Origin of the sequence: Brevibacterium sp. RIT 803, assembly GCF_016892625.1 — a bacterium.
Lineage (GTDB): Bacteria > Actinomycetota > Actinomycetes > Actinomycetales > Brevibacteriaceae > Brevibacterium.
In genome coordinates this window covers 114665-228327 of sequence record NZ_JAFEMW010000004.1, presented here as the reverse complement: position 1 = coordinate 228327, position 113663 = coordinate 114665, and the positions used below count along the sequence as shown (strand labels likewise).

Genomic DNA, 113663 nt, shown 5'->3' with positions numbered 1-113663 from the left:
AGGAAGAGCCAGATCCTATCTAAGTGCCGACCCGAGGGGCAGTTTGGCAACCGTCCGAACGTGGGCCTCAAAGTCAGCAGTGTCCACGGCGGCACCAGCAAGTACGCAAAGTAGCCCGGGCAACGTAACCCAGGCCCCCTATGACCGCGTGATCTGAGTGCTGAATCTCCGATCGAAAGCACCGGTCACGGCGAGGCTGCCGATCAATGCTGCGACAAGGATGATCAGCAGGACGACAAGCGTCGGCACCAGTTCTCCAGCCAGATGTCTGCTTCCGCCGATGAGCATCGTGGCACTGGACCACCAGTCCGAATGGCTGGGGTCGAGAAGATTCGCCACGGTGTTCCAGACGGTTCCCCAGACAACAGCGCCGACAGCGACTAAAACTCCGGCCAGCACCCCCAGGGTGTCGGTGACGGCGAGGATGACGATCACTGCAGTCAGGCAGACGAGACAGAAGAATCCGATGATCGCGATCAGCCGGAGACTCGGGTAGGCGCCGAGGCTGTCGACGATGTTCCGTCCCAGCCATGCCGTGCTGACGGCGGCCGCCGTAGTCAGTGCGAGTGTTCCGGCGGCGGCCAGTCCGAATTTCTGGCTCAGCAACGTTCTTCTGGGGAATGGTCTCTGAGGTGACAGCGATCGCCATGGCCCGATGATCGCGACCTGCAGTCCCGCCGCCCGATTGACGGTCGCCGATGACAGTATGGCCAAAGTGACCGCGGCGAGGATAAGTGCACTGATGATCGCGGAGATTCCGGCACTGGCCGACGACTGTGGAGCGTGCGATCGGGAAGATGCGGCATCTGTGGCGGAGGACGTGGCAGCGGGGTCGGACGGCGAGGCAGCCGCCGTTGCAGGTGCAGAGGGCTGGACATGAGGCGAAGGACTGCTCTCATCCGTTTTCTGGCTGAAGTAGTCGACGGCCGGTGGGCCGCTGACATTCTCAACATTGATGTCGAAGGGCCGCTCGAAGGCGCGTTGGGCCTCTTTCGAAGTACGTGGGCAGGCCTGCTCCCCGGTCTCGCATCCGAACTTCTGGGCGACGATGCGAATCTGCTCGGAGACATGCTCCTCCGCTTGGCGGATGACCTGATCCCGGTATTGGTTGAGGACGAACTTGTCCTCGTTCAGTGCCTGCGGACTTGCCAGGACAGTGATCGTGTAGCGCGGGGCATCGATGTCACCGCGGTAATACGCTCTGATGTCGTCGATGGCCTGCGGAGTGAGGTCCTTCGGCAATAGGACTGCGAGTACCGAAGTCCCATCCTTCACCTGAGCGCGGGCGGCGTCAGGTGAAAGCTCGCGTTCAGTCGTGGAGAAGTCGGGAGGGACCGCGCCCTGCTCGAGCCTGGTGAAGAACTGATCCGAAAATGACAGGTAGTCCGTCATTGCGCTCTGGATCGCCGGCATCTCCCGCGGTTCGTCGTCCGTGCCGACCGCAATTGAGAAATTCGGGGGTGAGCTAGGTGGATGTTCCGCTGTCGTCGGAGCGGGGGCCGGAGTCTGGCCTCTCTCGTCGGCACCCGCCCGTTCGATGGTGCCGAAGAGAGGAGCGAAGACGGACAGAGCTATGACATACACGCACAACGAGGCCATGATCGGCCAGAAGTACATCCAGCCTGCCCGTCCCCGAGACAGAATCGAGGTCACCGCGAAGAATCGACGCATGGTTCATCTTCCCACCGACAGGCGATTGTTCTACGCGCCCAGGCGGCCTACTTCTTCTTGGGTTTGAACGAGGTCGAGCATTTCCAGGTCGTTTTGCCCTTCTTCGCCACTACGGTCACCGACACCTTTTTGCCTGGAGTCGCTCGCGAAATGTAGTACTTGAGGTTCGCAGCACCCCTCGTCGAAGCAGTCGCCTTCTTCTTGGTCTTCGTCGTCTTGTAGTGCGCGGTCGTGGTGACCTTCGCTTTCGCCCCAACCTTGGAAACCTTCACCACGGTGTTTGAGTACTGCCGCGGTTTCGAGATCGACATCTTCGCCGCACACTTCTTCGTGGCGGCCTCGGCGGGAGGGGCATCGAGCACGATTGGACCAGCGAGCAGTCCCGCAGCCAAAGTCAGCGCGAGGAATTGAGAACCCATGCGCGAGCGCGCACTCTGGGAAGCAGCGGGCGCAGTTTGAGCCGCTGTGAATCGGGCAGGAATGATCGAGGTCATGATTCTCCAGGAAACTAAGAGTGTGAGGTTTCATTATTATAAACACTTCGCCCGTGATTTAAAGGTCACGGAAAAGTCACACCCTGTGAGTGCCCCGTCACAGTCACTGCCGGGTGTTTTCGTGTTGACCATCACACGCAACTGGTATTGAATGGTGGAGTGAATGTTACTGAACGATCGATCAGCCGGTGAGGCTGAACGGACGTCATTGACGTATCCACGGTCGAAGTCACGAACGTGATCGTCGACCGTTCTCTAGGACTGTGAGGAACAGATGAGCGAAGCGTACATCTACGACGCAGTGCGCACGCCGCGCGGAAAGAACCGCGGCGGAGCCCTGCACAGCGTCAAACCAATCGATCTTGTGACAGGGCTCATCGATGCCCTGCGCGAACGCAACCCCGATCTCGACGACAAAGCGATCGACGACATGGTCTTGGGCGTTGTCTCACCCGTCGGTGAACAGGGCGGAGACATCGCTCGCACCGCGGCGCTCGTCGCAGGCCTCGATGAATCCGTCGCCGGTGTTCAGGTCAACCGATTCTGCGCATCCGGGCTCGAAGCGGTCAACATCGCCGCACAGAAGGTCGGCAGCGGATTCGAGAACCTCGTCCTGGCAGGCGGCGTCGAATCGATGTCGCGCGTTCCCCTCGGCTCCGACGGAGGCGCATGGGCACAGGACCCGACGACGAACTTCGACACCTACTTCGTGCCCCAGGGCATCAGCGCCGATCTCATCGCAACCACAGAGGGATTCAGCCGCACCGATATCGACGAATTCGCCGAGGAGTCGCAGAAGCGCGCCGCCAACGCCTGGAAGAACGGCTATTTCGAGAAGTCGATCGTCCCCGTCAAAGACATCAACGGTGTGACCCTGCTCGACACCGATGAGCACATGCGTCCCGGTTCGACGGTGGAGTCCCTGTCGAAGCTGCCCCCGGCCTTCACCAAAGTCGCTGCACAGACAGGCTTCGACGAGGTTGCTCTGCAGAAGTACCACTGGGTCGAGGAGATCGACCACGTCCACACCGCAGCGAACTCCTCGGGAATCGTCGACGGGGCCAGCCTCGTCATCATCGGCGACGCCGAGGTGGGTCAGACGATGAATATGACGCCGCGCGCTCGCATCGTCTCCACTGCCGTCACAGGATCCGAACCGACCATCATGCTCACCGGTCCCGCACCCGCGACGCAGAAGGCGCTGGACAAGGCCGGACTGACCGTCGAGGACATCGACCTGTTCGAACTCAACGAAGCCTTCGGTGCAGTGGTCCTGAAGTGGATGAAGGACCTCAACATTCCGCATGACAAGGTCAACGTCAACGGCGGAGCAATTGCCATGGGCCATCCTCTGGGTGCCACCGGTGCCATGATCCTCGGCACCGTCCTCGACGAACTCGAACGTCGCGATCTTCAGCGTGGCCTCGTCACGCTGTGCATCGGCGGCGGAATGGGCATTGCGACGATCATCGAAAGGGTCTGACATGACGAACACTGAAACGACTTACTCCCATTCCACTGACTCGGACGGAATCGTCACCGTCGTCCTCGACGACCCGAATTCCAAGGTCAACACGATGAACGACCACTTCAAGGATGCCTTCGAGGGCGTCGTGGACTGGCTCGAAGCAAACGTCGATGACATCACCGGCGTCGTCCTCACCTCGGCGAAGAAGACCTTCTTCGCAGGCGGGGACCTCAATAAGCTGCGCGCCGCCGACCCTGAGAACTCGGAGGCCGAAGCCGCACTGACCAACCACATGAAGGCGGTCATGCGCCGCCTCGAGACGCTGGGCAAGCCCGTCGTCGCAGCCATCAACGGTGCCGCACTCGGAGGCGGCCTCGAGGTCGCGCTCGTCGCACATCACCGCATTGCAGCGGAGGACGTCTCCAGCCTGCGGGTTGGATTCCCCGAAGTCTCCCTGGGCCTCCTGCCCGGCGGTGGCGGTGTCGCCAGAGCCGTACGCCTGATGGGCCTCCAGAACGCACTGCAGAAGGCAATCCTGCCGTCGACGAAGTTCAAGGCAGCCGAGGCTCTCAAGCTCGGCCTCATCGACGAACTCGCCCCCGTGGCCGAGCTCGAAGATCGTGCCAAAGCCTGGATCAAGGCCAACCCCGAGGCGACTCAGCCCTGGGACGTCAAGGGCTTCAGAATCCCAGGCGGATCACCCACCTCACCGTCACTGGGTGCGATGCTGCCCGCGCTGCCTGCCCTGTTGCGTCGCCAGACCAATGGCGCGCCGATGCCGGCACCACGTGCGGCAGTCGCCGCCGCCGTCGAAGGCGCCTACGTCGATATCGACACGGCCCTGGCCGTCGAAACCCGCTACTTCATCCACCTCACTCACACTCCCGTGGCGAAGAACATGATCAAGGCATTCTTCTTCGACCTCGGTCACATCAACTCAGGCGGCTCGAGGCCCGATGGCTTCGAACCGCGCCAGGTGAAGAAGCTCGGCGTCCTCGGCGCTGGAATGATGGGCGCCGCGATCGCCTACACCGCAGCCAAGGCGGGCATCGAGGTGGTCCTCAAGGACGTCAAGATCGAGGCCGCGGACAAGGGCAAGGCCTATGCGCGCAAGCGTGAGGAATCAGCTCTGGCCAAGGGTAAGACCACCGCGGAGAAGAGCAAGGCCGTCCTCGATCGGATCACGCCGAGTGCTTCGGCCGATGATTTCGCCGGCGTCGACTTCGTCATCGAAGCGGTCTTCGAATCGGTGCCCCTCAAGCAGCAGGTGTTCCAGGAGATCCAGGACGTCGTCGACTCCGATGCGGTGCTCGGCTCCAACACCTCGACTCTGCCGATCACCGACCTGGCCACCGGGGTCAAGCGCGATTCCGACTTCATCGGCGTCCACTTCTTCTCGCCCGCCGACAAGATGCCCCTGGTTGAGATCATCCGTGGTGAGAACACCTCGGACGAGACACTGGCACGCACCTTCGACCTCGTGCAGCAGATCAAGAAGACCCCGATCGTCGTCACCGACAGCCGTGGCTTCTTCACCTCCCGTGTGATCGGCACATTCATCGCCGAGGCGGTCGCCGCCGTCGGTGAGGGCGTGGAACCGGCATCGGTGGAGCAGGCCGCACTGCAGGCCGGGTACCCGACCGGTGCCCTGCAGCTGCTCGACGAACTGACGCTGACTCTGTCGCAGAAGATCCGGAAGGAGACCGAAGAGGCAATCGAGGCCGCCGGAGGCAAGCGCGAGAGCCACCCCTCCGATGTGGTCTTCGACTGGATGGTCGAGGAAGCCGGGCGCACGGGCCGCAAGGACGGCGCCGGATTCTACGAATACGACGAGGACGGCAGACGCGGCAAGCTATGGCCGGGCCTGCGCGAGAAGTACGACTCCGGTTCCACGACCCAGCCCTTCGCGGACCTGCAGGAGCGGATGCTCTTCGCCGAGGCGATCGAGACGATCAAATGCCTCGACGAGGGAGTGCTCACCTCTGTGCCGGATGCGAACATCGGCTCGATCTTCGGCATCGGATTCCCCGCCTGGACCGGTGGTGTGCTCCAGTACGTCAACCAGTACGAGGGCGGCCTGAGCGGTTTCGCCGAACGTGCGAAGGAACTTGCAGCAACCTACGGCGACCGGTTCGCCCCGCCGGCTTCGCTCCTCGAGCGTGCGACGTCGAACGACACCTACGAGTAGGAACTGCACGCAGGAATAGTGCGGCGGCCTTTCGGTGTTCATCAGCTATCCACTGATGACTACCGGAAGGCCGCCGTTATGCGTGCAGCAGTCTATGACCAGTACACCGATGACTTCGACGACATCACGGTCCGTGACGTCGATGACCCGAAAGTCCCGCCGGCATCCGTTCTCATCGAGGTCCGCGCAGCGGGTGTGAACCCGGTTGACTGGAAACTGGTCGGCGGTCACCTCGACGCCATCATGCCCGTCCAGTTCCCCGTCACTCCAGGATGGGACGTCGCGGGAGTCGTCATCGGGCTCGGAGCAGACACCCCCGAATTCGAAATCGGTGACGAAGTCATCGCCTACGCCCGCAAAGACGTGCTGAGTGCGGGCACCTTCGCAGAGAAGGTCGCGGTGCCCGTCCACGCGGTCGCCGCCAAGCCGAAGAGCCTCAGCTGGGAACAGGCCGGTGGACTGCCTCTGGCCGGCGGCACTGCTCTGCGCACCCTCGAAGCGCTGGGCGGCATCAACGGAAAGACCGTGCTCGTCCACGGGGCATCCGGGGGAGTGGGCAGCTTCGCCGTGCAGATCGCGAAGGCCTTCGGCGCCCGAGTCATCGGCACCGCGTCAGAGGCCAATCATGACTACCTGCGCACTCTCGGCGTCGAACCTATCACCTACGGGGACGGACTCAGCGATCGTGTTCTCGAGATCGCGGGCGGCCCGATCGACGGGGTCGTCGACTTCGTCGGAGAAATGCTCGAAACCACCCTTGCGGTGCTGAAGGACGGCGGAGCGCATGCCTCCGTCGCAGACCCCTCAGCGGCCGAACATGGAGGACGCTACATCTGGGTGCGCCCCTACGGCTCGCAGACCGCGCGGGTGGCCGAACTCGTCGACTCGGGCGAGCTCACGGTCGAAGTCGCCGACACATACGGGCTCGACCAGGTGCCTGAGGCCTTCAAGGCCAGTGCCACCGGACATACACGCGGAAAGATCGTCATCGTCCCCTGAGCGACGTCAGGCGAGACCCAGCGCCGCGAGAGCGGCGGCGCGCAATTCGACCCCGACCACCTCGGCGCTTGAGCGCCTGGCCTGGTACGGGGTCGAATTGATCATGCCGAAGACTGCGTGGACACGCACTGTCGCGGCATCGATCGACCAATCCGGGTTGGCGCGCGCCACTACCTCAGCCCAGTGGCTGACATAGCTTCTCTGCAGGCGACGGACCGTGCGACGTGAGGACTCGGGAAGTGCCGCGAGGTCGCGATCCTGAATCCGAATGAGCTCGGGCTCGCTCATGGCGAAGGCGACATGGAAATCGATGAGCTCGACCAGCGCCGAGGCGGCCTCGTCGTTCTCATGACGGGCGATGATCGCGTCCCCGCCCGAGTTCAGATACTCGGAGATCCCGACGAGCAGCTCCTCGAGGACCGCTTCCTTCGATTCGAAATGGCGATAGACCGCCGGGGCGGAGATCCCGGCGCCTTTGCCCAGATCATCGAGGCGGACCCCGTGGAAACCATGCTGAGCGTAGAGGGTCTTCGCCACTGAGAGCAGCTGCTCACGACGCGCGGCCTTCGCCGCTGCGCGGGTGGTCCTCGCGGATCCCGTCCCTGCCGTCGCTGAGCGCGTAGATGCTTTCGGCTCCATATCGGTCACTTCATCTCCGTTGTTCGCACCCGGGTCGTGGTCTGCTCGATCGTGCGCATTGTCACAATGGCCTTTGAGCAGTATCATAGCAGTCAGTTAACAAATATTAACTGAAATGGGGAGTGGAATGAGAGCAGTGGGAACTGCGGTCAGTCCGGCAACGGGGCAGGCGAACGCCGAGGCCCATGCCGAACTCATCGCTGAACTCCGGGAGCGGATCAGGGTCACGGCCCTGGGCGGACCCGAAAAATCCAGGCAGCGCCACATCGACCGCGGCAAGCTGCTTCCACGCGAGCGCGTCGAGAATCTCCTCGACCCGGGCACAGCGTTCCTCGAACTCTCGCCCCTGGCAGCCAACGGCATGTACGACGATGCCAGTCCCGGAGCGGGAATCATCACGGGCATCGGCCGTGTCAACGGACGCGAGTGCATCATCGTCGCCAACGACGCCACGGCCAAGGGCGGGACCTACTATCCCGTCACGGTGAAGAAGCACCTGCGCGCCCAGGAGATCGCCAAGGAGAACAATCTTCCGTGCATCTACCTCGTCGATTCGGGCGGAGCCAACCTGCCGAACCAGGACGACGTATTCCCCGACCGTGAGCACTTCGGCCGGATCTTCTTCAACCAGGCCACGCTCTCCGCCGCAGGCATCCCGCAGCTGGCAGCCGTTCTCGGTTCCTGCACCGCTGGCGGTGCCTACGTTCCGGCCATGGCCGACGAATCGATCATCGTCAGTGAACAGGGCACGATCTTCCTCGGCGGCCCACCGCTGGTCAAAGCAGCCACAGGGGAGGAAGTCAGCGCAGAGGACCTCGGCGGCGGAGCACTCCACTCACGCGTCTCCGGAGTCACCGATCACCTCGCGGCCAACGACTCCCACGCCCTGGAGATCATGCGCGACATCGTCTCCACGCTGGGACCGAAGCCGGCGGCCAACTGGGACATCGTCGAAGCCCGCGAACCGCTGCACTCTCCCGAGGAGCTCACTTCGGTCGTCCCCGTCGATTCGAGGACTCCCTACGATGTCCGCGAGGTCATCGCCCGCCTCGTCGACGCCTCCGAATTCCACGAATTCAAGGCCGAATACGGCACCAGCCTCATCACCGGCTTCGCCCACCTCGACGGACACCCGGTGGGAATCGTGGCGAACAACGGCATCCTCTTCGGCGAGTCCGCGCAGAAGGGCGCCCACTTCATCGAACTCTGCGACCAGCGCAGCGTGCCGCTGATCTTCCTCCAGAACATCTCGGGCTTCATGGTCGGCCGCGACTACGAAGCCGGCGGCATCGCCAAACACGGAGCGAAGATGGTCAACGCCGTCGCCACCGCCCGAGTGCCCAAGTTCACCGTCGTCATCGGCGGTTCCTTCGGCGCAGGCAACTACTCGATGTGCGGTCGCGCCTACTCACCTCGCTTCCTGTGGATGTGGCCCAACGCCCGCATCTCCGTCATGGGCGGCGAACAGGCCGCCAGCGTGCTCTCAACGGTCAAACGCGACCAGATCGAAGGCCGTGGCGAGACCTGGAGTGCCGAGGAGGAAGACACGTTCAAGCAGCCGGTCCGCGATCAGTACGAAGCTCAGGGCAACCCGTACTACTCGACGGCCCGCCTCTGGGACGACGGAATCATCGAACCCACCGACACCCGTCAGGTGCTGTCCCTGGCACTCGAACTCGCCCGTTTCGGACCCATGGAACGCCCGCTGAATGCCAGCGGCTACGGCGTTTTCAGAATGTGAGCTCATCCATGTTCAATACCGTACTCATCGCCAACCGCGGCGAAATCGCGCTGCGCGTCATCCGCACCTGCCGCCGACTGGGCATCAGAACAGTCGCCGTCTACTCCGACGCCGATGCCCACGCCGCCCACGTCAAGTCCGCCGACACCGCCGTGCACCTGGGGCCGGCGCAGGCCTCCGAGTCATACCTGCGCATCGACAAGGTCATCGCCGCGGCCAAGACCACCGGCGCCGAGGCGATTCACCCCGGCTACGGATTCCTGTCGGAGAACGCTGATTTCTCTGCCGCCTGTGACACCGCGGGAATCGTCTTCCTGGGCCCCGGCGCCGAAGCCATCCGCACCATGGGCGATAAGATCACCGCGAAGAACGCCGTCTCCCAGCGTGGTGTTCCCCTGGTGCCCGGCACCAAGGACGCCGCCATGAGCAACGAGGCCCTCGTGGCGGCTTCGGCCGACATCGGCTTCCCGGTGCTCATCAAACCCTCCGCCGGTGGTGGTGGAAAGGGCATGCACGCGGTCTTCGAGCCCTCTGAACTGTCCGCAGCACTGGACACCGCCCGCCGTGAGGCCGCGAGTTCCTTCGGTGATGACACGCTGTTCCTCGAACGGCTTGTCGCGACCCCGCGTCACATCGAGGTCCAGGTGATGGCCGATTCGCACGGCAATGTCATCCACCTCGGCGAACGCGAGTGCTCGCTGCAGCGCCGCCACCAGAAGGTCATCGAGGAAGCTCCTTCGGCATTGCTCGACGAGGCAACCCGGGCACGGATCGGCCAAGCGGCCTGTGAGACCGCGAAGTCCGTAGGATACCGCGGGGCAGGCACGGTCGAGTTCATCGTCGGTGCCGACCGTCCCGACGAGTTCTTCTTCATGGAGATGAACACCCGGCTGCAGGTCGAGCATCCGGTGACCGAAGAGGTCACGGGCATCGATCTCGTTGAGCTCCAGCTGCGCGTCGGTGCAGGTGAAGAGCTGGCACTGAGCCAGGACGACATCACGATGACCGGTCATTCGATCGAGGCGCGCATCTATGCAGAGGACCCCTCGCGCGGATTCCTTCCCACCGGAGGTCGTGCCCTCGACGTCGTCTTCCCCGAAGGTGAGGGCATCCGCGTCGATGCCGGACTCGAAGCCGGACAGACGATCGCTTCAGACTACGACCCGATGATCGCCAAACTCATCGTCCACGCCCCGGACCGGGCCTCAGCCATAGCGCGCCTCGATGCCGCACTCGCCGCCTCGGCCGTGCCCGGAATCGTCACTAACATCGACTTCCTGCGCACGCTCATCAACCTCGACACAGTGATCTCCGGCGATCTCGACACCTCACTCATCGACGACCTCAGTGAGGACCAGCTCGCGCATGCACCGAGCGAGAACGACCGTCAGCTTGCCGTTGCGGCCGTGCTCGTCACCGGCGGTCGTGCCGGAACCGAACTGACCGGAGCGATCACGGCAGCTCAGTTGGCGCAGAATTCCGCAACCACCTCGGCGTGGGGGAGGCCATCAGCTTGGCGGACCTCACGTCCGGACTTCCATCCCACCGTGGCGCTGAGCTCCGGGGGAGACGTCACCGAAGTCGAATCACACCTCGGCGATGTCTCCGTCGATGACAGCGGTCTCTGGCACGTTCTCATCGACGGTGTTCAACACACAGCTCGTGTGTTCTCCGATGCTCGCGAGCGCAGCATTTGGATCAGCAGCGACCAGGGCGTCCACGCCTTCGTCCGACCTCAGGCCGATACGTCCCTGACTCCGGGGCTCGACGGCGCCGAGGTGCTCGCCCCGATGCCCGGATCCGTCGTCGCCGTCCGAGTGGAGTCCGGAGACCACGTCGATCAGGGCGATCCGATCGTCGTCGTCGAGGCGATGAAGATGGAGCACGTGCTCACCGCACCGGCCACGGGAATCGTCACCGTCACCGCAGTCCAGGGTGTCCAGGTCGGCCTTGACGAGGTGCTCGCCACCGTCGTCGACGAGGCCGCCGCAGAAGCAGCTGACGAAGCAGCAGCAGCAAGCAACTGACCACCAGAAACTCACTGACCACGCATACAGCGGGGAGGAAATCATGACAGCTTTCGTTCCGGGCATGCTGCCCGAAGAATACGAAGACCTGCGTGCCGGCGTCGCGAAGTTCGCTGACGAAGAAGTCGCGCCAGTGTCCGCCGAACTCGATGCCAAGCACGAGTTCCCCTACGAACTCGTGAAGAAGATGGGGCAGATGGGCCTGTTCGGGCTGCCCTTCGACGAAGAATACGGCGGCATGGGCGGGGACTACTTCGCGCTGACGCTTGCCATCGAGGAGATTGCGCGCGTCAACCAGTCGCTGGCCATCACGCTGGAGGCCGGAGTCTCCCTGGGAGCGATGCCGATCTATCGGTTCGGCACCGAGGAGCAGAAGCACGAGTGGCTGCCCAAGCTCACCGACGCCTCCGGGCTGGCCGCCTTCGGACTGACCGAACCGGAAGCAGGATCCGACGCCGGCGGCACGCGGACCAAGGCCACCCTGGAGAACGGCACCTGGACGGTCAACGGCGGAAAGTGCTTCATCACGAACTCGGGCACCGACATTACGCGACTGGTCACAGCCACCGCAGTGACCGGAACCCGAACCTCCGGCTCCGGCCGCGAGGTCCCCGAGATCTCGACGATCATGATCCCGACGGGCACCCCCGGCTTCACTGCCGAGCCCGCCTATGACAAGGTCGGCTGGAACTCATCGGACACGCATCCGCTGACCTTCGACAACGTGGAGGTGCCCGAAGCGAACCTGCTGGGCGAGCGGGGGCGCGGCTACGCGAACTTCCTGCGCATCCTCGACGAGGGCCGCATCGCCGTGGGCGCGCTGTCCGTCGGTGCCGCTCAAGGCTGTGTCGACGAATCCGTGAAGTACGCGAAGGAGCGTCAGGCATTCGGCAAGCCGATCTCCGACTTCCAGGGGATCTCCTTCAAGATCGCCCGGATGGAGGCCCGCGTCGTCGCAGCCCGTTCCGCGTACTACCTCGCGGCATCGCGCATGATGGCAGGACTTCCGTTCAAGAAGGAAGCCGCGATCGCGAAGATGGTTGCCGGTGAGGCGGCGATGGACAACGCCCGCGACGCCACGCAGATCCACGGCGGCTACGGCTTCATGAACGAATACCTTGTCGCCCGCCACTACCGCGACTCGAAGATCCTCGAAGTCGGCGAAGGCACGACCGAGGTCCAGCTCATGCTCATCGCCCGCGAACTCGGCATCTGAGCTCAGCCGCAATCACACCGCCCGCCGAGGCGGCTCGATATTTCCATACGGAAGTGGAGGGCCACCTCGGCGGGCGGTGCTGTCATCTGTCTGGGGCGGGCTCCGTTAGTGTGGAACAGAGGATAAGCCGAGTACAGGAGGGTGTGCGTGGATCTCAGTGTCGTGGCGTCCGTCCTGGGCGTGGGATGGATCGTCGTCGAATACGCGGTGAAGATCATCGCCGTCGGCGTCGTCCCTGAGGACCGCAGGCCCTCGTCGTCCTCGGCCTGGCTGCTGCTGATCCTGTTTGTGCCGATCGTCGGGATCCCTCTGTTCCTCATGCTCGGCAGCCCCTACATCAACCGACGGCGGGCTCGCATCCAGGCCCAGGCCGATGAGCTCATGCACGAAGGTGCCGACGATCTGCCCGACGTGCCTCGATCGCTGCAGACCGCCCCCGGCTTCGTGTCGATCGCCCAGCTCGGGCGCAGACTCACGGCCCTGCCGATGGTCACCGGCGACAGCCACGGTGTCATCTCCGACTACGAGGCCAGCATCGCGCGCATGGCCAGCCTCGTCGACGAGGCCCGCGAATACGCGCATGTCGAGATCTACATAATGGCCTGGGACTCGACGACCGACGTCTTCTTCAGGGCCCTCGAACGTGCCGCAGACCGGGGCGTGAAGGTCAGGGTTCTCTTCGACCACATCGGCTCTCGCAAGTATCCGGGATTCCACCGTCTGGGCAAACGCCTGACCAACGGCGGAATCGACTGGCACCTTATGCTTCCCTTCATCCCCTGGCGCGGCAAGACCAGGCGCATCGATCTGCGCAATCACCGCAAGCTGCTCGTCGTCGACGGGAAGAAGGCGATGATGGGATCGCAGAACATGATCGACTCCTCGTACCTGAAGAAGGCGAACGTGAAGGTCGGACGGGCCTGGCACGACATCATGGTCGAACTCTCCGGACCCATCGTCGCCGCCGTCGAAGCGGTGTTCGCCACCGACTGGTACACCGAGTGCGGAGAATCCCTGGGGATCAGGTCATATGAGCGCGACGCTTACGAACCAGATGTGGGCGGCCAGACGAGTGCCATGCAGCTCGTGCCCTCGGGCCCCGGCTTCACCACCGAACCGAACCTCAAGATCTTCAGCTCGCTGATGTATCTGGCACAGAACCGCCTGGCGATCGTGAGCCCGTACTTCGTGCCCGATGAATCCCTACTGGCCGCCGTCGTCACCGCCGCCGAGCGCGGGGTCGCCGTTGAACTCTACGTCAGTGAACAGGCCGATCAGTTCATGGTCGACTATGCCCAATCCTCGTACTACCGGTCGCTGCTCGAGGCGGGGGTGCGGATCTTCCTCTACCCGAAGCCGCAGGTTCTGCACACGAAGTGCCTCATCGTCGATGACGAGTACGCGGTGATGGGGTCCTCGAATCTGGACATGCGCTCATTCGGCCTCAACTATGAGATCAGCCTGCTGACTACTGGCGGAGACCTGGTCGACGACATCGCCGAGGTGGTCGTGGACTACCAACGTACGAGCCGTGAGCTCTCCCTCGAGGAATGGGAGCAGCGACCCTATATTCGCCGCTACCTGGAGTCCGTGATGAGGCTGACCTCGTCGCTGCAGTGAGTCTGTGGCGACCGCGTCAGCCCGAATCACATGCCCCCAGCCCCCAGCCCCAGCGATACGCGGGCTGCGCGTCGAATAACGGTTGTGCACGTGCGTGTTTCGACGCTTAACCCGTTTTTCCGCGAGAGTTGGGCTGCACTGTCTTCTCGATGCTTCGTTTGATCTCGGAGAATATCCGGGGCCGGAACAGGTCGCCGAAGGTCAGGTTGAACACAGTGAATCCGGCGTTGAGCAGGTTCATATTGCGCTGGTGATTCCTTTTCGCAGCTTCATCGGGGCCATTGGGATCGAGGTAGTATTTTCCGACTCCGTGCACTTCCACGACCACCGGTGCCTTCTCGTGGCGAAAGTCATTGCGACCGATGAACTCCCCGGAATCAGTGAAAGCGTCGAGCTGAGGCACCATCCCCGTGATGCCGTGTCGATGGAACTTCACCGCACAGAAGGCCTCAGCCGACGACTCGTAATCAGAGTCGGAGAGCTTGAGCGCCAGTTGGGCTCTCCTGCGACCGCGCTGGCCTTTGACCAGCCGTTCTTCTATGTCCTGGAGAGACACCGATCCGGCGCGCAATGCTTGGGAGATGAGTGGCACTGAGACTTCGAGCGAATGGTCGAGAGCAAGGTCGGCGAGTGTGCGCGCCAACGTGGTGACCGGATAGGCGAAACTGTCGGTGGTCTCCTCGGCTGAGAGATCACGAGAGTAGATGTAGAGGCTGTTGTAGTTGCGGGTAGGAGACCGCCTCGAGATCTCGACCTTCGGCGTTGCCGTGAGGATCGGGTCGAGGCCGTGGATGAGCGCAGCCGAGATATGCGAGAACACATCACCTGGTTGAACCGAATCACGACGGCAGGCGATCTGCAGCCGCAGTGTCTCGGCATGGTCCCTGATGTCGCCGTAGGCTCTGGGGAACGTCGTCTCCTCAGCCTCAGACAGGTGCGCTGCTGCCTTATGGTGTTCCTGATCGCATTCGCGAGTAATCACATAGCGGCCTCTCCTTACCTTGCGCAGGCAGCACCGTTTGGACTCAGCTAACTGGGCTCGAGTCATGCCGAGTTCGCGGAGCTGCTGGGCAGTCAGCACTTGAAACATGGAGTCAGTATGCGCTCGAACTGCTCTAAGTGCAATCAAACATCATCAAACAGTCTTAAACTGCACAGTTATGTGCGGGGAAGGCACTCGCTGAAAATCGGGCTGAACGTCGAAAACCACATGTGCACATGAGTTTTTCGACACTGAGCCCGTTATTCGCCGGAGGCCTCTGATCGCGAGCCTGTGTTTCGACGCTGGGACCGTTTCTCGGTCGGCAGGCGGCCTCAGGCTGAGCCGGTGACGTCTGGTCCCAGTCTCCCTCGCTGATCCAGTGGGACATCGAGGAGATCGTGAACGCCGTTGACGATCTCGTTGGGGCGGAAGGGGAAGCGGCGCACATCCTTGGCGGTGGAGATCCCCGAGAGGACGAGCACCGTGTGCATGCCCGCTTCCATACCCGCAATGATGTCGGTGTCCATCCGGTCGCCGATCATCGCGGTGCTCATCGAGTGAGCGCCGATCTGGTTGAGCGCGGAACGGAACATCATGGGATTGGGTTTGCCGACCACGTAGGGGTCTCGGTTCGTGGCCTTCGTGATCAGCGCAGCGATGGCGCCGGTGGCAGGGAGGACGCCCTCGGGACTGGGGCCGGTGGCATCGGGGTTGGTCACGATGAAGCGTGAACCGCCGTCGATGAGGCGGATCGCCTTGGTGATCGCTTCGAAGGAATAGGAGTGGGTCTCGCCGACGACGACGAAGTCCGGATCCTTCTCGGTCATGATGAACCCAGCTTCATGGATGGCCGTGGTCAGTCCGGCCTCGCCGACGACGTAGGCGGTGCCGTGCTCGACCTGATTGGACAGGAAGTCGGCGGTGGCCATTGCTGAGGTCCAGATCTTCGATTCGGGAACGTCGAGGCCGTTCGACCGGAGCCTGGCAGAGAGGTCCCGAGCGGTGTAGATCGAATTGTTCGTCAGCACGAGATAGGGGATGTCTGCCTGTCGCCACTGTGCGAGAAGCTCGGCCGCGCCCGGTAGGGGATTGTTCTCCTTGACCAGGACACCGTCCATGTCGGTCAACCAGCATTCGATCGAATCGCGATCCATGTCTCTCCTGAAGATAGTCGTTGAGCCGATGCCACCAGCCTAGCGGGTCGACGCGTCCGGTCCGGTTTCGCAGAAGACCCTTGACACCTGTGCCTCGCGTTATATTGTAGTAATTACTTAATTAAGGAGATACTGAAATGAATCTGAGTTCGCTGTTCGGTGCTTTGTCTGACCCGACTCGGCGGGCGATGATCGACCGCCTGCGAGCAGAGGACCTCAGCGCAGGAGAGTTGGCTGAACCGCTGACCATCAGCAGGTCAGCAGTGTCGCAGCATCTCAAGGTGCTCGAGGAGGCTGGGCTGATCACCAGGACCAAGAGCGCGCAGACACGGATCGTGCATCTCAATACCGAACGGCTGGCAACGGCCACAGCCTGGCTGCAATCGGCACGCGATGACTGGGAGCAGCGATTCGACAACCTCGACCAGGTTCTGGCCGAGAAGAAGTGATCGACTCAAGGAGGAGAATCATCATGAACAAGAACCACTCGACAGCCGATGCCGGCACCGTCAGTCCCATACCCGCCACCGGGGAACCCGGTTTCACCATCGTCCGCGATTTTGCGGCACCTCGCGAACGCGTGTGGGATGCCTGGACCAATCCCGATGTCATGGCCTGTTGGTATCACCCGGAAGGACTGCACACCCCACGAGACTCCGTGAGCGTCGACCTCAGAGAGGGCGGCATCTACGCCTACACGATGATCGTCGACGACACAGGAGTGGAATTTGCCACCGGTGGGCGATATCGCCACGTCGAATCACCTCGGCGATTGGACTTCACTTGGGGAAATCAGGGCGAAGAGGACTCCTCGCCTCTCGTGAGCATTGAGTTCGATGAGATCGACGCGACAACGACGCGGATGACCTTTACTCTCACCGGACTCCCGAACGATTCCGGGGCCGTCGCGAGTGTCTACGACGGCTGGAACTCCGCATTCAACGTCCTCGAAGCCGAGGTCTTTGGCGCAGTCGGGTAAACGGCGGTAGGCAGTTCCACGGATCACCTCGGGCGCAGTCTGGACTTCAGACTTCGCCGAGGTGGTCCACGTCGGCCAGTCGACGCAGGGTCCGATTGCCGAAGACATCGTCCTCGACGAGTTCGGTGATGCACCCTGAAGTGGCTGCGAACGTGGCCCATCCCATGCTCTCAAGCGGCAGTTCGAGCCAGCGGGCGATGACGAAGGTGTGCGCGAAGCCGTGCGTGACGACGATCTGATGACGTGCCGGCTGCGCAAGCACAAATTCCATGGCCGCGTAGACCCGTTCACCGAGCTGTCGCCTCGTCTCCGCACCTTCGATGCCTTCGAAATGATCGAGACGACCGCCATGGTCGAGAGCGCCGCCTCCGAATGAAGCTTCTGTTCCGCCGCCGACCGCTGCCGCGTCCGAGGGTTTGGGCGGAAAGACGAAGCGCTCGTCGAGCCAGGATTGCTCCCTGCCTTCCGCGATTCCATACGACTTCTCCCTCAACTCCGGTACCGCCTCGGCGTCGGCACCCACGGACTCGGCGATCGCCTCGGCGGTGGACCAGGTTCTTCGCAGGTCGGAGGAGAACACCTGTGTCGAGGTATCGCCCGGGATACGACGCCTGACCTCGGCCGCGATGAGAAGAGCCTGCTCGCGGCCCCGATCGCTGAGTTCCGAGTCGAACCAGCCGCCGACCAGACCGTCGACGTGATGTTGTGACTCTGGATGGGTGACGACGAAGAGGGTACGGGTGATAGCCATAGTGACCCCGACGTTACCCGAACCCACCGACCGACCCGGGTTACCTGCTGTTCGAACCCAGGCGATAAGCTCAAATCACGACAAGTGGTCAGTGACACACAGCGATCAGCAGTGACACAGAGGAGTGACGCATGAGTGAGCAGAAAGTCATCGAACAACGAGGTCTGTGGCTGGACGAGATGGAGATCGGCGCGATCTACAGGCACGCGCCCGGCCGGACCGTCACCGAGGCAGATAACACCTGGTTCACCGCCGTGACCATGAACACGCAGGCCCTCCACCTTGACGCAGCTTTCGCGGCGACCGAACCCTTCGGCCAGCGACTCGTCAACTCGATGTTCACCCTCTCCACCCTCGTCGGCCTGTCGGTCACACAGCTGACTCAGGGCACGATCGTGGGCAACCTCGGCTTCTCCGAGATCTCCTTCCCCGCTCCGCTCTTCCACGGCGACACCCTGTATGCGGAGACGACGATCCTCGACAAACGCAACTCGAAGTCCCGGCCCGGCCAGGGCATCGTGACCTTGGAGCACCGCGGCTACAACCAGGACGGAACCCTCGTCGCCAAGGCCGTTCGCCAGACCATGATGTTCGACTCCAGCCACGCCGACGAGGCAGCCGAGAAGAATACCCAGCCCGAAACCGGAAAGTGAGCACCACCATGGCATTGGACTTCAAACCCGCCTGGCTCTTCGTCCCCGGCGACCGCCCCGACCGCTATACGAAGGCAGCCGAACGCTCCGACATCGTCATCCTCGATCTCGAAGACGCGGTCAACGACGCCGACAAGGCCACCGCCCGCGAAGCGATCATCGACTACCCGCTCGACCCCTCACGTACGGTGGTCCGCATCAATGCCCGGGATTCGGAGCACCTCGGCGAGGACCTGAGGATGCTTGCCAAGACCGAGTACACGGCTGTGATGCTGCCGAAGTCTGAGCACGCCTCTGACCTCACGGTCCTCGGCGACTACCAGGTCATCGCACTGATCGAGACGGCCTTGGGCGCAGTCAACGTCGCCGAGATCGCCGCCGCACCCAACGCCTACGCACTCATGTGGGGATCCGAGGACCTCATCGCCGACCTCGGCGGAGGATCGTCGCGCACTGCCGACGGCGGCTACCGCGACGTGGCCAAGCACGTGCGCAACTCGACCCTGCTGGCCGCCCGCGCACACGGAAGATTCGCCCTCGACTCGATCTGGGCGAACATCCCTGACCTCGACGGGCTGGGAGAGGAAGCCGAAGACGCCGTGCAGTCCGGTTTCAGCGGCAAGGTCTCCATCCACCCCAACCACGTTCCCGTCGTCCGCGATGCGTTCCGCCCAAGTGAGGAGCAGCTGACCTGGGCGAAGGCCGTGCTCGAACTCGCGAAGACCGAGAAGGGCGCCTTCGCCTACGAAGGAAAGATGATCGACGCCCCCTTACTCAAACACGCCGAGCTCATCGTCGCCCGGGACGTGTGAGCCGGTCGAAAGGGCAGTGACTATGAATGATGCCGATGCGCTCATCGCCACTCAGATCCGCTCAGTGCTCGCCGCGGCAGAGGCAGGCGGGGGAGTGGCCCCGATCGTCGAGGCCGGCGACCCTATCCTCCGCTCGGTGACGCGCCCTTTCGACGGGCAGGTCGATGATGCGGAACTGGCCCAACTCGCCGAGGTGATGAGGGCAACTATGCTCGCGGCCCCAGGAGTGGGCCTGGCCGGTCCGCAGGTGGGCATCGGTCTGGCGATGTTCGTGGCCGAAGACCCCGGAAGTCTCGACCCCGAGACCGCCGAGGTGCGGCAGAGGACCCCGATGCCCCTGCGCGTCGTCCTCAACGCCGACTACACCCCCGCCACATCCGAGGACGTCGCGTTCTTCGAGGGCTGCCTGTCGATCCCCGGCTACCAGGCGGTCGTGGCTCGCCCCCGCGAGCTCGAGCTGCGAGGTCAGAGCCTCGACGGCGCACCCATCGCCGAGGTGGTCTCCGGGTGGTCGGCACGCATCGTCGCCCACGAGACCGATCACCTCGACGGCATCATGTTCCTCGACAAAGCAGAGATGCGGTCCCTGTCGACGAACACTTCGGTCGCGAGGTTCTGGAGCCAGCCGTCCACGCAGAAAGCCGCCGCCGAGCTCGGGTTCACCCTGCCCAGCGGCATGCTCATGTGACAATTGCTTCCATGCGTCTTCCCGATATTCCCGAACGACATCGCCGACTCACTCGCACCATCGCTGCGGTGGGAACGGGCGCTCTCGCGCTCGTCCGACAACGTGACTTCGCGCCCGAACATGAACCGACAGCAAGGCTCGGCAACGCACTCGCTTCAGCCGGCCTGACGTGGATCACCGGTACGCAGGCTTTCCTCGGCCGGGCGGGTGACGGGTTCGATGGAGGAGCGGTGTTCGGCTCAATCGGAAAGAATGCAGGTCAGCCGGCCCGCTACTCGACCGCAGACGAACACATCGACGAGAACGCGACGGCGAGGTCTCAGGCCTTCCTCAACGCCACGACTGCCGCAGCCTCCGGGGTGATCAGCTGGAGCCTGTGGGGCCCGACTCAGAAGATCTCCGAAGCCATCGACGCACGGCTGCCCGCGGGAATGGGTCGAGGGCTGGCCGCCGTCGCCAGCGGGTCACTCGTCGCACTCGGTGCAGTTGTCATCGACAAGCTCGAAAGCTGGGCCTGCGAAGACCGTGAGCAATTGAACTACGGCCAGGTCGAAATCGACCTTCCGGACCATATCCGCGCTGGCATCCTACGGCTGCTGTCTCAACCTCACCCCATGTCGGGGCTGGCCGCCGAGGCTGCACGAGCGCAATTCGATACGGCCCGGTTCTTCGTCGGAGTCACCTATCCGAGCGCACTTCATTCGGGTACTGAGCCGGTGACCGTGAATTCCCGCCAACTGGCCCATCTGTTCGACGATGAAGACATCACGAGCATCGACGTCTATCCGAGCGCATCGAGTCCCAAGGCAGTTCCTGCGACTCAGACGTACCCGGTCATCGGCGTGTTGACTGAGGAGTCGCGGCCGACGAAGGAGTTGCGGCTCGAGTTCATCGACGGATATCTCAGTCGGCTCGAATTCTCGGAACTGGACGCCGAGTCGACTCCTCTGCACTCCGACGATCTCCCGGCCGCTTCTGGCATCGGAACTCTCCACCCGGACGGCGTGGACGTCGACGCAGAAGGAGTCGGGTATTGGAGCAGCCTCGACATCACGGAGACAGAAGACGAGCTCGTCCGGTTGTCGGACTGGCCCAAGGCAGCCGACCTGACGTTCCGTACCGACGGGGAATAACCTGCGCGTCTCATCGTTGTACGGAGTATGAGCGAACTTCGTACCCTGACCTTGGGCGCCGGCTGCTTCTGGTGCCTCGACGCCGTCTACCAGAGGACCACCGGAGTCACCTCGGTGATTTCCGGATACACCGGAGGGCATACGCCGAACCCGCACTACCGTGAAGTCTGTTCAGGTACCTCGGGTCATGCTGAGGCGCTGCAGGTGACATTCGATCCGGAGATCGTCCCGGACAGCGTCATCCTGGGCCTCTTCTTCACCGGACACGACCCCACGAGCCTCAATGCTCAGGGCTACGACGTCGGCACCCAGTACCGGTCGGCCATGTTCTACGCCGACGAAGAGGAGAAGGCGCGCTTCGAGGCCGCCATCGCCGAGGCACAGGACATCTTCGAGGCTCCGATCGTCACGACGCTTGAGCCCTTGGGTATCTTCCACACCGCCGAGGCTGTCCACCAGGACTTCTACACCGAGAACCGCAACAACGGGTACTGCCGTGTCATCATTGATCCGAAGCTGTCCCATGCACGGGAGGCGTTTGCGGATTGGGTGAGCTGAATGTCGAAACACAAGGACTCGTCTGAGCGTCGCGGCTCGAAGAAGAAGCCGAAGAACGACGGTGCCTGCGAGGTGACGAAGGGGCGCGTGCGCGCCCACTTCCTCGACGGCGAAACCGGTCCCTGGGCGAAGAAGCTGGCCGCAGGTTCGTCCGCTGCCAAGACAGCAGCAGAGGCACCGACAGCGGACGAGCAGTCGGTGCAGCCGGCGCACCGACTGGGCCCGGACTATTCGGCCCCGAGTTCCATCGACATCGTCGCCGACCCTGTTCTGCATGCGATCGCCACCCGACGTTCGATCTCGAAACTCGACCCGGAGACGCCGAACGACTCCGACCTGCGTGAACTCATCCACGCGGTCTCCTCGGTCGCCGATCACAAGGGCCTCAAGCCCTGGCGGTTCATCATCATCCGCGGTGACGACAGGATCCGCCTCGGCGCGGCCCTCGACGAAGCGGGAGGGGTGCAACGGAAGTCCGGTGAGATCAACGAAAAGCCATTGCGGGCAGAACTCCTACTGGCCCTCATCGCCGCACCGCGGGACAACCCCAAGGTCCCCGAATGGGAACAGCACGCCACCGCGGCCGGAGCAGGTCACCTGCTCGAACTCGCTCTGTGGCAGGCAGGTTGGGGCGTCATGTGGCGCAGCGGAAACCTCACGAACGAACCTGCCGTGCGCAGACTTCACAGGCTCAAGGACAAGGAACTGCTCATGGGTTGGCTCTACATCGGGGCGGTGCCCGATCGCTACCGACAGCGCATGGCGAACAGCACCCGACCGCTGCCGGAGCCCGAGCAGTTTCTCGATACCCTGTGACGAACAACGACAACTCGACGAACCACGACGACGAACAGGCAGAGTCGACTGCCGCCTCGCGCCGACTCCCCAAGGAGATCTACGTCCTCGTCGCGGCGGCCTTCATCGTGGCTCTTGGCTACGGCATCATCGCCCCCGTGCTTCCGCAGTTCGCGGCCAGCTTCAACTTCGGAGTCACCGCCGCCACGATCGTGGTCTCTTCCTTCGCCTTCTTCCGGTTCGTGTTCTCACCGTCCTCCGGGCGACTCGTCGACGCCTTCGGTGAGCGACGCATCTACATCTCCGGTCTCCTCATCGTCGCCGCCTCCACCGCGGCAGTCGCCTTCGCCCAGAACTACTGGCAACTGCTGATCTTCCGCGGTCTGGGAGGCATCGGCTCAACGATGTTCACCGTCTCAGCGATGGCCCTGATCATCCGGCTGGCCCCGATCAATGCCCGCGCCAAGGCCTCGAGCACCTATGCCACGGCCTTCCTCGTCGGCAATATCGCCGGCCCCGTTCTCGGCGGTGCGATGGCCGGATGGGGCATGCGCATCCCGTTCATCATCTACGCCGTCGGGCTCCTCATCGCCGCAATCGTCGTTCGCATCTTCCTCGCTTCCACAGCCTCAGAAGGCTCCTCGACCAAGCTCGGGCGCGCTCGCCTGGAGGCAACGAAGGACGAGACTCAGACGGAGGTGATGACGTTCAGGCAGGCGTGGCAAGACTCTGCCTACCGCGCCGCACTGATCTCCGCCTTCGTCCAAGGCTGGTCGGCCATGGGCATCCGTGTGGCCATCTACCCGCTCTTCGCCATCCAAGCGCTCAAGGCCGACACCGCGGTCGCCGGTCTGGCCCTGACGATGTTCGCAATCGGCAATGCTTCGGCGGTCACCGTCGTCGGCAGATACGCCGATACCTATGGACGCAAACCCTTCATCCAATGGGGCCTACTCGTCCTCGGCGTGACCACCTCGGCGCTGGCCTTCACCGACTCGATCTGGCTGTTCTTCCTCCTCTCCGTCATCGCCGGAATCGGCTCAGGACTGGCCAATCCCGCCCAGCAGGCCACCGTCGCCGATGTCATCGGACGCGATCGCAAGGGCGGTCGCGTCCTGGCGAAGTACCAGATGGCGCTCGACGCGGGAGCAATCCTCGGCCCCGTCATCGCCGGTGCCGTCGTCGACTATTTCGACTACTCCTGGGCATTCATGCTCACAGGGGTCCTCGGCATCCTGGCCGCTGCGTACTGGATCACCGGTCGTGAGACCCGGCCACGCGTGCGCACAGCGGAGCAGAACGAGCGGATTGAGGACGATCTGAGCTGAGTTGGGCAGTGCCCGGGCGCTCAGGGTCTGCTCACGTGATTTGGATAGTGTGAATCACTAGTATTGGTTCACGGAGCACCATCCCCTGCAGGCGATCGCTGCGCATGCGTCACCGACAAGAGAGTCACCACGTGAGTTTTCTGACCCGTTTGAGCCTGAAGAACCGCGCACTCATTGCGCTCATCTCCGTCGTCGCCATCATCTTCGGCATCATCGGAGCGGGAGCTCTCAAACAAGAGCTGTTCCCGTCTCTTGAGAACCCGCAGGCCACGGTCACCGCCTCGTATGAAGGTGCGACTCCCGAAGCCGTCGAACAAGAGGTCACCGACCCTCTCGAAGGTGCACTGACGGCCCTGCCTGAGGTGGAGGACATGACCTCGACCTCCTCGGCAGGCAGCTCCTCGATCACTGTGAGCACCGAGTACGGTGAGGACTCCGACGATGTCGTCAAGTCCCTCCAACGTGCGGTCTCACAGGTCCAGGCCACTTTGCCAGACGGTGTCGAACCCACCGTGAACACAACCGGAACCGACGACATCCCTGTCCTCGCTCTGTCCGTGACCTCGGACGCCCAAGAGGACAAACTCGCTGCCAACCTCAACGACATCGCCGAACCCGAGCTGAAGAAGATCGACGGTGTCTCCCAGGTCATGATCGCCGGTGCGAAGACCAAACAGGTTGAGGTCACCATCCGGCGTGACGACCTCGAGGACGAGGGAGCCAACCTCGACGAGATCGCCGGCATCCTCCAGTCCAACGGAATCCCCACCTCGGCGGGCGAGCTGAAGAGCGATGACGGCACCGCACCGGTCGAGGTCGGCACCCGCATCCGCTCCGTGGATGCCATCAAGGATCTCGTCATCAGCGGCAGCGATGAAGAGATCAAGCTCTCAGACGTCGCCGACGTCACGATCGAGAACCAGCCCGTGGAATCGATCTCGCGCACCAACGGACAGCCCTCACTGTCGGTGTCGATCATGAAGGAATCCGACGCCAACACCGTTGACGTCTCCGACGCTGTGGCCCAGAAGCTGCCCGATCTTGAGAAGTCGATGGGGGAGAACACGGAGTTCGTCTCCGCCTTCGACCAGGCACCATTCATCGAGCAGTCGATCCACGATCTGCTCGTCGAAGGCGGACTGGGGCTGTTCTTCGCGGTCCTCGTCATTCTCGTGTTCCTGCTCTCGGTGCGCGCCACGATCATCACGGCGATCTCGATTCCGCTCTCACTGCTCATCGCCATGGTCGGTCTGTGGATGGGCGGTGAGACCCTGAACATGCTGACCCTGGGTGCTCTGACCATCTCCGTGGGACGCGTCGTCGACGATTCGATCGTCGTCATCGAGGCGATCAGACGACGGCACGCTGCGGGTGGTGAGAAGTTTGCGAACATCCTTGCTGCGGTCTCCGAAGTCTCCGGGGCCATCACCGCTTCCACGCTGACGACCGTCGCCGTATTCCTGCCCCTGGCCTTCGTCTCCGGCCAGACCGGCGAGATGTTCCGACCCTTCGCCCTGACAGCCACCATCGCACTCCTCTCGAGTCTGTTCGTCGCGCTGACCATCGTGCCTGTCCTTGCCTACTGGTTCCTGAGACAGCGTGAGGCGAAGGTCAAACTCACTCGCGCGGAGAAGAAGGAGATCCGCCGCAACCGCAAGGGCATGCTCTCCGAATGGAAGAGCGAGAACAGGGCCGCGAAGAAGGCGTCCAAGAAGCAGGACATCCTCACCGCCGGACACCGTGATGAGCCCGGCACCGAGTCCACGACTGCGAGTGCTGCCACCACCTCGACGGGACCAGGCTCTGACTCCACCGCGGAGGGGACCGGCCAGGTCGACGAGCTTGCCGGCATCCATTCTCCGGTGACACGACTGCAGAAGACCTATATGCCGGTGATCTCCTTCTCGACCAAGCACCCGGTCGTGATGATCCTCGTAGCGGCCCTCCTCCTCATCGGAACGGGCGCGATGGTCCCGCAGTTGAAGACCGAGCTCTTCGGCGACACCGGCCAGGACAGTCTGCAGGTCTCGCAGACCTTCGACCCCGGAACCGACCTCGATGAGGCCTCGAAGCAGGCGGAACCGGTCGAGAAGGTCCTCAAAGACAACAGCGATGTCGAGTCCTATCAGCTCTCCGTCGGGGGCTCGAACTTCGGGTTCACCGATGATTCGGCGCTGACCGGCACCTACACCGTCAACTCCACATCCGGTGTCTCGGCCCAGTCGATCTCCGACGAGCTGCAGAAGGAATTCGACGATCTGGGAGATGTGGGAACGGTCGAGGTGCAGAGTCAGAGCTCGATGCCCGGCGCTCAGACCATCGACGTCACGCTCTCCGCTTCGGATGCCGAAGAGCTCGACAAGGCGACGAAGGCAGTCACGGACAAGCTCGAGGGCGTCCCGGGCACCCAGTCGGTGACCAGCGACCTCGAAGCCGTCCAGCCCGTGATCGAGGTCAAGGTCGATCACGAGAAGGCCGCCGAGGAGAATCTCACGGAGGCCACCATCGGCCAGTACGTGCAGCGGGCGATGCACGGCCAGAACATCGGTGAGGTCGTCATCGACAACGTGTCGCATTCGGTGCTGCTCTTCGACCGCAACGCCGACACAGTCGACGAACTGCGCGACCTCAAGATCCCCGGCAAGCCGGCGGAGACCGCTCCCGGCGGTGGCGCTGGCGCCGCAGGTGCTGCTGGTGCAGCAGATGGTGGTGCCGGTGCTGCGGGCGGATCCGGTGGGGCTGGAGGAGCCGGTGCTGCCGGTGGAGCGGGTGCTGGTGGCGACGCCGGTGCCGCTGGTGACCCGGGCGCCATGGCGGGCGCTCCAGTCCCGACGTCTGAGCCTCGATTCATCGATCTCAGTGACGTCGCCGAGGTGAAGGAGGTCAAGACCGCGCCGACGATCCGTCACACGGATTCGCAGCGCTCAACCACGGTGTCGGTGACCCCAGCCGGCGACGACCTGGGGGCCGTGTCCGCCGATGTGCAGTCCGCGCTGGGTGAGGTCGACATCCCCGACTCCGTCAGCGTCGACACCGGTGGTGCCACGCAGGAGCAGAACGAAGCGTTCTCCCAGCTCGGCCTGGCCATGCTCGCAGCCATCCTCATCGTGTTCGTCATCATGGTCGCCACGTTCAAGTCGCTCCTGCAGCCGTTGATCCTCCTGGTTTCGATCCCGTTCGCGGCCACCGGATCCATCGCGCTGTCACTGCTGACGGATACTCCGCTGGGCCTGACCTCGATGATCGGTCTCCTCATGCTCATCGGCATCGTGGTCACCAACGCGATCGTGCTCATCGACCTGATCAACCATTTCAGGGCGCGAGGCGTCGATCTGCGCGCGGCCATCGTTCACGGCGCCAGACTGCGCTATCGCCCGATCCTCATGACCGCGGCAGCGACGATCTTCGCGCTCGTGCCGATGGCGCTGGGCCTGACCGGTGGGGGAGTGTTCATCTCGAAGCCGCTGGCGATCGTCGTCATCGGCGGTCTCGTCAGCTCGACTCTGCTCACGCTCGTCCTCGTGCCGGTACTCTATCTCCTGCTCGAAGGGGCGAAGGAAAGTCGCGGAGAGAAGAAGTACGTGAAGAACATGGCCCGCGGCCAGGTCCTCGACGTCGCCGAGGCGAGGGCCGTTCAGCGTCCGGGTTCTGCGGATCGTGCGCGCTCAGAAGCACAGTCGGACACCATCCCCGACACGGGAGAGGAACCGAAGCACTGAGGCCTCGGCCACTACAGTGGGATCCATGAGAGACGAGCTCGAGCCACAGGAGAAGAAGCGCCTGTGGTTCGAGCTCGGTCTCATTGCGGCGCTCTCGCTGGGCCAATCGGCGGTCTATGCCATCATGCGTTTGGTCGACATCACCACTCGCGGTCCGATCAGCGACGCTCAAGCGAAGCTCAACACGTCGATGTCGCCGCGACCTGGTTTCGACCTCGTCTACCAGATCCTCGACATCGGGTTCACTCTCGTACCAGTCCTCATGGCCCTCTACCTTCTGACTCGCGACCCGAATGCCCCGCCCCTGAGTACACGGCTGGGTGTGAACGGCCAGCGCGGAAAGGACCTCGGCCGCGGGACGCTCATCTTCACCATCATCGGCATCGGCACTCTCGCCGTCTATGCGGGCGGCAGGGCATTGGGGATCACAGCCGAGATTCAGCCAGCCAACCTCGGCGATCATTGGTGGACCATTCCCGTGCTCATTCTCGCGGCGGCGAAGAACGGCATCGTCGAAGAGGTCATCATCTTCGGCTTCGGGGCCGAACGGCTCCAGCGCCTGGGCTACGGGATGTGGCCGATCATCATCAGCCTGGCAGTCTTCCGTGCCAGCTACCACTTGTACCAGGGCATCGGGCCATTCATCGGCAACGTCGCCATGGGCATCATCTTCGGGTGGTACTTCATGCGTCGGGGCAGGCTGATGCCGCTGGTGTGGGCGCATGTCATCATCGATGCAGTGGGCTTCCTGGCGCCGGGAATCCTCAGCCTCGTCGACCTCCGCTGAGCAGAATCGCCCATATCGGGAAGCGAGATCCTTTTAGGTAAGTTTCGCTTGACGTAATGCACTGCTGTTCGTGGGTTCATTCCCAGTTCACCAAGCGGTAGGACTGGGGCCAAGTCACGGTGGAATTCTCGATCGGGTGAGTTCCCCCTCGCCTGGTGAGGAGGGGGCCGAAAGACCCGATCCGAGGAGACAACCGATGGCACCCCTACGTGAACTTCTGCCCATGGCCGGACATGTCCGTGGCAAGCGAAGCCCCGTCACCTGCGCACTCAAATGCGACAACGCATGCAGCAAGGCTATCTGCAACACGTCATCGAACAGCTACTTCCGCGACATCGTCGGAACCCAGCTGACCCGACGAGCCGCCCTCGGCGCTTCAGCCGCCGGAGCCCTGGCGATCGCAGTGACGACGGCGCCCAGCCCAAGTGCGAGCAGTGCAGCAGCCAAGGGGAAGAGCCTCGCGTTCAAGGCCATCGATCCTGTGCACCACGAAATCGACGAATTCGTCGTACCCAACGGCTACTCCTGGCACCCGATCGTGCGCTGGGGTGACGCACTCTTCCCCGACTCGGAGGCGTTCGATCCAGAGAACCAGTCGGTGAAGAAGCAGCGACGCCAGTTCGGGTACAACAACGACTTCCTCGAGATTCAGGTCGATCGCAGCGGAGATGGCAATCGGGCCCTGCTCTTCGCCAACCATGAGTACAGCAACGATGCCATCATGTACCCCGACTCCATGGACGAGAAGACCAAGCGGGCCATCAGCCGCGAAGCACACGGACTCACCGTCGTCGAGCTCGAGCGCAGGAACGCGAAGACTCCGTGGGCCGTCGACGTCAACGGCGCGAACAACCGTCGCTTCCTCATCGGCACAGAATACGAGTTCACCGGGCCCGCCGCCGGATCCGATCTGCTCCGGACGCGTGACTATCCCAAGGGTGACAAGGTCCAGGGCACCCTGGGCAACTGCTCCGGCGGCCTGACCCCGTGGGGAACACTGGTCTCCGGTGAAGAGAACTTCAACTCCTATTTCCGGGCGCAGGGCAAATCCGAAGCTGATCAGCGCTACGGACTGACCAATGATGCCTCGGCCTACGGGTGGGAAGACGATCTGCAGCGTTTCGATACGAACAAGTCCGGTTACGGCAACGAAGCGAACCGCTTCGGATGGATCGTCGAGGTCGACCCTCGGGACCCGGAATCGACTCCGCTCAAACACACCAGCCTCGGCCGGTTCAAGCACGAGGGCGCAAACATCACGATCGCGGAATCCGGGCACGCGGTCGCCTACATGGGTGATGACGAGAAATTCGACTACCTCTACAAGTTCGTGTCCAAGGGCAAGTACATCGAAGGCGACCTGCCCCACAACCTCACCCTTCTGTCCGAGGGAGACCTCTTCGTGGCGAAGTTCACCGGCAACTCGCCGAAGAGCGAAATCGACGGCAGCGGAGCAGTGCCTGCTGACGGAGAGTTCGATGGCAGCGGGCAGTGGCTGCCGCTGATCACGGACGGCAAGTCCCAAGTCTCCGGAATGGCGATCGACGAGGTGCTGGTCAACACCCGGCTGGCAGCGGATAAGGTCGGGCCCACGAAGATGGACCGCTGCGAGGACGTCGAGCCGAACCCGGTCAACGGGAAGATCTACGTCGCCTGCACCAACAACTCTGACCGGGGCACCGACGGCAAAGCAGCAGCCGATGAGGCCAACCCGCGGACCGAGAACCGTGACGGTCACATCGTGGAGCTGACCGAACGCGGGGGTGACCATACCGGCACCGAGTTCGACTGGTCTCTGCTGATGGTCTGCGGCGATCCGAAGCAGGGAGACAAGACGTACTTCTCCGGTTTCCCTGTCGACCAGGTCTCACCGATCTCGTGTCCTGACAATGTCACCTTCGACAGTGCCGGCAATCTGTGGATCTCCACCGATGGCGCCCCCGATGGAATCGGGTACTGCGACGGGCTGTTCAAGGTCACGATCGACGGCAAACAGAGGGGCCGCGTCGAGCAGTTCCTCTCCGTCCCGCGTGAGGGAGAGGTCTGCGGACCGCTGATCCATGACGACGACAAATCAGCCTTCGTCGCCGTCCAGCATCCAGGTGAGGACGGAAGTTGGGCCAACCAGCACTCACGGTTCCCAGACTTCGTCGATGCCACCGATGTCGACGCGGGAGTCGCGGCTATGCCGCGCCCATCCGTCGTCCAGGTCCTGCGCGGCAAGGGCAAGGACAACGGCAAACCGCCGAAGAAGGATTCCAACGGCAACAACGGCAACGGTCGAGGCAACTGATCTAGGCACCGAAGACCGCGGCGAGGTCTGACCCAAGGTTGCCAATCCGCTTGAGAGTGGGCATTCGTGCTGAATGCCCACTCTTTCGCTGTCTGGTGACGGGTCGCGGCGAACCACGGTGGACCGGACTACCCGTCTGAGACCGGATAGGGACGGGAGCCGACGAAACAGCAGAGGGCATCACACAGCGTTGGTGTGATGCCCTCTGGGCTGTGCGCAGCCGGTCGCCCGGCAGCGGCTGCAACGGCGACTCAGATGGTGACGAGGCCGTTCTTGGCGGTGTCGAAGCTGATCGACATGATGCCGGGGGTGCCGTGCGGCGCCGACCAGTCGATGTGGATCTCTGGGATGGGCTTGGGATCCTGGGTCCCCAACCAGTCGCGGAGTCGGTCACGATCCCCGGCGATCTGCAGGGTGTCGATGGCGACATCGCCATTGGTCTTGTAGGACGAAGGATGCTGAGACGAGTCGGCTGCCCACTTGATGAAGAACGGAAGCTGAGGGTCGGCGATGAGCCCCTTGATTCCGATCTGCAGCCACTTGAGTTCCAGGCCTGATTCCGGGGTGCGGTTTCCGTCGACGGCTTTGCGTTCGAGGCGGGTCTCCACTCCGGCGAGGTCATCGACCGAAACGCACCAGCCCATCCAGCCGCCGCCGAGCTCGGAGCGAGCTCGCACTGCCTGGCCGAAGGGTGTTGACAACGCGGCCGGGTGCTCCAAGGCTTCGACGACTTCGAGGTAATGACCGTTCGCGAGAGGGAAGATCAGATTTCTGGTACCGAATCGAGGATGCACACCACCGTCGTAGGGAACCACGCCGAGCTTCTCCGAGATGCGCTCGGCAGTGGCTTTGTACCCGTCTGGTTCGCTGGCGAATGACACATGATCGAGTTTCATGTCTCGACAATCGCATAACCTGGCTCACACTTCTCATTAGGTTTACCTAACTAGTGGGTGGTCCCAAGTGCGGCAGCGACTCGTCTGATGAATGCAGAGACCGCCCGGACCGCGAGGTCCGGGCGGTCTCTGACCACGGGTGAGACGATGCTTCACACCGCCTCGGTGAGGGTGAGCTCAGTGAGAGTCTTTGAAGCGCTTGATCGACGCTTCGACCTCGGCCTCAGCCTCAGCGCGGCCGACCCAGCTGGAGCCCTTGACGAACTTGCCGGGCTCAAGATCCTTGTAACGGGTGAAGAAGTGCTCGATCGAGTCGAGGGTGAACTGATCGACGTCGCCGATGTCCTGGTAGCTCTCCCAGCGGGGATCGCCGGCCGTGACGCCGAGGACCTTGTCGTCGCCGCCTGCTTCGTCTTCCATCTTGAACATGCCGATGGGGCGCACATCGATGAGGACGCCCGGGAAGAGGGGTTCGGGCAGCAGCACGAGAACGTCGAGCGGGTCCCCGTCATTGCCAAGTGTGTCCTCGAAGAAGCCGTAGTCAGCGGGGTACTGCATCGAGGTGTAGAGGTAGCGGTCGAGCTTGACTCGACCTGTCTCATGATCGACCTCGTACTTGTTGCGCGATCCGCGCGGGATCTCGATTGTGGCCAAGAGTTCCATAGTGCTCCTTCAAGCTAGGGTTGCATCACTAGAATAGAGCTTACAAGTCCCCACGAACGACAACCACAACGGCTACGGCGAGGACGATGGCAATGAGAATGAGAGCCCGCGCTTGAACCAGACCCCGAAGCGGAAGCGGTCGAAGAAGGCTGTCGCCGGCATCACCGCAGGCAGCCTCGCCATCGTGCTGGGCGCGGTTGCGGCAGTCGACGCCTACGACGTCTTTCCCGAGTTACCGGGAATCCTGACCACCGACCCCGCCGTCGAGGTCCAGGCGGTCCCCGCGCCTCACGCACAGGGGAAGGACATGCCCGCCCCCGCCTCGGCGCTGGATGATTCCGCACCTGTGCCCACCAAGGTCCCCGACACGGTGGGCAAGGTCCTCTCTGATGCCAAGGTCAAGGACTTCGGGATCGAGATCCGCGACGGGCTCAGCGATGACATCCTCTACGCCAAGAACGAGAACACACCGCGCACGCCGGCCTCGGTGACCAAGGTCCTCACCGCCTCGGCGGCGCTGCTGAGCATCGGCGGCGAGAAACGATTGACCACAACCACGGAATTCGACCCGTCCACCTCGACGGTGACGCTGACAGGCGGCGGAGATTCACTGCTGGGTGCGGGGGAGTCCCAGCCGGGTGCCGTGAACGGTCACGCAGGCCTGACAACGCTGGCTCAGCAGACCGCCGAATCACTCAAGAGCCAGAATATCGCCGAGGTGGCCCTGGACTTGGACACCTCCCGGTACACGGGCGAGGACTTCAGCCCCGGATGGGAGCGTGCCGATATCGCCAAGGGCGTCATCACGCCGATCCAGCCGCTGATGATCGACACCGGGTATGTCGGCAGCAGAGACAAGGAGTGGAGGGGCCGCAGCGAGCACCCGGCCAAGGATGCCTTCGCAGTATTTGCCAAAGAGCTCAAGGCAGCCGGAGTCACGGTCACCGACGACCCTGCACCTGCCGCTGAGACGGGTGAGGAAGCGAAGTCTGACGGAGACTCCGAATCCACCGAGCTGGCGGGGGTGGAATCGGCCACGATCTCCGAGATCGTCGAATACGCGCTCGTGCACAGCGACAACGTCGTGGCCGAGGTCCTCGGCAACGAGGTTGCCATCGCCCAGGGCGAGCCGGGAAGCCTGGAGTCCGGCCCCGAAGCCGTGCTGGCGGCCCTGTCTGATTCCGTGGACCTGGGCAAGACCCACCTCGAGGACACCTCGGGTCTGTCCTATGACAACCGGATCAGTCCGCACGACCTGACGACGATCCTGCAGGCATCGGTCGTCGCCGACGATTCGCTCTCCAGCCTCATCAGCTATATGCCCGTCGGAGGACTGACCGGCACACTGACCGAACGTTTCACCAAAGAGAGGGCTGCTGCCGGGACGGTGCACGCGAAGACGGGGACCCTGTCGACCGTGACCTCACTGGCAGGAGGGGTGCTCGATGCCGATGGACGCTATCTCGTCTTCACCCTGCAGATCGATGACGTAGACAAGGACAAGATATTGGAAGCCAGGAAGACAGTTGACGATATCGTCGCAGCACTCGCGAATTGCGGTTGCCGATGATCGTCGATGAGAAGTTCGCCGCCCGCACAGCCAGGGAACTCGTCCCCGCAGCGCGTATGCCCGACACCGATGAACTTGACGCGCTGGTCGCCGGGCTCAAGGACAATGCACTGACGGCGCAGGAACTCGTCGTCGATTCGTTCCTCCTCGACCCTGCCCATGCCGACGACGTGCGCAGTCGCCTGGGCGCCGGTTCCGTGCTCGTGCTCGATCAGATCGGCTGGATCAAGGCCAATGCGCAGTCGATCAACGGCATGGTCGACGCGGACACCCTGCCCGCCCCGGTCGGTCCGGGAGCAGCGAAAGCGGCTGCCGTTGAACTGGCAGGCGTGCTCTCGCTGCTGTCGACTCGAGTTCTGGGCCAATTCGATCCCTTTGCAGTGGCCACAGGCCGGCTGATGTTCGTTGCCCCCGCTGTCCTCAACGCCGAAGCGGCGATGAACGTCAAGCCGCGCGACTTTCGGATGTGGGTGGCCCTGCACGAGGCCACGCACCAGGTGCAGTTCGCCACCGCGCCCTGGTTGCGTGAGCACATGCGCTCTCTCCTGTCTCAGGTCGTCGCAACCCCGCTCAAGTCACCTGGCATCAGCGGTCTCGCTGACGTCTTCTCCACTGTGGGCCGGATCATCAAGGGCGATGCGAGCATGGTCGATCTGATCAGGGACGAGGGGATGCGCAGCGCCCTCGACGAGGCCACAGCGATCCTCAGCCTGCTCGAAGGCCACGCCGACGTGGTCATGGACGAGGTCGGCATCGAAGTGATCCCGAGTGTGCGGAAGCTGCGACGCAAGTTCGAAGCCCGCCGCGACGCCGGTCAGGGCGGATTCCTGTCGAACCTGCTGGGCATGAACCTCAAACTTGCCCAGTACCGTGACGGCGCCGCATTCGTCCGCGCCATCCGCAAGGAAGTCGGCCAGACCGGTTTCTCCGCCATCTATGCCGAACCGGAGAACCTGCCGAGGAGCGAGGAGATCCACACCCCGAGCCTGTGGTTGGATCGTGTCCACGGCTGAGGCGCGACCACCTCGGCGACCGAGCCTCGACCCGGCCAGCGGAGCGATCCGCAGCAGTGTCCGTGAAGCGTTGGCCCAGTTGGCCAGCTCCCGGCCCACCGTCATCGTCGCGGTCTCCGGAGGAGCGGACTCGATGGCGCTGCTGCACGCCTGCGCCTTCCTCCACCGACGTGGCGAGCTGCACGCGCATGCCGTGACTGTCGACCATGGTCTGCAGCCCTCGACCGCCGAGGTGGCCCGCCGGGTCGTCTCCATCGCCGAATCCTGGGGTCTGCCCGCCGAGGTCGCCACCGTCGCCGTCGCAGCCGGTGATGAGGGCCTCGAGGCCGCCGCCCGCGATGCTCGCTACGGCGCACTTGAAGCAGCCCGGGACGTACATGGGGCCGAGTGGGTGCTGACCGCGCACACCCGCAGTGACCAGGCGGAGACGGTGCTGCTGGGGCTGATGCGTGGTTCGGGCACGAGGTCCCTGGCCGGTATGGCTCTGCGCACCGGCTCAGTGGTGCGCCCCCTGCTCGACATCGAACGGGCGAGCACCGTCGCCTCGTGCCGGGCTCAGGGCATCGAGGTCTGGGATGACCCGATGAACACCGATGATTCCTTCGCCCGGGTGCGCGCCCGCACCCTGCTGGCCACCCTGGAGGCCGACCTGGGCCAGCCTGTCACCGCGAACCTGGCCCGCACCGCCGAGCTGTGCCGTGCCGACGCCGACTTCCTCGACGGGCTCGCCGAGGCCTCTGCCGCCGCTGTGCGCGGACGCACCGAGGTGCCCATGGACGAATTGGCGGGAATGGAGGATGCGATCCTCTCCCGCGTCGTCCGCGAGTGGCTGATCTCCCTCGGCGTGCCCGCACAGAGCTTCGGCGCCGCCCGCGTGGCCCAACTGTGCGCCCAGATTCGCGAACCTGGGACATCCGGTCACCCACATGCTCGTCTGTCACTTCCCGGTGACACCGAAGTGATCATCACCAGGCAGCTCCTCTGCTTCCGTCGCGACGCGAAGACCGGGTGACTACAGCCCCTGGCCGTTGGGTTCAGGCCTTGCCGTCGACCAGGTGGCCGCCGGTGGCCACCAGCTCTCCGTTCCTGAAGACGTCGCGATCGGCAGGGCAATCCATGATCGCCGAGGTGACGGTATCGGCGTCGAGCAGCATGAAGTCCGCCGGTGCACCGATGCCCAGACCGAAGCGGGCATCATCGACCAGTGCGGTTCCGTCCGGTCGGGCACCGGCCATCACCTGCGCCCCGCCTCGGGAGGCGATGTCCAAGCAGGCTTCGATGTCCTCATCCAGGCGGTGCCCATTCGTGAATGCCAGCTGCCAGGTCCGTCGCAGCAGGTCACCGTCACCGTAGGGACTCCAGTAATCGCGCTGACCGTCCTCGCCAAGACCCACAGCCACCCGATTCTCACGCAGACCCAGCCGCGGCAGGACGCCGTTCTGCGGTGCCACCGTCGTCAGAGAGATGCCTGCCTCGGCGACGAGTTCGATGATCCGTTCGACCTCAGGCGCAGGGTTGGAACTCAGGGCGAAGGCGTGGGAGATCGTCACCTTCCCCTCCATGCCGAGAGCCTTCGTGCGGTGGACGATCTCCTCGAACGTGAACACGCCTGCGGTGCCGCGCTCATGCAGATGGATGTCGATGCCTTTGCCGTGCTTCTCCGCAAGCCCGAAGACGACGTCGAGGTGCGCGACCGGATCGCGGTCGTATTGGAGCGGATCGAGTCCTCCGACCAGATCAGCGCCCTCGGTCAAGGCCGCGTCGAGAAGATCTCTGACACCCTTTTCGCGTACGATGCCGGCTTGCGGGAAGGCCACGATCTGAGAATCGAGGACCCCAGCGTGATCGGCCAGTGCGTCCCGGACGCCGATGAAGCGCTCGAGACCGCAGTCGGCGTCGATCTGGGTATGCGAGCGGATGCGCGTACCGCCGGAGGAGATGATCTCTGCGATCACGAAGGCAGCCTGGTCACGGACGCTGCGCTCGCCCTGCCGCCAGTTCTCCCGATCGTTCATGATGTATCCGTGCAGCGTTCCGTCAGCAGTGTGGGGACGGAACGTCTGGCCCATCCGGTTCGAATCGAGATGGGCATGGACGTCGCCGAGGCTGGGCAGCAGCGCTCGCCCAGCCCCATCGATGATGTCGGGCCCCTCGACGTCATCGGCGCCGGCGGCGTCGGTGTGGCCGATCGCCTGCGCCGAGGCAGCCGGCGTGAACGAGGTGAAGCGTCCGTCTTCGATCTCGACATCAACGGTCTGGGCATCGGCAGTGCGGGGAAAGAGGCGGATACTTCTCAGAGTGGTCATCATCGTCCTTGAGAGTAGGAGGGCACTTGATCTCCAAATGGTATACCGTTATGTGGCTCGGGTACGGGTCCGCTCCGGGTACAGGTCCGCAGCGGGCACGGGCTCCGGCCCGAGCGAACACAGCGTCTGAAAGGATGAGCCAATGACCTCTCTGCCCGAATACGGCCATCGTACTGGTCGGGGACTCGACGTGCTGGCACTCGTGGGCCTCATCCTCATCGCCTGCTCCCTGCGGCCGGCCGCATCGTCCCTGGGCCCCGTCCTCTCCGAGGTCCAAGGCGCCTACGCCCTGGTCGAATGGCAGACGGGCCTGCTCACAGCACTACCCGGCCTGATCTTCGCAGTCTGCGGATTCATCGCCGTTCCCGTGCTCAAGAAGATCGGACTCTTCAGCTCGCTGGCGATGACCTGTCTGCTGATCGCCGTCGGAGTGGGCGCCCGCGTCCTCGTCGACAACTGGTTCGGCTTCGCCGGTCTGACCGTGGTCGCGCTGGCCGGAATGTCCATCGGAAACGTCATTCTGCCGGTGTACGTGAAAATGCGCTTCCCCCACCGAGCCAACCTCGGCGCCACCGCCTTCACGGTGTCCCTGGGGCTGGGTGCGATGTTCCCTGCCTTCCTCACTGCACCGCTCACCGGCCACTTCGACGACTGGCGGGTGGGACTGGGGATCTGGACACTTGTGCCCGCCTGCGCACTGATCACCTGGATCATCCTCAAACTCGTCCGATCCGTGCCCCAGCTGGATCAGCCCCAACCGGACACGCACGAGGCTGGACCGCCTCGGCGACATATCTTCACCTCCGCCAAGGCCAGATACATGGCGATGTTCTTCGGTCTGCAGTCGGTCAACGCCTATGTCCAGTTCGGATGGCTGCCGCAGATCTACCGTGATGCGGGGATCGATCCGGTCCTCGCCGGACTCATGCTCACCGTCGTCACCCTTGGTGGGATTCCCGGCGGCTTCCTCGCCCCGCAGATCATCATGCGCAGCATTCTGCCCCGCTTCTTCCTTGTCAGCTTCTCTGTCAGCGCTGTGTGCGGCTACCTCGGACTGCTCCTCATGCCCACCACCGTGCCGGTGCTGTGGGCAATCCTCCTAGGCTATGGCGGCTTCGCCTTCCCTGCCGCGCTCGCGCTCATCACGGGCCGCACACAGGCCGTGTCGATCACCGCCCGGACCTCAGCATTCGTGCAGTCCAGCGGCTATGTGCTGGCCGCGATCGGCCCCCTGGCCGTCGGCGGACTCCTCGGACTCAGCGGCGGCTGGTCGGTGCCGCTGGGGTTCATGATCGGCGTTTCGACGCTCATGGGCGTGACCGGGTACCTTGCTGCCGCCCCGGGGACAGTCGATGATGAACTGGCCGCACTCGGCACCCGCGGTGAGGCATCAGACTAAGGTGATGGCACCAACGACCTCCCTGGTGCCGCGAACGACCTCCACGGTGGCACGCCAGGGCAGAAGTGAATCATAATGGAGACACACCCCACCCCAAGCGAGGAGATTCGACACCTGTGGACATCAACGATCTCGGCAATGACATCGAAAAAGTACTTGTCTCGGAAGAACAGATAGCCGCACGACTCGTTGAACTGGCAGCCGCCATTGATGAAGACTACAAGGGCAAGGACATTCTGCTCGTCGGTGTCCTCAAGGGTGCCGTCATGGTCATGGCGGATCTGGCTCGCGCGATCCATTCGCCGGTGACCATGGACTGGATGGCCGTCTCCTCCTACGGTTCCGGCACCAAATCCTCCGGTGTCGTCCGGATCCTCAAGGATCTCGACACCGACCTCTCTGACCGTCACGTGCTGATCGTCGAGGACATCATCGACTCGGGCCTGACTCTGTCCTGGCTGGTCCAGAACTTGCGCTCGCGTGGAGCTGCGACCGTCGAGATCTGCACGATGCTGCGCAAACCCGAAGCAGTCAAAGTCGACATCGACGTCAAATACATCGGCTTCGACGTTCCGAACGAATTCGTCATCGGCTACGGACTCGACTATGCCGAGAAGTACCGCAACGTTCCGTTCGTCGCGACCCTGGCTCAGCACGTCTACAGCTGAGCGTTGCGCATGAGCGTTCCGCGCATTGTCTGAGTGCCTGCCGCACCCGGGAACAAAACCGGGTGCATTCGAGCTATGTCAGTGCGAGGTATTAGGCTGTGGGGGATGTTCCCAGGCAGCCTCGGTAGCCTGAACAGGTTGCCCACATCTTTTTCCTGAGAGGACTTATGGCCGAGTCGAATAAGCGTCGCCCACTGCTCAACAAGGCGACGAAGGGCCCAATGGTCTGGATCGTTCTGGCACTCCTCGTAGTGTCTATCGGTGCTCTGCTCTTCAGCCGAGTCGGATTCAGCCAGATTGACACCCAACAAGGCCTCGAACTGCTCCAGGACGACAAGGTCGAACAGGCCAAGATCGTCGACAAGGATCAGCGCGTCGACCTGACTTTGAAAGACGATCTCAAGATCGAGGGCGAGGACTTCGGCAAGAAGGTTCAGTTCTTCTACGTGGAGCAGCGTGGGGAACAGGTCGTCAAAGCCGTGGACTCGTCCGAGCCCAGCAAGGGATACACCGACGAGGTGCCCAAGCAGAGCTGGCTGATGTCCCTGTTGGGAACTCTGATCCCGTTCGTCATCATCTTCGTCGTCTTCTGGTTCCTCATCTCGCAGATGTCGGGCGGGAAGATGATGAACTTCGGCAAGTCCAAGGCGAAGCTGGTCAACAAGGAGAACCCGGACGTCACGTTCAAGGACGTCGCCGGTGTCGACGAGGCACTCGAAGAGCTCGAGGAGATCAAGGAGTTCCTGGCCGAACCGGAGAAATTCAAGGCCGTGGGAGCCAAGATCCCCAAGGGCGTCCTCCTCTACGGTCAGCCCGGTACCGGTAAGACGCTGTTGGCGAAGGCCGTGGCCGGTGAAGCCGGTGTGCCCTTCTACTCGATCTCGGGCTCTGACTTCGTCGAGATGTACGTCGGTGTGGGCGCCTCCCGTGTGCGCGACCTGTTCGAGCAGGCTAAGACGAACGCTCCCTGCATCATCTTCATCGATGAGATCGACGCCGTCGGCCGCCAGCGCGGAGCCGGCATGGGCGGCGGCCATGACGAGCGCGAACAGACGCTCAACCAGCTGCTCGTCGAGATGGACGGCTTCGACGTGAAGACCAACGTCATCCTCATCGCCGCCACCAACCGTCCCGACGTTCTCGACCCGGCACTCCTTCGCCCCGGCCGCTTCGATCGGCAGATCCCGGTTGAGGCCCCTGACATGAAGGGCCGACAGCACATCCTCGAGGTCCACGCCGAAGGCAAACCCCTGGCAGATGACGTCGATCTGGCCCAGATCGCCAAGCGTACCCCCGGATTCTCAGGCGCGGACCTGGCCAACGTCCTCAACGAGGCAGCTCTGCTGACAGCTCGCGAGGGCGCGAAGGTCGTCGACAACCGGATCCTCGACGAGGCAATCGATCGCGTCATCGCCGGACCGCAGAAGCGGACCCGACTGATGAACGACAAGGAACGCCTCATCACCGCTTATCACGAGGGCGGACACGCACTTGTGGCCGCGGCGATGAACCAGACCGACCCGGTCACCAAGGTCACTATCCTGCCCCGCGGCCGGGCCCTGGGCTACACCATGGTCATGCCGAGTGAGGACAAGTACTCCACGACTCGCAACGAGCTGCTCGACCAGATGGCTTACGCCATGGGCGGCCGCGTGGCCGAGGAAGTCGTCTTCCACGATCCCACCACCGGTGCCAGCAACGACATCGAGAAGGCGACGAACATCGCCCGGAAGATGGTCACACAGTACGGCATGAGCGACAAGCTGGGCATGGTCAAGATCGGCGACGATCAGGGCGAGCCCTTCGCAGGTCGCGGCTACGGCGGGGGCGACGAGTACGGCGATGCGACCCTGTCCTCGATCGACGGCGAGGTTCGCGACATCATCGACGCCGCCCACGCTGACGCCTACTGGGCGCTGACGCACAACCGCGACGTCCTCGACGACCTCGCCTACCAGCTGCTCGAGCGGGAGACGCTTGATCAGGCGGCACTGGCAGAGATCTTCACCCCCATCGTCAAACGCCCCACACGCGATGTGTGGCTGGCCAACGACGAACGCCCGGTCTCCGAGCGCGGACCCATCGATCCGCCTGCACCATTGAGCGGGGACCGCAACGGCAAGAGCAACGGCAGCTCGGAGGTTGACACCACCGACATTCCCGGCGCCGGAGGGACGGGGGCGAACGGGCCTCACAAGCCCCATAACCCTGCGGGTCCGATCAATCCCAACGACCCGACCGGCCCTTCCGGACCGACGGGTCCACGCAATAACGACGGCAGCGGGGAGAGCGGCTACTGATGTCAGAGCTCGAAGAGGTGACGGAGGTCCTCGGCAAGGCGCCCGCCGGCACCGGCAACAAAGTGGACCAGCCGCGGATCGCCGCCGCCGTGCGTGAGATCCTCATCGCCGTCGGTGAAGATCCTGATCGAGAAGGACTGCTGGAGACCCCGGCCAGGGTCGCCCGTGCCTACGAAGAGGTCTTCGCCGGCATCCACCGCGACCCGGCTGATGTTCTGGGCGTGACCTTCGACATCAGCCACGAGGAAATGGTCCTCGTCAGAGACATCGACCTGTATTCGATGTGCGAACATCATCTGGTGCCGTTCCACGGAGTCGCCCACATCGGATACATCCCGAGTAAGAACGGCAAAGTCACTGGACTGTCCAAGCTGGCCCGCCTCGTCGAGATCTATGCTCGTCGCCCCCAGGTCCAGGAAAGGCTGACGACTCAGATCGCCGACGCACTCGTCGAACACCTCGAGCCTCAGGGCGCGATCGTCGTCGTCAAGGCCGAACATCTGTGCATGACCATGCGGGGAGTCCGGAAGCCGGGTGCCTCGACCATCACTTCGGCGGTGCGCGGGCAGCTGCGCGAAACGGCATCCCGAGCTGAAGCCATGAGTCTGATCATCCGGAGATAGAGGTCGCACATGCCCACACCGGAACGCACGAAGATCATGGGCGTCCTCAACGTCACGCCCGACTCCTTCTCCGACGGCGGTCGATACTTCGACCACGACGCCGCCATCGCGCACGGTTTCGAACTGCTGCGCTCGGGCGCAGACCTCATCGATGTCGGAGGGGAGTCCACTCGCCCTGGCTCGGTTCGAGTCGATGAGGCGGAGGAGCTTCGCCGTGTCGTCCCAGTGATCCGAGAGCTGGCCGCCGCAGGTGCCGTCATCAGCGTCGACACGATGCGAGCCAAGGTCGCAGAGGCATCACTGGATGTCGGCGCCCACATCATCAACGACGTCTCCGCAGGACTCTCCGATCCGACGATGCTGGCCGTCGCCGCCGAGACCGCAGCCCCGGTCGTGCTCATGCACTGGCGAGGCTACCTCGACCGTGCGTCGGCGTCCTTCCACTATGACGATGTCGTCACAGAGGTGATCACGGAGCTGAAGACGAGAATCGACGATGCGACGGCCGCCGGTGTGAAGCATGAGAACATCATCCTCGACCCAGGCCTGGGCTTCTCGAAGAACGCCGAACACAACTGGCAGATCCTCGGTGCCCTTGACGAGTTCGCGGATCTGGATCATCGGCTTCTCATCGCCGCCAGCCGCAAACGTTTCATTTCCACCCTGCTCTCACCGGAGGACCCGAAACTCGCCGAGGAGTCGGCGAAGGATCAGGCCACGGCCGCGATTTCGGCCCTGTCAGCTAGGGCAGGAGCATGGGCGGTGCGTGTCCACGAACCTTCCACCTCGGCGATCGCGGCCACGGTCATTCACTCCGTGAACTCACATGCCCCGGCAGCCGCTCCGGATGAGCGTGCAGCGGAGGGTGACGCATGAGTGCCGATTCGGATCGGATCGAACTGCGCGGGCTGACAGTGCGCGGCAACCACGGAGTCTTCGACTTCGAGAAGCGTGAGGGTCAGGACTTCGTCATCGACGTCACCCTGCATACCTCCGTATCGCGGGCCGCGGCCACGGACGACATCGCCGACACCGTCCACTACGGTGAACTGGCCGAAGACGTCGCACACATCGTCGAAGACAACACCTTCGACCTCATCGAGACCCTGGCCGCCCGGATCGCCGAGCACTGCCTTGACATGGCCGAACATGTCGAGATTGTCGTCCATAAGCCTGGAGCGCCGATCCAACGCAGCTTCAACGACGTCAGCGTCACCGTCGTCCGTTCCCGTGACACCGCCGACGCCGCTGCGGCAAACACGGTCGTTGATGATCCTGCGGGGACCGAGCCTGCCGAGACAGAGGCCTACCTCAACCTCGGGGCCAACCTCGGCGATGCGGCGGACACACTCGAGCAAGCCGTTGCCGCACTCGATCGACATCCCAAGATCACCGTGATCAGGCGATCCTCCCTGTATCGCACCGCGCCCTGGGGTGGAGTCGACCAGAACGACTTCCTCAATCTGGGCATTATCGTGTCCACCAGCCTGCCCGCCCCACAGCTCCTAGCTGTCGCGCAGGGAATCGAAGTCGCCTGCGGCCGGACTCGGGAACTGCGCTGGGGACCACGCACCCTCGACATCGACCTGATCCGCTTCGGCACCGCGCAGGCAGAGCTCATCCTCGACACCGACGCACTGACCCTGCCCCACCCACGGGCGCACGAACGTGCATTCGTCCTCGCACCATGGGCAGAGCTCGATGAGGCCGCAGAAATCCGCACACCCACCGGTGCGCGACCGATCACCGCTGTCCTGAGCGAGTTGGGCAACCAGGAAATCACGCGAATCCCGGCCCCATAAGGGGCCAGGATTTGAGAGACTTGGAGCTATGCAGCGAACATCGTCGGGGACTCTCGTCATCTGGGCCGTCATCGGCGCCGTGCTGGCGCCGACAGTCGACGTGCTGCTGGAGAGTCAGGGCTTCGCTCTGCCGGGGCTGCCCTGGTTCGCCATCATCGGTATGCTCATACTTGCTGCAGTCCTGCTGGTCCTGGGGTGGCCGATCAAGAAATGGAATGACGGAGACCGGACCAAGGAGATCGACCCTCTGCAAGCAGCCCGCGTAGCTGTCATGGCCAAGGCCAGTGCCCTGACGGGGGCCGGACTGGCCGGTTGGTATATGGGCAACGCCGCCTACTACTTTCTGTCCGCACCCGGCATCCGCAATGATTTGGCGGCAGGTATGCTTTTCGCTATGATCGCAGCCGCAGCGTTGATGATCGTCGGCTTGATCGTCGAAGGCTTCTGCGAGCTGCCCCCTCAAGATCCACCAGGAGCTGAAGCAGCATGAGCCGCGAATTCAACTATCTGTCCGGAACAGACGCCGACTTCAATCGGGTCAGTCCCAAATACGGCCTCAAGGAGACGATCGCGACTCTGACGATGCTCGTCCCGATGATCATCGTGGCTCTCGTCTTCGCTATCATCTTCACCTCCGACGTTCCATGGCTGCACGCGATCTGGGCTGGCCTTGTGGCGTTCACCGTCTTCCTCATCGTCATCATCATCCGTCAGGCTAAAGCGATCGGCTATGCAGAGCGGGCCGACGACCTGCTCATCCGGCGCGGCATCATGTTCCACAAGGCCACGGTCGTCCCATACGGGCGTCTGCAGTTCGTCGACGTGGATGCCGGCCCCATCGATCGGATGTTCGGTCTGGCCAGCGTCAAACTTCATACTGCCTCGGCGGCCACAGATGCCACCATTCCGGGATTGCCACGTGCCGAGGCCGATCGTCTGCGCGACAGTCTCGCCGGTCTGGGCCAGGCCAACTTGGCAGGGCTGTGAGCATGACCGAGGACGGACCGAAGGGCCAAGCCGCCGAACCCGTGAGTGATCCCGCAGCCGAACCTCCGACCGAGCAGGCAGTCGAGCCCGCAGACCAGGACGTTGCGGCTCCCGAGGTGTGGCACAGGGTCCATCCCCTGACACCGATTCTCGAAAGCTTCGGCGTGCTCGTGGGTATCTTCATCGCGGCCGCCTATGGTCTGCAGAACTTTGCGCAGACCGCCATCGAAAACTTGGCCAGGGGCGATGGCGTCGATCTGGGATTCGCCGGTTGGCTGCGCACCCACCCCCTCGTCATCCTCGGCGGCGTCGGAGGGATCGTTCTCATCCTTCTCATCACCGCACTCATCAGCTGGCTGGCCTGGAGGGTGATGGGCTATCGGATCGATTCCGAGTCCATCTACTATCGGCGCGGTCTGCTGTCGAAGAAGCTGCGCAAAGCCAGGCTCGACCGCGTGCAGTCGATCGACCTGCAGCAGAAGCTGCTTCCCCGACTGCTGGGAATGGCGGAACTCGTCTTCGACGTCGCCGGAGGCACAGACTCCAACATCTCCCTGAAGTACTTGTCGAAGAAGCGTGCCGAAGGACTGCGGGACGAGCTTCTCGCCGCTGTCCGCGAGAAGAAGCAAGGAACTCACCAGGGGGAGCGAACTCCGACCTCGGGAGGATCCGCCGCCGCGGTCCCTGGCACCGCTCCGGGCGCCGTCGGTTCGCCCGCCGGAACTGAACCCGCTGCGCCCGGCGAATCCACGGGTGCACCCGGCGATTCCGGTGCCGTTCCCGCCATCGATCGCAGCGTACCTGAACGTCGTGATGACAGCATCGGCGTACGCCTGAGCAAACGCCTCGGCTCACTGGCCCAAGGGGCCTCTCAGGAGGCAGAGTCCAGCATCAACGAACTCCTGGCTCCATACAATGTCTCCGCCGACGTCAGTGACGAAGGCGAGATCGTCCGCGTGCCCGTCCACCGGGTCGTGGTCTCCTCGCTGTTGAAGTCAGAGACGATCATCTCTGTCTTGGCCGTCCTCATCGTCATCGCCGCAGCCATCGTTCTCCTGGTTATGGGGTTGACCGAGGCCTTCATCCCGGTGCTCGTCGCAGTCATCCCCGGCCTCTTCGCTGCCTTCTCCGCCTTCAGGAAGAACCTTGACAACGCGAACTTCGTCGTCAAGCTGGGAGAGAACGGACTGGCCGTCAACCACGGGCTCGTGTCCACCTCCCGCAAGGTGATCCCACTCGACCGTCTGCAGGCCGTGTGCCTCCATCAGCCGCTGCTGTGGCGGTGGGCCGGCTGGTGGAAGGTCGAATACAACATCGCCAGCGCCGGGGGCTCGGGCGAGACGAACATTCTGCTGCCCGTCGGTGACATCGATCAGGCACTGCTCATGGTCGGCCTCGCGCTCCCGGATCCGCAGATGCCAGACGAGGTCAGCGCCGCGGCCCTGATGCGATCAGCCATGTACGACCGAAAGTCAGAGGACCCGCAGGCCGAAGCCGCAGAAGAGCTCTTCCACGGTCAGCCCCGTTCCTCCCGGCTCATCGACCCCTTGGTGTGGAAGCGGCGGGCCTATGTCGTGACCGGTTCCCTGCTCGTGCTGCGATTGGGTGTCCTGGACCGTCGTGTCGACTTCGTGCCGCATGTGCGCGTGCAGTCGATGAGCTATCACCAGGGTCCGCTCATGCGGGCACTTCGTCTGGGTACGGTCGCCGTGCACTCCACTGCTGGTCCCATCGACCCCCGCGTCACCCATCAGAGTGTCGACGACGCGAAACGGTTCTTCAGCGAGCACTCCGACCGGACGCGACTTGCGCGGCAGCGTTACGACGAGGAAGCCCGCAGGGCAAAGGAAGGCCAGCCATGAGCCAAGCAGGTATGGGCCAAGACGGGGCCCCTCGTCTGGGAATCGGAATCATCGGCTGTGGGAAGGTCGGCGCGACCATCGGAGCTGCCTGGCGCGAAGCCGGTCATGCCATCATCGGTGTCAGTGCCACCTCGGCGAGCAGCCTGCAACGGGCCGAGGAGATGTTGCCAGGAGTACCGGTCCTGCCACCGGACGATGTCGCAGACCGTGCGGAGCTTCTGCTCCTGGCAGTCCCCGACGACGAGATCGAATCCCTCGTCAGCGGCCTGGCGAAAGTGTCACGAATTCATTCGGGGCAGATCCTTGTTCACTGCTCGGGACGGTATGGAACGGATGTCCTCGAAGCCGGGACCAACCTCGGCGCGTTGCCGATCGCGCTGCACCCATCGTTGTCGTTCACCGGCACCGCAGTCGATCTTCCACGCCTGCGGCAGTCGACGATCGCCGTGACCGCACCTGCACCGATCCGTCCGGTGGGCCAGGCACTCGTCGTCGAAATGGGCGCCGAGCCGATTGACGTGGCCGAGGCCGACCGTCCGCTCTACCATGCAGCCATCACCCACGCCTCCAACCACTCGATAACGATCATCAGCGAAGCGCTGGAGATGCTCGCCGAGGCGGGAGTCAGCGACCCTTCGCGTGTGCTCACGGCCCTCGTCGACGCGAGCGTGACGAACACCCTGCAGAACGGTCCGAAGGCGCTGACCGGGCCCGTCAGCCGCGGAGACGTGGGCACGGTCTCCGCGCACCTGGCAGCGCTCAGTGAGTTCAGTCTCAACGTCTCCAGCCCCGCGGCACGCAACAGCTACATAGCGCTGGCCAGATCGACGACCGCCAAGGCGCTGAGCTTGGGACGGATCACGGAGCTGCAGGCACAGGAGATCCTGTCCCGATTGGATTGAACGACGTGCTGGAACTGCTTGCCGGTTCCGGCGGTCGTCCCGAATTCCCCCTGGGGCCGCGCTCACGGTAGCCTGGAGGGTATGGCAGATACCGAGTCGAACACGCCCGAAAACGCAGACATTTCACCCGAGCATCTCGATCCCGAACAGATCCGGATCCGGAAGGAAAAGCGCCAGCGGCTCTTAGACTCCGACACCGATGCCTATCCGGTCGGAATCCCTCGCACGCACACCCTCGCCGAGGTTCATGCCGCGCATGACGGGCTGGAGGCCGGTGACGAGACCGAGGACATCGTCGGCGTCGTCGGCAGGGTCGTGTTCGTCCGGACGACGGGCAAGCTCTGCTTCGTGACACTGCAGTCGGGTGATGGGACGCGCCTTCAGGGCATGCTGTCTCTGCGTGAGGTGGGGGAGGAGCGACTCGGCGATTTCAAGACCGACGTCGATCTGGGCGACTTCCTGTTCGTCCACGGCAAGGTCATCAAGTCCAAACGCGGCGAACTCTCTGTGCTCGCCGATTCCTGGTCGATGGCCAGCAAGGCGCTGCGTCCGCTGCCGGGCCTGCACACTGAACTGGCCGAGGATACTCGTGTGCGCCAGCGCTACCTCGACCTGATCACCCGCGACGACGCGCGGAAGAACATGCTGGCGCGAGCAGCGGTCATGTCATCTCTGCGTCGGACGTTCGCAGAACAGGAGTTCGTCGAGATCGAGACTCCGATGCTCCAGTTCATGCACGGTGGTGCTGCAGCACGTCCATTCAAGACTCATATGAATGCCTATGACATCGATATGTTCCTGCGCATCGCGCCGGAGCTCTTCCTCAAACGGGCGATCGTCGGCGGCATCGAGAACGTCTTCGAGATCAATCGCAATTTCCGCAATGAAGGCGCCGACTCCACGCACTCACCGGAGTTCGCGATGCTCGAGGCCTACCAGTCCTACGGCGACTACCACTCGATCGCCGAACTGACGAAGACTCTGGTCCAGAACGCGGCACAGGATGCCACCGGATCTCTCGTGGTGAAGTTGGGAGACGGTGAGGACTACGACTTCGGTGGTGACTGGCCTGTCGTCAGCATGTACGAGACCTTGTCCGCGGAATCCGGAGTCGAAGTCACCCCGGAGACCGGACTCGACGTCCTCGACAAGATTGCAACCGATAGCAACGTCGAACTGGGTGGAGTATTCCGCTCGCACGGCAAATATGTCGAGGAACTGTGGGAGCACTTCTACCAGGACAAGCTGTGGGCGCCGACATTCGTCACCGACTTCCCCGTCGACACCTCACCGCTGGTCCGCGAACACAGGACCAAGAAGGGCGTCGTGGAGAAGTGGGACCTCTATGTTCGCGGCTTCGAATTGGCTACGGGATACTCCGAGCTCGTCGACCCGGTCATCCAGCGTGAACGGTTCGAGGCTCAGGCGGCCGACGCAGCCAAGGGTGATGAAGAGGCGATGGGGCTCGACGAGGAATTCCTCACCGCGATGGAACACGGAATGCCGCCGACCGGCGGTATGGGAATGGGACTTGATCGTCTGCTCATGGCTTTGACCGGCCTGGGAATTCGGGAAACGATTCTCTTCCCATTCACGAAGCCAATTGCCTCCGGTAATTCGGAAATGGCTGAGGAAGGTTGAGCACATGATGGATCTGATGAAGGCACTATTGCCTTCGATCTGTGTTGGTTTGCTGTTCTGGTACGTGATGAGAAACATCCTGCGTGCAGATCGGACAGAACGAGAGCAGATCGATAAATTCTATTCAGAGCATGAAGTTAGCGAATTAGACGATAATCATGAATCAGATGTTAAGATGACTGCGACAAATACTTCTGATTATGAAAAGAGTGAACATGGCAAGGGAGATGCGACTCGTTCTCACGGATGATTTCGATGGCTCGGAGGCGTCGGAAACCGTTCGCTTCAGCCTCGACCAAGGTACCTACGAACTCGAGCTGTCGACAGAGAATGCCGAAAAGCTCCGTGAAACGTTCGCCCCGTTCATCGCCAAGGCTCGTAGGGTAGCCAACCCGGGTGGCCGTGGTCGTCGCGCAGGTGCCGGCTCCACAGCGGGTCCGAAGCGCGACACCGCCAAGATCCGCGAATGGGCACAGGCAAACGGTTACCAGCTGGGCGATCGCGGACGCATTCCGCTTGAAATCGTCCAGGCATACGAAGCTGCAGACAGCTGATCCGACTGAATCCAGTCACTGCCGATAACTGAAGTGGTAGAGCGAATCGACTGATTGCGGCTGATTCGATAATCGCTTCCTGAAGGACCAACGGTTGAACCGTTGGTCCTTCAGTGTTTTCGCTGATGAGTTTCGCAAGCCGGGCTTTCGGGGTCGGCACCGGAATATCCGCCCCGCGAATGACGTTAGAGTGGGTGACGCTCCGGCACGGTTGTCGAATGACTCTCGACTGCAATCAAGTTGTCACTTGGTCGCCGACGGTAAAGTAAGACGATTTACTCAATTCCCGTGCGCGGTAATCTATGTCCGCAGCAATTGATGGAGTATCTCGATTTCCCGCTGAGAAGCACGGAGCCGACACACCTCAGCGACACGGAGAACCGGAATCTGCGCAGGACTGGGTGACAGCATGTCGTGCAGAAGGGCGACGGAGGGGCGAACACCGAATTTCGCCCACAGCCAAACGGTTTCGGCTGATGGCGAAACGTGCAATAGATCGTGGCCAATGGTCGTTAGGCTCTAAAGAATAACAAGACCGAGGAGGGTGAATATGTTCGAGCGGTTCACTGACCGAGCACGCCGAGTGGTAGTGCTTGCCCAGGAAGAAGCCAAACTACTCAAACATAACTACATCGGAACCGAGCACATCCTGCTCGGCCTGATCCACGAGGGTGAGGGCCTGGCAGCCAAAGCACTCGAGGGAATGGACATCTCCCTCGAGCAGGTGCGCGACCAAGTCCAGGAAATCATCGGACAGGGGCAGCAGGCACCGAGCGGGCACATCCCGTTCACCCCGCGTGCCAAGAAGGTCCTCGAGCTCAGCCTCCGTGAGGCGCTGCAGCTGGGACACAGCTACATCGGAACCGAGCACATCCTGCTCGGGCTGATCCGCGAGGGCGAAGGCGTTGCCGCACAGGTACTCGTCAAGCTGGGCGCCGATCTGGGACGAGTCCGCCAGGAAGTCATCAAGCTTCTGTCGGGCTACCAGGGCAAGGAGCCCGTGTCCGCAGGTGGACGCGAGGAGGGAACCCCATCCGGGTCGCTCGTCCTCGACCAGTTCGGAACGAACCTGACCGCAGCCGCGCGCGAAGGCAACCTCGATCCGGTCATCGGCCGGCACGAGCAGATGCAGCGCGTGATGCAGATCCTGTCCCGCAGGACCAAGAACAACCCTGTCCTCATCGGCGAGCCCGGTGTCGGCAAGACCGCAGTGGTCGAGGGACTCGCCTTGGCGATCGTCAACGGCGAAGTTCCGGAGATCCTCGAGGACAAGCAGCTCTACACCTTGGACCTCGGTTCTTTGGTGGCAGGCTCCCGCTACCGTGGTGACTTCGAGGAACGCCTGAAGAAGGTCCTCAAGGAGATCCGCACACGCGGCGACATCATCCTCTTCATCGACGAGATCCACACTCTGGTGGGTGCAGGTGCCGCTGAAGGTGCCATCGACGCTGCTTCGATTCTCAAGCCCATGCTGGCGCGAGGCGAGCTGCAGACGATCGGTGCGACAACCCTCGATGAGTACCGCAAGCACATCGAGAAGGACGCTGCTCTCGAACGTCGCTTCCAGCCGATTCAGGTTCCCGAACCATCGCTGGCGCATTCGATCGAGATCCTCAAGGGTCTGCGCGACAAGTACGAGGCGCACCACAAGGTCACGATCACGGAAGGTGCACTCTCGGCCGCTGTGAACATGTCCGATCGCTATGTCAACGACAGGTATCTGCCGGACAAGGCGATCGACCTCATCGACGAAGCAGGTGCCAAGCTGCGCATCTCGCGTCTGTCGGTGCCGCAGGAGATCCGCGACCTTGAGGAGCAGATCCTCGAGGCCCGTCACCGCAAGGAAGCCGCCATCGACGCTCAGGACTTTGAGCTCGCGGCATCTGAGCGTGACTCGGAGATGAAGCTGCAGCAGGACAAGGACGAACAGACCGAAGCCTGGCGCAAGAGCGGCAAGGACACCTCTGCAGTCGTCGACGCGGAGCTGATCGCCGAGGTGCTGGCAGCAGCCACCGGCATTCCGATCTTCAAGCTCACTGAGGAAGAGTCCTCGCGTCTGCTGCGGATGGAAGACGAGTTGCACAAGCGCATCGTCGGGCAGAACGACGCAGTCAAGTCGATCTCCCGCGCCATCCGCCGGACCCGTGCGGGTCTGAAGGATCCGAAGCGCCCCTCCGGCTCGTTCATCTTCGCTGGCCCCACTGGTGTCGGCAAGACCGAGTTGGCGAAGGCTCTGTCGGAGTTCCTGTTCGGTGATGAGGATTCGCTCATCAGCCTGGACATGTCGGAGTACTCGGAGAAGCACACCGTGTCCCGACTCTTCGGTTCTCCTCCCGGCTATGTGGGCTACGAAGAGGGCGGCCAGCTGACGGAGAAGGTCCGTCGCAAACCGTTCTCAGTGGTCCTCTTCGACGAGGTGGAGAAGGCTCACTCGGATATCTTCAACTCGCTGCTGCAGATCCTCGAAGATGGCCGTCTGACCGACTCGCAGGGTCGTGAGGTGGACTTCAAGAACACCATCATCATCATGACCACCAACCTGGGTACTCGCGACATCTCGAGTGGCCTGCAGCTGGGCTTCCAGGTTGAGGGCAACACGAACAACAACTACGAGCGCATGAAACAGAAGGTCAACGAGGAGCTCAAGCAGCACTTCCGCCCCGAGTTCCTCAACCGTGTCGATGACACGATCGTCTTCCCGCAGCTGAACAAGGAAGAGATTCTGCAGATCGTCGATCAGTTCCTGGCACGTCTGGACGCCCGTCTGGCCGATCAGGGCATGAAGGTCGACGTCAGCGATGCGGCCAAGAGCCTGTTGGCCGACCGTGGCTACGATCCGGTCTTGGGCGCTCGTCCGCTGCGTCGGACGATTCAACTCGAGATCGAAGACCACCTGTCCGAGAAGATCCTGTTCAAGGAGATCGGCAGCGGTCAGACCATCAAGGTCGACGTCAAGGGAGAAGGCAAGGAAGCGGAATTCACGTTTGAAGGCGCGGAGACCGAGAGCATTGCCGTCAGCGGTCCGGATGATTCCGGTTCCGGTGGAGAACTCGCTGGTGCCGGTTCGTCCGGCGGCAGCGGATCGGGAAGCTCCGCTTCCTGATCTCCTCCTAGAGCACTGAAGAGGCCCGGGGACACAGCAGCCGCTGAGTTCCCGGGCTTTTTCATGCCCGCAGCCGATGGTGTTGAATGAAGATATGACCTCAGCCCCAGTCGACTTCGACCATCACCAGGTCTCCGCAGACCACCACTTCAACCATTCCCTTCCCGGCGGGCTCTACCTGCGCAGGGCGCGGACGAGCGACGTCAAAGGGATTGAGGCATTGGTCGCACCGCTGGCCGAAGAACGCATCCTGCTGGCCAAGGACACCGTCACCTACTTCGAAACCCTGCAGGAATTCTGGCTGGTGGTGGACCCGCAGTCGGACGGAACCGAAGTTCTGGCCGGATGCGCGGCACTGCACATCATCTGGGCAGACCTTGCGGAGGCGCGCACCGTTGCCACCTCGCCGGCCTATCGGGGGCGTGGAGTGGGTAAGGCCCTCATTCGGCAGCTCTTGGCAGATGCCGTGGAGATCGGCGTCGACAGGGTCTTCTGCCTGACCTTCGAGACCGGATTCTTCGGTGCACTCGGATTCGAACCGATCAAGGGCATTCCAGTCTCCCCAGAGGTCTACGTCGAACTCCTGCACTCCGCCGACGAAGGTGTGGCAGAGTTCCTGGACCTGGCCCGCGTCAAGCCCAATACCCTGGGAAACGCCCGGATGATCAAGTTCCTGTGAGGATCACTGCTCCTCGAACTTCGAGATGAACTCTTCGACGATGGAGACCGTATCCTCGGGCGCATCTGAGAGTACAGCGTGTCCGATCCCATCGAGGACGTGGACATCGATGCCAGGGGCATGGCGGCGCAGCGTGCGAAGTGCGCGACGGGGAACGAACTGGCTGTTGCCTGCGATGATGACCTCCAACGGGACCGTGATGCCCGCCCAATCGTCGGCTCGCAGCTTTCTCGGCAGTGGGCTGCCCCGTTTGACGAAGTCCAGCGTAGAACTCAGCAGCAGATCCCTCATCGGCGGGGGCGGCAGCTCACCGTTCCTCACCCAGGCAAGGAAGTCCAGTGCTTCTTCTCGGCCGCCTCTCATCAGCCTGATCAGTTGGGCCCAAGCGCGCAGCGGTATCCCAGTGATCGCCCCCGGTGGATCGATTGCAGTGACAGTCGCCAGACGATCGGGGGCATGAAGGATCTGATTGAGCGCCGCCCAGGCCCCGTATGAATAGCCGATCAGATGCAGTGATTCCAGGCCCAAGGCGTCGATGACCTCTTCTAGCCATTGAGCGACCAGCTCACCATCGTTCATCGGGGCCAGTTGGATGCTGCGCCCAGCCTCCCAGACCGTGTCGATCGCAATGACAGGGCGCGTCTTCGACCATGGTCCGATAAGTTTCGACCAGCCGGCAATGGTGCTGTTGCCGCCCTGAAGGAGAACCAGCGGCGTCGCGCTCGACTCACCGAGGGCAGATGGGCCGGTAGGGGAGATGCTGGAGTAGACGGTGGTGCCGAATGAGGTTTCTATTGACAAGTCGGTGCGCTCGGGCCACGACTCGAGTACGGCATTCAGCTGCTCCAGGAACCGTCCGCGCGCCTGCGCTGATCTGAACCGTCCCACCCTGTTGCGGTGATCGGCTGACGAAGCAGCCGAAGCGTCATTGAGTCGACCAGACATGTCCGAAGTGTAGCAACCCGGTCTGCCGTGGCCTCGGCGCTCAGCCAGGAAGACGAAGCCCCTCACCGTCCTGAGCTGCCAGACCATCAGAGATCAGATCGCCGATGAGACGGGAGATCCGATCCGGATCTGCGCTGAGTTCCCGTACCTGTGCAAGCTTCATCGACGTGTGCGAAGGGAGCGAGTCGAGCAGCTCTGGATCCACCTCGGCGATGGATGCGGTGAAGAGATCAAGAGAGACGCAGCAGAAATTGTCGCTGCCGTCGGAATGTTCGTGCGCGGACTTGAGCACATCCATAATGGCACCGCGCAGCTGACGGTCCGTGCCCGCCCACTTCTGTATCTTCGGCTTCACCGCCGAGGCTGGTCTACCCGCCTTCTGCCAGGCGCACATGTCGCTGAGCGGGCAGGTTGCGCAATGGGGGTTCCTGGCCGTGCATACGAGTGCTCCGAATTCCATGACCCCGGCGTTCCACTTGTCATGGTCCGTCTCAGGAACGAATTGGCTGGCCCATTCGGTCTCTGCACGACCCGGTGAAGCTGAGGGACGGTCGCGGCCGGCGAAGAGCCGGATGAGAACACGGCGCACATTTGTGTCGAGCACAGTGGTGCGCTCACCGTGGGCGAATGAGGCCACGGCCGCTGCGGTATAGGCACCGATGCCGGGGAGGGTCTCGAGCTCCCGCGCGGTCTGCGGCACGTGACCGTCGAGTTCCTCGGCGATCACCCGCGCGGCTTCCTGGAGTCGCAGTGCCCGCCGTGGGTAGCCGAGGCGGTCCCAACTGTGGAGTACTTCGGCGGTGGGTGCCTGTGCCAGGTCTGCGGGCTTTGGCCACTTGTGCATCCATTCCCGCCAACGGGGCTCGACTCTGGAGACCGGAGTCTGCTGCGACATGATCTCGCTGACGAGGACGGCCCAGGCGCTGGTGTCTGCGTCTCTCCAAGGCAGAGGACGGGCAGCGGTTTCGAACCAGGACATGATCGTCTCGCGAACGTGGTGGATGTCCGCGTCCGCGACTGCGGGGAACGGAGAGTCGCGGCGCGAAGATCTCGATTCGGAAGAGGCTCGGTGTGTCATTTGGATGCTCATTCGCTTCGGCTTAGGCTCAAAGCGATGACTCCTTCCAATCGTGGTTCGCAGCCGAAGAACGGCGCCAGGCAGCCCCGCCAGTCTAGCGGGAAGCTGCCAGCACACGTGTACCGTCGGCGGCGTTACGCGCTGTTGGTGGCCAGCCTCGTGGTTGTCGCGTTATTGGTGCTCGGAGTCGTCGGAATCGTCAAAGGACTGGGCAGGGGCAGCAGCGAGGATCCTGCCGTCGAGGACAATCCGTCGGCAAGCACGACGTCGGCAGCACCGGTCCCAGACGAGAAGGCCGCAAGTGGGAAATGCCCCGAGGAGAAGGTCGGACTCAAAGCCAAGGTTGACAAGAAGAGCTTCAAGGAAGAGGCCAAGCCCAAGTTCGAGATGGTGATCGAGAACAACCACACGGCCACTTGCCTGATCGAGGTCGGCACCAAGGATCAGGAGTTCCTGGTCGAGAAGAACGGTGACGTCGTCTGGTCATCGAAGTTCTGCGCCGCCGATGAGGACGAGAACGCTGAAGTCTCGACCGAGTTCGCGCCCGAGTCTGAGAAGACTGCTCAGTTCGAATGGAATCGGGTCCAGGTCGACAAGAACTGCAATCGCACGAACAAGGCGTTTGGGCCGGGGGAGTACGAGCTCGTCGTCAAACTCGGCGACGAGAAGAGCAAACCGGCGAAGTTCGAGCTGGAGAAGGACGCTGCCACCAAGGCCAAAGAGAAGAAGGAAGCCGAGGACAAGAAGTCGGAGGAAAAGAAGTCCGAGGCGCCTGACGAGAAGCCATCGGGCGAGAAGTCAACAGACGAGTAGGTCCCTGTTGACCCAGCCGGCTGTGGGTCAGGCTCCGCGGTAGGACCCCACGCCCCAGGAATTGCCGTCATGGTCGCGGAAGTCGAATTCCCGACCGCCGTGAGGTTGCGTTGCCACGGGGCGGACGATCGCGTGGCCCATGTCGACGATCTCCGCGTAGAGTCGGTCGACCTCCCGTTCGGTGTCGACGACGACGTAGATAGAGCTCCCGCCGACGCTGTCCAAAGCAGAACCGTCATTGCGGACGGAACCGAACATGATTCCACCCGTCTCGCCCAGTGCGTATTCGGCGTGGACGACGAGCTCGGGATCAGACTCGTCCCTGACGATGAGTCTCTCGGTGAAACCGAGCGCGAGCAGCAGAGCGGTTGTGGCGGCCGCATCTGTGGTCCTCATTGCAGGAAAGACTGTCGTGGTCATACTTCCAGGATGCGTCATTTTGATGCAGATGTCCCGGAATTTCTACCGATTTCCTCCCAAAAGTAACTCGACAGCCTCTGAAACATGTTCACACTCCTTGACGCGCATCCCCTGTGGGGTTGAGACGTTGCGCAGCGCGCCGTGGGCGACGATCGCATGGGTGATGCCCAGGCGTGATGCCTCATTGAGCCTCTGCCCGAGGTTGGGTACATTGCGAATCTCGCCCGAGAGGCTGATCTCTCCGATAGCCACGAATTTTGCAGCCATCGACTTTCCGATCGCGGCCGAGGCCAGTGAGAGGCAGATCGCCAGGTCGCTGGCAGGTTCTGCCAATTTCGCGCCTCCGACAGTTGCGGTGAAGACATCGGACTTGGCCAGACTGATGTTTCCGATCTTCTGGCTGAGCACGGCGAGCATCATCGCCACACGGGAGGAGTCCACGCCGGAGACAGATCGGCGCGACTGCCCGCCGGCAGACTCAGTGATCAGTGATTGAACTTCGACGAGGAGCGGACGTTTGCCTTCCTGAGTCACCGTCAGACAGGTCCCTGGAGGATTGCTGCCGCTGCGGGAGAGGAAGAGGCCCGATGGGTCCTCGAGGCTCTTGATGCCGTTCTCCTCCATGTCGAAGCAGCCGACATCGTCGGTCGGTCCGAACCGGTTCTTCACGGCTCGCAGAAGACGCAGTCGGGAGTGACGTTCCCCTTCGAAGTTGCACACCACGTCGACGAGGTGTTCGAGAAGTCGGGGGCCGGCGATTGTGCCGTCTTTCGTGATGTGGCCGACGAGCACGGTCGGCAGAGACCTGGCTTTCGCCTCGCGGATCAGGGCTGCGGCCACTTCTCTGACCTGGGTGACCCCGCCTGGGACCCCGTCTATCTCGGAGGAGGCGAGGGTCTGGATGGAGTCGACGATGAGCATTTCGGGCTCTTCTGCCTCGATCATGCCCAAGACCGCGCCGAGATCGGTCTCCGCTGCCAGCAGCAGGGAGTCCTCGAGGGCGTTGATGCGCTCGGCTCGCAACCGGACCTGCCCAGCCGATTCCTCACCTGTGACGTAGAGAACCTTGGCCCCGAATTTCGCAACGCGCGACGCGACGTCGAGCAGGAGCGTCGACTTGCCGACACCGGGCTCACCAGAGAGGAGAACGACGGCTCCGGGGACGATGCCACCGCCGAGGACGCGGTCGAATTCGCTGACGTAGGTGGTCTTCGCCTGGGCCAGTGTGGAGTCGATCTGGTTGATCGACTTCGCACCGCTGGACTTCTTGACCTTCGTCTTGACCGAGGACTTGCCGGCGCCCTTCTCCTCGAGCGTGCCCCAGGCTTGGCATTCGGGGCAGCGGCCCAGCCACTTGACGGTTGAATAGCCGCATTCGGTGCAGGTGAATGACATAGGACAATTCTGGCACGCCCTACTGACACGGCTGTGTATCGCACCTCGCGAGGGTGGAAGGCCAGCAGAGGACTCAGAGACGCTTCTCGATGAGGACAGTATCCCGCCAAGTGCCGGCGTGCGGGCCGAAGGTCATGAAGCCGATGCGCTCGCGGCGGCCGACCTGACGGAATCCAGCCTTCTCGTGCATCCGTAGGCTGCCGATGTTCTCGGGCAGGATAGAGGCCTGAATCATCCAGAAACCCAGGCCACGCGCCCGCTCGATGAGCGATTCGAGAAGAGCCGAGCCGAGCCCTCGACTTGTGGCTTGGGGGTCGACGTAGACCGAGTGCTCGATGACACCGCGATAGACGTCGCGATCCGAGGTCGGTGTGGCCGCTGCCCAGCCGAGGACGCTGCCGTCGACGTCGGCGACCAAATTGAGCGGTGTGAGTCTCGTTGCGAAGAAATCCTGCTTCGTCGGCGTCTCCGGGGCGAAGGTTGCGTTGCCGCTGGCGATCCCGGCCGCATAGACGCGTTCAACCGCTGCCCAGTCGGCGTCTATCATGTTCCGGATCGTCAAGCTCATCCCGCCATTGTCCTCCACCGTCGGGACCGCCCCAGACGCAGTAGGGCTTCCGAGGAACGATTCGCCGGAAGCCCTATTGCGTTGCATGCAGACATCAGTCCTGTGTGGTGAGGATCCTGGGCCCATCTTCGGTGATGGCGATCGTGTTCTCCGAATGCGCGCCGTTCGACCCGTCGGCCAAGCGCAGGGTCCAGCCGTCCTCGTCGACGGAGAGCTTCTTGGAGGTGAACGACCACCATGGTTCGATCGCCAGTGTCAGACCGGGCTTGAGCACCAGGCCGCGTCCGCCCTTGCCGCGGTTGGCCACGTGCGGATCCTCATGCATCGTGTGGCCCAGTCCGTGCCCGCCGAAGTCGAGGTTGACCGGAATGCGCTGCTCATCGGCGACATCGCCGATGGCCTTCGATATATCGCCGAGGCGGTTGCCCGGCTGTGCGGCGGAGATGCCGGCTTCGAGTCCTGACCAGGTTGAGTCGATGAGGCGCTGATCCTCTTCGCTGCCGTCCCCGACGATGACGGACCGTGCTGCATCGGCGACCCAGCCGTCGATGGACACGGCGAAGTCCAAGGTCAGAAGGTCGCCGTCCTTCATGACGTATTCGTGGGGCTTGCCGTGGAGAACCCCGTCGTTGACCGAGAGGCAGATGACGTTTCGGAAGGGACCCTCACCGAATGATGGTGCATAGTCCCAATAGCAGGAGACAGCGCCGGCCTCTTCGATGAGTTTCCTGGCGCGCTTCTCCAGATGCATGATGTTCATGCCCGGTTCTGCGATTGAAGACAATTCGGCCAGTGTCTTCGCGACGAATCGGCCGGTGACCGCCATCTTGTCGATCTCGGCGGGTGTCTTCAACTCAATCACAGGTGTTCTCCTTCAGTCATCACGGGCTCAGTGGCAACTTTAGTCGTTCTGGTCCCTTCCGTCGCGGTCGTATCTTCATTCCGTGATCAAGCAGACAGCTGCGAGCGAATCTGATTGCAAGGAGTCTTGTTGCCAGGTAGGTTCCGCAGCATGAGAGACATCGGTGCTTCTCGAGCACAGAAAACGGGCGTCGACCCAAGGTCGACACCCGAATTCTCATGACATTGATCAAGAGCCAGAACAGCGTCGCTGACTATTGCGCCAACTCCTCGGAATGCTTGCGCTGCGCGAAACTTCTGCGGCGAGAGACGAGCCAGACGACCGATCCGAGAATCGGTAGGGCGATGATGAATACCGCCCACGCCAGCTTGGTGGGCGCATCGACTTTCGACTGAGCCAGCGACACCAATGACCAAACAGCCAGACCGATGACGACGAGAAGAATCGCGGTCCAGGCGAAGTCGTACCAAGCGGGCAACAGGGGAGTCTCAGGCATGTCAGCAGACTACCGCACCCGACGAATTGCCTTCAGAGAAACTCCACCCCCTGGGCCAGCGGGAGCTCACCCGAATAGTTCACCGTGTTCGTGGCCTGCCGCATGTAGGCTTTCCACGAGTCGGTGCCGGATTCGCGGCCGCCGCCGGTCTCCTTCTCACCGCCGAAGGCGCCGCCGATCTCTGCACCGGAGGTGCCGATATTGACATTGGCGATGCCGCAGTCGGATCGGGACAGGAACTTCTCCGACTCTGCCAGCTCCGAGGTGAATATCGCCGATGACAGACCCTGTGGCACCCCGTTGTGGATATCGAGCGCCTCGTCGAGGTCGCTATACGTCACGACGTAGAGGATCGGGGCAAAGGTCTCCGACTCCATCACCGAGGTCTGGGCTGGCATCCGCACGACAGCCGGCTCCACGTAGTGTGCCTCGGGTCGTTCGTCGTCGAGGACGCGCCCACCACCGCAGAGCACGGTGCCGCCTTCCGATTCGGCCTGTTTCAGGGCCGCCTGCATCGCCTCGAACGAGCCCTCGTTGATGAGAGGGCCCACCAGCACACCGTCCTCGGTGGGAGATCCGATGCTCAACGTCTGATAGGCGGCAACGATCTTGTCCACGAAGTCATCGGCGATGGATTCATGGACGATGAGGCGACGCAGGGTAGTGCAACGCTGCCCCGCGGTTCCAGCGGCGGCGAACACCACACCGCGCAGCGCCAGATCGAGGTCCGCGCTCGGGGTCACGATCGCACCATTGTTGCCGCCGAGTTCCAGGAGGACTCGACCGAAGCGCTCGGCCACGACAGGACCGACCTCACGACCCATGCGCACCGAGCCGGTGGCCGAGACGAGCGCCACGCGTTCATCGCGGACCATGGCGTCGCCGATGTCCCGACCCCCGACAAGGACAGGGACGAGCCCCTCCGGTGCCCCCACCTCGGCGGCGGCGCGGGCCAGCAGGGACTGGGCGCCAAGGGCTGCGAGCACGGCGTTCTCCGAGGGCTTCCACACCACGGCGTCGCCGGCGACCAGGGCCAGCGCAGTGTTCCAGGAGTAGACGGCCACGGGGAAGTTGAAGGCCGAGATGACTCCGACGACGCCGAGCGGATGCCAGGTCTCCATCAGCCTGTGCCCGGGGCGTTCGCTGGGCATTGTCTTGCCCCACAGCTGCCTGGACTGCCCGAGCGCGAACTCGCAGATATCGATCATCTCCTGCACTTCACCGGCGGCCTCGGACGGGGTCTTGCCCGCCTCGACCGTGATGATCTTCGCAAGATCCTCCTTGTGCTCACCCAACAATTGCCCCCAGCGCTGCACCAACTGGCCGCGTTCTGGTGCGGGAACGTCACGCCAGGCAGCGAACGCTTCGGCGGCTGCCGTGATCTTCTTCGCCGCGGACTCCTTGGTGTCCGCGGCCAGGGTGCCAAGGCTCTGGCCGGTGATGGGGGAGCGGGCAGGCAGGTTCGCCGGGGCAGAAGACCCTGCGCTCAGCACGGAGGCGTCGACTCCACAGGCCTTGAGTCCGGTGCTGAGGAGATCGGTGATGGTCTGGTCGGTGGGCAATGCAGTCATTGCTGTCCTTTCGCTGGTGCTTCGGGTGAGCGGGAATCTGATGATGTGTTCGAGTCACGGTCGATTGCAGTGGGGGAGGGGCGTCAGACGATGTTGAGCTCCTTGCGCAGGCCAGAGGTGGCGAAGCGTCGTTTGTCCAGGCCGGAGACGTCGACGAAGGGCTGATGTCCGGTCATGAGGTCGGCGACGACCTCCCCGACTGCCGGGCCCATGAGGAACCCGTGGCCGGAGAATCCGCAGGCGTAGAAGAAGCCTGCGAGTTCCTCCGCCTCACCGATGAGCGCATTGTGATCGGGCGTCATCTCGTAGAGTCCCGCCCAGCCGCGTTTGACCTCGACATCACCGAAAGCCGGAGCCCGAGATTCGATGAGCTCTGCCAGGGTGGGTAGCCAGTCCGGGTTGCGCTTGTCATCGAATTCCCACACGTCCGTCTCGTCCGGGCATCCGAAGAGCAGGCCCGGACCCTCCGGGTGGACGTAGAAGCTCGTGGAGAAGTCGATGGTGAAGGGCATCCGCGACAGGTCGATGCCCAGTTGCGTTTCATCCACGGGTTCGCTGACCATGATTTCGCGGCGCAGGGGCCTGACCGGCAGATCGACCCCGGCTGCCTCACCAATGAGACCGGACCAAGCGCCGGCGGCACAGACGACCTGCGCACACTCGATCGTGCCCTTGCTCGTCGTCACCGCGCTGACTCTGCGACCGCTGTCCGAACCGTCGCCGACCACCGAACCGTCACCGCCAGCGGTTTCGACCCCGGTGACCTCACAGTTCTTGAGCACCTGCACACCCAGGTTCCGTGCGGCATTCACGTACCCGGACACCACGGCCTCAGGAGTGCAATGACCGTCTCCGGGATTGAAGGCACCGGCAACGAGTCCCTCGGTATCGATGTACGGGGCCAGCTCAGCCACCTCGGCGACGGTGAGCATCCGGGACTCGAGACCCATCCGCTGCTGGAGTTCGACGTTGGCGGCGAAGGTCTCAGCATCCTCGGCGGAGTCGAGGAGGAACAGGTACCCGTTGCTCACCAGATCGATGTCGACGCCGAATTCGGTCTGAAAGCTGCGCAGCACCTCGAGGCTGCGTGTGGACAGGGCGATGTTGACCTCATCGGAGAATTGGCAGCGCACCCCTCCGGCGGCCTTGGATGTCGACCCCGAACCGGGGACGTCGCGTTCGACGAGGACGATGTCCTTCACACCGTGTTTGGCCAAGTGATAGGCGATGGATGCTCCCATGACTCCGGCACCGATGATGACCACCTCGGCGCTCGTCGGGGCCGTGCCTGCCGGTGTTGTGCTCTCCAACTTCCACCTCACTGTCTTCTGCTGCGAACGCCCGTCCTTGGTCGTCGCGGCAACGGGGAGCGCCGACGTCGATGTCGGCGTATTGCGGCTCACTGCCCATTGTGGTTCCAGTCACGTTTAAGGACAAGAGTGAGTTTATGAAAACTGTTTTTAGCAAACCTGAAAACAGCTAGGCTGTGGCCATGGCATGGACTCTGGGGCAGCTGCGCACATTCGTCACGGTGGCCGAACTCGGGTCGATGACCCGAGCCGCGGAACAGTTGGGCTACAGCATCGGGGCGGTCTCGCAGCACATGAGCGCCCTGCGCCGCGCGGTCGGTTCCGAGCTGTTCCTTCGTCGAGGCAGGGGGATGGTCCTCGCCGAAGCCGGCCGAACGCTGCTTCCGCGCGCCCGAAGCATCCTCGCCGCACAGAAGCAGGCAGAGATGGCGATGCTGGGCAGAGACTTCCGCAGCGAGGCCATCGTCACGCTCGGCGTCTTCGGTTCGGCATCGACGAGGGCATTGCCGTCCATTGTGCGCCTCCTGGGCCAACAGCACCCGCATATCGAGGTCCGGGCCCGGGAGATCAATGTCGAGACCATGTCGGCGGCCGTCATCGACGGTGCCATCGACTTAGGGATCGGAATCAACTATCCGGCCGTGCCGCTGCCGCCCATGCGGGGTCTGAGTTGGATGACAGTGGCCAGTGAGGACTTCGGCATCGTCGTGCCCGCGGCCGCACCGGGTCCCACACGGCAGGACCTGGCCGAGGCCGATTGGATTCTGCCGCCGGCCGAAGAGCTCTTCGGCCGAGCGATGCGCCTGGCCACCTCGGCGCTGGGGATCGCAGCGAAGGAGACCCACATCGTCACCGACACCGCCGTCGCGCTCGCCCTGGCCGGCACGGGACTCGGGCTGACCCTGGCGACGCCGATCATGATGTCCCTGGGCGGGTCCGACGTCGACCTCCATCCCATCGCCGAGGCGGGCGGCAGGGAGATCATCGTGCTGACTTCCCCGGCCCCGGCAGATCCGGTCGCCGCCGTCGCCGAGGTGGTGGCCGAGGTCTTTCGTCCTAGGATGGGGCCATGAGCTTCGATCATCAGTGGAACCGCATCCGTGAGACCAATCCCGACCACTCCGCGAACTACGCCGAGCGGTGGCGCACACTCGCCGCCTCCGGCCACGACATCGGGGGAGAGGCGAGATTCGTCAATGCGATGGCACCGCGTGGGGCACGTATCCTCGACGCTGGCTGCGGCACCGGTCGTGCCGGTGGCCTGCTCATCAGCGAAGGGCACAGCGTCTACGGCGTCGACCTCGATGAGTTCCTCATCTCAGTCGCCGAGGAGGACTTCCCGAGCGGTGAATGGCACACCGGCGACTTGGCCGAGTTCGACTTCGCAGAGGCGGGTATCAACGACATCGACGTGGCGTTCTGCGCCGGCAACGTCCTGTCCTTCCTCGATCCCGCCTCGCGTCGCCAGACTCTGTCGAACATCAGATCGACGCTGAAATCCGGCGGACGCTTCGTCGCCGGCTTCGGGGCCGGCCGCGGCTATGACTTCGCGGACTTCGTCGACGATGTGAAGTCGACCGGGATGCTCGTCAATCTCCAGCTATCGACTTGGGAACTCCATCCCTTCGAGCCTGATTCCGGATTCCTCGTGCTCATCGCCGAACGAGTGTGAGCGCGGACGGTGATCAAAGCTGTGGAGGCAAGGGTGGCTCTTGGAGCGCAGGCCGAAACATGATTGGCTGGTTGCGTCGGACGGACACGGTTCGACTCAACTCGCATAGACACAGGAGCAGTCAGCATGATTTTCATCGTTGTGAAGTATGACGTGAAGCCCGAAAGCGTCGAGAAGTTCCCTGAGGCGGTGCGCACCTTCACCGAGGCAGTGCGACAGGAGCCCGGCAACCTGTGGTTCGAATGGTCCAAGAGCCTGGAGAAGGACAACGAGTTCGTTCTCATCGAAGCATTCACCGACGAAGGGGCCGAGCCCCACGTCAAGAGCGACCACTTCGCTGCCGGCCTCGAGGCTATGCGTCCGCACCTGGCGTCGACGCCGAAGATCATCTCCCGCAAGATCGACGGAGAAGGCTGGGACGAGATGGGCGAACTGCAGATCGACTGAGGCCGCTCCGCAGCGATGAGCATTATCGGCCCGCTGAGCATTCACGGTTGGGTGATAGTTGCCTAGACTTCACTCATGGCGACCAAAGCGATGAATGTGCAGTCGATCGAGAAAGCCCTCGGCGAACCCTGGGCGGAGACCAAGGCCCGCCTCGAAGCGGCCGGCGGAGCGTCGGCGAGTCACAAGGAACTCGCCGACGCCCTCTACCCGCAGTTCGACGGAGTCGTCGAGAAGCACGGCTGGTGGGTCCAAGGCGCGGTCGTGGCCTATGAGCAGGAGATCGGCCGACGGGTGCCGGGGCAGCGGGCCGATGGCACCTTCGACGTGGCGGTCTCACGCACCGTGACCGGTCAGCGTGATGACGTCATCACCCGATTCGCCTTCCTCATCGATGAGGGAACATTGGCAGGCCTGGCCCTCGACGGTGAGGCGCGCACGTCGAAGACGGAGAAACGATCCTTCTGGCGAGCGAACCTCGAGGACGGAACCAAGTTCGAGGCAGCCGCCGAACCGAAGGACGAGAACAGAACACTCCTCGTCCTCACAGTCTCCAAACTGCCCAGCTCCGAGAGGCTCGAGGAATGGCGATCAGACCTGAAGGGACTTCTCGCCCAGATCTAGTTCCCGCCGACGATCGGATTCCAGGTTCCGAGCATGTGCGCGGCCACGATGGCAAGAGCACAGACTGCCAGAGACACCACCACCGCCAGGCGGTCTCCGGAGCTGAAGGTCGACTCACGACGCCAGGTCCGCCCAGGACGGCCGAACGCACGGCCCTCCATCGCCATCGCCAAGGTGGTGCCGCGACGGATCGACTGCACCAGCAGCACGAAGATGCCGGCGAACAGACTGCGCGTGCGCCGGATGATCGAACCGCCGGCTATGCCCCTGGCCCGTCTGGCCATCGCCAGAGTCTGCCATTCGCTGACGAGCAGACCGAGCAGTCTGCTGGCCGCCAGCACCGAGACGACGACCACCTCGGGCAGTCGCAGTCGCTGGACGAGCGCATCCGCCAGGTCACGGGGATCGATCGTCGAGGCGAGCACGATGAGTGGAATCGCCAGAGCGAGGGCTCGCAGGAAGATCGCTCCCGCAGCCCCCAGCGAACCAGTTGTCATCAGGATCGGACCGACGTCGATGACCACCGTGCCGGTCTTCTCCGCCAAGATCGCTGTGCCCCACGCGGCCAACAGCGCACCGAGAGGCAGGAACCACAACCGCAGGAGCGCCGCCCGCAGATCGAGTCCGGTCGCCGGCAGCGCAAGCAGGCAGAATCCGAGGACGATTCCCGCCGAGACCATGTCGATGCTCAGCAGTGTCCCGACCATGAGGATGAGCGCCACCGCGATCTTCGTCAGCGGATTGCACCTGACCAGCGCCGTCCTGCGCACAAGCGGAATGAGCTGACCGGGATCGTGGACTGCGACCGGTGACGGTGTTGCCGCGCTCAATTCTCTCGCCCCTCGCGGATGTCCCCAGCTCCGGTCTTCTCTACTGTGGGCTGCTTGGCACCGCCGAGGACGACGCGTCTGGCCCCGATCGCTTCGAGGAAGGCATCGTCGTGGCTGATGGCGACGACCGTTGATCCGCGTGCGAGGACATCGAGGAACTGCTCGACCAGGCCTGCCCAGGTCAGGGCGTCCTGACCGAAGGTCGGCTCATCGACGATGAGGACCTGCGGCCGGGGAGCCATCATGGCCGCCACCGACAGTCGCCGCTTCTCACCGCCCGAAAGGCCCTGCGGATGCGCCTCGGCGAGGGGCTCAAGGCCAAGCGCCTGCAGCAGCTCGGCGACACGCTCCTCAATCTGGCCAGCTGACCATCCGGCCAGACGCGGACCCAGCGCTAGTTCTTCGGCGACGCTGGAGCGCAGAAACTGATGCTCCGGCTCCTGGAACACCATCCCGATACGAGGAGCCAGAAATGCTGAGGGCCAGCGGAAGGGCCGGGCATGTTTGGCCCCCGCCTGCAGAGGACCCAACGCGCTGACTTCTCCACCGAACTCGGGAATGAGGCCGGCCAAGGTCAGGGCCAGCGTCGACTTTCCGGCCCCGTTGGCGCCGACGATGCCTACGGCCTCACCAGCCCGAATAGACAGATCGAGACCGGTCGCGGCCGGGGTCTTCACCCTCGGTCGGGCAACACTGAGCTGCTCGGTCCTGAGGACGACCTCACCTGTAGACACCGCAGCGGGGTGCGATACGGACTCCACCGGTTTCCGATCGTCTCCGGCCAGGGATCCTGTCCTGCCCGGCACCCAGATTCCGCTCTCCAGAAGCACCTTCGCGAGTTCGGGGTCACCGAAGACCGAATTCGGTGTGCCCTGTGTGAGCAGCCCATGTGGGCCGAGGACGATCACGGTGTCCACGTGATCGAGCCACAGTTCGACCCGGTGTTCGACGATGACCATCGTCGCCGAGGTGGCCGCCCGGGTATCGAGGACGGCATCCCGAATGGACGCGGCCGAACTCGGATCGATATTCGCCGTCGGCTCGTCGAGGATGATCACCTGCGGTGCCATTGCATGGACTCCCGCCAGCGCCAGCCGCTGCTTCTGACCCCCGGACAGCGCTGCGGTGGGATGGTCATGAGGCAGATCGAGGCCCATCGTTCGCAGCGAGGTGGAGATGCGGGCATCGATGATCTCCGCAGGCAGACCCAGGTTCTCCATTCCGAAGGCGACATCGTCGCCGACGCGGGAGAAGATCACCTGCGAATCGGGATCTTGCAGGACCAGACCGGTTTCACCTCGGCGAGGATCGGGTGGTCGATCGCCGACGAGCAGATCTCCGGCGGCTTCGCCGGATTCAGCGGGCAGGACCCCGGCGATCGCATGCAGCAGGGTAGTTTTGCCAGCCCCCGATGGACCCAGAAGAAGGACCTTCTCACCAGCGTCGATGTGCAGGTCGATGGGGACGAACGCAGGTTGCTCGCGATCAGCGTGGCGCCACGAGAAGCCGTGGGCGTCGATCGGCAGGGCCATCAGCGCAGGCGACCGGAGGCGAAGGAGCTCAGCGCCCCGGTCTTCGCGATCGCGCGGTAGGCGAACCAGGCGCCGATGCCGGATATGACGACACCGGAGATGACGGCGCACACCGTGTAGGCGGCTTGGAAGCCGAACTGCCATTCGGCGTTGTACATGATGTTCTCGCTCACGGACATGAACGCAGCGGCCAGGAGGCCGGCCAGGCTCGTGACCCACAGGGTGAACCTGCGATAGCCGAAGGCCGCGAAGATGATTTCGGCGCCGAGGCCCTGGACCAGTCCGGACAGCAGGACGGTGGCGCCGAAATGGGAGCCCAGCACTGCCTCGACGATGGCGGCGATCATCTCGCACAGCAGGGCGGCACCGGGTTTGCGGATGATGGCACCGGCCAAGGGCCCGGCGAGGACCCAGAGCCCGGCGATGAGGCCGATCGAGGGAGGGAAGGCCTGGAACCCGAGTTCGAGGACCTTCCAGCTCAGGGCCAGGACCCAGAAGATGAGTCCGACGCTGATCCCGAGCACAGCGGTGACGATATAGTCGACGACCCGCCATTGCTTCGTCGCCGGTACGTGGGAATGGTTTCGCGCGGTCTTCGAAGTGGATTCAGGCGCGGCTGTTTCTGGCATTGTGCCTCCTCATATCAAGGAGGGGTAGAAGAGTCTCGACTTCCTTCGGCGGTGCTAGCCGCATCAGGTTCGAGGGTCTGCAGCTTCATCTGCACTCTCAGCGCCCCTATCGGCGCTCCCCTGTCGTGTAGGGCCAACTGTACAACAGTTCGCGGCAACGCCCCGTGGCGAAAGGTTCACTTGCCGTTGACTCGGCGGCCGCCCGTCGGGGTTGGAGCCTTCATCACCGATGGGTTGGAATGGGAGGCCAAGAGCGTCCACAACGACACTCCAGCCTTCACCCGAGTGCGGGTGAGTGACGAAGCGCTGCAGGCAACGATGTATGAGGTCCCGGCAAGCGGCGCACAGCAGCCTGAATCGCAGAGGGCATCCGAGAAGATCGACGATGTCGAGATCGCCCGCGCAGGAGGCGAGGCTCCCGAGTCGGGTACCGACGTGGACGCAGATGCGAACGTGGAAGCCGACAGTGCGGACGCTGGCGGCGGCTCGAACAGCGTGGATGCGGCCACCTGCGCCGTCTGCGCTGACGCCGCCAGCTCAGCTCGGGACGACCATGATCGGACCGTCCGCGCGGTGGAGGACTCCACGTGACACGGAGCCCAGAAGTGCGCTTCGGACCGCTCCTCGTCCGCGAGTGCCGAGGACGGTCAGCTGCGCGGTCTCTGCGGCTTCGACGAGGATCTCGGTCGGGTCTCCGATGGGCACTTCGGCAGTGACCTGCAGATCGGGGAACTGCTGTGCCACTGCCGCGACCTCGGCCTCGAGTGCTGCCTCGAGCTCCTTCTTCCTCCGATAGGAGACCTCGGCGCTCAGCTCCAGTTCGGGGTACCAGTAGAGCCATTCCTCGCCGGCTGGGAGGACGGAGATGATGTCGAGTGCGGCACGCCGCGAGCTGGCCACCTCGGCGGCGGTGAACATCGCCAGACGTCCGGCATCCGAGCCGTCGACGGCGACGACCACCGGGGCGCCGTCCGTCTCCGTTCGGTGGCCCGGGACGACGATCGTCGGGCAATGGGAGTGGGCAGGCAGTGCTGTGGACACCGAGCCGAGAATCCGGCCCATGAATCCGCCGCGGCCTCTCGCGCCCACGATCACTGTCCGTGCGTGTGCGCTCAGATCCTTCAGCACCCCGGCCGCGTCTCCCCGATCTGCGCGGTAGGAGACCTTGCCTGCATGGTCTCGCAGGAGTCCGGCCGCTTCACCGAGGAGCTTCTCGACAGCTCGGAGTGAGGCCTGCTCCTCGTTCTCGTCCGGCATTGATGCGATGTTCGGATAGATCATCGCCGGCACGGTATACGCGGCGACGACGGTGAGAGCGGCACTGCGGCGAGTGGCCTCGTCTGCCCCGTACTCGAGGGCGCGCGCGGCGAGTTCGGAGCCGTCGTAACCGACGAGGATCCCGAGGCTCGTCGATGTCTGGTCAGCGGTGTGGTTCTCGGTAGTCATGGCAGACCTCCTGATGGGGGCCAACTGCACCCGGACGAGGACGATGGCCCCGATCATGAGAACCGTCCTCGTCTGCCTCAGTCTACCAAGGGACTTCTACGAAGAGTAGAAAAATTGTCAGATCGCGAAGCCCATATGGGCCAGTGCGTAGCGGAGGATGTGCTCCTGACCGTGGCACATCTCGCCGACGATGTCCGGGCGCAGCGTTTCCTCCGGTGTCAGCCAATCGAGGCTCAGCGCATCCGCACGAGGAGTGCACTCGCCTCTGACTTCGAGGATGAAGCACATTGAGATCGCATGCTGGCGGGGGTCGTGGAGCAGGGACGAGCCTTCGGTGGGAAAGTACTCGGCGATGTGGAACGGTGCGATCGCAGGCGGAATGACCGGCAGAGCCATCGGTCCGAGGTCATTCTCTGCATGGCGCATCAGCGCTGAGCGGATGCTCTCGTGGAAGCGGATCCGCCCGCCGATGACCTCTCGACCCAGTGTTCCATCGTCCAGACTGCGCAGCAGGAGGCCGATCCGCTCGACGTCTCCCGATTCGCCCACTCGCACAGGAATCGCATTGACATAGGGGATGGGCAGTCGCCGTCGCAGCTGAGCGAACTCGGCATCGTCGAACCAGTTGTCGTCGAAGTCCAGAGCAGTGCGCGTCATGGCTCAATTGTGGCACATCGGCACGTGATGCAGTTCACGCCCACTGGTATCCTTGAGACCATGGTCTTCGCGAATGTCGGCACCCTCGGAGCACTGCCCGGACAGCGCGACGTCCTGGTTGCTCTCCTCACCCGTCGCAACGACTCTCTCAAGCGCATCGGCTGCCTGAGCTATGAGGTCGGAGTCAGCGATGATCATCCCGACACCGTCTTCGTCATCGAACTCTGGGACAGCGAGGATGCACACCGAGAGTCCCTTCAACTGCCCGAAGTCCAGGCCTCGATCGCAGAGGCGCGCCCCATGCTCTCCGGTGAATTCGGCGGCTACCGCTTCGACATCGCAGGGTCACCCCTGCGCGACTGAATCTGGCTGGTTCTTCACTTCTGCGCGGCTCTCCCGCTCCGCGGCTGTGCAGTTCTCCTCCACCGCGACTGCGCGGTCGAAGAATACCGCGACTGCGCGAGCGCACGGCGCCGGATCGACATTGTGAGACCAGGTGGTGGGAACTCGGTGCGGTCGGGTAAAGTATCTTGATGTCGAGATAAAATTCTGACCAGACCGTGACAGTGACGTGACGTAGCCTACAGTTGTGTCTGCCACTGGAAGACCTGAACGGTCAAGGACGTTTGAAGGGGTTAACCATGATCGATCATGAAGTCCGCACGCACAAGAGCTCAGAGAACCTGGCTCGCGAAGACCAACTCGCCTGGAAGATCGCCGAGGTCGCCTCAGACCCGACTCCGGTGGACTCAGAGGTCACCGAAATGGTGATCAACCGTGTCATCGACAACGCCTCGGTGGCCGCAGCCTCGGTGCGCCGCTCGGCCCCGCTGCACGCCCGTGAACAGGCACAGACCCACCCGTACTCACCCGGAGCCACCGTCTTCGGTCTGCCCCTGGGCGAGCACTTCTCCCCAGAATGGGCAGCCTGGGCCAACGGTGTCGCCGTTCGTGAACTCGACTTCCATGACACCTTCCTCGCAGCCGAATACTCACACCCCGGCGACAACATCCCACCAGTCCTCGCAGTCGCCCAGCACAAGGGCATCAGCGGTAAGGACCTCATCAACGGCATCGCCACCGGTTACGAGATCCAGGTCGACCTGGTCAAGGGAATGTGCCTGCACGAGCACAAGATCGACCACGTCGCCCACCTCGGCCCATCCGCAGCGGCCGGCATCGGCGCCATGCTCGGCCTCGACACCGAAATCACCTTCCAGGCGATCCAGCAGGCCCTGCACGTGACCACCGCGACCCGTCAGTCCCGCAAGGGCGAGATCTCTTCGTGGAAGGCACACGCTCCTGCATTCGCCGGCAAGATGGCCGTCGAGTCCGTCGACCGTGCCATGCGCGGCGAGGGTGCACCCAACCCGATCTATGAAGGTGAAGACGGCTTCATCGCCTGGATCCTCTCAGGCCCCGAGGCTCGTTACACCATTCCCCTGCCGGGTGCAGGTGAGGCCAAGCGCGCGATCCTCGACACGTACACCAAGGAGCACTCGGCCGAGTACCAGGCCCAGGCGCTCATCGACCTCGCCCGCAAGCTCGGTGGCGAGATCGAGGATCTGACGAAGATCAAGCGCATCGTCATCCACACCTCGCACCACACGCACAACGTCATCGGCACGGGCGCGAACGACCCGCAGAAGATGGATCCCAAGGCCAGCCGCGAGACCCTCGACCACTCGATCATGTACATCTTCGCCGTGGCGATGGAGGATCAGGGCTGGCACCACGAGCACTCCTACGCTCCCGAGCGTGCCGGACAGCCAGAGACCGTCAAGCTGTGGCACAAGATCGAGACCACCGAAGACAAGGAATGGACTCGCCGCTACCACTCGACCGATCCCAATGAGAAGGCCTTCGGGGGCCGCGTTGAGATCGAATTCGAAGACGGATCGACCCTGGTCGACGAGATCGCCGTGGCCGATGCTCACCCCTTCGGCGCCCGTCCCTTCGCCCGCGCGAACTACATCGAGAAGTTCAAGACCCTGTCCGAGGGCATCCTCACCGGTGCAGAGCAGACCCGCTTCATCGACCTGGCTGAGAACCTGGAGAACCTCGACGCGAAGGGTGTTGCCGAACTCAGCTTCACCGTCGAGGGACTCGAGCACACCGGCTCGAAGGGCATCTTCTGATGTTGGGGGCAACTGCAACGCCGGCCGAGCGCCGCGCGAAGTTCCGGGAGCTCCTCGCCGGTGACCAGATCGTGCAGTTCCCCGGCGCCATCAATCCGATCAACGCTCAGATCATCGAGCAGACCGGATTCGAGGGCGTCTACATCTCCGGTGGTGCCTTCTCGGCAGCCATGGGCCTGCCCGACATCGGACTCACCACCCTCACCGAGGTGGCCGATCACGGACGCAACATCGCCCGGGTGACGAACCTGCCCACCTTCATCGACGCCGACACCGGCTGGGGCGAAGCCATGAACGTGGCACGCACCATCCAGGAATTCGAAGACGCCGGAATCTCGGGGATGCACCTCGAGGATCAGGTGAATCCGAAGCGCTGCGGTCACCTCGACGGCAAAGAGGTGGTCACCGCCGCTGAGATGAGCAAGCGCATCGCCGCCGCCGTCAAGGGCCGTCGCGATGAGAACTTCGTCATCAGCGCCCGCACCGACTCCCGCGCAGGCGAAGGACTCGACGCGGCGATCGATCGTGCGAAGGCCTACGTCGACGCCGGAGCGGACCTGATCTTCCCCGAAGCCATGCGCGACCTGAGCGAGTTCGAGAGATTCGCCAGCAGCGTGGATGTTCCGATTCTGGCGAACATGACAGAATTCGGAAAGAGCGAACTGTTCACGACCGAGCAGTTGGCGAACGTCGGAGTCAAAGTCGTGATCTACCCGGTCACAACTCTGCGTCTCGCCATGGGTGCGATCAAATCGGGCCTGCAGACCATTCGAGATCAGGGCACCCAGGTGGACCTGCTTGAGGGAATGCAGACCCGTGCGGACCTCTACGACACGATCGACTACGCTGCGTACAACGATTTTGACGCAGCCGTATTCAACTTTTCACAGGAGGGTCACCAGTGACCGAAGAAATCAAGAAGGGCCTCGCCGGCGTCGTCGTCGACACCACGGCCGTTTCGAAGGTAGTCCAGGAAACGAACTCGCTCACCTACCGCGGGTATCCCGTGCAGGAACTCGCTGCCGAGCGCAACTTCGAAGACGTCGCCTACCTGATCTGGAACGGTGAACTGCCGACGAAGGCTCAGCTCGACGAATTCAAGGCCCGCGAGCGCTCACAGCGCACCGTCGACGACAAGCTCATCCAGGTCATCCTCGACCTGCCCAAGGACTGCCACCCGATGCACGTGGTGCAGACTGCGGTGTCCTACCTCGGCGCCGTCGATCCTGAGGCAGACGTCGAAGGCGAAGAGGCCAACCTGGCCAAGGCTGAACGTCTCTACGCACAGCTGCCGACGATCGTGGCCATCGATCACCGTCGCCGCCACGGCCTCGACCCGGTCGCTCCGACCGAGGACCTCGACTACGCCGCGAACTTCTTCAAGATGGTCTTCGATGAGGTTCCCGACGAGGCGGTCGTGCGCTGCTTCGACATCTCGATGATCCTCTACGCGGAGCACTCGTTCAACGCATCGACGTTCACCACCCGCGTCATCACCTCGACGACGGCCGACCTGTACTCTGCAGTCGCCGGCGGCATCGGTGCCCTCAAGGGCCCCCTGCACGGCGGTGCCAATGAGGCTGTCATGGCGATGCTCGAAGAGGTCGGCACCGCCGACAAGGCATCGGCGTGGATCGACGAAGCCCTGGCGAAGAAGGCCAAGATCATGGGCTTCGGACACCGTGTCTACAAGAACGGTGACTCCCGCGTTCCGACCATGCGCAAGGCCTTCGAGAACATGGTCGCGGCCAAGGGCGCAACCGATCTCCTCGATCTCTACAATGCCTTCGAAGAGGACTTCGTCTCACGCAAGGGCATCTACCCGAACCTTGACTACCCCTCAGGTCCGGCGTACCACCTGATGGGCTTCGACACCGATCAGTTCACCCCGATCTTCGTCATGGCCCGCATCACCGGCTGGACCGCTCACATCATGGAACAGCAGGCCAACAACGCTCTGATCCGTCCGCTGAGCGCATACGACGGTCACGAGCAGCGCGAGGTTCCCGAAAACCGGAGCTGAAGAACCACAGCTGAAAGGCTAAGCACATGACCGTTGACGGCACATACCGTCCGGTCGATCTCGAGGGTTTCGACTTCACCGTCACAGGTGGAGTCGGAACCCTCGTCATTGATCGGCCCGAAAAACGCAACGCCATCTCCCGTCCGATGTGGCGGGCCCTGCCGGAGATCATCGCCGGCATCGACGCCGATGACTCGATTGGGGCGCTGGTGATCACGGGCGCGGCCGGGCACTTCTCCGCCGGGTCCGACATCGCGGACCTCAACGTTGCCCTCGCCGACTTCTGGGAACTCAATTCCACCGCCGAGGCGGCTGTGGCCGATGCCCGCACCACGACGATCGCGGCCATCACCGGTAACTGCGTGGGCGGGGGCACCGAGATCGCGGCTGCCTGCGACATCCGCATCGCGGCCCCCGGTTCGATCTTCGGTGTCACGGCTGCGAAGCTCGGTCTCGTCTACCCACCGGGGCCAACCCGCCGCCTGGCCACCGTGCTCGGTGACTCCTGGGCCAGGTACCTGCTGGTCACAGCCTCGATCGTCACGTTCGAGACGATGCGCGAACTCGGATTCTTCCACGAGGTCTCCCAGACTCCGCTGGACTCAGCACAGGCCATGGGTGAGAAGATCGTCGGACTCTCTCGACTGTCCCAGCTGGGATCCAAAGCAGTCCTGTCCGGAGAGCTGAGGGAGAACGTCACGGCCGACTCCGGCTTCAACCCTCCGTCGTGGCTCGACGAGGCTTACCAGGCAGAGATCGCCCGCGGACAGGAGGCGTTCTTCGCGAAGCGCCCGCCCGAATTCGGCTTCAGGGGCACGGACTGGGCCGAGGGATCGATACCTACGGGGTCGGCACCGGAAAAGCCGTGAACAGTGGTTAAACTGAACGAATGCGCCTAGCAGTCCTCGATATCGGGTCCAACAGCGTCCACCTCCTCGTGGTCGATGCTCATGTCGGAGCCCCTCCCTTGCCTGCCACCTCCCACAAAGAGATCCTGCGCCTCGCCGAGTACCTCGGCGACGATGGGATGATCGATGCCGCAGGTCAGGAACGACTGCACAACTTCATCGCCGAGGCGGTGGAGATCGCCGAAGACCAAGGATCGGAACAGATCCTGGCGTTCGCCACCTCGGCGGTCAGGGATGCCCCGAACGGTGCCGAGCTCATCGATGCCATCAATGCTCAACTCGGCGTGACCCTCAACGTGATGTCCGGCAAGGACGAAGCGCGGGTGACTTTTCTCGCAGTCAGGCGCTGGTTCGGCTGGTCGGCGGGGAAGATCCTGCTGCTCGACATCGGCGGCGGCTCCCTTGAGATCGCGGCCGGTCAGGACGAATACCCTGAAGCGGCCGTGTCCGTGCCCTTGGGCGCTGGTCGCACCTATTCTGATTTCCTCCCCGATCCTCTGCCCAGTGCCGATGACATCCACAGCCTGCAGAAGTATGCGCGCTCCCAGATCGGTCGAATCGCCGGCAAGATCAACAGAGTCGGCACCGCCGATCAGGTGGTGGGGTCATCGAAGACGTTCCGTTCGCTGGCTCGGATCGCCGGCGCGGCACCCAGCGGCGACGGCATCTACGCCCCACGCAAACTCTTCCGTCGTGACCTCGCCGGAATCATCGAGACCCTGTCCTCAAGGACCCCCGAAGAGCGCGCGACGCTGCCCGGAGTCTCCCAGGCTCGGGCCGGACAGATCCTCGCGGGCGCCATCGTCGCCGACGCGGCCTTCGCCATCTTCGACGTCAACGTGATGAGCATCTCCCCATGGGCACTGCGGGAAGGGATCATCATGCGCAAACTCGACCTGCTCGATTCCGCGGAGACCTCCTCGGCGATGCGAGTGGAACTGGTCTGAGCCCTTTCGGTTCTGTCCGTTGTGTTTCACTTCTGCGCATTGCCTGTTAGATTTTTCCTAACTGCCGTACACGGACCACATGCTGATATCGGGGCGTGATAATGGTGGGAACACATACGCTCGGAGAAGGAAAAGAACTGTCAATGCGAAATGGCGAGCTGTCCCCATCGTTCCGCGATGAAGCCCTGCACACCCTCGAGAACACCACAGCCGACAACCCGCTTGACGTCTTCGTCGTCGGTGGAGGTGTCACCGGAGCCGGCTCCGCATTCGATGCAGCCACCCGCGGGCTGAAGGTCGGGGTCGTCGATGCCAAGGACTGGGCCTCTGGCACTTCCTCGCGGTCCTCGAAGCTCATGCACGGCGGACTTCGCTACCTCGAGATGCTCGACTTCAAACTCGTGGCCGAAGCGCTGAAGGAACGCGACCTCCTCCTCCAGCACACGGCGCCTCACCTGGTTGAGCCCGTTGCCTTCGTCTTCCCCTTCGAACACCGCCTCATCGACCGAGCATTCATCGGCTCCGGCGTTCTGCTCTACGACACCATGGCCACCCGCCCCGGTCGCAAACGCGCTCTGCCCCTGCATCGGCATCTGGGCAAGAAGGCACTGACCTCGCATTTCCCCGGCCTGGCCGATGATGCCGCTGTCGGTGCCCTCGAATACTACGATGCGAAGGTCGACGACGCCCGCTTCGTCATGACGCTCATCCGCTCAGCTGTGGGCTACGGCGCCGCCGCGGCCAACCATGTTTCCGTCATCGACTACCTCCACGACGGAGAACGAGTCTCCGGCGTCCGAGCCCGCGATGAGATGACCGGACGCGAGTTCGACATCCACGCCCGCCGCACAATCCTCGCCGGGGGAGTCTGGACCGAGGAGCAGCAGGACCTGGCCAAGGCCGACGCAGGCCTCCAGGTGCTCGCGTCCAAGGGCGTGCACATTACCGTCGACCAGGACAAGATCAAGGCCGACCCAGACACCGGCATCATCTCGAAGACGGAGAAGTCCGTGCTCTTCGTGATCCCGTGGGAGGGCTACTGGGTCATCGGCACCACGGACACCCCGTGGGATCAGGACGTCGACTCTCCGGTGGCCAACTCCGACGACATCGACTATCTGCTCAAGCACGCGAACGCGATCCTGACCGAGAAGCTCACCCGCAACGACGTCATCGGCGTCTACTCCGGACTCCGACCTCTGCTTCAGCCAGTGGTCAAGGAGGGCCAGGCCTCGACGAAGGTATCGCGCGAGCACACGGTGATGGAGATCGAACCCGCACTCGCCGCGATCGCCGGCGGAAAGTTCACGACCTACCGGGTGATGGCCGAGGACGCCGTCGACTTCGTCCTCGGCGACGATGCGAAGGATCGGCGCTCACTGACCGAATCGGTCCCGCTGCTCGGCGCCCAAGGCGTCGGCGCAGTGAGACGAGGTCAGGCAGGCATCGCCGAGAAGTACGGCTGGGACGAGGACCGGGTGAAGAGACTCATCCGCCGTTACGGCACCCTGATTGAGGACATCCTCGACCTTGTCGACGAAGACCCCGAACTCGGCCGGCCGCTGCCCGGAGCACAGCGCTACCTGCGCGCAGAGGCCCACTACGCGGCGACCTCGGAAGGCGCCGTTCACCTCGGCGATATCCTCGAGCGCCGAATGCGCCTCAACTACGAGGTCAGGGACCGAGGCAAAGGCGCCGCCGAGGCGGTCGCCGCCATCGTCGCCCCGATCCTGGGGTGGGACGATGAGCGGGAGGCGAAGGAGATCGCCGACTTCAACGCTCACGCCGACGCACAGATCGCCGCCGAATCCACCCACGACGATGCGTCGGCTGCGGCACTCGTCGAGGAGACATTGAAACCGTAAATCCGCTCAGCAGTACAGACATAGGAGTTTGTGAAATATGGGTACTATCTTCCTTTATGAGATCGGCGGCACCGCCATGCTCATGCTGCTCGGCGTCGGTGTCGTCGCCAATGTGGTTCTGGGTAAGACGAAGGGCAACGGGGGAGGTTGGCTCCTCATCTCGTTCGGTTGGGGCCTGGCGGTCTTCGCCGGTGTCTTCGTCGCCTTCAAGACCGGAGCACACCTCAACCCGGCGGTGACCTTCGGCATCCTCGCCAGCGGAGCCGAAGAATACGCCCCTGGCATCGCGGTGAACTTCGGTAACACCATCGCCTACCTTGCGGCCGAGATGATCGGTGCCATGATCGGTGCGTTCCTCGCCTGGGCCGTGTACAAGAAGCACTACGACGAGGAGAAGGACGCCGGCAACATCCTCGGCACCTTCTCCACCGGACCTGAGATCCGCAGCTACGGCTGGAACTTCGTCACCGAGGTCATCGCCACATTCGTCCTCGTGTTCGTCATCCTGCTCTTCGACGGAACTCCGCACGGGCTGGGACCACTGGCAGTCGGTCTCCTCGTCGTCGCCATCGGCGCTTCCTTGGGCGGCCCGACCGGCTACGCGATCAACCCCGCCCGTGACCTCGGGCCCCGTATCGTCCACGCCCTGCTGCCGATCCCGAACAAGGGCAAGTCGGACTGGGCGTACTCGTGGGTGCCGATTGCGGGACCACTTGTCGGCGCCGTCATCGCAGGACTGCTCTCGCGGGCCTTCGTCTGACCCCATCGAACCTTCGTCTGAGTCACCAGCAATCCACAGCATCACCTCGCCATAGGAGTCAGCATGAGTCAGGAAAAGTTCATCCTCGCCATCGACCAGGGCACCACCTCGTCGCGGGCCATCGTCTTCAACCACGACGGACAGATCGTGTCCTCGGGCCAACTTGAGCACGAGCAGATCTTCCCGCGGGCCGGCTGGGTCGAACACGACCCGTTGGAGATCATCAGGAACACGAACGAGGCGATCGGTCAGGCTCTGACCCGCGCCGGCATCAACCGCCACCAGCTCGAGGGCGTGGGCATCACGAATCAGCGTGAGACCACGGTCATCTGGAACAAGAACACCGGCAAGCCCGTCTACAACGCGATCGTCTGGCAGGACACCAGAACCCAGAAGATCTGCGACGAACTCGCCGGAGACGAAGGACCCGACAAGTACAAGGATCGTGTGGGCCTGCCTCTGGCGACGTACTTCGCCGGACCGAAGGCCAAGTGGGTCTTCGACAACGTCGACGGAGTCAAGGAGTCCGCTGAAGCCGGCGAACTGCTCTTCGGCACCATGGACACCTGGGTTCTCTGGAACCTCACCGGCGGCGTCAACGGCGGAGTCCACGTCACCGACGTCACGAATGCCTCGCGCACGATGCTCATGAACGTCAAGAGCCTCGACTGGAACGAGGAGATCGCCGGCGAGATGGGCATTCCCGTCGCGATGCTCCCAGAGATCAAGTCCTGTTCGGAGGTGTACGGCTACGGCGCCAAGAACGGCCTCATCATCGACACCCCGATCTGCGGTATCCTCGGCGACCAGCAGGCGGCGACCTTCGGTCAGGCATGCTTCGAGAAGGGCCAGGCCAAGAACACCTACGGCACCGGAAACTTCATGCTCATCAACACCGGAACCGAGCCCGTGGCCAGCAAGAACGGACTGCTGACGACCGTCGCCTACAAGATCGGCGAGAACGCGGCCGTCTACGCTCTCGAAGGCTCAGTAGCCGTGACAGGTTCCCTCGTGCAGTGGCTGCGCGACAATTTCGGCATCATCTCCGAGGCCCCCGAAGTTGAGACGCTTGCGAAGAATGTCGACGACAACGGTGGCTGCTATATCGTGCCGGCCTTCTCCGGTCTCTTCGCACCCCACTGGGAGTCCGACGCACGCGGAGTGATGGTGGGACTCACACGCTTCGTCAACAAGAACCACATTGCCCGGGCAGCTCTCGAGTCGGTGGCATTCCAGTCCCGCGAGGTCCTCGATGCGATGGACCTCGATTCGGGAGTCAAACTCACCGAGCTCAAGGTCGATGGCGGCATGGTCGCCAATGAGACGCTGATGCAGTTCCAGGCCGATCTCCTCGGCGTGCCCGTCATCCGCCCCGAGGTCGTCGAGACCACGGCCCTGGGCGCGGCATATGCAGCCGGGATCGCCGTGAAGTTCTGGAACGGTGAAGAAGATGTGAAGAACAACTGGCGTGAGGACAAGCGCTGGCTGCCGTCGATGGACGAGGACACAGTCGCTCGTGCCTACCGACTGTGGAACAAGGCAGTCGAGAAGTCGAAGAACTGGGTCGACGAGGACGTCGAAGCCCTCCAAGGCTGACCTCTGGTCGAGGCCGACCCTCGCCGATATGGGGGTTGAGTCGAGATCGATCGTGACCATGCGCTCTGGCACCGCCGGGGACACCCCGTCGAGGACGTGGGTGAACTCCGTGGGGTGCCAGGGCGCATCGTCGACGCGGGCGCGTCGAACTCGAAGACCAGCCATCGCTCCGGCTTGGCGGCTTCAGGGCATATGCTTTCTGAGGGAATACGGAATCTTCGAGGACTAAACTGGGTGAGATGAGCAGGGCGAAACGGTCGAAGTCAGCACGTAAGGTCTACACCGCAAAGAATTCCGCGCGGTCCAATTCGCGACGGCACCGTGAGTACTTCGACAGCCATCAGGTCTACGACCACGAGACCCAGCACAGTTCGGACCACCAGATCCGGATCGGACTCTCCAGTTCCTCGGTGTCACCGATGACCGTTGCCGAGACCTTCTCCCAAGCAGCCGAACACGGCTACGACGGTGTCGAGATCATGGTCACCCACAATGCCGAGACCCGCGATGTCGACCTCATCAACGGCCTGGCTGAGGAGACCGGACTCAAAGTCATGTCCCTGCACGCACCGACGCTGCTCTTCCTGCCTCGCGTCCTGCACAAGGATCACTGGGAGAAGCTGCGCATCACTGCGAATCTCGCCAAGGAGGTCGGCGCCAAAACCGTGGTGCTGCACCCGCCGTTCAGGTGGCAGGGGGAGTATGCGCTGGGCTTCGTCGACGGTGTGCGGCAAGTGTCAGAGGAGACCGGAGTCGTCCTCGCCGTGGAGAACATGTACCCCTGGCGCGCAGGCGTGCGCGAGGTCCTCGTCTACTATCCCGACTGGAACCCCCTCGACGAGGACTACGATGCCCTCACCTTCGACTTCTCCCATGCCTCGACGGCCGGGATGAACGCCGTCGAGACCGTGTCAGAGATCTTCGACAAACTCCGTCACGTCCATCTCACCGACGGCTCCGGATCCCTCAAGGACGAACATCTGATCCCCGGCGCCGGCACCATGCCCGTGGCCGAAACCCTGCAGCTTCTGGCCAAGCGCAACTGGTCCGGCGACGTCGTCGTCGAAGTCAACACACGATTCGTTGCGAAGAAGTCCACTCGTGAGCAGATGCTCGCCGACTCCCTCGCCTTCGCCCGAACACACCTCGGCCTTGAGACCGAGGACCGCCATCGCAATGCCTCGAGCCACGTGCGCACCAGTGACCTGCGCACGAGCGAGAGACAGTCGAACACCTGAACACGCCACGCACACCGATTGAACCACCACAGAAAGGCAGGTCTGATTTGACCTCCATCGCCTCCATCGGCACGGGAAACATGGGCTCGGCACTGATCAAGGGAATACTGAGCGCCGACGAGAAGCTCGACGTTCGAGCGACGACCAATTCGGCCGCCTCGGCGAAGCGACTCGCTGCGGAGCTCCCGAGCGCGACCATCATCTCGGTGGACGACGATGCCGAGGCCAACCAGAAGGCCGCTGCCGGTGCGGACTTCGTCTTCCTCGGCGTCAAGCCCTGGATGATGGCCGACACGTTGCGTGAGCTCTCTCCGAGCCTGGACGCGAACACAGTCCTCGTCTCGATGGCTGCCGGTGTCGCCATGGATGACCTGGCCACGCTGGCGCCGCAGAACCCGATCGTGCGAATCATGCCCAACACCCCCAGCGCCATCGGACATGGCGTCATCGCCCTCGCCCCCTCCGCCGAGGTGGACGAGACGACTGTGGACACACTGCGGACTCTGCTGTCCGGAGCCGGACTCGTTGTGGCACTTGAAGAAGCGCAGATCCCTGCGATGACAGGAATCTCAGGCTCGGGAGTGGCCTACTTCTTCCTCCTGGCAGAGACCATGATCGCCGCCGGTGTGAAGATGGGGCTGAGCGAGGAGACGGCCACGCAGATGGTCGTGGCCACTGCCGATGGGGCAGGTCGACTTCTGAGCGAGAAGCCGGACCCGAGCGCACAGCGTCAGGCGGTGAGCAGCAAGGGCGGCACCACGCTCGCCGGACTGCAGACCTTCATCGACGCAGGGCTCTTCGATATCGCCGAGGCTGCTGCCCAGGCTGCAGGCGACCGGTCCCTCGAAATGGAGAAGGAGAACTCCGAAGCCATCAACGGCTGATGGCCAGGACCAACCCGGCAGCTCTGGTCAGCGTGGCAGTCCGAGTCAGATGCGCAGGCCGGTTCAGCGCGGCAGGCCGGATCAGGGAAGAGCCCCGGCCGACCGCGCGATGGACACAGCCTCATGCCGGGTGCCAGCTGAAAGTTTGACCATGGCCGTATTCAGGTAGGACTTCACGGTCGACTCCCGCAGTCCCAGCCCCTCGGCGATCCTGACATTCGACCATCCCAATGCCACATGGGAGAGAATGTCGGTTTCCCTGGGGGAGAGGCTGACAGTGGGTGTCGGGTTCGGGAACAGCTCCGAATTGTGGCCGGAGAGGATATCGGCCAGGCGGTTCTCCACGACTGTCAGTCGCTGACGCATCTCGTTCTCATCGACGCCTGAACGGATCGAGCGCAGTTCCGCATAGGTGCGCCGCAGAGCTTCCCTGCTCGAGGACTCGAGATCGGGATACAGGCGCTCGGGCTCGATCTGTTCCTCGGGTTGTGGGCGCTGACCGAGCCGACCCAGATCCACCGACAGCTGCCTGACCCGTTTGACCAGATCGCTCGTCTGCGGCGCCGCAGAGTTGTAGTTTGTGCGATGACCGCAGTAGATCATGCCCGTGACGTCGCCGCCGCGCAGCGTCGGGACGGCGATGAGCACCTTGATCCCTTCGCCGAGGATCTCTTCGTCGTAGTGATGAGTGATGAAGGGGTCGAGTCCGTAGTCCTTCGTCAGCTGTGGGGTGCCTTCGGTGAGCGCACGTCCACCGAGCCCGCGTCCGGTACTGACGATCAGCGAGGACAGGCGGTCCTTGCCGCCTCCGGCTACCGCCTCGACGGTGACCTCGCCCTCGTCGACCGTTCCGCCGAAGACCACATCACCGGTCCCGCTGCGGTGCAGAGAGTCGATGGCTTCGACGAAGAGTCGGCGAGTCTCGGCCTTCAGCGCCCGAGATTCTCTGGTTTTGGCATTCATGTGAACAAGCTACCAACTTTCGGTGGTATTCCCCAGCGCCGACTGACCGTTAGTTTAAAGTTGTGTGATTCAGACCACTGATGCTCGACGCACGTTTCGAATGGAGAAGCAATGACCGATCCCGAAAGTACTCGGGTCGATTTCCTCGTCGAAGAGGAGAATCCCGAATTCAAAGCACTAAAGCGCAAAAGGTTCTCGGTGGTGATACCACTGTCGATCGGATTCATGGCGTGGTACTTCCTCTACGTCATTCTGAGCACCTACGCGCACGATTTCATGTCCACGAAGGTCGTCGGTGAGATCAACCTCGGGCTGATCCTCGGACTCCTGCAGTTCGTGACGACCTTCGCGATCACGATGTTCTACGTTTCGTTCGCGAACAAGAAGCTCGATCCGCCGGCCTCGGCGATCCGTGAACGCCTCCAGCAGCAGTCGGAAGGAACCACCCCATGAGCGCAGTCGCCATAGGAGACCTCTTCGCTTCCAGTCTCGACAAAGTGTCCCAGGGCGTGACCGAGGTCGAGAACAACCCGATCCTCAACATCACGATCTTCGCCGCTTTCGTCGCGGTGACGATGTTCATCGTCCTGCGGGCCAGCAAGAACAACAAATCCGCTTCCGATTACTATGCGGGCGGCAGGTCCTTCACCGGCCCCCAGAACGGGTTCGCGATCGCGGGCGACTATCTTTCAGCAGCCTCGTTCCTCGGTATCTGCGGAGCCATCGCGGTCAACGGCTACGACGGCTTCCTGTATTCGATCGGATTCCTCGTCGCCTGGCTCGTCGCCCTGCTCATCGTGGCGGAGCTGATGCGCAACACCGGTAAGTTCACGATGGCCGACGTGCTGTCCTTCCGACTCAAGCAGCGGCCTGTGCGCATGGCCGCAGCACTGTCGACACTGGCAGTCTGCTTCTTCTACCTCCTGGCTCAGATGGCCGGTGCGGGTGGGCTGGTATCACTGCTCATGGGCATCGACGGCGAGGTCGGCCAATCGCTGGTCGTTGCCGTGGTGGGTGCTCTCATGATCATCTACGTGCTGGTCGGCGGCATGAAGGGAACCACCTGGGTCCAGATCGTCAAAGCGGTCCTGCTGATCCTCGGTACCTTCGCAATGACCATCTGGGTGCTGGCCCTCAACGGGTTCAACCTCTCGACCCTTCTCGCTTCTGCGGTCAACAACTCGGGCGTGGGTGAGGCTATCCTCGAACCGGGTCAGCAGTACGGTGAGAACCCGCTCGACTTCATTTCACTGGCACTGGCGCTGGTGCTCGGCACCGCCGGCCTGCCGCACGTTCTGATGCGCTTCTACACGGTCCCCTCTGCGAAGGAAGCCCGTCGTTCGGTCGTCTGGGCCATCTGGCTCATCGGCGGGTTCTACCTGTTCACCCTCATCCTCGGATACGGTGCGGCAGCACTCGTGGGTGCCGATGCGATTGAGAACGCACCGGGCGGAGTGAATTCGGCGGCACCGCTGCTGGCGCTCCACCTCGGCGGGCCCATCCTCATGGGGTTCATCTCGGCAGTTGCCTTCGCGACGATCCTGGCAGTGGTCGCCGGCCTCGCGATCACCGCGGCCGCGTCCTTCGCTCACGATATCTATGCGAGCGTCATCAAGAAGGGCAAGGTCGACGACCCCGATGCCGAAGTCAAGATCGCACGTCGCACGGTCATCGTGATCGGTGCCGTGGCGATCATCGGCGGCATCGGAGTGCAGGGACAGAACATCGCATTCCTCGTGGCACTCGCGTTCGCCGTCGCGGCCAGTGCGAACCTGCCGACGATCGTCTACTCGCTGTTCTGGAAGCGCTTCACCACTCGCGGCGCGGTGTGGTCGATCTACGGCGGTCTGGGATCGGCGATTCTGCTGATCGCGTTCTCGCCGGTGGTCTCCGGTTCCGAGACCGCGATGATTCCGGGGGCGGACTTCGTGCTCTTCCCATTGTCGAATCCCGGAATCATCTCGATTCCGCTCGGCTTCCTCCTCGGCTGGATCGCGTCGATCACCGACAAGACAGTCGAGAGTCCCGAGCTGGCAGCGGAGATGGACGTTCGCGCCCACACCGGGTTCGGCGCCGAGGAGGCTGTCGACCACTGAGTGTGAGACATAGTCCTCGTACGACATGATGCTGAGGGGGTGGCTGCGGCCGCCCCCTCAGGCGTTGTCACAGCGTTCCCCTGCAGGGAATCCATCCCGACGACAGACACGGGGCGAGTCGACAGACACGGGGCGAGTCGTTAGACACGGGGCGAGTCTCGATATACACGGGGCGAGTCGATATACACTGAGAGAGCCACCGCGGAGGCTTTCGCCACTTCAGGGAATATTCCCTGGTGAGAACATTTTCCTCCGGTAGATCGCGGGCGTAGCTTAATGGCAGAGCCTCGGCTTCCCAAGCCGATGACGCGGGTTCGATTCCCGTCGCCCGCTCTCGTGCACGGAGGTGGGGTCGAGTTTCCCACCCCCTTGCCGTTCCTGCGCTTCTTGCGCTGTTTCCTACGCCTGAGTCAGCGCGAATACGATGCTCGCTAGCCCAAAGTGCATAGGTGCGTCACTTGTGCTCTACCTGCGCACTTATTCCCAGCGGTTGTGTACGCGACCACCAGGCAACTACGCTTGTGCAGTTTGCTGACGGGTGAATGTGAGGGGAAGGGCGCGCCTAGGTGAAGTTCATGTTCCTCGTCGTCCCCCGTCAGCGATAGCAGACATCACGCCGATCGCTGCCGTATCCGCTGGCGACTCAGGTTCGTTTCGTTGTGGACGATGCCGTGACTCAAGTGCGTGAACCCTGTGGAGGAGAAACCTGCTTCCACAAGGTTGAGTGAGTCCATTGAAACGCGTCGCACCTGCGCCCGAGCATTGGCACATGTACAACATTGTGCGAACTCGAGAATTGAACGCCAACGGGATCCACAGCCGCAGAATCGGCAGTGCGGTCGGCTGCTGTCTGCTCAAACTTACGTTTGGCATGTATTCGATTGTTGCTCGATGCCAGAGTCCTCGTCACGGCAGAATCATGGACCTCATCACTGATGAAGCGTGGATCAAGACGGTTGGCGAACAGACGGATGCCACGGGGCGGAAGAGCTTCGCCCTTCTGGATACTATCGAGAAACTCAGGGTTGCATCTTATCCGCTGTACCGGGCCGACGATATGGTGTGCGGGGTCTCGGCGGCCTACATTCATGATCTGCCGTTGTACCGACCGCCACGCGGACTGATCCATGCGGCGAATCCGTCCCGACGATGGAAGAGCAACGATCTGTCCCGCACGACCAGATCGATACCGGAAGAGGATTCAGTTCACATCGGCAAGATGATGCTCACCTCACCCGTGAGAACGGCCCTTGATCTCATTGGGCACTTGGGGGAGCCAGAGGCGTTCGCTGCGCTGGAGAAGGTTCTGCGGAGAGCGGTGTTCGGCTCTGATATCCGTGCAGACGATGCGGCACGTTTCGGATATCCGAAGAACACCGGTCAGCTTGCGCGAACGTGTATCGATGAAGGGTTTGTTCCAGTCGTTGGACGGCTTTCGACGGGGCACCGGCGGGCAGAACGACTGCTTGCCTCCATCAGCCCGCTGTCGGAGAGCTATGCCGAAAGTCTATGCGCCTACAATCTCTCAATTCTCAAGATCTCGGGCTTCGAACAGCAGGCCGATGTCTTCGATGGCCACCGACATATCGCGCGGGTTGATTTCATGCACAGGGCTTCGAAGACGATCATCTTTGTGGACGGCGTGACGAAATACGTCGACAGCGGGTTCTCCCTGATGCGCAAGGAGTCTGCACAATACAATCGCCTTATCGCAATGGGCTACCGGATCGTCAGACTCAGTTTCGCCGAGGCAGTCGACTTGGAATCCCTCGCGACCAGACTGTACGGCCAGGCACCGTGGCTACGCGGGGCTGACTGCGTGTGAATGCGAGCATATTGACGCCGCTGCGAAGCAACCACTTGGCATAAGTGCATAGGTAGTGCACAAGTGCTCTACCTATGCACTTTCAGCAAGCTGGTGCAGTTCGCCAGACCGTGGGGCGCGGGCGCTGGCTCGCGCCTGCGCTTCGCCTGCGGCTGCGGCTTAGCTTCGCCTGCGCTTCGCCTGCGGCTGCGGCTTAGCTTCGCCTGCGGCTGCGGCTGAGGTTGGCCTTGGCGCAGTTGTCCTATGGTCGTCCGGCGAAGCGCCCCAGCAGCTCCACGTGGCCGGCGACGATGAGCAGGTCCTGCTTACCGACGCGGGTCGTGGGCTCGGCGTATGTGAAGTCGCGACCAGGGCTCTTGATGCCCACGATCGTGACTCCGTACTTGTCGCGCACGCCGGATTCGCTGAGAGTGAACCCCTGGATCTCACGAGGGGGACGCATCTTCACGACCGCGAAGTGACCTTCGTCGAATTCGATGTACTCCATCATCCGCGAACTCACCAGGTGCGCCACCCGCCGGCCAGCATCGGATTCGGGGTAGAGGACATGGTGTGCACCGATGCGGTGGAGGATCTTGCCGTGTGAGGGGGAGATGGCCTTCGCCCACACCTGACTCACGCCCAGATCGACGAGGTTGGCCGTCGTGAGCACGCTGTCCTCGATCGAGGTGCCGATGCCGACCACCGCTGTGGAGAAATCGCCGGCGCCGACTTGTCGCAGCGCATCGATGTTGGTGGCATCGGCCTCGACGACATGGGTGAGCTTTCCGCTCCAGTCCTTGACCAGCTCGGCGCTGTGTTCGATCGCCATGACCTCGCGGCCCAGTTTAGCTAGGGTGGTCGCGGTCGATGACCCGAAGCGTCCGAGTCCGATGACCAGGATTGAGGTGTTTTCGTTAGCCAACGACCGGCCTTTCTTCGGGATAGCGGTACAGGCGCACCGAGTCCTGCATGGACAGGGCTGCCGCCAGTGTAATCGTACCCAGACGGCCGATGAGCATGATCACGGACAGGCAGTACAGGCCCGCGTCATTGACTGTTGATGACACCCCGGAGCTCAGGCCCACAGTGCCGAATGCGGAGATCACCTCGAACAGCACCTTGTCCAGTGGTTCGGCGCTGATCTGCAGCATCGCCAGGGTCCCAATGAAGACGATGATCGCGCCGGTGAGGAGAACCGAGATCGAGAGCTTGATCGTCGATGAGGTCAGACGCCGACCGAAGACATGCACATCCTGCATGCCGCGGGCCTCGGTATATGCGGCCAGGACCAGCACGGCGACCGTCGTGACCTTGATTCCGCCGGCCGTCGACGATGATCCACCGCCGATGAACATCATGAGATCCATGAGCAGGTGCGAGGACTGACTCATATCCGCGATGTCCATGGTCGAGAATCCTCCCGAGCGCGGCATCACCGCCATGAAGAGGACCTCGACGAAGGTGTGTCCCGCGTTCTTGTCGCCCAGGGTGGCCGGATTCGCGGACTCGAAGATGAGAAGGAACAGCAGGCCGATGGCCAGGACTGCGGTGGTCGTCGTCAGCGTCAGCTTCGTGTGCAGGTCCCACTTGCTCGGATGATTCCACTGCATAGCGATCATGAGCACAACGGGGAACCCCAACGCGCCCACGAAGACGCCGAGCATGAGCAGCGAGAGAATCCACGGGTCCGAAGCGAAATAGGCACCACCGCCGGGGTGGATCGTGAATCCGGCGTTGTTGAATGCCGAGATCGAGTAGAACACCGAATACCAGACGGCGTCACCGATCTCCTCCCCACGCATGAGGAATCGTGGGAAGAACAGCACGGCAAGGATCGCCTCGGCGGTGAAGATGGTGATCACAACGGTCTTCAGCAGCGTGCCGACCTGGCCCAGATTGAGCGCCGAGGTTGCCTGTTGGGCGATGAGGCGCTGCCGGACACCCAGCCGACGGGAGACCGCCATGCCCAGCACAGAGGCGAGGGTGAGGATGCCCAGGCCACCCACCTGGATGCCGGCGGTGATGACCGAGACGCCGAAATCTGACCAGTAGCTCTCCGTCACGACCGGGGTCAGTCCCGTCACACAGACGGCCGAGACGGCCACGAACACCGCGTTCGCAATGTGCTCGGCCTGAGGAACTGAGCCCGGATCGCGCATGCTCGCAGGCAGCATCAGAAGGATCGCGAAGAACGCCACCACTGCGACGAAGGATCCGATCGCCAGGCGAGCCGGCGAGGCAACGGCGAGGTCGTCGACGAAGTCGCGGACCCACCGGCCAGGGCGCAGGATCCGGTCGAAGCGCTGCGGGGAATTCTTGGACACAGACTCTATGGTAGATCCCGAAGCGTGCGAATCTCCGTAGGTGAGCTGTGCCATATAGCATGGTGCTCATGGCCGATAGCGATGTATATGTCGTCTGGGACGACGCGGTGACCGGGTACAACTTCGGTCCCAGCCATCCCATGCACCCCCTCAGACTTGATCTGACTGCGAAGTTGGCCATGGACTTCGGCCTCTTCGATGCCGACAACGTTCATATCCACGGCATCGGTGGGGTCGAAGAGGACACGCTGGCGAATCTCCATGATGCGGACTTCATCGCCGCGGTGAAGAAGGTCGGCGCCGGCGCCGACCTCAGCGATGAGGAAGCGAAGAAGTACGGCATCGGCACCGAGGATGTTCCCGGATTCGACAACATGCATGCCGCCTCGGCGATGCTGTTCCAGGGCTCGGTGGACTCGGCGCGGGCGATCATCTCCGGGGACTACTCCCACGCCGTGAACTTCACCGGCGGAATGCACCATGCGATGCCCGATCACGCCAGTGGGTTCTGCGTGTACAACGACATCGCCGGGGCCATCACCGAATTCCTCAAAGCGGGATACGAACGCATCGCCTACATCGACCTCGACGCCCACCACGGGGACGGCGTTGAGAAGTTCTTCTGGGACGACCCTCGAGTGCTCACGGTCTCGATGCACGAATCGGGGAAGTTCCTCTTCCCCGGCTCCGGCTTCCCCGCCGAGATCGGCGGACTCCGCGCGGCCGCCTCGGCGGCGAACATCGCACTGCCTCCGCGCACGCTCGACGCGGAATGGCTGCGGGCCTTCGACGCGACGATCCCCGCGATCATCGGCGGATTCGAACCGCAGGTCATCATCTCCCAGCACGGCTGCGACGGACACCGCAGCGACCCGCTGACACACATGCGACTGAGCGTCGATGCGATGCGGGTGGCCACCGAATGGGTCCGCGACCTGGCCGCCGAATACACCGACGGAAAATGGCTGGCGACCGGGGGAGGGGGCTACGCGATCATCGACGTGGTGCCCCGAGCCTGGACCAATGTGCTCGCGATCTCCGCAGGGCTCGACATCGATCCAGGTGCCCGCATTCCGGGCCGCTGGGCCAACTACGCGCAGACGAAGACCGGGCGGGAAGCGCCCCTGTCGATGACCGATGGATTCGATGGCACATTCACCCGCTGGTCCAACGGGTTCGACCCCGAATCCGAACTCGACCGCGCCGTGATGGGCACCCGCAAGAACCTGTTCCCGTTCTTCGGCCTCGACGCCTATTTCGACTGAAGCCAGTCGCCTATTTCGACTGAAGTCGGCCGCCTGCTTCCACTGAGGCTTGCGTCCCCCGTGATCGCGAGACCGCCAATCCGCGGATCGTGCCAGTAGGGCTGTGGATCTGGACACAGTTTTGGGAAAGCAGAGGCCCAAGCGATAGAATTGCACGGTTAGTTCAAAGGGTGGGCACCAGATGTTCACCTCCACCGACGATCACAAGGGGTACCCGCGTGGGCTCAGTCATCAAGAAGCGCCGCAAGCGTATGTCGAAGAAGAAGCACCGTAAGCAGCTTCGCAAGACACGTCACCAGCGTCGCAACAAGAAGTAAGACCGGACACGGTCCTACGCCCCCGCTCGAATCTGAATTCGGCGGGGTTTGTTGTCGCCCGATGAGGAGTGCGCAGTGGTCACATTGACCTTCCTGACACGCGCCGACTGCCACCTGTGCGAGATCGCAAGGGATACCATCGCCGAGGCTGTGGCCGGCAGAGACGTCAGCGTGAGTGAGATCGACATCGATACCGATGATGATCTTGCCGGACAGTACGGCTGGGATGTCCCAGTGGTCCTGCTCAACGGCCGGCAGCACAGCTTCCATCGGGTCGATTCGGGCCGGCTGTCGAGAGCACTTGAGGCTCTGGGCGCATGAGATCGTTTGAAGGAGTGACGCGTTTTCGTGGGCGAGATTCTGTCCGCCAACAGCATTGAGGGTGTCGTCCGAAAGGACGTGCCCGAACGCGTCATCTCCCGACTCCCGATCTACCTGCAGACGGTTGAGACGATCGCTGCAACGGGTCAGTCAACGATCTCCTCGGAGGCGTTGGCGGCCCGCAGCGGTGTGTCGTCGTCGATTCTGCGCAAGGACCTGTCCCAGCTGGGACGCTCGGGTCGGCGCGGGGTCGGCTACTCCTGTGAGGATCTCGCCTCGACTCTGCGCACATTCCTCGGTCTCGACCGGTCGCGCACCGTTGCCATCATCGGCGCCGGTCGCCTGGGCTCAGCCCTGGCAGACTACGCAGGATTCAAACGCCGCGGACTTTCACTCACCGCAATCTTCGACACCGATGAGGCCAAGATCGGAACCGTGATCGGTACTCTGCCGGTCTCAGACCTCACCGAACTTGCCACCTGGCCCGAGGACATCGACCTCGTCGTCATGGCAGTACCCGCGTCCGCGGCACCGGCGGCGGCTCATATCGCCGCCGAGGCAGGCGTGCGCGGGATCCTGAACTTCGCACCCACCGTGCTCGACGCTCCGGATTCGATCCGAGTGCATCAAGTCGATCTGGCCAGTGAGCTGCAAGTACTCGCATACTATTCGGCGCTAGATTCGGCACCGCTCAACCCAGGTTTTGAGGAGCACAGGAATTGACTCTCTTGGTTCTCGGCATTTCCCATCAGTCGGCCCCGATCGACATGTTGGACGCCCTCGCATTCGGCACCGGTGAGGTCGGAGCACTGCGCGCCGACGCTTTGGCCGGCGACAATGTGGAGGGACTCGCGGTTCTCTCGACGTGCAACCGCCTGGAGCTCATCGCCGATGTCACCGCCTTCCACGGAGGACTTGCCGATCTCGGCAATGCCCTTGTCTCCTCCATCGACAAGGAATGGCAGGACATCGCCGGGCACTTCTACGCCCACTACGATGCTCAAGCCCTGGAGCACCTGCTCAAAGTCTCCTGCGGTCTTGATTCGATGGCGATCGGCGAAGCCCAGATCCTGGGACAGCTGCGCTCGACATTCACCGAGTCGCTGTCGGCCGGAGCACTGACCTCCGACCTCTCGCATGCACTGCAGCAGAGCCTGCGGGTGGGCAAAAGAGCGCATTCGGAGACCGGGCTCGACGAGGTCGCCCGCTCGCTCTTCAGCGCCGCACTCGAAGCCGCCCAGGCCCACATCGGATCTCTGCGGGCCGCGAATGCGCTGGTCATCGGTGCCGGAGCCATGTCGGGCCTTGTCGTTTCGAGCCTGCACAAGGAGGGCGTGGCGCAGACCACGGTGCTCAACAGGACCGTGGACAAAGCAGAGCGCCTCGTCGCCGAAGTGGGCGGACGCGCCCGCGAACTGACCTCCCGAATCCTCGCCGAGGAGATCGCCGACGCCGACCTCATCATCTCCTGCACCGGTGCCCGGGAAGTCGTGGTCACCCGTGAGGACATACAGGCCGGTCTGTCCCAGAATCCCAAAGGAGCAGCGAACAAGGCCTTCGTCGACCTCGCCCTGCCCCACGACATCGACCCCACGGTGCGCGAGTTCGAACACGTCGCGCTCTTCGGTCTCGCCGAGATCCGGACCATGCTCACCAGCTCCGCGAACCAGCGTGACGCTGCGGTCGTCGAAACCGTCGAGTCGGTGCGTGCGATCATTCAGGAGGAGCTGGCCAAGCTCGAGTCCGGTGCCAAGGAACGATCGGTCGCCCCCACAGTCACGGCGCTGCGCAGCCACGCCAAGGATGTGCTCGCCGCGGAGACGAAGCGCCTGGAGAAGAAGATCGGCGCCGATGTCGATGACAAGGCCTTCGCTGAGATCCGCAAGTCCCTGCACCGTGTGGCAGAGAAGCTGATCCACACGCCGACGGTCAAGGTCAAGGAACTGGCCGTCACCGACTCCGACGTCGACTACGCGCAGGCGCTGATGCAGCTCTTCGACCTGCCGACGAACAAGGTCGCCCACTCGATCGCGAAGCCAGAGACCAAGATCGCCACGGCCTCGAGCGCGAATCACGTTGAGGCCGACGGTGTGCGTCCCGTTGCCGACCACACCCTCGACATCGTCGAACCCGAGCACTTCTCCGGTCGCACGATCCGCTTGGGCACCCGCCGCTCGAAGCTCGCACGCTCCCAGTCCACGGCGATCGCCCACCAGCTGGCGGCACTGACCGGCTGGCGCGTCGAGATCGTCGAGGTTGTGACCGAGGGCGATGTCAACATGTCGCCCCTGACCGGATTCGGCGGCACCGGCGTCTTCGTCTCCGCCGTCCGGCAGGCACTGCATCAGGGAAAGATCGACATCGCAGTGCATTCGCTGAAGGACCTGCCCACCACCCCCGAGGTCGGCATCCAGATGGCTGCGATCCCGCCCCGGGTCGACCCTGCCGATGTCCTCATCGGCAGAGACGGTCTGAGCTTTGCGGATCTGCCCGCAGGCAGCGTCGTCGGCACCGGCTCCCCGCGCCGTGCGGTGCAGCTGCGCGCCGCGAGACCCGATATCGAGGTCCGCGGGGTCCGCGGAAACGTCGATACACGCATCGCCCACGTCCGTGACGGACGGCTCGACGCGGTCGTGCTGGCCGCGGCCGGTGTCCGCCGTATCGGCCGCTTGGCCGAGGCCACCGATTCCCTCGACTTCGATACGATGCTTCCCGCCCCCGGGCAGGGAGCCCTGGCCGTTGAGACGCGGGGAGCAGACAGCCCCTTCGCCCTCGACAACGAGGTCATGGCAGCCGATGCCGAGGTCCGCGATCAGCTCAAGCGCCTCCATGATGAGGCCACCGACCTGGCCGTGACCTGCGAGCGGGCGATCCTGTCCCGAGCGGAGGCCGGATGTTCTGCCCCCATCGGTGCGCTGGCCACAATCCAGGGATCGGACTTCGTCGTCGACGCGGTCATGGCCGATGACGACGGAAACCTCGCCCGCACTCGCCAGAGCGCCCCGCTGCCCATGACTCCGGACGTGGATCTGGACTCGGGCAGCGCGAATCAGCTGTCGATCACAGGCAAGGAGCTCGCTCGGCTCGCCGATGAACTCGGCACCGCAGCGGCAGAAGATCTGCTGGGACAGCTCGGCATTGATCCCGCTCAGTCCGCGGATCACCTCACCCCTGTCAAAGTCCAGGAGCAGGTATGACCACCGGCCAGGTTCAGCCCCGACGTCTTCTGCCCGTCTCACCCCGCGTCGTGTTCATCGGCAGCGGCCCCGGTGAGTCGGGTCTGATGACGATCCGCGGCGCCGACATCCTCGCAAACGCCGAGATCGTCGTCTACGACACCCACGTGCATTCAGAGATCGTGACCGCCTACGTGCCGCAGGCCACTGAGATCATCGAGGCTGCTCAGCTCGGTGCTACGGCCTCGACACGGGGACGCAAGCTGGCCGAACTGGCTCGCCCAGACAAGACTGTGGTGCGGCTGAGTTCCGATGACGGCATCCTGTTCACGACGACGACAGCAGAGGCCGCGGTGTGCCGCCAGGCCGACGTCGACGTCGAGATCGTGCCCGGAGTCGGACTGTCGGCGGCGACTTCCGCCTACACCGGCACCGCGCTGACGACGAACCGAGTGCGTTCGGTCCGTTTCATCGAGGCAGGCCCGCAGACCCACGTCGACGTCTCCCGGCACCGCAACACCACCCACGTGCTCACGGGCACGACAGCCGATCATGAACAGGCGATCCGCGCTCTGCTCGACGACGGCTGGGATGAGGATACGAAGGTGCTCCTGGGCTGGGGCATCTCCACAACTGATCAGGCGAGTGTGGAGACCACCTTGGGGCAGGCCTTGACGATGGCCCAGTCCGGCGGAGATCGTATGGTGGTCATCATGGGACAGGGAGTGGAATCGCGAGGTGCACTCAGCTGGTTCGAGACCAAGCCGCTCTTCGGATGGCAGGTCCTCATCCCGAGGACGAAGGAGCAGGGCACCTCCACCGCCGAGGCGCTGGGGGAACTGGGTGCTGTCGGCACCGTTGTCCCCACGATCGCCGTTCAGCCCCCGCGCACGCCGACTCAGATGGAGAAGGCGATCCGGGGCCTCGTCGACGGATCCTACGAATGGGTGGGCTTCACCTCGGTCAACGCCGTCCGCGCCGTGCGCATGTGGTTCGAGGACTTCGGTCTGGACTCCCGCTCACTCTCCGGTGTCAAGGTTGCGGCCGTCGGCGGTCGGACCGCCGCCTCACTTATCGACTGGGGCATCACCCCCGACCTCGTTCCCGACGGAGAGCACTCGGCCCGTGGCCTCGCTGCGGCCTGGCCGGACTACGTCGATGACATCGACCCCATGAACACGGTGTTGCTGCCGCGCGCCGACATCGCCACCGAGGTGCTCGTGGCCGGACTCCTGGAGAAGGGCTGGGACCCGGACGATGTCACGGCCTACCGCACCGTGCGCGCCTCTCCGCCTCCGGCTCCCATCCGAGAGGCCATCAAGGCCGGTGACTTCGACGCCTTCCTCTTCACATCCTCCTCCACGGTGCGCAACCTCGTCGGGATTGCCGGAAAGCCGGCAGCCACCTCGGTGATCTGCTGCATCGGACCTGCCACGGCGAACACCGCGGCCGAACATGGCCTGCGAGTCGACGTCCTCGCCGAGGAAGCCAACCTCACCTCCCTCATCGACGGATTGGTCGAATTCGCGATGTCCGCACGCGAAGACGACCTGGCGGCGGGAACCACCCCGACGCGCCCCAGCCAGAAACGCCGCAGAAAGAAGGCCTGACATGACTTTGGTCCCCGGAACCGTTCGGCCCCGCCGCCTGCGGACGACACCGGCCCTGCGCCGGCTCGTCTCCGAGTCGCGCCTGCACCCGGCCGATCTCATCCTGCCCATGTTCGTCAAGGAGACGCTGAGCGAACCGGCACCGCTGACCAGCATGCCCGGCGTCGTCCAGCACACCCTTGATTCCCTGCTTGAGGCGGCCAACGAGGCTGTGGACGCCGGAGTCGGCGGACTGATGCTGTTCGGAATTCCGGAGCACAAGGACAATGACGGCTCCCAGGCTGATGATCCTGAGGGCATCCTCAATCGAGCGTTGACGCTGCTGCGGGACAACCTCGGCGATACGACGGTCATCATGGCCGATCTGTGCCTCGACGAGTTCACCTCTCACGGACACTGCGGAGTCCTCGATTCCGCGGGCGGCGTCGACAACGACGCAACACTGACGCGCTATGCCTCCATGGCTGTGGCGCAGGCTCGCGCCGGAGCCCACGTGGTGGGACTGTCGGGGATGATGGACGGTCAGGTCGCGGCCTGCCGGGAGGCACTGGACCTCGAAGGCTTCACCGACGTGGTCGTGATGGCCTACTCCGCGAAATATGCTTCGGCGTTCTTCGGTCCGTTCCGTGAGGCCGTGGATTCGGAGCTCCAAGGCGACCGCAAGACCTACCAGCAGGACCCAGCGAACGGCCGCGAAGCCATGCGCGAACTCGACCTTGACCTGGCCGAAGGTGCCGACATCGTCATGGTCAAGCCCGGCATGCCCTACCTTGACGTCCTCGCCGAGGTGGCTTGTGAGTCGCCGGTGCCCGTGTGGGCCTACCAGGTGTCGGGGGAGTACGCGATGATCGAATTCGCGGCCTCCGCCGGAGCCATCGAACGCGAACGCGCCATCGAGGAATCCCTCATCGCCTTCAAGCGGGCCGGAGCCGACGCGATCCTCACCTACTGGGCTACAGAGGTCGCGCAGCGACTGACCTCGCAGACGCAGGACGGTGCACTCTGATGAGCGAACCACGATGGCTCAGCGGTCCCGATCAGAGAGCCTGGAGAAGTTATCTCACCGGGTCACAGCTGCTGACCACGCAGCTGGACAAGGAACTGCGGGAGCACCACAACATCGGCATGCCCGAATACGAGATCCTGGTCCGGCTGAGCGAACATGAGAACCGGACGATGCGCATGGCTCTGCTCGCGATGGACACGACGATGTCGCGTTCGCGTCTGACGCACAGTGTGGCTCGGATGGAGAAGAAAGGGCTCCTTAAGCGCTTCTCGATTCCCGAAGACGGACGCGGAGTCAACTGCCAGATGACCGATGCCGGCTGGGAGCTGCTCGTGACAATGGCTCCCACACATGTGGAAAGCGTCCGTGCCCACCTCGTCGACCTGCTCGAGCCAGAGGAGATGGCGACCCTGGGGCGCGTGTTCGGCAAGGTCACCGCCCACATGCGTGAGATCGGCGAGGGGCCAGTCGATTCACCACCGATCGATGCCGAACCTTCGACGTCAGCGGACTGAGCTCACCGACTCGACTAATATCTGAACCGACCACCGATCCGGCGACCTCTTCAGGAGAACCCATGAAACACGAGACTGCGAAGTCGGCCGCGCTGTTCGAGCGCGCCGAACATGTCATCCCCGGTGGAGTGAACTCACCGGTGCGGGCCTTCAAAGCCGTCGGAGGCACCCCGCGCTTCATCACCTCGGCGACCGGAGCATGGCTGCGCGACGCCGACGGCAATGACTACATCGACCTCATCGGTTCGTGGGGTCCCATGATCATGGGCCACTCCCGCCCCGAAGTGGTCGCGGCTGTGCAGGAAGCCGCCGTCAAGGGCTTCTCCTTCGGCACCCCGTCAACCGGCGAGGTCGAACTTGCCGAAGAGATCGTCGCCCGCGTCGAGCCCGTTGACCAGGTCCGGCTCGTGTCCTCGGGCACCGAGGCGACCATGAGCGCCATCCGATTGGCCCGCGGATACACGGGTCGGGCGAAGATCGTGAAATTCGCCGGGTGCTACCACGGTCACGTCGACGCGCTTCTGGCCCAGGCCGGATCCGGTCTGGCGACCTTCTCCCTGCCCGACACCCCGGGTGTGACCGGGGCACAGGCCTCGGACACGATCGTCGTCGACTACAACGACGCTGCCGCCTTGGAGACCGTCTTCGCCGAACACGGTGATGAGATCGCCTGCGTCATCACAGAAGCGAGCCCGGGCAACATGGGCGTCGTGCCTCCTCGCGACGGCTTCACCAACACCATCCGCAGCCTGACCAAAGCCCACGGTGCTCTGATGATCAGCGACGAAGTGATGACAGGCTTCCGCGTCTCGGCCGCAGGCTGGTACGGCTATGAGGCCGATTCACTCGGCTACCCGGAGGGACCCGCAGACCTGTTCACCTTCGGCAAGGTCATGGGCGGCGGCTTCCCGGCCGCGGCCTTCGGCGGACGGGCCGACGTGATGGAGCATCTGGCACCGACAGGCCCGGTCTACCAGGCGGGAACCCTGTCCGGAAACCCCGTGGCCACTGCCGCCGGCCTGACCACGCTGAAGCTGACGACCGAACTCGATGTGTACTCACACATCTCCCGCGCTGCGGACATTCTGCGGCCCGCAGTCGCCTCTGCGCTGGAGGTTGAAGGTGTGGCACACACCATTCAGTCGGCGAATTCGATGTTCTCCGTCTTCTTCACCGACCAAGAGGTCACCAACTACGACGACGCCCGGAGACAGAACGTCGAACGCTACTCCGCGTTCTTCAACGCCATGTTGGATGCGGGCATCCACATGCCGCCGAGCGCTTTCGAAGCCTGGTTCCTCTCCTACGCTCACACCGATGAGATCCTCGATCGGATCATCTCGGCACTGCCGGCCGCAGCCAAGGCGGCAGCGAGTGTACCGAACACGCAGGGGAACTGATGACGACGATCCACCTGGTCAGGCACGGGGAGGTCGACAATCCGGAGGGCATCCTCTACGGACGGCTGCCGAAATTCGGTCTGACCGAACGCGGCCATGAGATGGCCCGACGGGTCGGCGATCACTTCGCGGCAGCCTCGGCGCCCCCGGTCGAGCTCGTGTGCTCCCCGCTGCTGCGGGCGCAGCAGACGATCACGCCGCTGCGCCAGCGACTCGAGCTGCCGGTCTTCACCGATGACCGCGTGATCGAAGCCGCGAATTCTTTCGAAGGCCAGAAGGTCAACGGTCGAAGGTTGGCCGAACCGCGCAATCTGCTGCGGCTGTACAACCCGCTGACACCCTCCTGGGGTGAGCCCTACAAACAGATCGTTCTGCGGATGCACGCAGCCATGGCCAGCCTGCGCACAAAGCTCGCTAAGCACGGTCCCGAGGCCGAGGGCGTCATCGTCTCCCATCAGCTTCCGATCTGGATGACACGCTTGGCAGGTGAGGAGCGCTCGCTCGTCCACGACCCTCGGAAACGGGAGTGTGACCTGGCATCTATCACCAGTTTCACATTCGAATCGTCCACACTTGTATCCGTGAGTTACGAGAGCATCTGTGCAGATCTGCAGCCCGGGCAAGCGGTGGCCGGAGCATGAATGCCCGCCCCAATCGGTTCAACCGCACCAACCCGATGAACCGGCGCACCCTCCTGACCGGACTGGTCGCTGGCACCGCTGTGGTTCTCAGCGCATGCAGTGAGAATGACGAACTAGCTGATCAGGCCGGATCCGATCAGGGATATGTCTCCGGCTCCGGTGTCGTGTCCCAGGTGGCCAAGGATAAACGCGGTGAGCCTCTGGAACTGAACTTCGAGACACTCGACGGGAAGCCGATGTCGCTGGCCGAACTCCGGCCCACCCCGGTCGTCATCAACCTCTGGTACGCGGCCTGCCCACCGTGCCGGAAGGAAGCCCCGGCTCTGAAGTCCCTGGCCGAGGAATTCGGTGATGAGGTCCAGTTCCTCGGCGTCAATGTCCGCGACCAGGAGGCCGCAGCCAACGCCTTCGTCTCGAACTACCAGATTCCCTACGCGAACATGCTCGACACCAACGGCGACATGGTGGCTCTGCTCTCGGGGGTTCTTCCGCCGCAGGCCACACCCTCCACCGTCGTCCTCGACGCGAAGGGGCGCGTCGCAGCTCGAGTCGTCGGAGAGGTCGATGAGTCGACGCTCAAAGGACTCATCGAGGACGTGCAGGCGGAGTGAGTGGAATCGGGGCGGACTTCGCCCAGACGGTTCTCGACGGGCCGCTTCTTCTGGCCGCCGGCGCGGCCGCACTGGCCGGACTCGTCTCCTTCGCCTCACCCTGCGTGCTACCGCTGGTCCCCGGCTATGTCGGCTATGTCACCGGGTTGAGCGGATCCTCCCTCAAGGACAAAGAGACCTGGCGGGTCGTCGTCGGGATCGCACTGTTCGTTCTCGGATTCACCATCATCTTCGTCCTGCTGGGGACAGGATTCTCGGCCCTGGGCGCTCTGTTCTCACAGTGGCAGGGCCTGCTCATCCGGATCCTCGGCGTTGTCGTCATCATCGCCGGCTTCGTGTTCATGGGTGGCTTCGGCCTGCTCCAGACCGAGCACCGGATCCGGGCTCGTCCTCAGGCAGGGCTCTGGGGTGCGCCCGTGCTCGGCGCCACCTTCGCCCTCGGCTGGGCTCCGTGCGTGGGCCCGACGTTGTCGGCAGTTCTGTCGATGTCGGTGAGCTTCGGCGGCGAGGGAACGATCTGGCGCGGCGCACTGTTGGCGTTCGTCTACTGCCTGGGGCTGGGCGTTCCCTTCATTCTCCTGGCGGTGGCGATCCACAAGGGTGCAGGCCGCCTGACGTGGGTGCGCAGGCACCAGACGGCGATCGTCCGTGCCGGCGGCATCATGCTCATCGTGTTGGGCGTTCTCATGGCCTCGGGGCTGTGGAACGCGTGGATGACCTCTCTGCAGGGTCTGATCTATGATTTCGAAGTGGTGATCTAGTGGCGAAGAAGACCGCCGACAAGAAGGCTGACAACAGCAAACAGGTGGGCAGCCACAAGTCCGGTGTGACCCAGCCGCAGCTGGGGTTCATCGGCATGTGCCGGTGGGCGTGGCGTCAGCTGACGACGATGCGGGTGGCACTGATCCTCCTCCTCGTCTTGGCTTTGGCCGCGATCCCGGGTTCCCTGCTGCCGCAGCGCATTCAGGATCCGGGCCGGGTCACCACGTTCCTCGACGCCAACGGTGCGTGGGGGCAGTTCCTCGACACGATCCAGATGTTCGACGTGTACTCCTCGATCTGGTTCTCCGCGATCTACCTCCTCCTCATGATCTCGTTGATCGGCTGCGTGATCCCACGCTCGGCCCAGCATTGGAAGGCCATGCGTTCGGCCCCACCCAAGGCGCCGAGGCGGTTGGGTCGGATGCCAGGATACGAAGCCTTCACCTCGGCGACCGGATCCGCCGAATCGCGCGAAGCTGCAGACCAGGACTTCCTCGACACCGCCCAAGCCCGGCTGAAGAAGCTTGGCTACCGCACCGTGCGCCACGACGATCATGTCGCCGCCGAACGCGGCTACCTGCGCGAGACCGGCAACCTGGTCTTCCATATCGCCCTCCTCGTCGCAACGCTGACGATGGCGATCGGATCCCTGTTCGGCTATGAGGGCCAGCGGATCCTCGTCGAGGGGGAGACCTTCACGAATTCTCTGGTCGCCTACGATTCGTTCGAACCGGGCTCATATTACGACGCCAACAACCTGCCGGATTTCCGGCTCAAGCTCGACAGCTTCGAATCCACCTTCGACGATCAGGCTCCGGGCAGCCAGTTCGGCCAGCCCCGGACCTTCGATGCGAAGGTCACGGCCACAGCTGATGGCAAGAGCGAGAAGCACACGTTGCGCGTCAATGAACCCGTGCGTGTCGGTGGGACGGGCGTATACCTGACCGGAAACGGCTACGCTCCGGAGGTCACGGTCAAGGACGCCAAGGGCCAAGCCGTGCAATCCGGCCCGCAGGTGTTCATCCCCGACGGCGGAGACCCGGGATATACCTCCGAAGGCGTCATCAAGGTACCCGACGCCGCGGGAACTCAGATGGGCTTCGTCGGTGTGTTCCTGCCGACGGCAACTCAGAACGAGAACGGCGAACTGGTCTCGAGCTTCGCCGAACTGCGCAATCCCTACCTCGTGATGAGCGGGTACACCGGTGACCTCGGCCTTGACGATGGAACGCCGCAGTCGGTGTACACGATCGATGCCGAGAACATGACTGAGATGACCGATGCCACTGGCAACCCGCTGCTCATCCAACTCGCCGAGGGAGAGACCCAGAAGCTGCCCGACGGCGGATCGGTGACCTTCGACGGGGTCAAACGCTACATCGCCGTCGACATCTCCCAGGACCCGACACAGGGCCTGATGCTCGTCAGCGCGATCGCCGTGCTGCTGGGTCTTGGTCTGTCCCTGTTCATCCCACGCCGACGAATGTGGGTGCGCATCAAGGACGGCAAGGCCGAAGTTGCGGCTCTGGCCCGCGGTGAGGACCAGTTGGTCGAACGGGCTGCGAAGGACCTCGCGAAGGACCTCGCCGAGGAACCCGACGAAGATTCCGACCAACGGAAGTGAGGAACCAGACGAACTGGACTGACGATACTGACGAGCGGTAGACCGCGGATCGGAGCGTCCAGGATCGGAGCGCCAGGGTCGGATAGCCCGAGATCGGAATGCCTGAGGAGACGAATGATTCGCTTTAGGTACTACGCGGAGTAGAATTGTCGCGGGTCGGCCCGATCAGGGCTGTCCTGGCACAGCAACATCACAGCAACACCCACGACGCAATGGAAGAGCACCGCTGGTGCGGAGGATGTATGGACGTCAACACTGACCTCGCAATGTGGTCGAACCAGCTCATCATCTCGGCGATGGTCGTCTACGCCGTCGCTATGATCTTCTATGCCTTCGACTTGTTCGGTGGGCGCGAACTCAAGCAGTCCGAAGCCGGTGCGACGAGTGCCGCGAAGCCCTCGAATGTGCGACGCACGAACAGGAAGGCCACCACGGCACTCCTCGACCCGCCGCAGACGGACGTTTCGGCTGAGATCTCGGCCGGAACAGGCAAGGAGAAGCCTCGGCGCGGGGCAAGGATCGGCACCTCGCTCCTCGTCCTCGCTGCCCTTCTTCACGTGGCCGCTGTGCTCACTCGCGCGCTGTCGGTGATGCGTGTGCCGTGGGGCAACATGATGGAATACGTCCTCACAGCCACCGTGATCACCGTCATCGTCTTCCTCATCGTCAATGTGAAGAAGGACATCCGCTACCTGGGAACGATCGTGGCCGGAGGAGTGCTCCTGTGCTTGGGCCTGGCCATTACGGTTTTCTACACACCAGCCGCGAAGCTCATCCCGGCGCTCGACTCGTACTGGATCGCCATCCACGTACCCATCGCAATTCTGTCGACTTCGCTGCTCTACATCTCCGCGATCCTCGCCGTGTTCCAGATCCTGAAGAACTCACAGGAGACCAAGGACCCGAAGTGGCTGCGGTTCATGCGTCGGATGCCCGCAAGCATCGACCTGGAACGGTTCTCCTACACGATAGCCGCGGTCGGATTCATCACGTGGACGTTCACCCTCATTGCCGGCGCCATCTGGGCCGAGGTGGCTTGGAGCCGCTACTGGGGCTGGGACTCGAAGGAAATCTGGACATTCGTCGTCTGGGTCATCTACGCCGCGTACCTGCATGCCCGCGCCACACGCGGTTGGGGTCCGACAAAGGTCGCAGTGCTCAACCTCATCGGCATCGCCACGGTGATCTTCAACTTCACCGTCGTCAACATGTACTTCAACGGACTGCACTCGTACTCGGGACTCGGCTGATGTGCAGTCAGGGCCGCACAGCAGCCTGAGCCGAGCCGCAGCAAGCACTGAATTGCAGCCGGCGCCGAGTTGCAGCAAGCGCCGAGTTGCAGCAAGCGCCGAGTTGCAGCAAGCGCCGAGTTGCAGGCGGCGCCGAAGCAGATCACACCTGAGGTACGCCGTTCCAGGGCTGGTCTCCGGGCCATGCGTTCAGAGATTCCAATGAACTGCAGAGAGCCCCTCGCGCAGTCCAATGTCTGTGCACAGTCGATCAGAGTTCAACACGCTGCATGGGCGTGTGCATGAGCCTCAGAGCAAGCGCATTCAGGGACGCTGCTGAGCCTGCTGAGTGCGAGGCAACCGGCTCAACGTGAGCCAACGGGGTCCGCTGAGTCTCAGTCCGCGGCCTGCTCAGCCTCAGTCCGGGGCCGGCTCAGCGTCAGTCAGACGAGAGAGAGTGCAGACCCGCGCTCAGTTCGAGTGGCCGCGTCCGTCTCCGGTGGATCCGCCCGAACCGTGTTCGTCGGTGTCGGCGGATTGCGTGTCGGAATCGGCAGAGGCATCGTCGCCGACGTCATCTGCCGCGCCGGGGGTCTTGTCCTCGGGCTTCTGCGCCTCGGGAGCGTGCTTTCCCAACTTGACGTCGCGATCGACTTTGCGCAGATAGTCATCGTCATCGTCCGGGGCGCTGGGGCCCCGCTGACGAGGCGCTGCTGAGGGCTTGTCCTCAGTACCGCGGCCGAAGACGTACCAGAGGACGAAGCCGATCACGGGGATCAGCACAATGATGATCGCCCACACGGGTTTGGGCAGGACTCGGATCAGACCACGATCGCGCAGAAGGCAATCGAAGAGTCCGTACAGTGTGACCGCTGCCGCCAGGACGATCGCGGCAATGAGTAATCGAGCCATACACCCAGGATAGTCCACTAACCTGAACACCCGCCCACACGGCCAGTGATGAATCACTGATGTGGACGGACTAAAATAGGTGCAATGCGCAACTTCTGGATCTATACATTGGCTCGTCTGGGCATCATCGTCGCCGTTGGGCTGATTCTGCAGCCATTCCTCGGGTTCAACCTCGTGATGGCGATGGCTGCAATCGTCATCGGAGCTATCCTCAGCTACCTCTTTTTGGGTGGCATGCGCGCAAAAGTGGCCGAGGATATCGAGAAGCGCGTTGCGAAGCGGGAAACAGCGTCTCAGCGCAAGAACGTCGACGAGGATGCGGAAGACCGTATCGTCGACGAAGGAAACTGAGTCAGACTACAGCGCCAGGCCTGGTCTACAGCGCCAGGCCCAGGCCCATCAGGGCGGAGAAGGCCAGAGCGGTCAGCCCCGTCGATTTGATCGGTGGGATGAGCCCGGGGCCCGTGGTTCCACGCAGCACCGTCTTCAACGGGTTGAGGGCGGGCACCAGCGCGAGGATGGCAAGTGCTACGGCCGGATGACCGTCGAGGATTGCCAGGATCAGCAGTGCGAAGGGCACGAGCACGAGGCCGGCAAATGCGATCCGGGAGCGGTTGTCGCCGAGGCGAACAGCCAGGGTGATCTTGTCGGCTTCGATGTCGGTGGGGATGTCGCGCAGGTTGTTGACCATGAGCACCGCCGAGGCGAGCGAACCGATGGCAATCGCACCGGCCCAGCCGCTGAGGCTGAGTCCGCCGACCTGCATCCACATCGTGCCCAGCGTGGCCACCAGGCCGAAGAAGACGAAGACGAACACCTCGCCCAGCCCCATGTACCCGTAGGGCTTCTTGCCGCCCGTGTAGAACCAGGCGGCTGCCACGGCGGCGGCGCCGACGATGAGGAACCACCACGCCTGTGAGATGAGGACGAGCACGATTCCGGCGACCCCGGCGATGCCGAAGAACAGGAAAGCCGCACGCTTGACCGCGCTCGGCTCGGCGAGGCCCGTCGCCGTGAGACGCACGGGACCGACGCGGACATCGTCGGTGCCGCGGACGCCGTCGGAATAGTCGTTGGCGAAGTTCGACCCGATCTGCAAGCAGAGGGAGACGAGGAGGGCGAGCACCGCTCGGAGGAAGATCTGCGGCAGCGAATGGTCATGGCCGTTGCGCGTGTAGTCGCCGATGATGAAGGAGGTGAAGCCGCCGACGGAGCCGATTGCCGCGCCCGTGCCGATGAGAACAGGGGCAAGAGCCAGCGGCAATGTTCGTAGTCGGGCTCCGGAGATCCACTGCGCGGCAGTTGCCATTGGGCGGGATACCTTCCTCATAAGAATTCGAACCGTCTCATATTACCGATAGTTCACTTGTTAGGGTATTCGGGCGGTGGAGCTCTGTGATTCTTCGTCTCAGCCAGCTCGGCGGCAAGCCGGGCCGCAGCCTGTCGGTCGGGTTTGCCGATCGACCGGTTGGGGATCTCAGCGACGGGAAAGACCAGCCGAGGCAGCAGCTGCCCGTGCATTCCATGGTCGAGTCCGCCCAGGCTGCGCGCGAACTCACGCGGTGATCCCATGGACCCGGCCACGGGGTCGGGCACCTGATCATCGATGCGGACGAGGGCGACGAGCAGTTTGCCCCACTCCTCATCGGGCACCCAGGTCACGAGCACCTCGGCGATCCCATAGTGCTGCCAGGTGGGCAGCAGTCCGGTCTCAAGGGCATGAGGCGAGACGTTCGTGCCCCCGGAGACGATGATGTCATCGGCGCGGCCGAGCACCGTGAGCACCCCTTCGTCGAGTCGACCCAGATCGCTCGTGTGAATGGTCCGTGTGCCGTCATCGTCGGTGGTCAGGCCCGGGGTGTCGGCGGGGCCGATGCGGCCCTCCGCAGTGATCTCGACGTAGGAATCGGCCACGACGCGACCGCGCAGGTCGATCGTCGAGGACTCGGTGATCGTGATCTCGACACCATCGAAGGGAACGCCGTTGTACACGCACCCACCTGCGGTCTCGCTCATCCCGTAGGTGCGCACGATGTGCAGGCCCCGTGCATCGGCGCGTTCGAGCAGGGCCGGCGATATCGCGGAGCCGCCGAGGAGGATGGCGACGAACTTCTCTGCAGCGAAAGTGGCCCGCTCATCGGCAAGGATCCGGTGCAGCTGAGTGGGCACCAGTGAAGTGTAGGTCGGCCGATCGCCGGATCGTGCGAACAGCCGCTGCGCCTCCTCGGCGAAGGAACCTGCGGTGAATGTCGCCGAGGTGGTCCTGATCGGTTCCCGTCCTGCGAGCCGGGCGCGCAGCTCCACCTGGAACCCGGCAATGTGGTTGATGGGCAGGCTCAGGTGCCAGTCGCCGGGTCCGGACAGGGATCGTTCGGTGGCCCGTGCCGAGGTGGTCAGCGCCTCGGCGGACAGAGCGACGGCCTTGGCCGTGCCCGTCGAACCAGAGGTGAAGAGCACCAGCGCCGGCGCCCGGCCAGCACCCGTCCACTGACTGGGAGCCACCTCGGTGATGGCAGCTTCACGCGTACGGGGCAGGATGAGGATCGAGCGGCCGTCCAAGGCTCGATCGATTGCACCGGGCAGATCCGCAACGGGCTGTGCGTTCATGTGGCGGGGACGCTCAGTAGTACCAGGGGTAGGGGGACCAGTCGGGGTCGCGTTTGTCCAGGAAGGAGTCACGACCTTCGACCGCCTCGTCGGTCATGTAGCCCAGACGGGTAGCCTCACCTGCGAAGACCTGCTGGCCCATGAGACCGTCATCAACGAGGTTGAATGCGAATTTCAGCATCCGCTGGGCGTTGGGGGACTTGCCGAGGATCTCCTTGGCCATGGTCAGGGCTGCGGTCTCAAGATCTTCGTGGTCGACGACCTCGTTGACGGCGCCCATGTCAGCCATGTCCTGGGCCGAGTAGGTACGGCCGAGGAAGAAGATCTCGCGCGCCTTCTTCTGTCCGACCATCTTCGCCAGATAGGCAGAGCCGTAGCCGGCGTCATAGGAGCCGACATCGGCATCAGTCTGTTTGAACTTCGCATGCTGGCGCGAGGCAATCGTCATGTCGCAGACGACATGGAGGCTGTGGCCTCCGCCTGCAGCCCAACCCGGGACGACGGCGATGACGACCTTGGGCATGGTGCGGATGAGTCGTTGGACCTCGAGGATGTGGAGGCGGCCGGCACGAGCCGGGTCCACGGACTCGCGAGTCTCCCCGGAGGCGTACTGGTAGCCCGAACGGCCGCGGATGCGCTGGTCGCCGCCGGAGCAGAAGGCCCAGCCGCCGTCGCGTGAGCTGGGGCCATTGCCAGTGAGCAGGACCGCGCCGACGTCCGAGGTCTGGCGGGCGTGGTCGAGGGCTCGATAGAGCTCGTCGACGGTGTGGGGGCGGAAGGCATTGCGGATATCGGGACGGTCGAAGGCGATGCGCACGCAGCCAAGGTCAGTGCCGTCGGGTTTGACCGCGCGGTGATAGGTGATGTCGGTGAAGTCGAATCCGGAGACTTCACGCCACTGGGAGGGGTCAAAGATTTCAGAAACCGTCATGGCCTCAACCTTATCGCCTGTCACCGGACCGATATGGTTGCTCCATGGCTGATACGGAGCAGATCCCCGAGTCGATCGTTGAACTCGTGCCGAATTTCCAGGTTCTCAGACTCCCCATGGTCACCCGGTTCCGGGGGATAACCGAGCGTGAGATCCTTCTCTTCGAAGGCCCCGATGGGTGGGCGGAGTTCTCCCCTTTCACCGAATACGATGCAGCCGAATCCTCACGCTGGCTGCGAGCCGCTCTCGAATTCGCGGGACTGCTGCCGGGAGCCGCCGAGACTGGATCCAGTGCCGTCGGTCAGTCGATTGACACCTCCGCTCAGTCAGCTGCCGCCGTCCGATCCGTAGCCGTCAACGCGACCCTGCCCGCATGCGCAACCTCCGAAGTCGAGTCGATCCTGGCCCGCTACGGACCCGTCAGCACAGTCAAGGCGAAGGTGGCCGAACATGGCATCGACTCACTGCCCGGTGACGTGGAGCGGCTGCGAGAGTTTCGGCGCCTGTTTCCCTCAACGGCGCTGAGACTCGATGCGAATGCCGGCTATACGCTGCCCGAGGCGCTCAGAGCCTGCACCGAGTTCGCGGAATTCGACCTCCAGTACTTCGAGCAGCCCGTCGCGGCCGTTGAAGACATGGCGCGGCTGCGCGAGAAGCTCGATGGACTGCCTGTCATCCTGGCCGCTGATGAGTCGATTCGCAAGGCCGAGGATCCCCTACGAGTGGCAGAGCTGGGAGCCGCCGAGGTTGTCATCGTCAAGGTCCAGCCGCTGGGTGGGATCGCTGCCGCACGATCGATCATCGAAGCCTGCGGTCTGCCGGCTGTTGTGTCATCGGCATTGGAGTCATCAGTCGGATTGGCCGCTGGTGCCCAGCTGGCGGTTACGCTGCCGCGCACGCCTATGAGCCGGGAAATCCTCGGTGAGCATCCGGCCTGCGGTCTGGGTACTGGGAGGCTCTTCGTCGAGGATGTGGTGAGCGCGGATCTCAGCCTGAGACCTGTCGACGGTCAGATCCCGGTGACGCGAATCGTCCCGGACCCACAGCGCCTGGAGCGGCTGGCGGTGGATCCGGGACGATTCGACTGGTGGTCGACGCGACTGCAGGAGTGCTGGAGCGCTCTGCGGCCGTCGCTGCTCAGTTCGCGTTCTTGAGACCGCTCAGTTCGCGTTCTTGACGGCGTCGACGAACGTCTTCGCGGTTTTGGGAACCGCTTCCTCATCCCCGGTGTCGGCGATGTTGGCGGCGGTGACGATGTTGTTGCCGACGCGGCTGGTGACGGTGTCGGTGTCGAGGACGGTCTGACCGCCGGCACCGATCTTGGCGCGGACTCCCACGCTCTCGTCAGCGCCTTCGACGGTGGCATCGAAGGACTCGTAGGACATCGTCATCTCGATGCCCTGTGACTTGATGGTCACATCGCTGCACTTCTCGGCGACCTTGGTCGAGTTCTTCAACTGTGAACCGGCGGCATCTTCGTCGGCCAGGCTCATGAGCGCGACGCTCATAGTGTTGTCCGCTGAGGTTCCAGCGAGTGTGGTGCCGTTGCTCGCCTGAGTGGCGTTGAGAGCAGACATTGCGAGGTCCTTGCACTCAGCAGGTTCGTATTCGGCGCTTTCGAGGGCCTTGAGCGCTTCGCTGCCGGAGGCCGCCCCGATATCGACGGACTTGAACGACTGACCATCGACATCTGTGGATTCGATGATCTTCTTGAGCTGATTCTCGTCGAGCTGCTGTACTTCGGGAGACTCTTCTGCGGCGGGCTGTGCGGCGCCGGCTGCTTCTTCGGCCTGACTGTCCTGGGAGCCAGTTCCCGAACAGCCTGTCAGTGCCAGTCCGGCGATGAGAGCGATGGCTGGGAGTACGCGTTTCATGGGTGACCTCTCGAAGTCAAGGTTCAATCAGATGGAGGAAAGCCGGTCACGATGTTGTGACCGTTATAACCATAGACAGTAGGGGTCTGAGATCCGGCATCGACATGTGCCGATTCCGACACATCTGTTGTTTCTGCTGTGTCTTCGGCTGACCTTGCGGCTCGCAGCCCGACGTCTGCTGGGGCAGTTCGTGGCGCGGCGTCTGATTCGACGGTTCGTGCTGGTGCCGACGATTCATCCGGCGTCGACGCGATGCGCACCGTGGTGACCTCGGACTGACCCACCGTCGTGAAGTGCTGAGTGCGCTTGCCCGGAATGATCGGGTCGTGCATGGCTGCAGCCAAGCGCCCCGTGAATGTCAGGCGCCCCTTCTTATCGGCGCGCTGCGGATAGTCGTTCGAGCCCGTCGGCCCGGTGACGGAGATGTCGTATCGGCGACCGGGTTCGTAAAGGCCCGGGGTGCGTACTCGGAAGCTTCCGGTTCCGGTCAGGGAGAAGCCAGCCGTGCTGACGGAGCCGAAGCACACGATCTGGGCTCTGCGCCGCGAGATCTCGACCCGCCATCCGTGGATGTCGAAGAGGGCATGCCCGGTGAGATAGGAGAATTCGCCACCGTCCGCGACGCGGGGGCTGCCTCGGCGGTCATCGACGCCGCCACTTCGGCGCTCGATGCTGCGGTGATCGGAGCTGGCATAGTCACGCTGACGTCTCAGAGTCTTCAGCCAAGCGCCCAGCTCTCGTTCCCAACTGTTCCAGTTGTGCAGGCCTGTCGTGCGGGGGAACCACGAATGGCGGATGCCCAGCGAGTTCAATCGCGCAGAGAAGCGCTCGCCCTGCTGGTTGACCATCGATTCGAGGAGGTCACGGTCTTTGGACTCTTCGAGACTTCCGGACCCTGCACTGAGCCACAGGTTCAGCCCGTGCAGGTTCTCCGCGAGGCCGTAAGGGGAGTTGGCGATCCATTCGCTGCGGTCGGTGACGGGATCGCCGAACAGCGTCATCGACTTCGCACCCTCCCGCATGGCGATGATGTCGAAGGCAGGGATCGCAGACAGAGGGTCGAGTGGGGAGGAGAAGGCTGCTGCCCAGCTGTAGCGGTCCGGGTGCCAAGCTGCATATTTCATCGCCCCGTATCCGCCCATCGACAGACCCGCGAGGAGTTGGTTCTCCGGTGCGAAGTCCACGGAGAAGGTCTTGCGCAGGAAGTCCGGGATCTCCTTGGTGTGGAAGGTCGGCCAGTCGTGGACCTCGCTGCGAACTGCCACACGAGAGTAGGTGCCGGCTCCCGCATCGGGCATGACGACCAGGTAGGGCGAGTCGACTGTGAGCTCCTCGGCGGACCCGAAGTCCGTCCATGACCGGAAGTCGTCCCCTCCGCCGTGATAGAGGTGGATGACCGGGCTGACCTCCTGCGGGATTCCCGGCAGCAGGACGCGTACTCCGACGGTTCGACCGAGCGCGGGGGAGTAGATAAAGAACTCTCGCAGTCGATTCGAGAGTTTGCGTTTGTCGCGGATATGCCATTTCCTCGCGTCCTTGCCGCGAGGTTCAGGGCCGAGAAATGAGCTGTTCTGGTCGAGGGTGGGGAAGCGTCCTCTGTGAGAGCGCGCGGCGGTCAGCGAACGGATTGCACGCGCTCCAACCGCGAAGAGAATCGATCGGCGCATGGGTCAACCATAGGGAGTCAATGTGAACCGCAGGTGGGTTAGTGGTTGAATATCAGGTGATGTTGAATTCGAGCGCAGTGGCGCAGCAGATTGCCCGTGGGTTGGCTTCGTCGGGAGTCACCGAGGTCGTCATCGCACCCGGGTCCCGTTCCGCACCATTGATCTACGCGCTCGCCCCTCTGGCCGAGGCGGGGGTGATCCGCACGCACGTGCGCATCGATGAGCGTGATGCCGGGTTCCTCGCGCTTGGCCTGGCACGGGGACTGCGCAGTAAGCAGGCTGGTGCTGGTGCTGGTGCTGGTGCTGGTGCTGGTGCCGGTGGCGGTGGCGGTGGAGGCACCGCGGGCGCTGGGGGTGCTGCTGGCGCCGTGGCGCTGGTGACGACATCGGGTTCGGCTGTTGCCAATCTGCATCCTGCGGTGCTCGAGGCCTCCTACGGTCACCTTCCGCTCGTGGCGATCACGGCAGATCGGCCTGCTCGGATGCGTGGGACTGGTGCAAATCAGACGATCGACGACCAGTCGCAGGTGCTCAGCGATGTGCGCGCTCGAGTCGATGTGCCTGCCGGAAGTGCTGATGTGCAACATCTGCTCGCCGAGGTGGTTGAGCTCTCGCTGGGCACGGACACTGGTCAAGCTGGCCCCATCCAATTCAACGTGCAATTCGATGTGCCGCTCGTGCCGACTGTGGC

106 protein-coding genes, 1 tRNA gene and 1 riboswitch (1 of these 108 cut by a window edge) are annotated in these 113663 nt (G+C 63.2%); of the genes, 75 read left to right on the top strand and 32 right to left on the bottom strand.

Going from position 1 to position 113663, the window contains the following annotated elements; genetic code table 11:
* Positions 1-138 precede the first annotated feature (138 nt).
* Together JTF07_RS14160 and JTF07_RS14155 are read right to left on the bottom strand one after the other, a co-directional pair.
* Positions 139-1671 (bottom strand): hypothetical protein, encoded by a 1533-nt coding sequence (locus JTF07_RS14160; protein WP_204234874.1) that lies wholly within the window; start codon positions 1669-1671, stop codon positions 139-141.
* A gap of 47 nt (positions 1672-1718) precedes the next feature.
* Complete coding sequence (locus JTF07_RS14155; RefSeq protein ID WP_204234873.1) at positions 1719-2090, bottom strand: hypothetical protein; 372 nt, start codon at positions 2088-2090, stop codon at positions 1719-1721.
* Between the two features lie 349 nt (positions 2091-2439).
* On the opposite strand from JTF07_RS14155, the gene JTF07_RS14150 reads away from it, so the two are divergent.
* The 3 genes from JTF07_RS14150 to JTF07_RS14140 all read left to right on the top strand — a co-directional run bounded on the left by JTF07_RS14150 (position 2440) and on the right by JTF07_RS14140 (position 6820).
* Positions 2440-3648 (top strand): acetyl-CoA C-acetyltransferase, encoded by a 1209-nt coding sequence (locus JTF07_RS14150; RefSeq protein WP_204234872.1) that lies wholly within the window; start codon positions 2440-2442, stop codon positions 3646-3648.
* 1 nt (position 3649) lies between these two features.
* Positions 3650-5821, top strand: a complete 2172-nt coding sequence (locus JTF07_RS14145) for a 3-hydroxyacyl-CoA dehydrogenase NAD-binding domain-containing protein (RefSeq protein ID WP_204234871.1) — start codon at positions 3650-3652, stop codon at positions 5819-5821.
* A 78-nt stretch (positions 5822-5899) separates the two neighbouring features.
* Positions 5900-6820, top strand: a complete 921-nt coding sequence (locus JTF07_RS14140) for an NADP-dependent oxidoreductase (RefSeq protein WP_204234870.1) — start codon at positions 5900-5902, stop codon at positions 6818-6820.
* Between the two features lie 6 nt (positions 6821-6826).
* On the opposite strand, the gene JTF07_RS14135 is transcribed toward JTF07_RS14140, so the two are convergent.
* Positions 6827-7459: a TetR/AcrR family transcriptional regulator gene (locus JTF07_RS14135; protein WP_204235135.1), complete on the bottom strand. Its 633-nt coding sequence runs from the start codon at positions 7457-7459 to the stop codon at positions 6827-6829.
* Positions 7460-7586: 127 nt separating this feature from the next.
* On the opposite strand from JTF07_RS14135, the gene JTF07_RS14130 reads away from it, so the two are divergent.
* The 4 genes from JTF07_RS14130 (at position 7587) to cls (ending at position 14063) form a co-directional block, all read left to right on the top strand.
* On the top strand, positions 7587-9200 hold the full coding sequence (locus JTF07_RS14130) for a carboxyl transferase domain-containing protein (RefSeq protein WP_204234869.1): 1614 nt from the start codon (positions 7587-7589) through the stop codon (positions 9198-9200).
* Between the two features lie 8 nt (positions 9201-9208).
* Complete coding sequence (locus tag JTF07_RS14125) at positions 9209-11227, top strand: acetyl/propionyl/methylcrotonyl-CoA carboxylase subunit alpha (RefSeq protein ID WP_204234868.1); 2019 nt, start codon at positions 9209-9211, stop codon at positions 11225-11227.
* A 43-nt stretch (positions 11228-11270) separates the two neighbouring features.
* Positions 11271-12443, top strand: a complete 1173-nt coding sequence (locus JTF07_RS14120; RefSeq protein WP_204234867.1) for an acyl-CoA dehydrogenase family protein — start codon at positions 11271-11273, stop codon at positions 12441-12443.
* A 147-nt stretch (positions 12444-12590) separates the two neighbouring features.
* On the top strand, positions 12591-14063 hold the full coding sequence (gene cls / locus JTF07_RS14115) for a cardiolipin synthase (RefSeq protein ID WP_353843978.1): 1473 nt from the start codon (positions 12591-12593) through the stop codon (positions 14061-14063).
* Positions 14064-14169: 106 nt separating this feature from the next.
* Here cls and JTF07_RS14110 read toward each other — a convergent pair whose 3' ends face one another.
* A complete protein-coding gene (locus JTF07_RS14110) occupies positions 14170-15153 on the bottom strand; it encodes a hypothetical protein (protein WP_204234865.1) in 984 nt (327 codons plus the stop codon).
* A 224-nt stretch (positions 15154-15377) separates the two neighbouring features.
* Positions 15378-16199, bottom strand: coding sequence for an HAD-IIA family hydrolase (locus JTF07_RS14105; RefSeq protein WP_204234864.1), 822 nt, complete (start codon positions 16197-16199; stop codon positions 15378-15380).
* Between the two features lie 137 nt (positions 16200-16336).
* On the opposite strand from JTF07_RS14105, the gene JTF07_RS14100 reads away from it, so the two are divergent.
* Both JTF07_RS14100 and JTF07_RS14095 read left to right on the top strand, forming a co-directional pair.
* Positions 16337-16648, top strand: coding sequence for an ArsR/SmtB family transcription factor (locus JTF07_RS14100; protein WP_204234863.1), 312 nt, complete (start codon positions 16337-16339; stop codon positions 16646-16648).
* Between the two features lie 23 nt (positions 16649-16671).
* The gene (locus tag JTF07_RS14095) at positions 16672-17178 is read left to right on the top strand and encodes an SRPBCC family protein (protein WP_204234862.1); all 507 of its coding nucleotides are present in this window, start codon (positions 16672-16674) and stop codon (positions 17176-17178) included.
* Positions 17179-17224: 46 nt separating this feature from the next.
* On the opposite strand, the gene JTF07_RS14090 is transcribed toward JTF07_RS14095, so the two are convergent.
* Positions 17225-17929, bottom strand: coding sequence for a histidine phosphatase family protein (locus tag JTF07_RS14090; protein ID WP_204234861.1), 705 nt, complete (start codon positions 17927-17929; stop codon positions 17225-17227).
* A gap of 131 nt (positions 17930-18060) precedes the next feature.
* Here JTF07_RS14090 and JTF07_RS14085 point away from each other — a divergent pair, with 131 nt between their 5' ends.
* The 10 genes from JTF07_RS14085 (at position 18061) to JTF07_RS14040 (ending at position 30695) form a co-directional block, all read left to right on the top strand.
* Entirely contained in the window at positions 18061-18582 is a 522-nt protein-coding gene (locus JTF07_RS14085) for a MaoC family dehydratase (RefSeq protein ID WP_204234860.1), read from the top strand.
* Positions 18583-18590: 8 nt separating this feature from the next.
* Positions 18591-19394 carry an HpcH/HpaI aldolase/citrate lyase family protein gene (locus JTF07_RS14080; RefSeq protein ID WP_204235134.1) on the top strand — a complete coding sequence of 268 codons (804 nt, stop codon included), beginning with the start codon at positions 18591-18593 and terminating at the stop codon, positions 19392-19394.
* Between the two features lie 22 nt (positions 19395-19416).
* The gene (locus JTF07_RS14075) at positions 19417-20082 is read left to right on the top strand and encodes a peptide deformylase (protein ID WP_204234859.1); all 666 of its coding nucleotides are present in this window, start codon (positions 19417-19419) and stop codon (positions 20080-20082) included.
* A gap of 11 nt (positions 20083-20093) precedes the next feature.
* A complete protein-coding gene (locus tag JTF07_RS14070) occupies positions 20094-21215 on the top strand; it encodes a hypothetical protein (RefSeq protein WP_204234858.1) in 1122 nt (373 codons plus the stop codon).
* A 27-nt stretch (positions 21216-21242) separates the two neighbouring features.
* A complete protein-coding gene (gene msrA / locus JTF07_RS14065; protein ID WP_204234857.1) occupies positions 21243-21773 on the top strand; it encodes a peptide-methionine (S)-S-oxide reductase MsrA in 531 nt (176 codons plus the stop codon).
* The gene (locus JTF07_RS14060; RefSeq protein WP_252199827.1) at positions 21774-22589 is read left to right on the top strand and encodes a nitroreductase family protein; all 816 of its coding nucleotides are present in this window, start codon (positions 21774-21776) and stop codon (positions 22587-22589) included.
* Positions 22586-23896 carry an MFS transporter gene (locus JTF07_RS14055; protein ID WP_204234856.1) on the top strand — a complete coding sequence of 437 codons (1311 nt, stop codon included), beginning with the start codon at positions 22586-22588 and terminating at the stop codon, positions 23894-23896. The genes JTF07_RS14060 and JTF07_RS14055 overlap by 4 nt, the downstream gene beginning before the upstream one ends.
* Positions 23897-24027: 131 nt before the next feature.
* The gene (locus JTF07_RS14050) at positions 24028-27615 is read left to right on the top strand and encodes an efflux RND transporter permease subunit (RefSeq protein ID WP_353843977.1); all 3588 of its coding nucleotides are present in this window, start codon (positions 24028-24030) and stop codon (positions 27613-27615) included.
* Positions 27616-27640: 25 nt separating this feature from the next.
* The gene (locus JTF07_RS14045) at positions 27641-28402 is read left to right on the top strand and encodes a CPBP family intramembrane glutamic endopeptidase (RefSeq protein ID WP_204234854.1); all 762 of its coding nucleotides are present in this window, start codon (positions 27641-27643) and stop codon (positions 28400-28402) included.
* A gap of 196 nt (positions 28403-28598) precedes the next feature.
* Positions 28599-30695 (top strand): PhoX family protein, encoded by a 2097-nt coding sequence (locus tag JTF07_RS14040; protein ID WP_204234853.1) that lies wholly within the window; start codon positions 28599-28601, stop codon positions 30693-30695.
* Between the two features lie 251 nt (positions 30696-30946).
* Here JTF07_RS14040 and JTF07_RS14035 read toward each other — a convergent pair whose 3' ends face one another.
* Together JTF07_RS14035 and JTF07_RS14030 are read right to left on the bottom strand one after the other, a co-directional pair.
* The gene (locus tag JTF07_RS14035) at positions 30947-31591 is read right to left on the bottom strand and encodes a VOC family protein (RefSeq protein ID WP_198397720.1); all 645 of its coding nucleotides are present in this window, start codon (positions 31589-31591) and stop codon (positions 30947-30949) included.
* Positions 31592-31768: 177 nt separating this feature from the next.
* A complete protein-coding gene (locus JTF07_RS14030) occupies positions 31769-32254 on the bottom strand; it encodes an inorganic diphosphatase (protein ID WP_143922067.1) in 486 nt (161 codons plus the stop codon).
* A 112-nt stretch (positions 32255-32366) separates the two neighbouring features.
* On the opposite strand from JTF07_RS14030, the gene dacB reads away from it, so the two are divergent.
* From dacB to tilS, 3 genes are read left to right on the top strand one after another with little or no spacing between them, the layout of a single operon-like run.
* On the top strand, positions 32367-33824 hold the full coding sequence (gene dacB, locus JTF07_RS14025; protein WP_204234852.1) for a D-alanyl-D-alanine carboxypeptidase/D-alanyl-D-alanine endopeptidase: 1458 nt from the start codon (positions 32367-32369) through the stop codon (positions 33822-33824).
* Entirely contained in the window at positions 33821-34837 is a 1017-nt protein-coding gene (locus JTF07_RS14020; protein ID WP_204234851.1) for an Rv3626c family coenzyme F420 biosynthesis-associated protein, read from the top strand. The genes dacB and JTF07_RS14020 overlap by 4 nt, the downstream gene beginning before the upstream one ends.
* Positions 34824-35849, top strand: a complete 1026-nt coding sequence (tilS, locus tag JTF07_RS14015) for a tRNA lysidine(34) synthetase TilS (RefSeq protein ID WP_353843976.1) — start codon at positions 34824-34826, stop codon at positions 35847-35849. Before JTF07_RS14020 ends, tilS begins: the two co-directional genes overlap by 14 nt.
* Before the next feature lie 22 nt (positions 35850-35871).
* Here the strand turns inward: tilS and JTF07_RS14010 are convergent, their stop codons facing one another.
* The gene (locus JTF07_RS14010; RefSeq protein ID WP_204234849.1) at positions 35872-37143 is read right to left on the bottom strand and encodes an amidohydrolase family protein; all 1272 of its coding nucleotides are present in this window, start codon (positions 37141-37143) and stop codon (positions 35872-35874) included.
* A gap of 142 nt (positions 37144-37285) precedes the next feature.
* Here JTF07_RS14010 and JTF07_RS14005 point away from each other — a divergent pair, with 142 nt between their 5' ends.
* The 15 genes from JTF07_RS14005 to JTF07_RS13935 all read left to right on the top strand — a co-directional run bounded on the left by JTF07_RS14005 (position 37286) and on the right by JTF07_RS13935 (position 53663).
* On the top strand, positions 37286-38542 hold the full coding sequence (locus JTF07_RS14005; protein ID WP_204234848.1) for an MFS transporter: 1257 nt from the start codon (positions 37286-37288) through the stop codon (positions 38540-38542).
* A gap of 116 nt (positions 38543-38658) precedes the next feature.
* Complete coding sequence (gene hpt / locus JTF07_RS14000) at positions 38659-39210, top strand: hypoxanthine phosphoribosyltransferase (protein WP_092103277.1); 552 nt, start codon at positions 38659-38661, stop codon at positions 39208-39210.
* Positions 39211-39377: 167 nt separating this feature from the next.
* Positions 39378-41510 carry an ATP-dependent zinc metalloprotease FtsH gene (gene ftsH / locus JTF07_RS13995; RefSeq protein WP_204234847.1) on the top strand — a complete coding sequence of 711 codons (2133 nt, stop codon included), beginning with the start codon at positions 39378-39380 and terminating at the stop codon, positions 41508-41510.
* Positions 41510-42133, top strand: a complete 624-nt coding sequence (gene folE, locus JTF07_RS13990) for a GTP cyclohydrolase I FolE (protein WP_204234846.1) — start codon at positions 41510-41512, stop codon at positions 42131-42133. Before ftsH ends, folE begins: the two co-directional genes overlap by 1 nt.
* 9 nt (positions 42134-42142) lie before the next feature.
* Entirely contained in the window at positions 42143-43009 is an 867-nt protein-coding gene (folP, locus tag JTF07_RS13985; protein WP_204234845.1) for a dihydropteroate synthase, read from the top strand.
* The gene (folK, locus tag JTF07_RS13980; RefSeq protein ID WP_204234844.1) at positions 43006-43935 is read left to right on the top strand and encodes a 2-amino-4-hydroxy-6-hydroxymethyldihydropteridine diphosphokinase; all 930 of its coding nucleotides are present in this window, start codon (positions 43006-43008) and stop codon (positions 43933-43935) included. Before folP ends, folK begins: the two co-directional genes overlap by 4 nt.
* A 28-nt stretch (positions 43936-43963) precedes the next feature.
* Complete coding sequence (locus tag JTF07_RS13975) at positions 43964-44425, top strand: DUF3180 domain-containing protein (protein ID WP_204234843.1); 462 nt, start codon at positions 43964-43966, stop codon at positions 44423-44425.
* A complete protein-coding gene (locus tag JTF07_RS13970) occupies positions 44422-44922 on the top strand; it encodes a PH domain-containing protein (RefSeq protein WP_143922056.1) in 501 nt (166 codons plus the stop codon). Before JTF07_RS13975 ends, JTF07_RS13970 begins: the two co-directional genes overlap by 4 nt.
* Positions 44923-44924: 2 nt before the next feature.
* Positions 44925-46784: a PH domain-containing protein gene (locus tag JTF07_RS13965; RefSeq protein ID WP_204234842.1), complete on the top strand. Its 1860-nt coding sequence runs from the start codon at positions 44925-44927 to the stop codon at positions 46782-46784.
* A complete protein-coding gene (locus JTF07_RS13960; RefSeq protein ID WP_204234841.1) occupies positions 46781-47686 on the top strand; it encodes a Rossmann-like and DUF2520 domain-containing protein in 906 nt (301 codons plus the stop codon). The genes JTF07_RS13965 and JTF07_RS13960 overlap by 4 nt, the downstream gene beginning before the upstream one ends.
* An 81-nt stretch (positions 47687-47767) precedes the next feature.
* Positions 47768-49327, top strand: coding sequence for a lysine--tRNA ligase (gene lysS, locus JTF07_RS13955; protein WP_204234840.1), 1560 nt, complete (start codon positions 47768-47770; stop codon positions 49325-49327).
* A gap of 4 nt (positions 49328-49331) precedes the next feature.
* Positions 49332-49577 carry a hypothetical protein gene (locus JTF07_RS13950; protein ID WP_204235164.1) on the top strand — a complete coding sequence of 82 codons (246 nt, stop codon included), beginning with the start codon at positions 49332-49334 and terminating at the stop codon, positions 49575-49577.
* Positions 49543-49881, top strand: coding sequence for a histone-like nucleoid-structuring protein Lsr2 (locus JTF07_RS13945; RefSeq protein ID WP_143922051.1), 339 nt, complete (start codon positions 49543-49545; stop codon positions 49879-49881). The genes JTF07_RS13950 and JTF07_RS13945 overlap by 35 nt, the downstream gene beginning before the upstream one ends.
* 550 nt (positions 49882-50431) lie before the next feature.
* Positions 50432-52984 carry an ATP-dependent Clp protease ATP-binding subunit gene (locus JTF07_RS13940; RefSeq protein ID WP_204234839.1) on the top strand — a complete coding sequence of 851 codons (2553 nt, stop codon included), beginning with the start codon at positions 50432-50434 and terminating at the stop codon, positions 52982-52984.
* Positions 52985-53078: 94 nt separating this feature from the next.
* Positions 53079-53663 (top strand): amino-acid N-acetyltransferase, encoded by a 585-nt coding sequence (locus JTF07_RS13935; protein ID WP_204234838.1) that lies wholly within the window; start codon positions 53079-53081, stop codon positions 53661-53663.
* 3 nt (positions 53664-53666) lie between these two features.
* Here the strand turns inward: JTF07_RS13935 and JTF07_RS13930 are convergent, their stop codons facing one another.
* Both JTF07_RS13930 and JTF07_RS13925 read right to left on the bottom strand, forming a co-directional pair.
* Complete coding sequence (locus JTF07_RS13930; protein WP_204234837.1) at positions 53667-54608, bottom strand: alpha/beta fold hydrolase; 942 nt, start codon at positions 54606-54608, stop codon at positions 53667-53669.
* Positions 54609-54648: 40 nt separating this feature from the next.
* Positions 54649-55686: an iron-sulfur binding domain-containing protein gene (locus JTF07_RS13925; RefSeq protein ID WP_204234836.1), complete on the bottom strand. Its 1038-nt coding sequence runs from the start codon at positions 55684-55686 to the stop codon at positions 54649-54651.
* Between the two features lie 36 nt (positions 55687-55722).
* Here JTF07_RS13925 and JTF07_RS13920 point away from each other — a divergent pair, with 36 nt between their 5' ends.
* Positions 55723-56499 (top strand): hypothetical protein, encoded by a 777-nt coding sequence (locus tag JTF07_RS13920; protein WP_252199825.1) that lies wholly within the window; start codon positions 55723-55725, stop codon positions 56497-56499.
* Between the two features lie 27 nt (positions 56500-56526).
* Here JTF07_RS13920 and JTF07_RS13915 read toward each other — a convergent pair whose 3' ends face one another.
* The 7 genes from JTF07_RS13915 to JTF07_RS13885 all read right to left on the bottom strand — a co-directional run bounded on the left by JTF07_RS13915 (position 56527) and on the right by JTF07_RS13885 (position 63214).
* Positions 56527-56919, bottom strand: a complete 393-nt coding sequence (locus JTF07_RS13915; RefSeq protein WP_252199824.1) for a VOC family protein — start codon at positions 56917-56919, stop codon at positions 56527-56529.
* A 42-nt stretch (positions 56920-56961) separates the two neighbouring features.
* Positions 56962-58314 (bottom strand): DNA repair protein RadA, encoded by a 1353-nt coding sequence (gene radA / locus JTF07_RS13910; protein WP_204234835.1) that lies wholly within the window; start codon positions 58312-58314, stop codon positions 56962-56964.
* 73 nt (positions 58315-58387) lie between these two features.
* Entirely contained in the window at positions 58388-58882 is a 495-nt protein-coding gene (locus JTF07_RS13905) for a GNAT family N-acetyltransferase (protein ID WP_204234834.1), read from the bottom strand.
* 94 nt (positions 58883-58976) lie between these two features.
* Positions 58977-59744, bottom strand: a complete 768-nt coding sequence (gene map / locus JTF07_RS13900; protein WP_204234833.1) for a type I methionyl aminopeptidase — start codon at positions 59742-59744, stop codon at positions 58977-58979.
* 253 nt (positions 59745-59997) lie between these two features.
* Positions 59998-60240, bottom strand: coding sequence for a PLD nuclease N-terminal domain-containing protein (locus JTF07_RS13895; RefSeq protein ID WP_204234832.1), 243 nt, complete (start codon positions 60238-60240; stop codon positions 59998-60000).
* A gap of 32 nt (positions 60241-60272) precedes the next feature.
* Complete coding sequence (gene amaB, locus JTF07_RS13890; protein WP_204234831.1) at positions 60273-61811, bottom strand: L-piperidine-6-carboxylate dehydrogenase; 1539 nt, start codon at positions 61809-61811, stop codon at positions 60273-60275.
* Positions 61812-61894: 83 nt separating this feature from the next.
* Positions 61895-63214, bottom strand: a complete 1320-nt coding sequence (locus JTF07_RS13885; protein WP_353843975.1) for an NAD(P)/FAD-dependent oxidoreductase — start codon at positions 63212-63214, stop codon at positions 61895-61897.
* Between the two features lie 89 nt (positions 63215-63303).
* Between JTF07_RS13885 and JTF07_RS13880 the strand changes: the two genes are divergently transcribed.
* The 4 genes from JTF07_RS13880 to JTF07_RS13865 all read left to right on the top strand — a co-directional run bounded on the left by JTF07_RS13880 (position 63304) and on the right by JTF07_RS13865 (position 65861).
* Positions 63304-64194 (top strand): LysR family transcriptional regulator, encoded by an 891-nt coding sequence (locus JTF07_RS13880; RefSeq protein WP_204234830.1) that lies wholly within the window; start codon positions 63304-63306, stop codon positions 64192-64194.
* The gene (locus tag JTF07_RS13875; RefSeq protein WP_204234829.1) at positions 64191-64793 is read left to right on the top strand and encodes a class I SAM-dependent methyltransferase; all 603 of its coding nucleotides are present in this window, start codon (positions 64191-64193) and stop codon (positions 64791-64793) included. Before JTF07_RS13880 ends, JTF07_RS13875 begins: the two co-directional genes overlap by 4 nt.
* Before the next feature lie 126 nt (positions 64794-64919).
* Positions 64920-65240 (top strand): putative quinol monooxygenase, encoded by a 321-nt coding sequence (locus JTF07_RS13870; RefSeq protein WP_204234828.1) that lies wholly within the window; start codon positions 64920-64922, stop codon positions 65238-65240.
* Between the two features lie 75 nt (positions 65241-65315).
* Positions 65316-65861, top strand: coding sequence for a hypothetical protein (locus tag JTF07_RS13865; protein WP_204234827.1), 546 nt, complete (start codon positions 65316-65318; stop codon positions 65859-65861).
* Here JTF07_RS13865 and JTF07_RS13860 read toward each other — a convergent pair.
* From JTF07_RS13860 to JTF07_RS13850, 3 genes are read right to left on the bottom strand one after another with little or no spacing between them, the layout of a single operon-like run.
* Entirely contained in the window at positions 65858-66691 is an 834-nt protein-coding gene (locus JTF07_RS13860) for an energy-coupling factor transporter transmembrane component T family protein (RefSeq protein WP_204234826.1), read from the bottom strand. The two genes, JTF07_RS13865 and JTF07_RS13860, sit on opposite strands and share 4 nt — an antisense overlap.
* Positions 66688-68223 (bottom strand): ABC transporter ATP-binding protein, encoded by a 1536-nt coding sequence (locus JTF07_RS13855; protein ID WP_204234825.1) that lies wholly within the window; start codon positions 68221-68223, stop codon positions 66688-66690. The genes JTF07_RS13860 and JTF07_RS13855 overlap by 4 nt, the downstream gene beginning before the upstream one ends.
* Positions 68223-68852, bottom strand: a complete 630-nt coding sequence (locus JTF07_RS13850; protein ID WP_204234824.1) for an ECF transporter S component — start codon at positions 68850-68852, stop codon at positions 68223-68225. The genes JTF07_RS13855 and JTF07_RS13850 overlap by 1 nt, the downstream gene beginning before the upstream one ends.
* 23 nt (positions 68853-68875) lie before the next feature.
* Positions 68876-68984: riboswitch (TPP riboswitch) on the bottom strand.
* 54 nt (positions 68985-69038) lie between these two features.
* Between JTF07_RS13850 and JTF07_RS13845 the strand changes: the two genes are divergently transcribed.
* Complete coding sequence (locus JTF07_RS13845) at positions 69039-69443, top strand: hypothetical protein (protein WP_204234823.1); 405 nt, start codon at positions 69039-69041, stop codon at positions 69441-69443.
* Here the strand turns inward: JTF07_RS13845 and JTF07_RS13840 are convergent.
* Both JTF07_RS13840 and JTF07_RS13835 read right to left on the bottom strand, forming a co-directional pair.
* Complete coding sequence (locus JTF07_RS13840; protein WP_204234822.1) at positions 69390-70298, bottom strand: universal stress protein; 909 nt, start codon at positions 70296-70298, stop codon at positions 69390-69392. The two genes, JTF07_RS13845 and JTF07_RS13840, sit on opposite strands and share 54 nt — an antisense overlap.
* Positions 70299-70415: 117 nt before the next feature.
* Positions 70416-70955, bottom strand: a complete 540-nt coding sequence (locus tag JTF07_RS13835; RefSeq protein WP_204234821.1) for a DUF4916 domain-containing protein — start codon at positions 70953-70955, stop codon at positions 70416-70418.
* Between the two features lie 60 nt (positions 70956-71015).
* On the opposite strand from JTF07_RS13835, the gene JTF07_RS13830 reads away from it, so the two are divergent.
* From JTF07_RS13830 to proC, 11 genes are all read left to right on the top strand, one after another.
* Complete coding sequence (locus tag JTF07_RS13830) at positions 71016-71318, top strand: putative quinol monooxygenase (protein ID WP_204234820.1); 303 nt, start codon at positions 71016-71018, stop codon at positions 71316-71318.
* A 278-nt stretch (positions 71319-71596) separates the two neighbouring features.
* A complete protein-coding gene (locus JTF07_RS13825) occupies positions 71597-73093 on the top strand; it encodes an MmgE/PrpD family protein (RefSeq protein ID WP_204234819.1) in 1497 nt (498 codons plus the stop codon).
* Complete coding sequence (prpB, locus tag JTF07_RS13820) at positions 73093-73998, top strand: methylisocitrate lyase (protein WP_204234818.1); 906 nt, start codon at positions 73093-73095, stop codon at positions 73996-73998. Before JTF07_RS13825 ends, prpB begins: the two co-directional genes overlap by 1 nt.
* Positions 73995-75116 (top strand): bifunctional 2-methylcitrate synthase/citrate synthase, encoded by a 1122-nt coding sequence (locus JTF07_RS13815; protein ID WP_204234817.1) that lies wholly within the window; start codon positions 73995-73997, stop codon positions 75114-75116. The genes prpB and JTF07_RS13815 overlap by 4 nt, the downstream gene beginning before the upstream one ends.
* A 26-nt stretch (positions 75117-75142) precedes the next feature.
* On the top strand, positions 75143-75985 hold the full coding sequence (locus JTF07_RS13810; protein WP_204234816.1) for an enoyl-CoA hydratase/isomerase family protein: 843 nt from the start codon (positions 75143-75145) through the stop codon (positions 75983-75985).
* Positions 75986-76005: 20 nt separating this feature from the next.
* Positions 76006-76971: a Ppx/GppA phosphatase family protein gene (locus tag JTF07_RS13805; RefSeq protein ID WP_198397681.1), complete on the top strand. Its 966-nt coding sequence runs from the start codon at positions 76006-76008 to the stop codon at positions 76969-76971.
* 143 nt (positions 76972-77114) lie between these two features.
* Positions 77115-78836, top strand: a complete 1722-nt coding sequence (locus JTF07_RS13800; protein WP_204234815.1) for a glycerol-3-phosphate dehydrogenase/oxidase — start codon at positions 77115-77117, stop codon at positions 78834-78836.
* A 37-nt stretch (positions 78837-78873) separates the two neighbouring features.
* Positions 78874-79596 carry an MIP/aquaporin family protein gene (locus JTF07_RS13795; RefSeq protein ID WP_204234814.1) on the top strand — a complete coding sequence of 241 codons (723 nt, stop codon included), beginning with the start codon at positions 78874-78876 and terminating at the stop codon, positions 79594-79596.
* A gap of 63 nt (positions 79597-79659) precedes the next feature.
* Complete coding sequence (glpK, locus tag JTF07_RS13790; RefSeq protein WP_204234813.1) at positions 79660-81192, top strand: glycerol kinase GlpK; 1533 nt, start codon at positions 79660-79662, stop codon at positions 81190-81192.
* 239 nt (positions 81193-81431) lie between these two features.
* A complete protein-coding gene (locus tag JTF07_RS13785) occupies positions 81432-82430 on the top strand; it encodes a sugar phosphate isomerase/epimerase family protein (RefSeq protein WP_204234812.1) in 999 nt (332 codons plus the stop codon).
* A 47-nt stretch (positions 82431-82477) separates the two neighbouring features.
* Positions 82478-83314: a pyrroline-5-carboxylate reductase gene (gene proC, locus JTF07_RS13780; RefSeq protein WP_204234811.1), complete on the top strand. Its 837-nt coding sequence runs from the start codon at positions 82478-82480 to the stop codon at positions 83312-83314.
* An 81-nt stretch (positions 83315-83395) separates the two neighbouring features.
* Here the strand turns inward: proC and JTF07_RS13775 are convergent, their stop codons facing one another.
* Entirely contained in the window at positions 83396-84277 is an 882-nt protein-coding gene (locus tag JTF07_RS13775) for a LuxR C-terminal-related transcriptional regulator (protein WP_204234810.1), read from the bottom strand.
* Positions 84278-84388: 111 nt separating this feature from the next.
* Between JTF07_RS13775 and JTF07_RS13770 the strand changes: the two genes are divergently transcribed.
* The 4 genes from JTF07_RS13770 (at position 84389) to JTF07_RS13755 (ending at position 88198) form a co-directional block, all read left to right on the top strand.
* On the top strand, positions 84389-84730 hold the full coding sequence (locus tag JTF07_RS13770) for a DUF485 domain-containing protein (RefSeq protein WP_204234809.1): 342 nt from the start codon (positions 84389-84391) through the stop codon (positions 84728-84730).
* Entirely contained in the window at positions 84727-86373 is a 1647-nt protein-coding gene (locus JTF07_RS13765; RefSeq protein WP_204234808.1) for a monocarboxylic acid transporter, read from the top strand. Before JTF07_RS13770 ends, JTF07_RS13765 begins: the two co-directional genes overlap by 4 nt.
* Before the next feature lie 262 nt (positions 86374-86635).
* Positions 86636-86706, top strand: a tRNA-Gly gene (locus JTF07_RS13760).
* A 436-nt stretch (positions 86707-87142) separates the two neighbouring features.
* On the top strand, positions 87143-88198 hold the full coding sequence (locus JTF07_RS13755) for a hypothetical protein (protein ID WP_204234807.1): 1056 nt from the start codon (positions 87143-87145) through the stop codon (positions 88196-88198).
* A 241-nt stretch (positions 88199-88439) separates the two neighbouring features.
* On the opposite strand, the gene JTF07_RS13750 is transcribed toward JTF07_RS13755, so the two are convergent.
* On the bottom strand, positions 88440-89102 hold the full coding sequence (locus JTF07_RS13750; RefSeq protein ID WP_204234806.1) for a potassium channel family protein: 663 nt from the start codon (positions 89100-89102) through the stop codon (positions 88440-88442).
* Positions 89095-90504, bottom strand: a complete 1410-nt coding sequence (locus JTF07_RS13745) for a TrkH family potassium uptake protein (protein ID WP_353843974.1) — start codon at positions 90502-90504, stop codon at positions 89095-89097. Before JTF07_RS13745 ends, JTF07_RS13750 begins: the two co-directional genes overlap by 8 nt.
* 59 nt (positions 90505-90563) lie before the next feature.
* Between JTF07_RS13745 and JTF07_RS13740 the strand changes: the two genes are divergently transcribed.
* From JTF07_RS13740 to ccsB, 14 genes are all read left to right on the top strand, one after another.
* A complete protein-coding gene (locus tag JTF07_RS13740) occupies positions 90564-91769 on the top strand; it encodes an acetoin utilization protein AcuC (RefSeq protein ID WP_204235129.1) in 1206 nt (401 codons plus the stop codon).
* Positions 91770-91987: 218 nt separating this feature from the next.
* Positions 91988-92086 carry a 30S ribosomal protein bS22 gene (locus tag JTF07_RS13735; protein WP_009882927.1) on the top strand — a complete coding sequence of 33 codons (99 nt, stop codon included), beginning with the start codon at positions 91988-91990 and terminating at the stop codon, positions 92084-92086.
* A 75-nt stretch (positions 92087-92161) separates the two neighbouring features.
* Positions 92162-92407 (top strand): glutaredoxin family protein, encoded by a 246-nt coding sequence (locus tag JTF07_RS13730; RefSeq protein WP_204234804.1) that lies wholly within the window; start codon positions 92162-92164, stop codon positions 92405-92407.
* A 27-nt stretch (positions 92408-92434) separates the two neighbouring features.
* Positions 92435-93130 carry a redox-sensing transcriptional repressor Rex gene (locus tag JTF07_RS13725; protein ID WP_143922016.1) on the top strand — a complete coding sequence of 232 codons (696 nt, stop codon included), beginning with the start codon at positions 92435-92437 and terminating at the stop codon, positions 93128-93130.
* Positions 93127-95604, top strand: a complete 2478-nt coding sequence (hemA, locus tag JTF07_RS13720) for a glutamyl-tRNA reductase (RefSeq protein ID WP_204234803.1) — start codon at positions 93127-93129, stop codon at positions 95602-95604. The genes JTF07_RS13725 and hemA overlap by 4 nt, the downstream gene beginning before the upstream one ends.
* Positions 95601-97193, top strand: coding sequence for a bifunctional uroporphyrinogen-III C-methyltransferase/uroporphyrinogen-III synthase (locus tag JTF07_RS13715; RefSeq protein WP_204234802.1), 1593 nt, complete (start codon positions 95601-95603; stop codon positions 97191-97193). The genes hemA and JTF07_RS13715 overlap by 4 nt, the downstream gene beginning before the upstream one ends.
* 1 nt (position 97194) lies before the next feature.
* Positions 97195-98199 carry a porphobilinogen synthase gene (gene hemB / locus JTF07_RS13710; RefSeq protein ID WP_204234801.1) on the top strand — a complete coding sequence of 335 codons (1005 nt, stop codon included), beginning with the start codon at positions 97195-97197 and terminating at the stop codon, positions 98197-98199.
* On the top strand, positions 98199-98714 hold the full coding sequence (locus JTF07_RS13705) for a MarR family winged helix-turn-helix transcriptional regulator (RefSeq protein WP_204234800.1): 516 nt from the start codon (positions 98199-98201) through the stop codon (positions 98712-98714). Before hemB ends, JTF07_RS13705 begins: the two co-directional genes overlap by 1 nt.
* Positions 98715-98776: 62 nt before the next feature.
* Positions 98777-100114, top strand: coding sequence for a glutamate-1-semialdehyde 2,1-aminomutase (hemL, locus tag JTF07_RS13700; RefSeq protein ID WP_204234799.1), 1338 nt, complete (start codon positions 98777-98779; stop codon positions 100112-100114).
* A complete protein-coding gene (locus JTF07_RS13695) occupies positions 100114-100755 on the top strand; it encodes a histidine phosphatase family protein (RefSeq protein ID WP_204234798.1) in 642 nt (213 codons plus the stop codon). Before hemL ends, JTF07_RS13695 begins: the two co-directional genes overlap by 1 nt.
* Positions 100752-101366, top strand: coding sequence for a TlpA family protein disulfide reductase (locus tag JTF07_RS13690; protein WP_252199823.1), 615 nt, complete (start codon positions 100752-100754; stop codon positions 101364-101366). Before JTF07_RS13695 ends, JTF07_RS13690 begins: the two co-directional genes overlap by 4 nt.
* A gap of 5 nt (positions 101367-101371) precedes the next feature.
* The gene (locus tag JTF07_RS13685; RefSeq protein WP_204235127.1) at positions 101372-102127 is read left to right on the top strand and encodes a cytochrome c biogenesis CcdA family protein; all 756 of its coding nucleotides are present in this window, start codon (positions 101372-101374) and stop codon (positions 102125-102127) included.
* Positions 102127-103752, top strand: coding sequence for a cytochrome c biogenesis protein ResB (resB, locus tag JTF07_RS13680; protein ID WP_353843973.1), 1626 nt, complete (start codon positions 102127-102129; stop codon positions 103750-103752). Before JTF07_RS13685 ends, resB begins: the two co-directional genes overlap by 1 nt.
* A gap of 242 nt (positions 103753-103994) precedes the next feature.
* Complete coding sequence (gene ccsB / locus JTF07_RS13675; protein ID WP_204234797.1) at positions 103995-105002, top strand: c-type cytochrome biogenesis protein CcsB; 1008 nt, start codon at positions 103995-103997, stop codon at positions 105000-105002.
* Positions 105003-105452: 450 nt separating this feature from the next.
* On the opposite strand, the gene JTF07_RS13670 is transcribed toward ccsB, so the two are convergent.
* Positions 105453-105893 carry a PLD nuclease N-terminal domain-containing protein gene (locus tag JTF07_RS13670; RefSeq protein WP_204234796.1) on the bottom strand — a complete coding sequence of 147 codons (441 nt, stop codon included), beginning with the start codon at positions 105891-105893 and terminating at the stop codon, positions 105453-105455.
* 84 nt (positions 105894-105977) lie between these two features.
* Here JTF07_RS13670 and JTF07_RS13665 point away from each other — a divergent pair, with 84 nt between their 5' ends.
* Positions 105978-106244, top strand: a complete 267-nt coding sequence (locus JTF07_RS13665; RefSeq protein ID WP_204234795.1) for a DUF4229 domain-containing protein — start codon at positions 105978-105980, stop codon at positions 106242-106244.
* 25 nt (positions 106245-106269) lie between these two features.
* Here the strand turns inward: JTF07_RS13665 and JTF07_RS13660 are convergent, their stop codons facing one another.
* The 3 genes from JTF07_RS13660 to JTF07_RS13650 are packed head-to-tail and all read right to left on the bottom strand — an operon-like array spanning position 106270 to position 109431.
* Positions 106270-107202 carry a 1,4-dihydroxy-2-naphthoate polyprenyltransferase gene (locus JTF07_RS13660; RefSeq protein WP_204234794.1) on the bottom strand — a complete coding sequence of 311 codons (933 nt, stop codon included), beginning with the start codon at positions 107200-107202 and terminating at the stop codon, positions 106270-106272.
* A gap of 53 nt (positions 107203-107255) precedes the next feature.
* Entirely contained in the window at positions 107256-108500 is a 1245-nt protein-coding gene (locus tag JTF07_RS13655) for an AMP-binding protein (protein WP_204234793.1), read from the bottom strand.
* 13 nt (positions 108501-108513) lie between these two features.
* Positions 108514-109431 (bottom strand): 1,4-dihydroxy-2-naphthoyl-CoA synthase, encoded by a 918-nt coding sequence (locus JTF07_RS13650; protein ID WP_204234792.1) that lies wholly within the window; start codon positions 109429-109431, stop codon positions 108514-108516.
* A gap of 44 nt (positions 109432-109475) precedes the next feature.
* On the opposite strand from JTF07_RS13650, the gene JTF07_RS13645 reads away from it, so the two are divergent.
* Positions 109476-110585 (top strand): o-succinylbenzoate synthase, encoded by a 1110-nt coding sequence (locus tag JTF07_RS13645; protein WP_204234791.1) that lies wholly within the window; start codon positions 109476-109478, stop codon positions 110583-110585.
* 6 nt (positions 110586-110591) lie between these two features.
* Here the strand turns inward: JTF07_RS13645 and JTF07_RS13640 are convergent, their stop codons facing one another.
* Entirely contained in the window at positions 110592-111305 is a 714-nt protein-coding gene (locus tag JTF07_RS13640; protein ID WP_204234790.1) for a hypothetical protein, read from the bottom strand.
* Between the two features lie 23 nt (positions 111306-111328).
* On the bottom strand, positions 111329-112972 hold the full coding sequence (locus JTF07_RS13635; protein ID WP_204234789.1) for an alpha/beta hydrolase: 1644 nt from the start codon (positions 112970-112972) through the stop codon (positions 111329-111331).
* A 59-nt stretch (positions 112973-113031) separates the two neighbouring features.
* On the opposite strand from JTF07_RS13635, the gene JTF07_RS13630 reads away from it, so the two are divergent.
* A protein-coding gene (locus tag JTF07_RS13630; RefSeq protein WP_204234788.1) for a thiamine pyrophosphate-binding protein crosses the window boundary here: on the top strand, positions 113032-113663 show its beginning. Its footprint extends 1225 nt past the window's final position; 632 of the gene's 1857 nt are visible here — the first part of the coding sequence; its start codon is at positions 113032-113034; its stop codon lies beyond the right edge, outside the window.

What these genes read in the sequence shown, in the direction of transcription:
- glpK (WP_204234813.1), top strand. Translation starts at nt 79,660, where the DNA reads ATGAGTCAGGAAAAGTTCATCCTCGCCATCGACCAGGGCACCACCTCG.
- JTF07_RS13840 (WP_204234822.1), bottom strand. Translation starts at nt 70,298, where the DNA reads ATGACTACCGAGAACCACACCGCTGACCAGACATCGACGAGCCTCGGG.
- JTF07_RS13785 (WP_204234812.1), top strand. Translation starts at nt 81,432, where the DNA reads ATGAGCAGGGCGAAACGGTCGAAGTCAGCACGTAAGGTCTACACCGCA.
- JTF07_RS14160 (WP_204234874.1), bottom strand. Translation starts at nt 1,671, where the DNA reads ATGCGTCGATTCTTCGCGGTGACCTCGATTCTGTCTCGGGGACGGGCA.
- JTF07_RS13825 (WP_204234819.1), top strand. Translation starts at nt 71,597, where the DNA reads ATGATCGATCATGAAGTCCGCACGCACAAGAGCTCAGAGAACCTGGCT.
- JTF07_RS13690 (WP_252199823.1), top strand. Translation starts at nt 100,752, where the DNA reads ATGAATGCCCGCCCCAATCGGTTCAACCGCACCAACCCGATGAACCGG.
- JTF07_RS13905 (WP_204234834.1), bottom strand. Translation starts at nt 58,882, where the DNA reads ATGAGCTTGACGATCCGGAACATGATAGACGCCGACTGGGCAGCGGTT.
- JTF07_RS13800 (WP_204234815.1), top strand. Translation starts at nt 77,115, where the DNA reads ATGCGAAATGGCGAGCTGTCCCCATCGTTCCGCGATGAAGCCCTGCAC.
- ccsB (WP_204234797.1), top strand. Translation starts at nt 103,995, where the DNA reads ATGGACGTCAACACTGACCTCGCAATGTGGTCGAACCAGCTCATCATC.
- JTF07_RS14110 (WP_204234865.1), bottom strand. Translation starts at nt 15,153, where the DNA reads ATGTTTCAAGTGCTGACTGCCCAGCAGCTCCGCGAACTCGGCATGACT.
- JTF07_RS14125 (WP_204234868.1), top strand. Translation starts at nt 9,209, where the DNA reads ATGTTCAATACCGTACTCATCGCCAACCGCGGCGAAATCGCGCTGCGC.
- JTF07_RS13650 (WP_204234792.1), bottom strand. Translation starts at nt 109,431, where the DNA reads ATGACGGTTTCTGAAATCTTTGACCCCTCCCAGTGGCGTGAAGTCTCC.
- hemB (WP_204234801.1), top strand. Translation starts at nt 97,195, where the DNA reads ATGACTTTGGTCCCCGGAACCGTTCGGCCCCGCCGCCTGCGGACGACA.
- JTF07_RS14060 (WP_252199827.1), top strand. Translation starts at nt 21,774, where the DNA reads ATGTCGAAACACAAGGACTCGTCTGAGCGTCGCGGCTCGAAGAAGAAG.
- JTF07_RS14030 (WP_143922067.1), bottom strand. Translation starts at nt 32,254, where the DNA reads ATGGAACTCTTGGCCACAATCGAGATCCCGCGCGGATCGCGCAACAAG.
- JTF07_RS13765 (WP_204234808.1), top strand. Translation starts at nt 84,727, where the DNA reads ATGAGCGCAGTCGCCATAGGAGACCTCTTCGCTTCCAGTCTCGACAAA.
- JTF07_RS14010 (WP_204234849.1), bottom strand. Translation starts at nt 37,143, where the DNA reads ATGACCACTCTGAGAAGTATCCGCCTCTTTCCCCGCACTGCCGATGCC.
- JTF07_RS13880 (WP_204234830.1), top strand. Translation starts at nt 63,304, where the DNA reads ATGGCATGGACTCTGGGGCAGCTGCGCACATTCGTCACGGTGGCCGAA.
- hemL (WP_204234799.1), top strand. Translation starts at nt 98,777, where the DNA reads ATGAAACACGAGACTGCGAAGTCGGCCGCGCTGTTCGAGCGCGCCGAA.
- JTF07_RS13770 (WP_204234809.1), top strand. Translation starts at nt 84,389, where the DNA reads ATGACCGATCCCGAAAGTACTCGGGTCGATTTCCTCGTCGAAGAGGAG.
- JTF07_RS13830 (WP_204234820.1), top strand. Translation starts at nt 71,016, where the DNA reads ATGGTCTTCGCGAATGTCGGCACCCTCGGAGCACTGCCCGGACAGCGC.
- JTF07_RS13660 (WP_204234794.1), bottom strand. Translation starts at nt 107,202, where the DNA reads ATGGCAACTGCCGCGCAGTGGATCTCCGGAGCCCGACTACGAACATTG.
- JTF07_RS13850 (WP_204234824.1), bottom strand. Translation starts at nt 68,852, where the DNA reads ATGCCAGAAACAGCCGCGCCTGAATCCACTTCGAAGACCGCGCGAAAC.
- JTF07_RS13740 (WP_204235129.1), top strand. Translation starts at nt 90,564, where the DNA reads ATGGTGCTCATGGCCGATAGCGATGTATATGTCGTCTGGGACGACGCG.
- JTF07_RS13795 (WP_204234814.1), top strand. Translation starts at nt 78,874, where the DNA reads ATGGGTACTATCTTCCTTTATGAGATCGGCGGCACCGCCATGCTCATG.
- JTF07_RS14040 (WP_204234853.1), top strand. Translation starts at nt 28,599, where the DNA reads ATGGCACCCCTACGTGAACTTCTGCCCATGGCCGGACATGTCCGTGGC.
- JTF07_RS14130 (WP_204234869.1), top strand. Translation starts at nt 7,587, where the DNA reads ATGAGAGCAGTGGGAACTGCGGTCAGTCCGGCAACGGGGCAGGCGAAC.
- JTF07_RS13655 (WP_204234793.1), bottom strand. Translation starts at nt 108,500, where the DNA reads ATGAACGCACAGCCCGTTGCGGATCTGCCCGGTGCAATCGATCGAGCC.
- JTF07_RS13645 (WP_204234791.1), top strand. Translation starts at nt 109,476, where the DNA reads ATGGCTGATACGGAGCAGATCCCCGAGTCGATCGTTGAACTCGTGCCG.
- JTF07_RS14090 (WP_204234861.1), bottom strand. Translation starts at nt 17,929, where the DNA reads ATGGCTATCACCCGTACCCTCTTCGTCGTCACCCATCCAGAGTCACAA.
- JTF07_RS13895 (WP_204234832.1), bottom strand. Translation starts at nt 60,240, where the DNA reads ATGCCTGAGACTCCCCTGTTGCCCGCTTGGTACGACTTCGCCTGGACC.
- JTF07_RS14100 (WP_204234863.1), top strand. Translation starts at nt 16,337, where the DNA reads ATGAATCTGAGTTCGCTGTTCGGTGCTTTGTCTGACCCGACTCGGCGG.
- JTF07_RS14035 (WP_198397720.1), bottom strand. Translation starts at nt 31,591, where the DNA reads ATGAAACTCGATCATGTGTCATTCGCCAGCGAACCAGACGGGTACAAA.
- JTF07_RS13930 (WP_204234837.1), bottom strand. Translation starts at nt 54,608, where the DNA reads ATGTCTGGTCGACTCAATGACGCTTCGGCTGCTTCGTCAGCCGATCAC.
- JTF07_RS13870 (WP_204234828.1), top strand. Translation starts at nt 64,920, where the DNA reads ATGATTTTCATCGTTGTGAAGTATGACGTGAAGCCCGAAAGCGTCGAG.
- lysS (WP_204234840.1), top strand. Translation starts at nt 47,768, where the DNA reads ATGGCAGATACCGAGTCGAACACGCCCGAAAACGCAGACATTTCACCC.
- JTF07_RS14005 (WP_204234848.1), top strand. Translation starts at nt 37,286, where the DNA reads ATGACCTCTCTGCCCGAATACGGCCATCGTACTGGTCGGGGACTCGAC.
- JTF07_RS13875 (WP_204234829.1), top strand. Translation starts at nt 64,191, where the DNA reads ATGAGCTTCGATCATCAGTGGAACCGCATCCGTGAGACCAATCCCGAC.
- JTF07_RS13665 (WP_204234795.1), top strand. Translation starts at nt 105,978, where the DNA reads ATGCGCAACTTCTGGATCTATACATTGGCTCGTCTGGGCATCATCGTC.
- JTF07_RS13865 (WP_204234827.1), top strand. Translation starts at nt 65,316, where the DNA reads ATGGCGACCAAAGCGATGAATGTGCAGTCGATCGAGAAAGCCCTCGGC.
- JTF07_RS13960 (WP_204234841.1), top strand. Translation starts at nt 46,781, where the DNA reads ATGAGCCAAGCAGGTATGGGCCAAGACGGGGCCCCTCGTCTGGGAATC.
- JTF07_RS14095 (WP_204234862.1), top strand. Translation starts at nt 16,672, where the DNA reads ATGAACAAGAACCACTCGACAGCCGATGCCGGCACCGTCAGTCCCATA.
- JTF07_RS14105 (WP_204234864.1), bottom strand. Translation starts at nt 16,199, where the DNA reads ATGGATCGCGATTCGATCGAATGCTGGTTGACCGACATGGACGGTGTC.
- JTF07_RS13695 (WP_204234798.1), top strand. Translation starts at nt 100,114, where the DNA reads ATGACGACGATCCACCTGGTCAGGCACGGGGAGGTCGACAATCCGGAG.
- JTF07_RS13915 (WP_252199824.1), bottom strand. Translation starts at nt 56,919, where the DNA reads ATGACCACGACAGTCTTTCCTGCAATGAGGACCACAGATGCGGCCGCC.
- JTF07_RS14120 (WP_204234867.1), top strand. Translation starts at nt 11,271, where the DNA reads ATGACAGCTTTCGTTCCGGGCATGCTGCCCGAAGAATACGAAGACCTG.
- JTF07_RS14080 (WP_204235134.1), top strand. Translation starts at nt 18,591, where the DNA reads ATGGCATTGGACTTCAAACCCGCCTGGCTCTTCGTCCCCGGCGACCGC.
- JTF07_RS14020 (WP_204234851.1), top strand. Translation starts at nt 33,821, where the DNA reads ATGATCGTCGATGAGAAGTTCGCCGCCCGCACAGCCAGGGAACTCGTC.
- JTF07_RS13640 (WP_204234790.1), bottom strand. Translation starts at nt 111,305, where the DNA reads ATGAAACGCGTACTCCCAGCCATCGCTCTCATCGCCGGACTGGCACTG.
- JTF07_RS14045 (WP_204234854.1), top strand. Translation starts at nt 27,641, where the DNA reads ATGAGAGACGAGCTCGAGCCACAGGAGAAGAAGCGCCTGTGGTTCGAG.
- msrA (WP_204234857.1), top strand. Translation starts at nt 21,243, where the DNA reads ATGAGCGAACTTCGTACCCTGACCTTGGGCGCCGGCTGCTTCTGGTGC.
- JTF07_RS13810 (WP_204234816.1), top strand. Translation starts at nt 75,143, where the DNA reads ATGACCGTTGACGGCACATACCGTCCGGTCGATCTCGAGGGTTTCGAC.
- JTF07_RS13920 (WP_252199825.1), top strand. Translation starts at nt 55,723, where the DNA reads ATGACTCCTTCCAATCGTGGTTCGCAGCCGAAGAACGGCGCCAGGCAG.
- folE (WP_204234846.1), top strand. Translation starts at nt 41,510, where the DNA reads ATGTCAGAGCTCGAAGAGGTGACGGAGGTCCTCGGCAAGGCGCCCGCC.
- JTF07_RS14150 (WP_204234872.1), top strand. Translation starts at nt 2,440, where the DNA reads ATGAGCGAAGCGTACATCTACGACGCAGTGCGCACGCCGCGCGGAAAG.
- JTF07_RS13925 (WP_204234836.1), bottom strand. Translation starts at nt 55,686, where the DNA reads ATGACACACCGAGCCTCTTCCGAATCGAGATCTTCGCGCCGCGACTCT.
- JTF07_RS13755 (WP_204234807.1), top strand. Translation starts at nt 87,143, where the DNA reads ATGTACAACATTGTGCGAACTCGAGAATTGAACGCCAACGGGATCCAC.
- JTF07_RS13935 (WP_204234838.1), top strand. Translation starts at nt 53,079, where the DNA reads ATGACCTCAGCCCCAGTCGACTTCGACCATCACCAGGTCTCCGCAGAC.
- JTF07_RS13835 (WP_204234821.1), bottom strand. Translation starts at nt 70,955, where the DNA reads ATGACGCGCACTGCTCTGGACTTCGACGACAACTGGTTCGACGATGCC.
- JTF07_RS13945 (WP_143922051.1), top strand. Translation starts at nt 49,543, where the DNA reads ATGGCAAGGGAGATGCGACTCGTTCTCACGGATGATTTCGATGGCTCG.
- JTF07_RS14135 (WP_204235135.1), bottom strand. Translation starts at nt 7,459, where the DNA reads ATGGAGCCGAAAGCATCTACGCGCTCAGCGACGGCAGGGACGGGATCC.
- JTF07_RS14070 (WP_204234858.1), top strand. Translation starts at nt 20,094, where the DNA reads ATGCGTCTTCCCGATATTCCCGAACGACATCGCCGACTCACTCGCACC.
- radA (WP_204234835.1), bottom strand. Translation starts at nt 58,314, where the DNA reads ATGTCATTCACCTGCACCGAATGCGGCTATTCAACCGTCAAGTGGCTG.
- JTF07_RS13635 (WP_204234789.1), bottom strand. Translation starts at nt 112,972, where the DNA reads ATGCGCCGATCGATTCTCTTCGCGGTTGGAGCGCGTGCAATCCGTTCG.
- JTF07_RS13805 (WP_198397681.1), top strand. Translation starts at nt 76,006, where the DNA reads ATGCGCCTAGCAGTCCTCGATATCGGGTCCAACAGCGTCCACCTCCTC.
- JTF07_RS14085 (WP_204234860.1), top strand. Translation starts at nt 18,061, where the DNA reads ATGAGTGAGCAGAAAGTCATCGAACAACGAGGTCTGTGGCTGGACGAG.
- ftsH (WP_204234847.1), top strand. Translation starts at nt 39,378, where the DNA reads ATGGCCGAGTCGAATAAGCGTCGCCCACTGCTCAACAAGGCGACGAAG.
- JTF07_RS13715 (WP_204234802.1), top strand. Translation starts at nt 95,601, where the DNA reads ATGACCACCGGCCAGGTTCAGCCCCGACGTCTTCTGCCCGTCTCACCC.
- JTF07_RS14145 (WP_204234871.1), top strand. Translation starts at nt 3,650, where the DNA reads ATGACGAACACTGAAACGACTTACTCCCATTCCACTGACTCGGACGGA.
- prpB (WP_204234818.1), top strand. Translation starts at nt 73,093, where the DNA reads ATGTTGGGGGCAACTGCAACGCCGGCCGAGCGCCGCGCGAAGTTCCGG.
- JTF07_RS13965 (WP_204234842.1), top strand. Translation starts at nt 44,925, where the DNA reads ATGACCGAGGACGGACCGAAGGGCCAAGCCGCCGAACCCGTGAGTGAT.
- JTF07_RS14155 (WP_204234873.1), bottom strand. Translation starts at nt 2,090, where the DNA reads ATGGGTTCTCAATTCCTCGCGCTGACTTTGGCTGCGGGACTGCTCGCT.
- amaB (WP_204234831.1), bottom strand. Translation starts at nt 61,811, where the DNA reads ATGACTGCATTGCCCACCGACCAGACCATCACCGATCTCCTCAGCACC.
- JTF07_RS13970 (WP_143922056.1), top strand. Translation starts at nt 44,422, where the DNA reads ATGAGCCGCGAATTCAACTATCTGTCCGGAACAGACGCCGACTTCAAT.
- JTF07_RS14075 (WP_204234859.1), top strand. Translation starts at nt 19,417, where the DNA reads ATGAATGATGCCGATGCGCTCATCGCCACTCAGATCCGCTCAGTGCTC.
- JTF07_RS14140 (WP_204234870.1), top strand. Translation starts at nt 5,900, where the DNA reads ATGCGTGCAGCAGTCTATGACCAGTACACCGATGACTTCGACGACATC.
- JTF07_RS13855 (WP_204234825.1), bottom strand. Translation starts at nt 68,223, where the DNA reads ATGGCCCTGCCGATCGACGCCCACGGCTTCTCGTGGCGCCACGCTGAT.
- JTF07_RS13950 (WP_204235164.1), top strand. Translation starts at nt 49,332, where the DNA reads ATGATGGATCTGATGAAGGCACTATTGCCTTCGATCTGTGTTGGTTTG.
- JTF07_RS13775 (WP_204234810.1), bottom strand. Translation starts at nt 84,277, where the DNA reads ATGAATGCCAAAACCAGAGAATCTCGGGCGCTGAAGGCCGAGACTCGC.
- JTF07_RS13705 (WP_204234800.1), top strand. Translation starts at nt 98,199, where the DNA reads ATGAGCGAACCACGATGGCTCAGCGGTCCCGATCAGAGAGCCTGGAGA.
- JTF07_RS13670 (WP_204234796.1), bottom strand. Translation starts at nt 105,893, where the DNA reads ATGGCTCGATTACTCATTGCCGCGATCGTCCTGGCGGCAGCGGTCACA.
- folK (WP_204234844.1), top strand. Translation starts at nt 43,006, where the DNA reads ATGAGTGCCGATTCGGATCGGATCGAACTGCGCGGGCTGACAGTGCGC.
- JTF07_RS13940 (WP_204234839.1), top strand. Translation starts at nt 50,432, where the DNA reads ATGTTCGAGCGGTTCACTGACCGAGCACGCCGAGTGGTAGTGCTTGCC.
- folP (WP_204234845.1), top strand. Translation starts at nt 42,143, where the DNA reads ATGCCCACACCGGAACGCACGAAGATCATGGGCGTCCTCAACGTCACG.
- JTF07_RS13975 (WP_204234843.1), top strand. Translation starts at nt 43,964, where the DNA reads ATGCAGCGAACATCGTCGGGGACTCTCGTCATCTGGGCCGTCATCGGC.